This window comes from Citrobacter sp. S39 (assembly GCF_009495675.1).
GTDB lineage: Bacteria > Pseudomonadota > Gammaproteobacteria > Enterobacterales > Enterobacteriaceae > Citrobacter > Citrobacter freundii.
The window spans coordinates 57,672-173,014 of record NZ_CP045555.1 but is presented as its reverse complement, the minus strand read 5'-3'; the positions used below and the strand labels follow the sequence as shown (position 1 = coordinate 173,014).

The 115,343-nt window shown below is 53.0% G+C and carries 97 protein-coding genes and 1 riboswitch (2 of these 98 cut by a window edge); of the genes, 53 read left to right on the top strand and 44 right to left on the bottom strand.

What is annotated here, in order from left to right:
* The 6 genes in view from apaH to lptD are tightly spaced (at most 53 nt apart) and all read right to left on the bottom strand, a layout consistent with a single transcriptional unit that may run on beyond the window.
* Positions 1-655 carry the 5' portion of a bis(5'-nucleosyl)-tetraphosphatase (symmetrical) ApaH gene (gene apaH / locus GFB57_RS00745; protein WP_003018869.1) on the bottom strand. 194 nt of this gene lie to the left of the window's left edge, so the window shows 655 of its 849 coding nt (coding positions 1-655); its start codon is at positions 653-655; its stop codon lies beyond the left edge, outside the window.
* Positions 656-665: 10 nt separating this feature from the next.
* Positions 666-1,043 (bottom strand): Co2+/Mg2+ efflux protein ApaG, encoded by a 378-nt coding sequence (gene apaG / locus GFB57_RS00740; protein ID WP_003018867.1) that lies wholly within the window; start codon positions 1,041-1,043, stop codon positions 666-668.
* A gap of 2 nt (positions 1,044-1,045) precedes the next feature.
* Positions 1,046-1,867 carry a 16S rRNA (adenine(1518)-N(6)/adenine(1519)-N(6))-dimethyltransferase RsmA gene (gene rsmA / locus GFB57_RS00735; RefSeq protein ID WP_003018865.1) on the bottom strand — a complete coding sequence of 274 codons (822 nt, stop codon included), beginning with the start codon at positions 1,865-1,867 and terminating at the stop codon, positions 1,046-1,048.
* Positions 1,860-2,852 (bottom strand): 4-hydroxythreonine-4-phosphate dehydrogenase PdxA, encoded by a 993-nt coding sequence (pdxA, locus tag GFB57_RS00730; protein WP_003018862.1) that lies wholly within the window; start codon positions 2,850-2,852, stop codon positions 1,860-1,862. Before pdxA ends, rsmA begins: the two co-directional genes overlap by 8 nt.
* Complete coding sequence (gene surA / locus GFB57_RS00725) at positions 2,852-4,138, bottom strand: peptidylprolyl isomerase SurA (RefSeq protein WP_003018860.1); 1,287 nt, start codon at positions 4,136-4,138, stop codon at positions 2,852-2,854. Before surA ends, pdxA begins: the two co-directional genes overlap by 1 nt.
* Before the next feature lie 53 nt (positions 4,139-4,191).
* Positions 4,192-6,546, bottom strand: coding sequence for an LPS assembly protein LptD (lptD, locus tag GFB57_RS00720; protein WP_290366920.1), 2,355 nt, complete (start codon positions 6,544-6,546; stop codon positions 4,192-4,194).
* A 255-nt stretch (positions 6,547-6,801) separates the two neighbouring features.
* Here lptD and djlA point away from each other — a divergent pair, with 255 nt between their 5' ends.
* On the top strand, positions 6,802-7,617 hold the full coding sequence (djlA, locus tag GFB57_RS00715; RefSeq protein WP_003018853.1) for a co-chaperone DjlA: 816 nt from the start codon (positions 6,802-6,804) through the stop codon (positions 7,615-7,617).
* Between the two features lie 95 nt (positions 7,618-7,712).
* On the opposite strand, the gene rluA is transcribed toward djlA, so the two are convergent.
* The 6 genes from rluA to araB all read right to left on the bottom strand — a co-directional run bounded on the left by rluA (position 7,713) and on the right by araB (position 17,880).
* A complete protein-coding gene (gene rluA / locus GFB57_RS00710) occupies positions 7,713-8,372 on the bottom strand; it encodes a bifunctional tRNA pseudouridine(32) synthase/23S rRNA pseudouridine(746) synthase RluA (protein ID WP_003018849.1) in 660 nt (219 codons plus the stop codon).
* Positions 8,373-8,383: 11 nt separating this feature from the next.
* The gene (gene rapA / locus GFB57_RS00705) at positions 8,384-11,290 is read right to left on the bottom strand and encodes an RNA polymerase-associated protein RapA (protein ID WP_003018847.1); all 2,907 of its coding nucleotides are present in this window, start codon (positions 11,288-11,290) and stop codon (positions 8,384-8,386) included.
* A 131-nt stretch (positions 11,291-11,421) separates the two neighbouring features.
* A complete protein-coding gene (gene polB, locus GFB57_RS00700; protein WP_003018843.1) occupies positions 11,422-13,773 on the bottom strand; it encodes a DNA polymerase II in 2,352 nt (783 codons plus the stop codon).
* A 91-nt stretch (positions 13,774-13,864) separates the two neighbouring features.
* Positions 13,865-14,560: an L-ribulose-5-phosphate 4-epimerase gene (gene araD, locus GFB57_RS00695; RefSeq protein WP_003018841.1), complete on the bottom strand. Its 696-nt coding sequence runs from the start codon at positions 14,558-14,560 to the stop codon at positions 13,865-13,867.
* 97 nt (positions 14,561-14,657) lie between these two features.
* The gene (gene araA, locus GFB57_RS00690; protein WP_003018838.1) at positions 14,658-16,160 is read right to left on the bottom strand and encodes an L-arabinose isomerase; all 1,503 of its coding nucleotides are present in this window, start codon (positions 16,158-16,160) and stop codon (positions 14,658-14,660) included.
* 10 nt (positions 16,161-16,170) lie between these two features.
* Entirely contained in the window at positions 16,171-17,880 is a 1,710-nt protein-coding gene (gene araB, locus GFB57_RS00685; RefSeq protein WP_003018836.1) for a ribulokinase, read from the bottom strand.
* A 339-nt stretch (positions 17,881-18,219) separates the two neighbouring features.
* Between araB and araC the strand changes: the two genes are divergently transcribed.
* The gene (gene araC / locus GFB57_RS00680) at positions 18,220-19,065 is read left to right on the top strand and encodes an arabinose operon transcriptional regulator AraC (RefSeq protein ID WP_003018834.1); all 846 of its coding nucleotides are present in this window, start codon (positions 18,220-18,222) and stop codon (positions 19,063-19,065) included.
* Positions 19,066-19,184: 119 nt separating this feature from the next.
* Positions 19,185-19,952 (top strand): DedA family protein, encoded by a 768-nt coding sequence (locus GFB57_RS00675; protein WP_003018831.1) that lies wholly within the window; start codon positions 19,185-19,187, stop codon positions 19,950-19,952.
* 44 nt (positions 19,953-19,996) lie between these two features.
* Here the strand turns inward: GFB57_RS00675 and thiQ are convergent, their stop codons facing one another.
* The 4 genes from thiQ to sgrR all read right to left on the bottom strand — a co-directional run bounded on the left by thiQ (position 19,997) and on the right by sgrR (position 25,091).
* The gene (gene thiQ / locus GFB57_RS00670) at positions 19,997-20,695 is read right to left on the bottom strand and encodes a thiamine ABC transporter ATP-binding protein ThiQ (RefSeq protein ID WP_003018829.1); all 699 of its coding nucleotides are present in this window, start codon (positions 20,693-20,695) and stop codon (positions 19,997-19,999) included.
* Positions 20,679-22,289, bottom strand: coding sequence for a thiamine/thiamine pyrophosphate ABC transporter permease ThiP (gene thiP / locus GFB57_RS00665; protein ID WP_003018826.1), 1,611 nt, complete (start codon positions 22,287-22,289; stop codon positions 20,679-20,681). The genes thiQ and thiP overlap by 17 nt, the downstream gene beginning before the upstream one ends.
* Positions 22,265-23,248 (bottom strand): thiamine ABC transporter substrate binding subunit, encoded by a 984-nt coding sequence (gene thiB / locus GFB57_RS00660; protein ID WP_003018823.1) that lies wholly within the window; start codon positions 23,246-23,248, stop codon positions 22,265-22,267. Before thiB ends, thiP begins: the two co-directional genes overlap by 25 nt.
* A gap of 30 nt (positions 23,249-23,278) precedes the next feature.
* A riboswitch (TPP riboswitch) is annotated at positions 23,279-23,402 on the bottom strand.
* A gap of 33 nt (positions 23,403-23,435) precedes the next feature.
* The gene (sgrR, locus tag GFB57_RS00655) at positions 23,436-25,091 is read right to left on the bottom strand and encodes an HTH-type transcriptional regulator SgrR (protein WP_003018820.1); all 1,656 of its coding nucleotides are present in this window, start codon (positions 25,089-25,091) and stop codon (positions 23,436-23,438) included.
* Positions 25,092-25,190: 99 nt separating this feature from the next.
* Here sgrR and sgrT point away from each other — a divergent pair, with 99 nt between their 5' ends.
* The 5 genes from sgrT (at position 25,191) to GFB57_RS00630 (ending at position 30,330) form a co-directional block, all read left to right on the top strand.
* Complete coding sequence (gene sgrT / locus GFB57_RS00650) at positions 25,191-25,319, top strand: glucose uptake inhibitor SgrT (RefSeq protein ID WP_003018817.1); 129 nt, start codon at positions 25,191-25,193, stop codon at positions 25,317-25,319.
* A gap of 373 nt (positions 25,320-25,692) precedes the next feature.
* Positions 25,693-26,871 carry a sugar efflux transporter gene (locus GFB57_RS00645; RefSeq protein ID WP_290366919.1) on the top strand — a complete coding sequence of 393 codons (1,179 nt, stop codon included), beginning with the start codon at positions 25,693-25,695 and terminating at the stop codon, positions 26,869-26,871.
* A gap of 277 nt (positions 26,872-27,148) precedes the next feature.
* On the top strand, positions 27,149-27,913 hold the full coding sequence (gene idnO / locus GFB57_RS00640; RefSeq protein WP_003018813.1) for a gluconate 5-dehydrogenase: 765 nt from the start codon (positions 27,149-27,151) through the stop codon (positions 27,911-27,913).
* Between the two features lie 58 nt (positions 27,914-27,971).
* Positions 27,972-29,255 (top strand): MFS transporter, encoded by a 1,284-nt coding sequence (locus GFB57_RS00635; protein ID WP_290366918.1) that lies wholly within the window; start codon positions 27,972-27,974, stop codon positions 29,253-29,255.
* Positions 29,256-29,337: 82 nt separating this feature from the next.
* A complete protein-coding gene (locus tag GFB57_RS00630) occupies positions 29,338-30,330 on the top strand; it encodes a LacI family DNA-binding transcriptional regulator (RefSeq protein WP_032932547.1) in 993 nt (330 codons plus the stop codon).
* Positions 30,331-30,375: 45 nt separating this feature from the next.
* Here the strand turns inward: GFB57_RS00630 and leuD are convergent, their stop codons facing one another.
* The 5 genes from leuD to leuL form a co-directional block, all read right to left on the bottom strand.
* Positions 30,376-30,981 (bottom strand): 3-isopropylmalate dehydratase small subunit, encoded by a 606-nt coding sequence (leuD, locus tag GFB57_RS00625; protein ID WP_003018808.1) that lies wholly within the window; start codon positions 30,979-30,981, stop codon positions 30,376-30,378.
* A gap of 10 nt (positions 30,982-30,991) precedes the next feature.
* A complete protein-coding gene (leuC, locus tag GFB57_RS00620) occupies positions 30,992-32,392 on the bottom strand; it encodes a 3-isopropylmalate dehydratase large subunit (RefSeq protein WP_003018806.1) in 1,401 nt (466 codons plus the stop codon).
* 2 nt (positions 32,393-32,394) lie between these two features.
* Complete coding sequence (leuB, locus tag GFB57_RS00615) at positions 32,395-33,486, bottom strand: 3-isopropylmalate dehydrogenase (protein WP_003018804.1); 1,092 nt, start codon at positions 33,484-33,486, stop codon at positions 32,395-32,397.
* Positions 33,486-35,057 carry a 2-isopropylmalate synthase gene (leuA, locus tag GFB57_RS00610; protein WP_003018802.1) on the bottom strand — a complete coding sequence of 524 codons (1,572 nt, stop codon included), beginning with the start codon at positions 35,055-35,057 and terminating at the stop codon, positions 33,486-33,488. The genes leuB and leuA overlap by 1 nt, the downstream gene beginning before the upstream one ends.
* A gap of 91 nt (positions 35,058-35,148) precedes the next feature.
* Positions 35,149-35,235 (bottom strand): leu operon leader peptide, encoded by an 87-nt coding sequence (gene leuL / locus GFB57_RS00605; RefSeq protein ID WP_048998978.1) that lies wholly within the window; start codon positions 35,233-35,235, stop codon positions 35,149-35,151.
* 654 nt (positions 35,236-35,889) lie between these two features.
* Between leuL and leuO the strand changes: the two genes are divergently transcribed.
* From leuO to mutT, 23 genes are all read left to right on the top strand, one after another.
* Positions 35,890-36,837: a transcriptional regulator LeuO gene (leuO, locus tag GFB57_RS00600; RefSeq protein ID WP_003018800.1), complete on the top strand. Its 948-nt coding sequence runs from the start codon at positions 35,890-35,892 to the stop codon at positions 36,835-36,837.
* 319 nt (positions 36,838-37,156) lie between these two features.
* Positions 37,157-38,881: an acetolactate synthase 3 large subunit gene (gene ilvI, locus GFB57_RS00595; protein WP_003018799.1), complete on the top strand. Its 1,725-nt coding sequence runs from the start codon at positions 37,157-37,159 to the stop codon at positions 38,879-38,881.
* Positions 38,882-38,883: 2 nt separating this feature from the next.
* Positions 38,884-39,375 (top strand): acetolactate synthase small subunit, encoded by a 492-nt coding sequence (ilvN, locus tag GFB57_RS00590; RefSeq protein ID WP_003018797.1) that lies wholly within the window; start codon positions 38,884-38,886, stop codon positions 39,373-39,375.
* Between the two features lie 180 nt (positions 39,376-39,555).
* Positions 39,556-40,560 (top strand): catabolite repressor/activator, encoded by a 1,005-nt coding sequence (gene cra / locus GFB57_RS00585; RefSeq protein WP_003018794.1) that lies wholly within the window; start codon positions 39,556-39,558, stop codon positions 40,558-40,560.
* Positions 40,561-41,173: 613 nt separating this feature from the next.
* Entirely contained in the window at positions 41,174-41,632 is a 459-nt protein-coding gene (gene mraZ, locus GFB57_RS00580) for a division/cell wall cluster transcriptional repressor MraZ (RefSeq protein WP_003018792.1), read from the top strand.
* A gap of 1 nt (position 41,633) precedes the next feature.
* Positions 41,634-42,575 carry a 16S rRNA (cytosine(1402)-N(4))-methyltransferase RsmH gene (gene rsmH / locus GFB57_RS00575; protein ID WP_003018789.1) on the top strand — a complete coding sequence of 314 codons (942 nt, stop codon included), beginning with the start codon at positions 41,634-41,636 and terminating at the stop codon, positions 42,573-42,575.
* Positions 42,572-42,937, top strand: coding sequence for a cell division protein FtsL (gene ftsL / locus GFB57_RS00570; protein ID WP_000625651.1), 366 nt, complete (start codon positions 42,572-42,574; stop codon positions 42,935-42,937). Before rsmH ends, ftsL begins: the two co-directional genes overlap by 4 nt.
* Positions 42,938-42,952: 15 nt before the next feature.
* A complete protein-coding gene (gene ftsI, locus GFB57_RS00565) occupies positions 42,953-44,719 on the top strand; it encodes a peptidoglycan glycosyltransferase FtsI (protein ID WP_003018783.1) in 1,767 nt (588 codons plus the stop codon).
* A complete protein-coding gene (gene murE / locus GFB57_RS00560; protein ID WP_003018780.1) occupies positions 44,706-46,193 on the top strand; it encodes a UDP-N-acetylmuramoyl-L-alanyl-D-glutamate--2,6-diaminopimelate ligase in 1,488 nt (495 codons plus the stop codon). Before ftsI ends, murE begins: the two co-directional genes overlap by 14 nt.
* Positions 46,190-47,548, top strand: a complete 1,359-nt coding sequence (gene murF, locus GFB57_RS00555) for a UDP-N-acetylmuramoyl-tripeptide--D-alanyl-D-alanine ligase (RefSeq protein WP_003018777.1) — start codon at positions 46,190-46,192, stop codon at positions 47,546-47,548. The genes murE and murF overlap by 4 nt, the downstream gene beginning before the upstream one ends.
* Entirely contained in the window at positions 47,542-48,624 is a 1,083-nt protein-coding gene (gene mraY, locus GFB57_RS00550) for a phospho-N-acetylmuramoyl-pentapeptide-transferase (RefSeq protein WP_003018774.1), read from the top strand. Before murF ends, mraY begins: the two co-directional genes overlap by 7 nt.
* Before the next feature lie 2 nt (positions 48,625-48,626).
* Positions 48,627-49,943: a UDP-N-acetylmuramoyl-L-alanine--D-glutamate ligase gene (gene murD / locus GFB57_RS00545; protein WP_003018772.1), complete on the top strand. Its 1,317-nt coding sequence runs from the start codon at positions 48,627-48,629 to the stop codon at positions 49,941-49,943.
* The gene (gene ftsW, locus GFB57_RS00540) at positions 49,943-51,187 is read left to right on the top strand and encodes a cell division protein FtsW (RefSeq protein WP_003018770.1); all 1,245 of its coding nucleotides are present in this window, start codon (positions 49,943-49,945) and stop codon (positions 51,185-51,187) included. Before murD ends, ftsW begins: the two co-directional genes overlap by 1 nt.
* The gene (gene murG, locus GFB57_RS00535; RefSeq protein WP_003018767.1) at positions 51,184-52,251 is read left to right on the top strand and encodes an undecaprenyldiphospho-muramoylpentapeptide beta-N-acetylglucosaminyltransferase; all 1,068 of its coding nucleotides are present in this window, start codon (positions 51,184-51,186) and stop codon (positions 52,249-52,251) included. Before ftsW ends, murG begins: the two co-directional genes overlap by 4 nt.
* A 51-nt stretch (positions 52,252-52,302) precedes the next feature.
* Positions 52,303-53,778, top strand: a complete 1,476-nt coding sequence (gene murC / locus GFB57_RS00530) for a UDP-N-acetylmuramate--L-alanine ligase (protein WP_003018763.1) — start codon at positions 52,303-52,305, stop codon at positions 53,776-53,778.
* A complete protein-coding gene (locus tag GFB57_RS00525; RefSeq protein ID WP_003018760.1) occupies positions 53,771-54,691 on the top strand; it encodes a D-alanine--D-alanine ligase in 921 nt (306 codons plus the stop codon). The genes murC and GFB57_RS00525 overlap by 8 nt, the downstream gene beginning before the upstream one ends.
* A gap of 1 nt (position 54,692) precedes the next feature.
* Entirely contained in the window at positions 54,693-55,526 is an 834-nt protein-coding gene (ftsQ, locus tag GFB57_RS00520; RefSeq protein ID WP_003018758.1) for a cell division protein FtsQ, read from the top strand.
* A complete protein-coding gene (ftsA, locus tag GFB57_RS00515) occupies positions 55,523-56,785 on the top strand; it encodes a cell division protein FtsA (protein ID WP_003018755.1) in 1,263 nt (420 codons plus the stop codon). Before ftsQ ends, ftsA begins: the two co-directional genes overlap by 4 nt.
* Before the next feature lie 62 nt (positions 56,786-56,847).
* On the top strand, positions 56,848-57,999 hold the full coding sequence (gene ftsZ, locus GFB57_RS00510; RefSeq protein ID WP_003018753.1) for a cell division protein FtsZ: 1,152 nt from the start codon (positions 56,848-56,850) through the stop codon (positions 57,997-57,999).
* Between the two features lie 100 nt (positions 58,000-58,099).
* Entirely contained in the window at positions 58,100-59,017 is a 918-nt protein-coding gene (lpxC, locus tag GFB57_RS00505; RefSeq protein WP_003018750.1) for a UDP-3-O-acyl-N-acetylglucosamine deacetylase, read from the top strand.
* Positions 59,018-59,299: 282 nt separating this feature from the next.
* Positions 59,300-59,806, top strand: a complete 507-nt coding sequence (gene secM / locus GFB57_RS00500) for a secA translation cis-regulator SecM (RefSeq protein ID WP_003018748.1) — start codon at positions 59,300-59,302, stop codon at positions 59,804-59,806.
* 59 nt (positions 59,807-59,865) lie between these two features.
* Entirely contained in the window at positions 59,866-62,571 is a 2,706-nt protein-coding gene (gene secA / locus GFB57_RS00495) for a preprotein translocase subunit SecA (protein WP_003018746.1), read from the top strand.
* Between the two features lie 56 nt (positions 62,572-62,627).
* On the top strand, positions 62,628-63,017 hold the full coding sequence (gene mutT / locus GFB57_RS00490) for an 8-oxo-dGTP diphosphatase MutT (RefSeq protein WP_003018743.1): 390 nt from the start codon (positions 62,628-62,630) through the stop codon (positions 63,015-63,017).
* Between the two features lie 88 nt (positions 63,018-63,105).
* On the opposite strand, the gene yacG is transcribed toward mutT, so the two are convergent.
* Genes yacG through coaE form a run of 3 tightly spaced genes read right to left on the bottom strand, consistent with a single transcriptional unit; the run spans position 63,106 to position 64,673 of the window.
* On the bottom strand, positions 63,106-63,300 hold the full coding sequence (gene yacG / locus GFB57_RS00485; protein WP_003018740.1) for a DNA gyrase inhibitor YacG: 195 nt from the start codon (positions 63,298-63,300) through the stop codon (positions 63,106-63,108).
* A gap of 9 nt (positions 63,301-63,309) precedes the next feature.
* Complete coding sequence (gene zapD, locus GFB57_RS00480; RefSeq protein ID WP_003018738.1) at positions 63,310-64,053, bottom strand: cell division protein ZapD; 744 nt, start codon at positions 64,051-64,053, stop codon at positions 63,310-63,312.
* Positions 64,053-64,673 carry a dephospho-CoA kinase gene (gene coaE / locus GFB57_RS00475; protein WP_003018735.1) on the bottom strand — a complete coding sequence of 207 codons (621 nt, stop codon included), beginning with the start codon at positions 64,671-64,673 and terminating at the stop codon, positions 64,053-64,055. The genes zapD and coaE overlap by 1 nt, the downstream gene beginning before the upstream one ends.
* A gap of 225 nt (positions 64,674-64,898) precedes the next feature.
* On the opposite strand from coaE, the gene GFB57_RS00470 reads away from it, so the two are divergent.
* Positions 64,899-65,942, top strand: coding sequence for a GMP reductase (locus GFB57_RS00470; RefSeq protein WP_003018732.1), 1,044 nt, complete (start codon positions 64,899-64,901; stop codon positions 65,940-65,942).
* A gap of 56 nt (positions 65,943-65,998) precedes the next feature.
* Here GFB57_RS00470 and hofC read toward each other — a convergent pair whose 3' ends face one another.
* From hofC to nadC, 4 genes are all read right to left on the bottom strand, one after another.
* Positions 65,999-67,201, bottom strand: coding sequence for a protein transport protein HofC (gene hofC, locus GFB57_RS00465; protein ID WP_003018730.1), 1,203 nt, complete (start codon positions 67,199-67,201; stop codon positions 65,999-66,001).
* Entirely contained in the window at positions 67,191-68,573 is a 1,383-nt protein-coding gene (gspE, locus tag GFB57_RS00460; RefSeq protein WP_003018727.1) for a type II secretion system protein GspE, read from the bottom strand. Before gspE ends, hofC begins: the two co-directional genes overlap by 11 nt.
* Before the next feature lie 9 nt (positions 68,574-68,582).
* Positions 68,583-69,020, bottom strand: a complete 438-nt coding sequence (gene ppdD, locus GFB57_RS00455) for a prepilin peptidase-dependent pilin (RefSeq protein WP_003018724.1) — start codon at positions 69,018-69,020, stop codon at positions 68,583-68,585.
* 243 nt (positions 69,021-69,263) lie between these two features.
* Positions 69,264-70,157: a carboxylating nicotinate-nucleotide diphosphorylase gene (gene nadC / locus GFB57_RS00450; protein ID WP_003018721.1), complete on the bottom strand. Its 894-nt coding sequence runs from the start codon at positions 70,155-70,157 to the stop codon at positions 69,264-69,266.
* An 87-nt stretch (positions 70,158-70,244) separates the two neighbouring features.
* Here nadC and ampD point away from each other — a divergent pair, with 87 nt between their 5' ends.
* Both ampD and ampE read left to right on the top strand, forming a co-directional pair.
* Positions 70,245-70,808, top strand: a complete 564-nt coding sequence (gene ampD / locus GFB57_RS00445) for a 1,6-anhydro-N-acetylmuramyl-L-alanine amidase AmpD (protein WP_003018719.1) — start codon at positions 70,245-70,247, stop codon at positions 70,806-70,808.
* Positions 70,805-71,659 (top strand): beta-lactamase regulator AmpE, encoded by an 855-nt coding sequence (gene ampE / locus GFB57_RS00440; RefSeq protein WP_003018711.1) that lies wholly within the window; start codon positions 70,805-70,807, stop codon positions 71,657-71,659. Before ampD ends, ampE begins: the two co-directional genes overlap by 4 nt.
* A gap of 92 nt (positions 71,660-71,751) precedes the next feature.
* On the opposite strand, the gene GFB57_RS00435 is transcribed toward ampE, so the two are convergent.
* From GFB57_RS00435 to aroP, 3 genes are all read right to left on the bottom strand, one after another.
* Entirely contained in the window at positions 71,752-72,702 is a 951-nt protein-coding gene (locus GFB57_RS00435; protein WP_003018708.1) for a family 43 glycosylhydrolase, read from the bottom strand.
* Positions 72,702-74,108, bottom strand: a complete 1,407-nt coding sequence (locus tag GFB57_RS00430; RefSeq protein WP_003018705.1) for an MFS transporter — start codon at positions 74,106-74,108, stop codon at positions 72,702-72,704. Before GFB57_RS00430 ends, GFB57_RS00435 begins: the two co-directional genes overlap by 1 nt.
* A 157-nt stretch (positions 74,109-74,265) precedes the next feature.
* Positions 74,266-75,639, bottom strand: coding sequence for an aromatic amino acid transporter AroP (gene aroP, locus GFB57_RS00425; RefSeq protein WP_085951556.1), 1,374 nt, complete (start codon positions 75,637-75,639; stop codon positions 74,266-74,268).
* A gap of 564 nt (positions 75,640-76,203) precedes the next feature.
* Here aroP and pdhR point away from each other — a divergent pair.
* The 5 genes from pdhR to traT all read left to right on the top strand — a co-directional run bounded on the left by pdhR (position 76,204) and on the right by traT (position 84,225).
* Complete coding sequence (pdhR, locus tag GFB57_RS00420; RefSeq protein ID WP_003018699.1) at positions 76,204-76,968, top strand: pyruvate dehydrogenase complex transcriptional repressor PdhR; 765 nt, start codon at positions 76,204-76,206, stop codon at positions 76,966-76,968.
* Between the two features lie 163 nt (positions 76,969-77,131).
* Positions 77,132-79,795: a pyruvate dehydrogenase (acetyl-transferring), homodimeric type gene (gene aceE, locus GFB57_RS00415; protein ID WP_003018692.1), complete on the top strand. Its 2,664-nt coding sequence runs from the start codon at positions 77,132-77,134 to the stop codon at positions 79,793-79,795.
* Positions 79,796-79,809: 14 nt separating this feature from the next.
* Positions 79,810-81,699, top strand: coding sequence for a pyruvate dehydrogenase complex dihydrolipoyllysine-residue acetyltransferase (gene aceF / locus GFB57_RS00410; RefSeq protein ID WP_003018689.1), 1,890 nt, complete (start codon positions 79,810-79,812; stop codon positions 81,697-81,699).
* Between the two features lie 175 nt (positions 81,700-81,874).
* Positions 81,875-83,299, top strand: coding sequence for a dihydrolipoyl dehydrogenase (gene lpdA, locus GFB57_RS00405; protein WP_003018686.1), 1,425 nt, complete (start codon positions 81,875-81,877; stop codon positions 83,297-83,299).
* 194 nt (positions 83,300-83,493) lie between these two features.
* A complete protein-coding gene (gene traT / locus GFB57_RS00400; protein WP_003018683.1) occupies positions 83,494-84,225 on the top strand; it encodes a complement resistance protein TraT in 732 nt (243 codons plus the stop codon).
* 63 nt (positions 84,226-84,288) lie between these two features.
* Here the strand turns inward: traT and GFB57_RS00395 are convergent, their stop codons facing one another.
* Both GFB57_RS00395 and GFB57_RS00390 read right to left on the bottom strand, forming a co-directional pair.
* Positions 84,289-85,083: a DUF2950 family protein gene (locus GFB57_RS00395; protein ID WP_003018680.1), complete on the bottom strand. Its 795-nt coding sequence runs from the start codon at positions 85,081-85,083 to the stop codon at positions 84,289-84,291.
* A gap of 10 nt (positions 85,084-85,093) precedes the next feature.
* Positions 85,094-86,698 carry a DUF3300 domain-containing protein gene (locus GFB57_RS00390; RefSeq protein ID WP_003018676.1) on the bottom strand — a complete coding sequence of 535 codons (1,605 nt, stop codon included), beginning with the start codon at positions 86,696-86,698 and terminating at the stop codon, positions 85,094-85,096.
* Between the two features lie 448 nt (positions 86,699-87,146).
* Between GFB57_RS00390 and acnB the strand changes: the two genes are divergently transcribed.
* Both acnB and yacL read left to right on the top strand, forming a co-directional pair.
* Complete coding sequence (gene acnB / locus GFB57_RS00385; RefSeq protein ID WP_003018673.1) at positions 87,147-89,744, top strand: bifunctional aconitate hydratase 2/2-methylisocitrate dehydratase; 2,598 nt, start codon at positions 87,147-87,149, stop codon at positions 89,742-89,744.
* A 174-nt stretch (positions 89,745-89,918) separates the two neighbouring features.
* On the top strand, positions 89,919-90,281 hold the full coding sequence (gene yacL / locus GFB57_RS00380; RefSeq protein WP_003018670.1) for a protein YacL: 363 nt from the start codon (positions 89,919-89,921) through the stop codon (positions 90,279-90,281).
* A 33-nt stretch (positions 90,282-90,314) separates the two neighbouring features.
* Here the strand turns inward: yacL and GFB57_RS00375 are convergent, their stop codons facing one another.
* Entirely contained in the window at positions 90,315-90,662 is a 348-nt protein-coding gene (locus GFB57_RS00375) for a YacC family pilotin-like protein (RefSeq protein WP_003018667.1), read from the bottom strand.
* Positions 90,663-90,815: 153 nt separating this feature from the next.
* Between GFB57_RS00375 and cueO the strand changes: the two genes are divergently transcribed.
* The 3 genes from cueO to hpt all read left to right on the top strand — a co-directional run bounded on the left by cueO (position 90,816) and on the right by hpt (position 95,063).
* Positions 90,816-92,435 carry a multicopper oxidase CueO gene (gene cueO / locus GFB57_RS00370; protein WP_003018664.1) on the top strand — a complete coding sequence of 540 codons (1,620 nt, stop codon included), beginning with the start codon at positions 90,816-90,818 and terminating at the stop codon, positions 92,433-92,435.
* Between the two features lie 184 nt (positions 92,436-92,619).
* Positions 92,620-94,275 (top strand): methyl-accepting chemotaxis protein, encoded by a 1,656-nt coding sequence (locus tag GFB57_RS00365; RefSeq protein ID WP_003018660.1) that lies wholly within the window; start codon positions 92,620-92,622, stop codon positions 94,273-94,275.
* 251 nt (positions 94,276-94,526) lie between these two features.
* Complete coding sequence (hpt, locus tag GFB57_RS00360; protein WP_003018658.1) at positions 94,527-95,063, top strand: hypoxanthine phosphoribosyltransferase; 537 nt, start codon at positions 94,527-94,529, stop codon at positions 95,061-95,063.
* Between the two features lie 93 nt (positions 95,064-95,156).
* Here the strand turns inward: hpt and can are convergent, their stop codons facing one another.
* Positions 95,157-95,819: a carbonate dehydratase gene (gene can, locus GFB57_RS00355; RefSeq protein ID WP_003018654.1), complete on the bottom strand. Its 663-nt coding sequence runs from the start codon at positions 95,817-95,819 to the stop codon at positions 95,157-95,159.
* A gap of 106 nt (positions 95,820-95,925) precedes the next feature.
* Between can and GFB57_RS00350 the strand changes: the two genes are divergently transcribed.
* The 4 genes from GFB57_RS00350 (at position 95,926) to GFB57_RS00335 (ending at position 99,454) form a co-directional block, all read left to right on the top strand.
* Positions 95,926-96,852: an ABC transporter ATP-binding protein gene (locus GFB57_RS00350; RefSeq protein WP_003018650.1), complete on the top strand. Its 927-nt coding sequence runs from the start codon at positions 95,926-95,928 to the stop codon at positions 96,850-96,852.
* Entirely contained in the window at positions 96,849-97,619 is a 771-nt protein-coding gene (locus tag GFB57_RS00345; protein ID WP_003018647.1) for an ABC transporter permease, read from the top strand. The genes GFB57_RS00350 and GFB57_RS00345 overlap by 4 nt, the downstream gene beginning before the upstream one ends.
* 103 nt (positions 97,620-97,722) lie before the next feature.
* Complete coding sequence (locus tag GFB57_RS00340; protein WP_003018644.1) at positions 97,723-98,163, top strand: PTS sugar transporter subunit IIA; 441 nt, start codon at positions 97,723-97,725, stop codon at positions 98,161-98,163.
* Between the two features lie 61 nt (positions 98,164-98,224).
* Positions 98,225-99,454, top strand: coding sequence for a polysaccharide deacetylase family protein (locus tag GFB57_RS00335; RefSeq protein ID WP_003018642.1), 1,230 nt, complete (start codon positions 98,225-98,227; stop codon positions 99,452-99,454).
* Positions 99,455-99,460: 6 nt separating this feature from the next.
* Here the strand turns inward: GFB57_RS00335 and panD are convergent, their stop codons facing one another.
* From panD to thpR, 9 genes are all read right to left on the bottom strand, one after another.
* Complete coding sequence (gene panD, locus GFB57_RS00330; protein ID WP_003018640.1) at positions 99,461-99,841, bottom strand: aspartate 1-decarboxylase; 381 nt, start codon at positions 99,839-99,841, stop codon at positions 99,461-99,463.
* Positions 99,842-99,936: 95 nt separating this feature from the next.
* Positions 99,937-100,791, bottom strand: a complete 855-nt coding sequence (gene panC / locus GFB57_RS00325; RefSeq protein ID WP_003018638.1) for a pantoate--beta-alanine ligase — start codon at positions 100,789-100,791, stop codon at positions 99,937-99,939.
* A gap of 121 nt (positions 100,792-100,912) precedes the next feature.
* On the bottom strand, positions 100,913-101,704 hold the full coding sequence (gene panB / locus GFB57_RS00320; protein WP_003018636.1) for a 3-methyl-2-oxobutanoate hydroxymethyltransferase: 792 nt from the start codon (positions 101,702-101,704) through the stop codon (positions 100,913-100,915).
* Positions 101,705-101,824: 120 nt separating this feature from the next.
* Positions 101,825-102,304: a 2-amino-4-hydroxy-6-hydroxymethyldihydropteridine diphosphokinase gene (gene folK / locus GFB57_RS00315; protein WP_003018634.1), complete on the bottom strand. Its 480-nt coding sequence runs from the start codon at positions 102,302-102,304 to the stop codon at positions 101,825-101,827.
* Positions 102,301-103,698: a polynucleotide adenylyltransferase PcnB gene (pcnB, locus tag GFB57_RS00310; RefSeq protein ID WP_203237415.1), complete on the bottom strand. Its 1,398-nt coding sequence runs from the start codon at positions 103,696-103,698 to the stop codon at positions 102,301-102,303. The genes folK and pcnB overlap by 4 nt, the downstream gene beginning before the upstream one ends.
* Before the next feature lie 71 nt (positions 103,699-103,769).
* On the bottom strand, positions 103,770-104,666 hold the full coding sequence (gene gluQRS, locus GFB57_RS00305) for a tRNA glutamyl-Q(34) synthetase GluQRS (RefSeq protein ID WP_003018627.1): 897 nt from the start codon (positions 104,664-104,666) through the stop codon (positions 103,770-103,772).
* A gap of 70 nt (positions 104,667-104,736) precedes the next feature.
* The gene (dksA, locus tag GFB57_RS00300) at positions 104,737-105,192 is read right to left on the bottom strand and encodes an RNA polymerase-binding protein DksA (RefSeq protein ID WP_003018625.1); all 456 of its coding nucleotides are present in this window, start codon (positions 105,190-105,192) and stop codon (positions 104,737-104,739) included.
* Positions 105,193-105,369: 177 nt separating this feature from the next.
* On the bottom strand, positions 105,370-106,074 hold the full coding sequence (gene sfsA, locus GFB57_RS00295; protein WP_003018622.1) for a DNA/RNA nuclease SfsA: 705 nt from the start codon (positions 106,072-106,074) through the stop codon (positions 105,370-105,372).
* Between the two features lie 15 nt (positions 106,075-106,089).
* The gene (gene thpR / locus GFB57_RS00290) at positions 106,090-106,620 is read right to left on the bottom strand and encodes an RNA 2',3'-cyclic phosphodiesterase (protein ID WP_003018620.1); all 531 of its coding nucleotides are present in this window, start codon (positions 106,618-106,620) and stop codon (positions 106,090-106,092) included.
* A gap of 73 nt (positions 106,621-106,693) precedes the next feature.
* Here thpR and hrpB point away from each other — a divergent pair, with 73 nt between their 5' ends.
* The 5 genes from hrpB to GFB57_RS00265 form a co-directional block, all read left to right on the top strand.
* Complete coding sequence (hrpB, locus tag GFB57_RS00285; RefSeq protein ID WP_003018614.1) at positions 106,694-109,123, top strand: ATP-dependent helicase HrpB; 2,430 nt, start codon at positions 106,694-106,696, stop codon at positions 109,121-109,123.
* Between the two features lie 177 nt (positions 109,124-109,300).
* A complete protein-coding gene (mrcB, locus tag GFB57_RS00280) occupies positions 109,301-111,838 on the top strand; it encodes a bifunctional glycosyl transferase/transpeptidase (protein ID WP_003018611.1) in 2,538 nt (845 codons plus the stop codon).
* 564 nt (positions 111,839-112,402) lie between these two features.
* Positions 112,403-112,945, top strand: a complete 543-nt coding sequence (locus tag GFB57_RS00275) for a fimbrial protein (RefSeq protein ID WP_003018605.1) — start codon at positions 112,403-112,405, stop codon at positions 112,943-112,945.
* Between the two features lie 50 nt (positions 112,946-112,995).
* Entirely contained in the window at positions 112,996-113,709 is a 714-nt protein-coding gene (locus GFB57_RS00270) for a molecular chaperone (RefSeq protein ID WP_008321880.1), read from the top strand.
* Between the two features lie 32 nt (positions 113,710-113,741).
* A protein-coding gene (locus tag GFB57_RS00265; protein WP_003018599.1) for a fimbria/pilus outer membrane usher protein crosses the window boundary here: on the top strand, positions 113,742-115,343 show its 5' portion. It continues 882 nt past the right edge of the window; 1,602 of the gene's 2,484 nt are visible here — the first part of the coding sequence; it begins with the start codon at positions 113,742-113,744; the stop codon falls past the right edge of the window.

Below are 115,343 nucleotides of genomic sequence, written 5' to 3'. Positions count from 1 at the left end.
CACTGACAGGTCCAGGAATGGCAAACCATGGCTTCAGCGGGGCAGGTGCGTCTTCTGGTGACTCTTTGCTGTACATATCCAGTTGACCGTTGGGGAAGCAGTAACGCATGCGGGTAAAGGCGTTGGTAATAAAACGCAGGCGTGCCAGCCCGGTCAGTTCCGGGGTCCAGTTATTGGGCATGTCGCCGTACATCGCATCAAGGAAGAAGGGATATGAGTCGCTCGACAACACGGCTTCAACATCGCGAGCACAGTCTTTTGCCGTCTGCAGGTCCCACTGTGGGGTGATACCGGCATGTGCCATCACCAGCTTCTTCTCTTCGTCTACCTGCAACAGCGGTTGACGGCGGAGCCAGTTAAGTAATTCGTCGGCATCCGGTGCTTCGAGCAGAGATGTGACCCTGTCTTTAGGTTTATTACGACTGATACCAGCAAATACGGCCAGCAGGTGTAAATCGTGATTACCCAATACTAACCGCACGCTGTCGCCCAGTGATTTCACGTAGCGCAAAACGTCCAGCGAGCCCGGCCCACGAGCGACCAGATCGCCGGTGAGCCATAGGGTGTCTTTTTTGGAATTAAAGTCTACCTGATGCAGCAAGGCTACCAGTTCATCGTAACAACCGTGAACGTCGCCAATAAGGTATGTCGCCATAGTTATTGTTTTAATGAATGAGTGTTGGAACGGCGAGTCGGAATACGGGAATGTCGATGGTAAAGGCGATGCCTTGTTCATCGATCATTTCGTAGTGACCCTGCATGGTGCCCAGCGGCGTTTCAATCACCGCACCGCTGGTGTACTGGTACTCTTCGCCGGGTTCGATATGGGGCTGGACGCCAACCACGCCTTCACCCTGGACTTCTGTTTCGCGGCCATGACCATTAGTGATTAACCAATAACGCCCCAACAGCTGCACAGGCGCTCGCCCCAAATTGCGGATAGTTACGGTGTAAGCAAAAACGTAACGTTCATCATCAGGTGAGGATTGCGCCTCAATGTAGACGCTTTGTACCTGAATGCACACTCGGGGCGAATTGATCATGTTTAACTCTCCTTCGATGGCGCGTTTTCTGACAGATAGTTAGCCATCCGGCAGTATTGCGCGACAGAGATATTTTCCGCTCGCATCGCCGGATCAACGCCCAGCTCTGTCAGTACTTCAACGCTAAATAGGTTGCCGAGACTGTTACGTACCGTTTTACGGCGCTGATTAAACGCTTCGGTGGTAATACGGCTCAGCACACGAACATCTTTAACCGGGTACGGCATCGTCGCGTGAGGGACCAGACGCACTACGGCGGAATCGACTTTAGGCGCAGGCGTAAATGCAGATGGCGGCACTTCAAGTACCGGGATCACATTGCAGTAATACTGCGCCATGACGCTTAATCGACCATACGCTTTACTGTTTGGCCCTGCAACCAGACGATTGACCACCTCTTTTTGCAACATGAAATGCATGTCGGCAATGGCATCAGTATAGGAAAAAAGATGGAACATGAGTGGCGTGGAGATGTTGTACGGCAGGTTGCCGAATACGCGCAGCGGCTGACCCATCGTTTGTGCCAGTTCGCCGAAGTTCATGGTCATGGCATCTTGCTGATAAATCGTCAGCTTAGGCCCTAAAAACGGGTGTGTCTGTAAGCGTGCTGCCAGATCGCGGTCCAGTTCAATGACCGTGAGCTTGTCCAGGCGTTCGCCAACTGGTTCGGTCAATGCCGCCAGGCCTGGGCCGATTTCGACCATAGCCTGACCTTTCTGCGGGTTGATAGCAGAGACAATACTTTCGATCACAAACTGATCGTTGAGGAAGTTCTGCCCGAAACGTTTACGGGCTAAATGGCCCTGATGGACTCGATTATTCATTGGTATTAACAATCATTTTGATGGCGAGATTAAGCGCCGTAATAAAACTGCCGACATCTGCTTGTCCACGGCCCGCGAGTTCAAGTGCGGTGCCGTGATCGACGGATGTGCGAATAAAGGGCAGGCCCAGCGTGATATTCACACCGCGACCAAATCCCTGGTATTTTAGCACGGGGAGACCCTGATCGTGGTACATTGCCAGCACGGCATCCGCGTGGTCGAGATATTTGGGCTGAAAAAGCGTATCTGCGGGCAGCGGGCCGTTTAATTTCATCCCCTGCGCACGCAGTTCATCGAGTACCGGAATGAGGGTGTCTATCTCTTCCGTTCCCATATGGCCGCCTTCACCAGCATGCGGGTTAAGACCGCACACCAGAATATGTGGATCGGCAATGCCGAACTTAGTGCGTAAATCATGATGCAAAATGCCGATCACTTCCTGAAGCAGGGCGGGCGTAATGGCGTCGGCAACGGCTCTGAGCGGCAAATGCGTGGTTGCCAGGGCAACGCGCAGCTCTTCGGTCGCCAGCATCATAACAACTTTCTTTGCCTGCGAGCGCTCTTCAAAAAACTCGGTATGCCCGGTAAACGGAACGCCTGCGTCATTGATTACGCCCTTGTGAACCGGACCGGTGATCAACGCCGCAAACTCACCTTGCAGACAACCATCGCAGGCGCGAGCCAGCGTATCCACTACATATTGCCCGTTTTCTACCGCCAACTGACCCGCGACAGCAGGTGCCCGCAGCGCAATCGGTAACAGCGTCAATGTGCCTGCTGATTGCGGTCTGGCTGGGGTATCTGGAGAGTAGGGGAGGAGTGAAAGCGGTAAACCGAGCATTGCTGCCCGGTCACTGAGAAGTCCTGCATCCGCACAGACAACGAGTTCTACAGGCCAATCGCGCTGGGCGAGCTGAACCACCAGGTCCGGGCCAATCCCGGCGGGTTCGCCGGGAGTGATAACAACGCGTTGAGTACGAGCCATTAGTTGCTCAGAACTTTAACGTAAGCGCTGGCGCGCTGTTCCTGCATCCAGGTTGCTGCTTCTTCCGAGAATTTACGGTTCATCAGCATACGATAAGCTCTGTCTTTCTGCGCCGCGTCAGTTTTATCAACGTTACGCGTGTCCAGCAGTTCGATCAGATGCCAACCGAAAGAGGAGTGCACCGGGGCGCTCATCTGGCCTTTATGAAGTTTGGTCAGCGCATCGCGGAAAGCTGGGTCGAAAATATCCGCTGCAGCCCAACCCAGATCGCCGCCCTGGTTGGCAGAGCCTGGATCCTGAGAAAACTCTTTAGCGGCTGCCGCGAAGGTAGTTTTACCGCTCTTAATATCTGCCGCGATTTGTTCCAGCTTCAGACGCGCCTGCTGATCGGTCATGATCGGCGACGGCTTAAGTAGAATATGGCGAGCGTGAACTTCAGTCACGGAGATGCTCTGGCTTTGGCCACGCATATCATTGACTTTCAGGATGTGGAAGCCGACACCTGAACGAATTGGGCCGATGATATCGCCTTTTTTCGCAGTGCTTAACGCCTGGGCGAAGATACCCGGCAGCTCCTGAATACGTCCCCAACCCATCTGGCCGCCTTTCAGCGCCTGCTGGTCAGCGGAATAAGTAATAGCCAGTTTGCCGAAATCACTACCGTTACGCGCTTCATCAACAACAGAGCGCGCCTGGCTTTCAGCCGCGTTAACCTGGTCGGAAGTTGGGTTTTCCGGTAATGGGATCAGAATGTGGCTCAGGTTCAGTTCGGTGCTGGCATCGTTTTGGTTGCCTACCTGTTGCGCCAGGGCATCCACTTCCTGAGGCAGGATGGTGACGCGACGGCGAACTTCGTTGTTACGCACTTCAGAGATGGTCATCTCTTTGCGGATCTGGCTACGATAGGTCGAATAGCTTAAACCATCCTGTGCCAGACGACTGCGCATCTGATCCAGCGTCATGTTGTTCTGCTTGGCGATGTTGGCAATAGCCTGATCCAACTGCTCGTCAGAGATTTTAACACCCATCTTCTGACCCATTTGCAGGAGGATTTGATCCATGATCAAACGTTCCAGGATCTGATGACGCAGCGTGGCGTCGTCCGGTAACTGCTGACCAGCCTGACCCGCATTAAGTTTTACTGACTGCATTAAGCCATCGACGTCGCTTTCGAGAACGACGCCGTTATTGACGACGGCTGCGACTTTATCGACTACCTGTGGGGCAGCGAAACTGGTATTCGCGATCATGGCGATACCGAGAAGCAGCGTTTTCCAGTTCTTCATACTTTTTCCATTTCAATTAACCGCGATGCGGATTACGTTGTAAATCAATCAGATCATAAAGAGCTTTGATACGGCAAAATGTTTGAACGCAACATTTGGTTGGTGCCGAGACCGTAGTTGGAGCTCAGGCCGCGCAGTTCGATATTAAAGCCGATCGTGTTGTCATAAATCGCGTGTTTCTGGGTGTTATCCCAGCCGTTCAGCTTACGTTCGTAACCGAAGCGAATGGCGTAACAGCAGGAGTTGTACTGCAGCCCCAGCATTGAATCTGCTTCTTTGTTCACGTTGGTATCGAAGTAGTAAGCACCGACAATCGACCAGCGGTCGGCAATCGGGAAGCTCGCCACCGCACCCACCTGTGAAATCCCATTTTCATATTGGGCGTTAGTTACATCGCGTGAAGGTACCGCGGCCTTAATATACTCCGGGCTGGCATAACGGTAATTCAATTGCAGCATACGGTTTTCGTCACGGCGGTATTCGATACTGCTATTGCTGGTTGCGATGCTATCCAGGCGCGTGTCGTACTGGATCCCACTGCGTAAACCCCAGTGATCGGAGATGCGCCAGTAGGTGTCACCCGCCCATACAAGTGAGCCCGTTTTGTCGTCATTCTCCCATTCTGTATGGTCATCGCCAGTGCGAGACTCGGTGAAATAGTAGATTTGACCCACAGAAATATTAAAACGTTCAACGGCCGCGTCATCATAAACGCGAGATGTGACCCCGGTCGTTACCTGATTGGCGGAAGCAATACGGTCCAGGCCGCCATAAGAGCGGTCACGGAACAGGCCACTGTAGTCAGATTGCAGCAGGGACGAGTCATAGTTATAGATATGACTTTGGTCGCGATATGGGACGTACAGGTACTGCGCGCGCGGCTCCAGCGTCTGGGTATATCCCGGCGCCAGCATGTTCATATCGCGCTCGAAGACCATCTTGCCGTCGACTTTAAACTGCGGCATGACGCGGTTAGCTGAATCATCGAGCTTGGTGGTGTTATTCGCGTTGTACCAATCCAGATTGGTCTGCTGATAGTGCGTTGCCAGCAGTTTTGCTTCGGTATTGACACTGCCCCAGTTATTTGACAACGGCAGATTAATAGTCGGTTCCAGGTGAACACGCGTGGCTTCCGGCATGTTGTCGTTAGTGTTAACGAAATGGACCGCCTGGCCATAAACACGGGTATCAAACGGACCGACGTCATTCTGGTAATAGTTGACGTCTAACTGCGGCTGCGCAGAGTAGCTGTTACTGTTTGCGGCATCGAAGACCTGGAACTGCTTGGTCGAGACCGTGGCGTCAAAGTTCTGTACCGCATAGCCAACGCTGAATTTTTGCGTGGCATAGCCGTCGGTACTGGAACCGTATTTATTATCGAAATCATTGAAGTAGCTGGTGTCGCTGACCTTGGTGTAGTCGACGTTGAAACGCCACACCTGGTCCATTACGCCAGCGTGCCGCCAGTAAAACAGCCAGCGGCGTGAGTTGTCATCCTTCGGGTTATCATCCTCGTACACTTTATCGGAGTTCAGATAGTCGAACTCCATCAGGCCTGCACCCGCCTGGGTGAGGTAGCGGAATTCGTTCTCCCACATGATCCCGCCACGACGGTGCATATAATGTGGCGTGATGGTGGCGTCCATGTTGGGCGCAATGTTCCAGTAATACGGCAGGTAGAACTCAAAATAGTTATTGGTGGAATATTTTGCGTTCGGGATCAGGAAACCGGAACGGCGCTTATCGCCGACGGGTAACTGTAAATAAGGACTGTAAAAGACCGGAACCGGACCCAGTTTAAAACGGGCGTTCCAGATCTCTGCGACCTGTTCTTCACGGTCGTGGATCACTTCGCTACCGACGACGCTCCAGGTATCGGAACCTGGCAGACAGGAGGTAAAGCTACCGTTTTCCAGAATGGTATAACGGTTTTCCCCACGCTGTTTCATCAGATCGGCTTTCCCGCGCCCCTGACGGCCCACCATCTGGTAATCACCTTCCCAGATGTTGGTATCTTTGGTATTCAGATTAGACCAGCCCTTCGGTCCCTTCAGAATAACCTGATTGTCATCATAATGGACGTTGCCCAGCGCATCGACGGTACGTATTGGCTCCGGCTGGCCTTCAGCCTGCTTCTGATGAAGCTGTACTTCGTCGGCCTGCAGGCGGCTGTTACCCTGTGCGATGTCCACGTTGCCGGTAAACACCGCGTCATCGGGATAATTCCCTTTAGCGTTGTCGGCATTGATGGTGACGGGTAATTCATTAGTCTCGCCCTGTACCAGAGGACGGTCATAGCTCGGCACGCCCAGCATACACTGTGAGGCGAGATCGGCTGCCAGGCCCTGATGGCTATAGAGGGCACTGGCAATCATGGTGGCCAGAAGAGTGGGAATACGTTTTTTCATACGTTGTATTTATTGTTCCATCATCAGTAGCGTCGCGCGTGACAAACGGTCACAGCCTAACTTATCTCATCTTCACTGCGCTAGTGTTAATCCTGCCCATTTAGGCATCCGTGGTGTTAGGCACGGCATTGAATGACAGGTATGATAATGCAAATTATAGGCGATGTCCCACAATTGACCGCAGCCGTAAATCGGTAAAAGCACCTTATATTGTGGGACATAGCCTGGCTGAGAGCATAAAGATTTGGGGAGTCTATGCAGTATTGGGGAAAGATAATTGGTGTAGCCGTGGCCTTAATGATGGGTGGCGGCTTCTGGGGTGTGGTTCTGGGGCTGTTAGTTGGCCACATGTTCGACAAAGCCCGCATGCGCAAAATGGCGTGGTTTGCCAACCAACGTGAACGCCAGGCGCTGTTTTTTGCCACCACTTTTGAGGTGATGGGACATCTGACCAAATCCAAAGGTCGCGTCACGGAAGCCGATATTCATATCGCCAGCCAGTTGATGGATCGGATGAATTTGCACGGTGACTCGCGAACGGCTGCACAACACGCCTTCCGGGTAGGAAAATCGGATAATTATCCATTACGTGAAAAGATGCGTCAGTTTCGCAGCGTCTGTTTTGGTCGATTCGATCTGATCCGCATGTTTCTGGAAATTCAAATCCAGGCGGCATTTGCCGATGGGTCGTTACATCCTAACGAACGTGAAGTGCTGTATGTGATTGCTGAAGAGTTGGGGATCTCACGTACCCAATTTGATCAGTTCCTGCGCATGATGCAGGGCGGCGCACAGTTTGGCGACGGATATCAGCAGCAGTCTGGCGGCGGTGGCTGGCAGCAGGCGCAACGCGGCCCGACGCTGGAAGACGCCTGTAATGTGCTGGGTGTGAAAACGACCGATGATGCGACTACCATAAAGCGCGCTTACCGTAAGCTGATGAGCGAGCACCATCCGGACAAACTGGTCGCGAAAGGTCTGCCGCCAGAGATGATGGAAATGGCGAAGCAAAAAGCGCAGGAAATCCAGAAGGCTTACGAGTTAATCAAAGAACAAAAAGGCTTTAAATAATAATTATGCCGGATGCGGCTAGCGCTTTATCCGGCCTACGGTAATGAATGTAGGCCGGGTAAGCGAAGCGCCCCCGGCATAAATTGGCTCAGAATTTAAAAATCCGCCGGGACTTTAAACGTCATACTGTTGCCGTATTCGGGATGCGTGATGGTTAGCATCTCGGCGTGCAGCAGCAGGCGGGGTGCCAACGCCAGCGCTTCGGGCGGAGCATAGAAGCGATCGCCGAGGATTGGATGCCCTAACGCCAGCATATGCACACGCAACTGGTGGGAGCGTCCAGTAATCGGTTTAAGCACGACCCGGGCGGTGTTATCCGCCGCGAACTCCACTACTTCATACTCTGTCTGCGCTGATTTCCCGGTCTCATAACACACTTTTTGCTTTGGCCTGTTCGGCCAGTCGCAAATCAGCGGTAAATCAACCAGACCCTCGGCCGGAGCGGGATGCCCCCAGACGCGTGCCACATACTGTTTTTTCGGTTCGCGCTCGCGAAACTGGCGTTTTAGCTCGCGCTCTGCCGCTTTGGTTAGCGCGACTACAATCACGCCGCTGGTGGCCATATCCAGACGATGGACGGATTCAGCCTGCGGATAATCGCGCTGAATACGCGTCATCACGCTGTCTTTGTGCTCATCCAGACGACCCGGTACAGACAACAAACCGCTCGGCTTGTTGACCACCATAATGTGCTCATCCTGATACAGGATGACCAACCAGGGTTCCTGCGGCGGATTGTAGTTTTCCATCCCCATGTATGGCTCCGTTACTGATGCGTCACGACGATCAGGCGCAGGGCATCCAGACGCCAGCCCGCCTGATCCAGGCTTTCCATCACCTGCTGACGGTTGCTTTCAATTGCACTGAGTTCGTCATCACGGATGTTCGGGTTAACGGCACGCAGCGCTTCCAGACGGGAGAGTTCCGCAGTCAGTTTTTCGTCCGCTTCTTTACGCGCCGCGTCGATCAGCGCGCGGGCTGATTTTTCCACCTGTGCTTCACCGAGTTGCAGAATAGCATGAACGTCCTGCTGCACGGCGTTGACCAGTTTACTGCCGGTGTGGCGGTTAACGGCGCTGAGCTGACGGTTAAAGGTTTCGAACTCAACCTGTGCAGCGAGGTTATTGCCGTTTTTATCCAGCAGCATACGTACCGGCGTTGGCGGCAGGAAGCGGTTCAGCTGCAGCTGTTTCGGCGCTTGCGCTTCAACCACATACACCAGCTCAACCAACAGAGTTCCGACCGGTAATGCTTTATTTTTCAACAACGAAATGGTGCTACTGCCGGTGTCGCCAGAGAGGATAAGATCCAGACCATTACGGATTAACGGATGCTCCCAGGTAATAAACTGAGCGTCTTCACGCGACAGAGCGACATCACGCTCAAACGTAATGGTGCAGCCATCTTCCGGCAATCCAGGGAAATCTGGCACCAGCATATGATCGGACGGTGTCAGCACGATCAAATTGTCACCACGGTCATCCTGATTAATACCAACGATATCAAACAGGTTCATGGCGAAGGCGATCAGGCTGGTATCATCGTCCTGTTCTTCAATACTCTCAGCCAGTGCCAGCGCTTTTTCACCGCCGTTAGAGTGGATCTCCAGCAGACGATCGCGACCTTGCTCCAGCTGAGCTTTCAGCGCGTCATGTTGTTCGCGACAGGTTATGATCAGATCGTCAAAGCCATCGGTATTTTCTGGTTCAGCCAGGTAGCCGATCAGATTGTTATAGACCGTGTCGTAGATGGTACGGCCGGTCGGGCAGGTATGTTCAAACGCATCCAGACCTTCATGGTACCAGCGCACCAGCACGGATTGTGCGGTTTTTTCCAGGTACGGAACGTGGATCTGAATATCATGCGCCTGACCAATACGGTCCAGACGGCCAATACGCTGTTCCAGCAGGTCCGGGTTGAACGGCAGGTCAAACATCACCAGATTGCTGGCGAACTGGAAGTTACGCCCTTCGGAGCCGATTTCAGAACACAGCATTACCTGGGCGCCGCTATCTTCTTCGCTAAACCAGGCTGCGGCGCGGTCACGCTCAATGATCGACATCCCTTCATGGAACACGGCAGCGCGGATACCTTCGCGCTCGCGCAGAACCTGCTCCAGCTGAAGCGCAGTGGTGGCTTTTGCACAGATAACTAATACTTTTTGCGAGCGGTGGCTGGTCAGATAGCCCATTAGCCATTCCACGCGCGGGTCAAAGTTCCACCAGGTGCCGGTATCGCCTTCGAATTCCTGATAAATCTGTTCTGGGTAGAGCATATCGCGCGCCCGGTCTTCCGCGCTTTTACGAGCACCCATAATGCCGGAGACTTTAATCGCCGTCTGGTATTGGGTCGGCAGCGGCAGCTTGATGGTGTGCAGCTCGCGTTTTGGGAAGCCTTTCACACCATTACGGGTGTTACGGAACAGCACGCGGCTGGTGCCATGGCGGTCCATCAGCATCGAAACCAGCTCCTGACGCGCGCTCTGGGCATCTTCGCTGTCGCTGTTTGCCGCTTGCAATAGCGGCTCAATGTCCTGCTCGCCAATCATGTCGCCTAACATGTTCAGCTCACTGTTACTCAGCTTGTTGCCTGCCAGTAACATAGCGACGGCGTCGGCGACCGGACGATAATTTTTTTGCTCTTCAACAAACTGGGCGAAATCGTGAAAACGGCTGGGGTCCAGCAGGCGCAGACGAGCAAAGTGACTTTCCATGCCCAGCTGTTCAGGTGTAGCGGTTAGCAGCAGGATGCCCGGCACACGTTCTGCCAGTTGTTCAATGGCCATATATTCGCGGCTGGGCGCGTCTTCGCTCCACACCAGGTGGTGGGCTTCATCGACGATCAGCAGATCCCATTCGGCGTCACACAGATGCTCCAGGCGCTGTTTACTGCGACGGGCAAAGTCCAGCGAGCAGATGACCAGTTGTTCGGTTTCAAATGGGTTGTAGGCATCATGCTGCGCTTCTGCATAACGCTCATCATCAAACAGTGCAAAACGCAGGTTGAAGCGACGCAGCATTTCGACCAGCCACTGGTGCTGTAATGTCTCTGGGACGATGATCAGCACGCGCTCTGCGGCGCCGGACAGCAGTTGTTGATGCAGGATCATCCCGGCTTCAATGGTTTTACCTAAACCCACTTCGTCTGCCAGTAAAACGCGAGGGGCATGACGACGGCCAACATCATGGGCAATGTTCAGTTGGTGAGGGATCAGGCTGGTACGTTGACCACGCAACCCACTCCACGGCATACGGTATTGTTCGCTCTGAAATTTACGGGCGCGATAGCGCAGAGCAAAGCGATCCATGCGGTCAATCTGGCCGGCAAACAGGCGATCTTGTGGTTTGCTGAATACCAGTTTGCTGTCGAGTAGTACTTCACGCAGCATGACACCGGTTTCTTCGGTATCCAGGCGGGTTCCGATATAGGCAAGCAGGCCGTTTTCTTCTTTTACTTCATCGACATGCAGTTGCCAGCCTTCATGGCTTGTTATCGTATCGCCAGGATTGAACATCACGCGGGTCACGGGGGAATCACTGCGCGCATACAGACGGTTTTCGCCCGTCGATGAGAAAAGTAATGTGACGGTTCGCGCATCCATGGCGACAACGGTACCAAGTCCCAATTCGCTTTCTGTATCGCTGATCCAGCGTTGACCAAGTGTAAAAGGCATATATGTTCGGCTCTATATCTTTAGTTGCAGGCAATACTCACCCTCTGCCAGAGTAAAGTGGCAGCAAGTGTATTGGGGTCCAGGAATGGAAAGGGCGCTATGGTACTGGATGGCGACGGTTTCGTCACGCGTCAAAATAACCCCAGTTGCCCTGTGAGTAGTGTAGCAAAATTATCGTCAATAAAGGGAAGAATTCCCTCGGCAACGGGTTGGATCTGGCGTGTCAGATAATGCTCGTAATCGAGCACAGATAGCTGATAATCAACAGGTTCTGGGCCATTGACCGTCCAGACATATTTTATGGTTCCGCGATTTTGATACTGCGGTGGACGCCCCAGCTTTACATTCTGCTCATCGGCGAGGCGCGCGGCGCGCACGTGTGGTGGAACATTTCGCTGGTATTCGCTTAACGGGCGGCGCAGGCGCTTGCGGTACACCAGTTGTTCATCCATTTCACCGGCCATCAGACGGTCAATAGTCTCGCGAACAAACTCCTGATAAGGTTCGTTACGAAAAATTCGCAGGTATAGTTCCTGCTGAAACTGTTGGGCTAGCGGCGTCCAGTCGGTTCGTACCGTTTCCAGTCCCTTAAACACCATACGTTGTTCAGCGCCGTCCTGAATCATCCCTGCATAGCGTTTTTTACTGCCGGTATCTGCACCGCGAATGGTCGGCATCAGAAAGCGACAAAAATGGGTTTCAAATTCCAGCTCCAGCGCACTGGTCAGGTTTTGTTGTTTCAGCGACTGCGCCCACCAGTCGTTGACGTAGCTCACCAGCTCACGGCCAATCCGGGCGGCATCATCTTCTGAGTGCGCCTTTTTCAGCCAGGCAAAGGTCGAGTCGGTATCGCCATAGATAACGTCGTAACCCTGAGCTTCAATCAGCGCTTTGGTCTGGCGCATGATCGCATGGCCGCGCATGGTAATGGACGAGGCCAGTCTCGGGTCGAAAAAGCGACAGGCGGTGGTTCCCAGCACGCCGTAAAATGCGTTCATGATGATTTTCAGCGCCTGCGAGAGCGGCTTATTGCCGCGGCGTTTTGCTTCATCGCGACCATGCCAGATCCGGGTCACGATTTCCGGCAGGCAGTGCTTTTCACGTGAGAACCAGGCGTCAAGGAACCCTTCGGTGCTGTGCTCCGGATCCGGCTGCGCCATTCCTTCGATAAGCCCCACCGGATCGATTAAAAAAGTACGAATTATTGAGGGGTACAGGCTTTTGTAATCCAGCACCAGTACCGAGTCGTATAAGCCGGGGCGCGAGTCCATCACGTAGCCACCGGGGCTGGCGTGCGCGGGGACTTCACCCAGGTTCGGTGCCACATAACCCGCCCGGTGCATTCGTGGCAGGTAGAGATGTCCGAAGGCGGCAACTGAACCACCGTGCCGGTCGACCGGCAGACCGTTGACCGTGGATCGTTCCAGCAGAAATGGCATGATCTCGGTTTTATGAAAAATACGCGTGACCAACTCACAGTCTTTGAGATTGTAGGTGGCGAGCGCGGGCTTATCCTGGGCAAACCGGCGATCGATTTCGTCCATCCTGTCCCAGGGATTATCAATTGACTTCCCTTCGCCCAGTAGCTCCTGCGACACCGTCTCCAGCGAAAATGACGAGAAATTCCAGAATGCGGATTTGAGCGCCTCAATGCCGTCGATAATCAGGCGACCTTTAGCCTGCGCGAAGAACACGCCGTTTTTGAAGCCATGCTCGCGCCACTCCAGCTCGCTATTGTCACGACCAAAACGCAGGGGAATGCGGTAACGTTCGGCGTGCTTTTGCAGGACGCGTAAATCGAATTGCACGACGTTCCAGCCGATTATCACATCAGGATCGTGACGGGCAATCCAGTCATTGAGCTTTTCCAACAACTGCGGGCGGCTTGCAACGTACTCAAGTTCAAAATCCAGCGCAGAGGCATCACCGTTTGCCGGGCCGAGCATATAGACAATACGCTGCCCACAGCCCTCAAGACCGATGCAGTAGAGTTCGCCGTGGCGCGTGGTTTCGATATCCAGCGATACCCATTTTAGCGGTGGTCGATAGTCAGGGTTCGGCTTCAGGCGGGCATTAACCAGCATGTCGTCATGTCTGTCGCCTTCGACCCAAACAGGGGAGGTGATAAAGCGCTCCATTAGATACCGCTCCGGCGGCCGTACGTCAGCTTCGTAGACGGTGACTGCGTTTTCGCGCAGCAGTTTTTCCAGCCGCATAAGCTGGCGATGTGAGCGGCAATACAGGCCGGAAACGGGCTGGCGGTGGAAGTCTTGCAACTGAAGAGGCGTCAGGCGATAGCCGTTTTCAGTACGTAATAGTGAGGTGACGCGAGGAACCTGACTGGTGGGAATAAACGCGACTGACTCCTGTGGCGCAAGCGTGACCTGCAGCGGCCCATCGTCTGTAGCCAGCCAGAATGAGACCTCAGTTCCCTGCGGAGTGTCCCGCCAGTGTCGGGTTAGAATAAAGCCTGCCTGCGCCACGCTGTGTATCCATTAAAAAACCAGGCATTATTATAGCCTGGTTCTGATAGATTGGCTGTGATTTTATACAGTTGTTATGTGTCAGCAGGGACTATTGCCCGTAGTAGGCTTTAGCACCATGTTTACGCAGGTAATGCTTATCTAACAGGGTTTGTTGCATATCTGGCAATTGCGGCGCGAGCTGGCGACAGAAGATCCCCATGTAGGCGACTTCTTCCAGCACGATGGCGTTATGCACCGCATCTTCGGCATTTTTTCCCCAGGCAAACGGACCGTGAGAGTGCACTAGCACGCCAGGCATCTGCGCGGCGTCAATACCTTGTTTCTCAAAGGTTTCAACGATTACATTGCCGGTTTCCCATTCATATTCGCCGTTGATTTCTTCGTCGGTCATTTTCCGTGTGCAGGGAATCGAACCGTAGAAATAGTCCGCATGGGTGGTACCCGTGGCCGGAATCGACTGCCCCGCCTGCGCCCAGATGGTTGCATGACGCGAATGGGTGTGAACAATGCCGCCAATGGTCGGGAATGCCTGATACAGCAGTCGGTGCGTTGGGGTATCGGAAGAGGGCTTCTTCTGGCCTTCGACTACTTCACCCGTGGCGATACTGACTACCACCATATCGTCTGCGGTCATTACGCTGTAATCGACCCCGGAAGGTTTAATCACAAACACGCCGCGCTCGCGATCGACGGCGCTGACGTTCCCCCAGGTCAGGGTGACCAGATTGTGCTTAGGCAACGCCAGATTGGCTTCCAGTACCTGACGTTTAAGATCTTCTAGCATGTTAACTCCTGAATGCCGGATGGCGCTTCGCTTATCCGGCCTACGGTGATTTGTAGGCCCGGTAAATGAAATGCCACCGGGCAATCCGTTTCGACAATTAACGTTTGAACCCGTAATACACTTCGTTCCAGCGCAGCGCGTCCTTAAAGGCCGGCAGGCGGGTATCGTTATCGATCACCGCGATCTCGATATCGTGGATTTCAGCGAACTGGCGCATATCGTTCAGATCCAGCGCGTGGCTGAACACGGTGTGGTGCGCGCCACCGGCCAGGATCCAGGCTTCAGATGCGGTTGGCAGATCCGGTTGAGCTTTCCACAGCGCGTTAGCTACAGGCAGTTTCGGCAGGGAGTGCGGTGTTTGTACCGTGTCGATGCAGTTAACCAGCAGGCGAAAACGATCGCCAAGATCGATCAGGCTGGCAACCACGGCCGGGCCGGTTTTGGTGTTGAAGATCAGACGGGCGGGATCGTCTTTACCACCAATGCCGAGGTGCTGTACGTCGAGGATCGGTTTCTCTTCCACCGCGATGGACGGGCAAACTTCCAGCATGTGCGAACCGAGTACCAGATCGTTGCCTTTCTCGAAGTGGTAGGTGTAATCCTCCATAAATGAGGTGCCGCCCTGCAGACCGGTTGACATCACCTTCATGATGCGAAGCAGAGCGGCGGTTTTCCAGTCGCCTTCGCCAGCAAAGCCATAGCCTTGCTGCATCAGACGCTGTACGGCCAGACCCGGGAGCTGTTTCAGGCCGTGTAAATCTTCAAATGTGGTGGTGAAGGCGTGGAATCCACCCTGTTCCAGGAAGCGCTTCATCCCCAGTTCAATACGGGCCGCTTCCAGGACGTTCTGACGTTTTTCACCATGGACTTGCGTCGCCGCCGTCATGGTGTAGGTGCTTTCGTACTCATCGATTAGCGCGTTGATTTCGCCGTCGCTAATTGCGTTCACTACCTGCACCAGATCGCCCACGGCCCAGGTGTTTACCGAGAAGCCGAACTTGATCTGCGCAGCGACTTTATCGCCATCGGTGACCGCAACTTCACGCATGTTGTCGCCAAAGCGACAGACTTTCAGGTGGCGGGTATCCTGTTTGGACACGGCCTGGCGCATCCAGGAGCCAATGCGTTCATGCGCTTGTTTATCCTGCCAGTGACCGGTGACCACGGCATGCTGCTGACGCATACGTGCGCCGATGAAGCCGAACTCACGACCGCCGTGCGCAGTCTGGTTCAGGTTCATAAAGTCCATATCAATGCTGTCCCACGGCAGGGCGGCGTTGAACTGGGTGTGGAACTGCATCAGCGGTTTGTTGAGGATAGTCAGGCCGTTAATCCACATTTTGGCCGGGGAGAAGGTATGCAGCCAGACCACCATCCCTGCACAGCGATCGTCGTAGTTAGCGTCACGACAGATAGCGGTAATCTCGTCAGGGGAAGTGCCCAGCGGTTTTAATACCAGCTTACAGGGCAGTTTGGCTTCAGTATTCAGTGCGTTAACGACGTGCTCCGCATGTTGGGTTACCTGACGCAGGGTTTCAGGGCCATACAGATGCTGGCTACCAATCACAAACCACACTTCATAGTTATCAAAAATCGTCATTGTCGTGTCCTTAATGTGTCAGGGTTGCCAGGTCTACCGGGGCTTGTTGCGCCGGAGCGGCAGTCGGAAGGTATTGTTGTTCAGCGCTTACCGCCCAGTGCTGATAGCGGCGGTAGAGTTGTTCAAAACGTTGAGCCTGCTCTGGGCGAGGTTGCAGCGTGTTTTCCACGGCGCTTGCCATTTGCTGCTGAGCGGCTGGGATATCGACGTGTACTTTCGCGGCAACGGCAGCGAAGATAGCCGCACCGAGTGCGCAGCACTGGTCTGAAGCGACAATCTGTAGCGGGCGGTTCAGCACGTCACAGCAGGCCTGCATGATGACCGGGTTTTTGCGCGCGATACCGCCAAGCGCCATTACGTTGTTAACCGCAATGCCTTGTTCGGTGAAGCATTCCATAATGGCGCGTGCGCCAAAGGCCGTGGCGGCAATCAGCCCACCGAACAGCGCTGGCGCGTCAGTTGCCAGGTTCAGATCGGTAATTACCCCTTTCAAACGCTGGTTGGCATTGGGCGTACGGCGACCGTTGAACCAGTCGAGCACCACTGGGAGATGCTCCAGTGATGGATTTTTCGCCCAGGCTTCAGTGAGTGCAGGCAGCAGCTGTTTTTGACTGGCTTTAATCTGGGGCTGCAGTTCCGGATGCTGTGCGGCAAGCTGTTCCAGAGGCCAGCTCAGCACGCGGCTAAACCAGGCATAGATATCGCCGAATGCGGACTGGCCAGCTTCGAGGCCAATAAAATCAGGCACTACGCTGCCATCAACCTGGCCGCAAATGCCTTTCACCGCGCGTTCGCCGACGCTGTGCTTGTCGGCAATCAGAATGTCGCAGGTCGACGTGCCGATGACTTTCACCAGCGTGTTAGGCTGTGCGCCTGCGCCAACCGCGCCCATATGGCAGTCAAAAGCACCGCCTGCAATCACCACGCTTTCCGGTAGCCCCAGGCGCTGTGCCCACTCGGCGCACAGGGTGCCAACCGGCAGATCCGCGGTGAAGGTATTGGTAAACATTGGGTATTGCAGATGGCGGTTGAGGATGGGGTCGAGTTCGTCAAAGAAACTGGCTGGCGGCAGACCACCCCAGCTTTCATGCCACAGGGATTTATGTCCGGCGCTGCAGCGACCGCGACGAATATCCTGTGGGCGTACGGTGTTGGAGAGCAGGGCCGGAACCCAATCGCATAGCTCAATCCACGAGACCGCAGCTTCGGCTACCGCATGGTCCTGACGAGTTACATGCAGGATTTTGGCCCAGAACCATTCGCTGGAATAAATGCCGCCGATATAGCGGGAGTAATCGATCTTGCCCGGTGTGTGGCACAGGCGGGTGATTTCTTCGGCTTCTTCTACTGAGGTGTGATCTTTCCACAGGACAAACATTGCATTCGGGTTTTCCGCGAACTCCGGACGCAGTGCCAGTACGTTACCGTCTGCATCGATGGGCGCCGGGGTTGAGCCGGTACTGTCAACGCCGATCCCGACCACTTCCGCGCGCTGTTCAGCGCTCAGTTCGGCCAATACGGTTTTCAGCGCCGCTTCCATGGATTCAATGTAGTCGCGCGGATGATGGCGAAACTGGTTGTTTGGGCCATCGCAATACTGCCCTTCCTGCCAACGTGGATACCACTCAACGCTGGTGGCGATCTCTTCGCCGGTGGCACATTCCACCGCCAAAGCGCGTACTGAATCACTACCAAAATCGAGGCCAATTGCAATCGCCATCGTCTTACTCCATCCAAAAATACGGGTATGGATAAACAGTAGTGAGTAGCGATAAAAACCGTCAGGCAGGATCCGCTAATCTTATGGATTAAAATGCTGTGGCATCACAAAGTGTGACGCTGTGCAAATAATCAATGTGGACATTCCTGCCGTAGTTATAGACACTTTTGTTAGCCGATTTTGACGTTGGCGTAGTACATGTTTTTTACAAAGAGCTTTTCACAAGCGGGATTGGTGGTCCATTACCGCAAATACAGCGGCCCGCAGGGGCGACAGCGATGATGTCTGGCGTAATATGGACAAATTGTTTCTTGGCAGGACATAGGGAGTATTGAAATTATGGCTGAAACGCAAAACGATCCCCTGTTGCCAGGTTATTCGTTTAACGCGCATTTGGTGGCCGGATTAACCCCCATTGAGGCGAACGGATACCTGGATTTTTTTATCGACAGGCCGCTGGGTATGAAGGGTTATATCCTCAATCTCACCATCCGTGGCGAAGGGGTTATCAATAATCAGGGCAAGCAGTTTGTCTGCCGGCCTGGCGATATTCTGTTGTTTCCACCTGGAGAAATTCACCACTACGGACGCCACCCTGACGCCAGCGAGTGGTATCACCAGTGGGTTTACTTTCGCCCGCGCGCCTACTGGCAGGAGTGGCTGACCTGGCCAGCCATTTTTGCCCAGACCGGTTTTTTCCGCCCGGATGAAGCGCATCAGCCGCATTTTAACGAGCTGTTTGGGCAGATAATTAACGCCGGGCAGGGAGAAGGTCGTTATTCCGAACTGCTGGCGATTAATTTACTGGAACAATTATTGCTCCGACGTATGGAAGCCATCAATGAATCGCTACACCCGCCCATGGACAACCGCGTCCGCGATGCCTGCCAGTACATCAGCGATCACCTGGCGGACAGCAATTTTGATATCGCCAGCGTCGCGCAGCACGTCTGCCTGTCGCCTTCCCGTTTGTCGCATCTGTTCCGTCAGCAGTTAGGTATCAGCGTATTAAGCTGGCGCGAGGACCAGCGCATCAGCCAGGCGAAGCTATTACTGAGTACCACACGTATGCCCATTGCCACCGTAGGTCGCAATGTTGGCTTTGACGACCAGCTTTATTTCTCTCGTGTTTTCAAAAAATGTACCGGCGCCAGTCCGAGCGAGTTTCGTGCTGGATGTGAATAAAAAGTGAATGATGTATCCTGAAAGTTGTCATAACTCGCAATCTATTCAGACAATTGATGGCTTGACGAAGTTGAGAGGGGTTATCAAAATCCCTGCTTCGTAAATTTGACGGACACATTATGCAAGCATTGCTGGAACACTTTATTCTCCAGTCCGCCCTGTACTCTCTGATCGCCGTACTTCTGGTGGCTTTTTTGGAGTCGCTGGCGCTGGTTGGCCTGATTCTACCCGGGACCGTGATGATGGCGGGGCTGGGGGCGCTGATTGGCAGCGGCGAACTGAACTTCTGGCATGCCTGGCTTGCGGGCATTATAGGTTGCTTATTGGGGGATTGGATCTCTTTTTGGCTGGGCTGGCGCTTTAAAAAGCCATTGCACCGTTGGTCGTTCATGAAAAAGAACAAGGTGTTGCTGGATAAAACCGAGCACGCCCTGCATCAACACAGCATGTTTACTATTCTGGTAGGGCGTTTTGTCGGACCGACGCGTCCGCTGGTGCCGATGGTAGCAGGCATGCTGGATCTGCCTGTCGCTAAATTTATCGTCCCGAATATTATCGGCTGCGTGCTGTGGCCACCGTTCTACTTCCTGCCGGGGATCCTGGCGGGAGCGGCAATTGATATTCCTTCTGATATGCAGAGCGGGGATTTCAAATGGTTGCTGCTGGCGACGGCGGTGTTGCTCTGGGTGGGCGGCTGGTTTTGCTGGCGGCTATGGCGCAGTGGCAAAGCGGCTGTCGATCGCTTAACGGCGTATTTCCCCCGCAGCCGTTTGCTGTATCTGGCGCCGTTGACGCTCGGGATCGGCGTGGTCGCTCTGGTGGCGTTACTGCGCCATCCGCTGATGCCGGTGTATATCGATATTCTGCGCAAAGTGGTGGGTTACTGACGATTCCTTTGCCGGATGGCGGCTTCGCCTTATCCGGCAACGCATTATGCTTTAATGCCCAATAGCGCCGAGGCGCTAGCGTTGCCGCTTAACAGATCGTCCGTATCGCCCTGCCAGGCGATGCGCCCGTCGGCGACCACAATCGAGCGGGGCGCAATTCGCGCCGCATCTTCTACGCTGTGGGAAACCATCAGTAACGTCAGCTGCTTCTCGCGACAGACTTCGGCCACCAGCGTTAGCATCTCCTGGCGCAGCGCGGGATCAAGTGCAGAGAACGGTTCATCAAGCAGTAAAATAGGTTGTTCCCGCACCAGACAACGCGCCAGCGCCACGCGCTGCCGCTGCCCGCCGGAAAGCTCACCGGGGAGGCGTTCCAGCAGAGAGTCGATCCCCATTTGCTGGGCGATGTGGAGTATTTTCTCCCGCTGCGATGCGTTAAGCTTCAATCCAGGATTCAGGCCCAGGCCGATGTTTTGCTGTACGCTCAGATGGCTGAACAGGTTGTTTTCCTGAAACAGCATAGAAACAGGACGGCGCGAGGGTGGTGTCGTGGTGTGATCTTCACCGTCAATCACCATGTTACCGCTGGCAGGCGTGAGAAAGCCGGCAATCAGATTCAGCAGCGTACTTTTCCCGGCGCCGCTGGGCCCGAGTATCGCTATCTGCTCACCGTGCGCGACCGACAGCGTAAAGCGCATGGGCAGATGGTGATAAAGCCATGTGATATCAATCAGTTTTAACATTTCGACCCGGCAATTTCTCAATAACGGTAAACAGCGTAAAGCACAGGATCAGCAGTAATAACGCCGTAACTGCGCCATCCTGACTGCGATAAGAGCCAATCTGCTGATATAAATAAAACGGCAGGGTGCGGAAATCTTCATTACCAAATAACGCCACTACGCCAAAATCGCCAATCGACAGCACGCAGGCAAACGCCATCGCCTGTGCCAGCGGGCGCTTCAGGGCGCGCAGTTCAACCACTTTCAGGCGCGACCATCCCTCAATGCCCAACGACTGGCACAACATACTATAGCGCGCAGTGACGTCACGCATTGGGTTTTCCAGCACCTTCAATGCATAAGGGATCGCCATCAGCGCATTGGTAAAAATGACAATGCCGTCGGCAGATTCGGGAAGCCCAATAGTGTTATTGAGTAGCAGAAAGAAGCCGGTTGCCAGCACGATACCCGGCATGGCGAGGATCATCATGCCGCTCAGTTCCAGCATCTGACCTGCCAGCACCTGCTGTCGTGCACGAAGTTCACGACTGCTCCATAACAGCATCATGGTGAGTATGACGCATAACGCTCCTGCTGCTAATGCGATGCGCAGCGAGGTTCCCAGCGCCTGCCATAGCACTGGCTGCATCAGTACATCCAGAATATGGCGGTTTAAGCCATCGACAATCACCGCCAGCAGAGGCGGCAGCAACAGCAACAGGGCCAGAATAATCAGGATTGCGTCAGTCAGTCGGCTGTGCAGGCGATCGTCAGGATCGCGCCAGCCTTGTACCAGGGTAGCACCGGGAGCAATCGCGCGGCTCAGACGTTGACTGAGGAGCACCAGCGCCAAACAACAAACCATCTGGATCAACGCCAGCATGGCTGCGCGGGCAGGATCGTAATCAAAATTCAGCGCCTGATAGATAGCCAGCTCGATGGTCGTAGCCTGTGGCCCGCCGCCCAGCGACAGAACGGTGGCGAAGCTGGCGAAGCACAGCATAAAGATGAGTGCTGCGACGGGCAGGATCTGACGACGCAGCCACGGCCATTCAACAAAACGGAAGAAATGCCAGCCACGCATACCCAACTGAGCGGCTAACTGCCGCTGTTCGCCGGGAATACTCTCCAGCGATTGTAACAGCAGGCGGCTGGCCATCGGCAGATTGAAAAAGACATGCGCCAGCAGAATGCCCTGTAAACCGTATGGCGAAAACGTCCACTCCAGCCCGAATGTATGCCAGAGTGAGGCCAACCAACCCTGGCGACCGTAGACGCTAAGAATACCGAATACCGCGACCAGCACCGGCAGGATTAACGTCATTGCGCACAGACGCAGCAGCGCCAGACGTCCTGGAAAACGGCGACGATAGAGAGCTCTGGCAAGGAAAATCGCCGGGACAACCGACAGCACAGCGGATAGAAAAGCCTGCCAGAAAGAAAAGCGCACCACGTGCCACAGGTAGTCATCTTGCCACAGCGAGAACCACTCTCCCTGCGGGGCGTTAAACCACAGTGCCAGAAACGCGGCCAGGGCAACGGCCACCATCAGCGTGGCGGCGGTAAGCCCTGGAACCAGCCAGCCGGGGATTAACGGCTGACGGCGCGTTGCCATTCGCTAATCCATGCCTGACGTTGAGTCGCAACCTGCTGCGGCGTAAATTCCAGCGCGGTGGTCGGTTTATTCAGTTGCTCGAATCCTGACGGCAGGGCGACTTGCGTCACGGGATACATCCAGTTGCCGGTCGGAATCGCATTCTGGAATGCCGGAGACACCATGAACTTCAGGAATTTCTCGGCCAGTTCCGGCTGCTTGCTGGCCGCGGTGCGGGCGGCGACTTCCACCTGCAAATAGTGGCCTTCACTAAAATTAGCGGCGGCGTAGTTGTCTTTTTTCTCGGCGATGATGTGATAGGCCGGAGAGGTGGTGTAGCTGAGCACCAGATCGCTTTCACCTTTCAGGAACAGGCCGTAGGCTTCGCTCCAGCCCTTGGTGACGGTGACGGTTTTGGCTGCCAGTTTCTGCCACGCCTCTGGCGCTTTATCACCATAGACTTTCTGCATCCATAGCAGCAGACCCAGACCTGGCGTGCTGGTGCGTGGATCCTGATAAATGACGCGCCATTTTTGGTCGCTCTCTACCAGTTCTTTCAGGCTTTTGGGCGGATTCTTCAGCTTGTTCTTATCATAAACGAAGGCGAAATAACCGTAGTCAAACGGCACGAAGGTATCGTTTTTCCAGCCGCCGGGTACGTTAACGGTGTCGTTGGTTACACCACTTTTGGCAAACAGTTTGGTTTGTGTGGCGGCTTCCAGAAGGTTGTTATCCAGACCCAGCACGACGTCGGCTTTGCTGTTTTTTCCTTCCATGCGCAGGCGGTTAAGCAGCGAGACGCCATCTTCCAGCGCGACCAGTTTCAGCTCGCAATTGCAGTCAGCTTCAAAGGCTTTTTTGATTGTTGGGCCCGGGCCCCAGTCAGCTGCGAACGAATCGTAGGTATAGACGGTCAGTACAGGTTTGGCGAAGACAGGCGCTGCGCACAGCAGTAAAAGCGGAAGACATTTTTTAAACACTTTGCACCTCAAGAGTTGGGTGGCAAAGGACTTGAGATAAGCCTCAAATCCCTTCGCCGGCATTATCCGGATCAGGTTCGACGGGTATCTCTCAGCCCATACGCAGATCGAATGATTTTGTGTATGTTTTTATTTAGCACCCCGTTGAGAACGGCGTTAGTGTAATGATTTTGTTGCTTAGCAGCAATTAAGGATCCGGCGGAGCAAACCACGCCGATTTAAAATCAAACCAGCCGAGGGTATTCATGCGCAGCCCGCGCATACTGCGCTGTCCCTGAATGATCAGCCAGTGGTGGATTAATGGCACAATGGCCTTTGTGGCGAGCAGCTGTTGGCACCATGCTGCCAGGCTCATTTCGCCCGTTCGCCAGCGAGCCGCATCGTTTTCCCAGTCCCGCGAGATACAGTTTTGCAGCAACGGGACTTCGCACAAATGGGCGAACAGTGAGAAGTCGAGCGGTAGGGTAAAGTTGGCGCTGTTGAGCCAGATATCACTGACGATTTCACCTGCATGCCATTGATCGTAGTCGATCTCCTGAATATTCAACTGCACCTGATGCTGCGCGAGCAATGTCTTCATGATCTGCGCGATAATCCGGTGTTCGATGTGATCGCGATAGTAAGTGATAGTCAGCGTTTCCAGCCCGGCGGGTTTTTCACCATGGCCGGGTTTTGCGTGATGCCAGCGGGGGAGTAAACCATACGCGGGAAACCACAGTCGCTGGTACTGTTCGTCGGCGTGGCAGATTAAGTTCGTTGGCGAGAGAATGCGGCTTACCCATTCGCGGACCTCCTGGTTAGCTCCACGGTGGCTACGCGCATCAAACAGCAGGTAGTAGCAACCTTCTTCGAGGCGGCTTTCGATCGCCTTTTCATCCTCTGTGGGACCTTTTAGCGTTAACCCGCCGCCAGGCTCTTCTCCGATGTCGGGTAATACCCAAACGTTAACTTCGTCGATCAGGGCCCGGTAGCCAAAGTAATCATCAAATGCATGAATTTTCAGTTGGTTATTGGTGTTTCGTATTACCGCATACGGACCGGTACCAATCGGGTGACTGGAGAAGTTGTTTAGCGTTTCCCATTCTCGCGGCAGGATCATGGCGGGGACCTGCCCCAATAGCCAGGGAAGCCAGCGGTCTGGCTGGGCCAGATGGATATCCAGCGTCCAGGCCGTGGGAGAGACGATCTGCGTGATGTGTGAGTACAGCGGCAGGCTGTTAATGCGCATCAGTGAGGCGATAACATCTGCCATTTCCAGCTCGCGGCCATGATGAAAATGGATCCCCGGACGCAGGAAGAATCGCCAGTGTAAAGGTGAAATTTGCTGCCAGTGATGGGCAATGTCTGCTTCCAGTTCCCCATTTTCCTCATTTACCCGAATTAAGGCGCTGAAGATTTGCCGGGCGATATGGGTTTCGGAGCGGCGTAATGCCGTGCCGGGGAGCAGGTTGTGCATGGGGCGATAATAGAGAACGCGCATGATATGCCGACCCTGGCGAAAGCTGCGACCCAGATGGGAGACCAGCATTTGCCGTACGGCCGTTTTATCACCGACCAGTTGCACCAGTTGATCGATGCGATCCTGTTCCAGTAGGTCTTCTGCGCGCTGCTGCTGGAGCGCCAGCCCGGTATAGAGGAATGTCAGTCGCGAGCGTTTACCTCGTCCAACTTCAGCTTCCCACGTTAACCAGCCGCGATCTTGCATGGTATTAAGCAGCGTACGCATATGGCGGCGCGAGCAGCTCAGCAGATCCGCCAGCTCGTTGAGCGTCGTGTCTTGCGTTTTGCCGTCACAGCATTGCCACAGACGGATGAACTGTTGTTGCAAACGACCAGAAGACATAAAAGGGGAACTCCTGCGGAAAACTCAGCAATTTTATAATCCCTATATTAAGCCAATAATAGATTCCGATGAAGCGATGAGACAACGAAGGGGTCATCTATGCGTCAGTTCTGGTTGAAGTACTTTACCACGACGGAAAAATCGTCCTGGTTGGCTTGCCTGAGCGCACCGCAGCGCTTAAAGATGCTCGAAGAACTGATGCAGTGGGAGATGACATCTGACTCCTGAATTGGAAATTGCAGACATCATGTGTGACTGAGTATTGGTGCAGGCTGTATCCTGCCATTACATCTGAGCATCGCTGGTGGCTATTTTTTCACATGGCAAGGCGCGAACAGTGAAATTTGGTGAACCAAATAAGGTGTGAGCAACACAGCTATGTGAAAAAATGGCCCCAGCCCTCCGGGACGCGTGTAAAAAACGCATACTCTGCGTTGTCAGGCTTGGGAATAGATTTCTATACCCAGCGCCCTCCGCCTGGATTATGCGTTTTTTATCCAGCGTCGATGCCAGATATAATGGCAGGATACAGCCTCGTTCACCCGCCAGCAGGTATTATCTGCTGGCTTTTTTCGTTTCAGCTGCGCTTAAAAGGAAAGATATGCTCTGGATTATGACCATGGGACGGCGCCTCAACGGCGTTTACGCGGCATTTATGCTGGTCGCTTTTATGATGGGCGTGGCGGGGGCATTGCAGGCACCCACCCTGAGTCTGTTCCTGAGCCGTGAAGTCGGGGCGCAGCCATTTTGGGTCGGGCTGTTTTACACCGTCAATGCGATTGTCGGGATCGTCGTCAGCCTTGGCCTGGCGAAACGATCCGACAGCCAGGGCGATCGGCGCAAGCTGATCATGTTTTGCTGCCTGATGGCGATTGGCAATGCGCTGCTGTTTGCCTTTAATCGCCAATATCTCACGCTGATCACCTGCGGTGTGCTGCTGGCCTCGCTGGCGAACACCGCCATGCCGCAGCTGTTTGCGCTGGCGCGAGAATATGCTGATAACTCCGCGCGTGAAGTGGTGATGTTTAGCTCGGTGATGCGTGCGCAGCTTTCGTTGGCCTGGGTGATAGGACCGCCACTGGCATTCATGCTGGCGCTGAATTACGGCTTTACGGCGATGTTTTCCATTGCCGCAGGTATTTTTGCCATTAGCCTGGTGCTGATTGCGCTGATACTGCCGTCTGTCGCGCGGGTGGAGCAGCCTGTAGACGTGCCGCTGGAACAGACCGGCGGTTGGCAGGACAAAAATGTGCGTATGTTGTTTATTGCCTCCACGCTGATGTGGACCTGCAACACCATGTACATCATTGATATGCCACTGTGGATAAGTCTTGAACTGGGCTTGCCGGACAAGCTGGCCGGGATCCTGATGGGGACGGCGGCTGGGCTGGAAATTCCGGCGATGATTCTGGCAGGCTATTACGTGAAGCGCTTTGGTAAACGGCGAATGATGATCGCGGCCGTAGCGGCAGGCGCGCTGTTTTATATTGGTTTGATCTTCTTTCACAGCCGTACGGCGCTGCTGGTGCTGCAACTGTTTAACGCGGTATTTATCGGTATTATCGCCGGGATAGGCATGCTGTGGTTTCAGGATCTGATGCCCGGACGTGCGGGGTCAGCGACCACATTATTTACCAACAGTATTTCAACGGGAGTCATTCTGGCAGGGGTGATTCAGGGGGCAGTTGCGCAAAGCTACGGTCACTATGCCGTCTATTGGGTGATTGCGGTGATTGCGGTGGTTACGCTGTGGATGACCGGGCGGGTGAAGGACGTTTAGTCCGGCGCAGTCCTGGCGTCGTAGTGCCCGGACTGGCGATATTTTGCATTAGTTTTTGTCGTTTTTGTAGGCCGGATAAGGCGTTTACGCCGCCATCAGGCAACCTGTCCCTACGGCCTGAACGCGTTACGCTTATCAGGCCTATCCCTCTTTTTTTATCTTGCACGTAAATGTAACGTTGATCACATAACGATCATTTTCCTCTTCCTGGATCTTCTTTTTTCTACTGTTACGCGTATACAGTTACGCGTAACAGTTATCAAAAAAGGAGTTTTTTATGAAAAACCTATTCGACCTGACAGGTAAACGCGCGCTGATTACCGGTTCCGCTCAGGGCATTGGTAACCTGCTGGCCAGCGGTCTGGCGGCGCACGGTGCTGAGATTGTTATTAACGACATTACCCAACTGCGTGCTCAGGTGGCGGCGGACAAACTGGTGGCCGAAGGCTATCGCGCTGTTGGCTATGGATTTGATGTTACCAACGGGGAAGAGGTGGCGTGCGCCATCGCGCAAATTGAAAAGGACGTTGGGGCCATTGATATTTTAATTAACAACGCCGGAATTCAGCGTCGTTATCCCTTCACCGAATTCCCGGAGGCTGAATGGGACAAAGTGATTGATGTAAACCAGAAATCGGTCTTTCTGGTATCGCAGCAGGTTTCCCGCTACATGGTGCAACGCCGCCGCGGGAAGATTATTAATATCTGCTCAATGCAAAGCGAATTAGGACGTAAAACCATTACCCCCTACGCGGCGTCAAAAGGCGCGGTCAAAATGTTAACCCGTGGCATGTGCGTGGAACTGGCGGAATACAATATTCAGGTCAACGGCATTGCTCCCGGCTATTTCGCTACCGACATGACTACCGCGCTGGTCAACGATGAAGCATTCTCCGCCTGGCTGTTCCAGCGCACGCCCGCCGCTCGCTGGGGTAACCCGGAAGAGTTGATCGGCGCGGCGGTTTATCTTGCTGCACCGGCCTCTGACTTTGTGAATGGGCATCTTCTGTTTGTGGACGGCGGCATGCTGGCCGCGGTTTGATCGCTAACGAGGCCGCGGGAAGCGACCTCATCCTTTAATGATAATCCGAGGAGTGAGTATGAATATGCTCGCAAAACTGCCGGCGCGCCGCTGGTGGTATTTAATGCCGATTATTTTTATTACCTACAGCTTAGCTTATCTCGACCGCGCCAATTACGGCTTTGCCGCTGCCGCTGGTATCGAACACGATTTAGGGATTACTCAGGGAACTGCATCGCTGATTGGCGCGCTCTTTTTCCTGGGATATTTCTTTTTCCAGGTGCCTGGCGCCATGTATGCCGTTAAACATAGCGTCCGTAAAATGATTTTCTACAGCCTGATCCTCTGGGGGCTTTGTGCCGCGGCGACCGGCTTTGTCAGCAATATCCCAACGCTGATGGCGATCCGCTTTATTCTCGGCATCGTCGAAGCGGCGGTGATGCCCGCGATGCTGATTTATATCAGCAACTGGTTTACCAAAACTGAACGCTCGCGCGCCAACACCTTTTTAATTCTCGGTAACCCGGTCACAGTGCTGTGGATGTCGATTGTCTCTGGCTACCTGATTGAAGCCTGGGGCTGGCGCGAAATGTTTATTTTCGAAGGCATCCCAGCGGTGATCTGGGCTTTCTGCTGGGTGATTCTGGTGCGCGATAAACCGGCGGATGCGGGTTGGTTGAGCGAGCAGGAGAAACAGGCGTTACAGCAGGCGATGGACCGCGAGCAGTGGGACATCAAACCGATGCGCAACTACGGTGAAGCGATGCGTTCACGCTGCGTCATTATGCTTTGCGCGGTGCATGCGCTGTGGAGCATCGGGGTGTATGGCTTCATGATGTGGATGCCGTCGATTCTGAAAAACGCGGCGCAGATGGATATTGTGGCGGTGGGCTGGCTGGCGGCAGTGCCGTATCTGGCGGCGATCTGCCTGATGCTGACGGTTTCCTGGCTATCCGATAAATACCAGAACCGTAAGCTGTTTATCTGGCCGCTGCTGCTGATTGCCGCCATCGCGTTCTTTGCCTCGTGGCTGTTGGGCAACCAGTCCTTCTGGCTCTCTTACGCGCTGCTGGTCGTGGCCGCCGCCTGTATGTATGCGCCTTACGGACCGTTCTTTGCGCTGATCCCCGAACTGCTGCCGCGCAACGTCTCCGGCGTGTCGATGGGAATGATCAACAGTTTTGGCGCGTTAGGGGCATTCCTCGGCGCGTGGCTGGTGGGTTACCTCAACGGCGTGACCGGCGGGCCGGGCGTCTCCTACACCTTCATGGCGATTGCTCTGCTGTCATCGGTGGTGCTGATGTACTGCGTTCGTGCGCAAAATGAAACCACGTCGCCGTCGGCTGAGGTGGTAACGCGTTAAGGTTGAGCGAGGAGTGCAGTCGCTAACCGGCTGTGATAAGGTTCTCTGCGAGCATAATGGGATGTTGGTCGTAGAGAACCTCATGAAAAACAATCGGATGACATTACAGGATATCGCTAATCTGGCCGGTCTGAATAAGATGACGGTCAGCCGTTATCTTCGTGACCCGAATCAGGTGTCGCAACGCAGCCGTGAATTGATTTCGAAAGTGATGGAAGAGAACAACTACATTCCTAACCGCGCGCCGGAAATATTGCTCAATGCGCGCAGTAAAACCATCGGCGTGTTGATCCCTTCTTTTCGTAACCAGATTTTTGCCGACGTGCTGGCGGGAATTGAATCCGTCACCTCGGCTTGCCAGTACCAGACGTTGATCGCCAACTACGAATATGACGCCGAGCGTGAAGAACGCGAGGTGCTGAATTTGCTCTCTTACAATATCGACGGCCTGATCCTCACGGGAAAGCTGCATACCGAGCGGATGATCCAGTACGTGCGCGCCAGCGGCGTACCGGTGGCGGAACTGATGGATATTAGCGGCCAGTATCTTGATATTCAGGTTGGGTTTGATAACGAAAAAGCCGCGTTTGAAATGACGCAGGCTTTTATCGACAGCGGCAAACGCAGCATTGCTTTCTTTGGCTCGATGGACGACCCCCGCGACCTTAGCCGTTTTCGCGGTACCGGGAAAGCGCTGGCAGCGCAGGGGCTGGAAGCGTACCACCTTGCGCCAAAAACGATTTCGTCGGTGGCGCTGGGCCGCAAGATGTTCCAACAGGCAATGGCGGAAAAGCCGGATATTGACGCTATTTTCTGTACCAACGATGACCTGGCGGTTGGCGTGCTGCTGGAGTGTCAGGCACAGCAGTACGACGTGCCGGGAAAAATGGCGATTGCCGGTTTCCACGGGCTGGAAATTGGCCGTGCGCGGCTGCAAAAAATCGCCAGCGTGATTACACCACGCTTTGAGATTGGCAAAACGGCGGCGGACATTCTGATTAAGCGTTTGAACGGGAAAGATGCGCCGGGCAGCGTTAATCTTGGCTACCAAATTTATTACGGCGATACGCTGTAGGCGGGAAGAAGAGGCTGGCCACCGTGCGGTGACCAGCGGGAGAAATTACTGCATAAACGCTGGCTGCTTGTCTTCGTACTCGGTGATGGCCGCTTCATGCTGCAGCGTCAGCCCGATGCTGTCCAGACCGTTCAGCATGCAGTGGCGGCGGAAGTCGTCGATTTTAAAGCTGTAGGACTTATCGCCTGCTTTCACCACCTGCGCTTCCAGATCCACTTCAAATTTAATGCCCGGATTGGCTTTCACCAGGGTAAACATTTCATCTACTTGCGCGTCGCTCAGAGTCACCGGCAGCAGTTGGTTATTGAAACTGTTGCCGTAGAAGATGTCGGCAAAGCTTGGGGCAATCACCACTTTAAAACCGTAATCGGTCAACGCCCACGGCGCATGTTCGCGTGACGAACCGCAGCCGAAGTTTTCGCGCGCCAGCAGAATTGATGCCCCTTTATATTCCGGGAAGTTCAAAACGAACTCAGGATTTGGCTGTTGCCCTTTTTCGTCCAGAAAACGCCAGTCGTTGAACAGATGAGCGCCAAAACCGGTACGCGTAACCTTCTGCAAAAACTGTTTGGGAATGATTGCGTCGGTATCAACGTTGGCGGCACCCAGTGGGACAACCAGGCCGGTATGCTGGGTAAATTTCTCTGCCATGGTAGTTTCCTTATTTGATGCTGCGAATGTCGGCAAAATGACCGGTAACGGCGGCAGCGGCGGCCATGGCCGGGCTGACTAAATGCGTGCGGCCACCGCGGCCCTGACGGCCTTCAAAATTACGGTTGCTGGTGGAGGCGCAGCGCTCGCCCGGATTCAGGCGGTCATTATTCATGGCCAGACACATGGAACAGCCTGGTAAACGCCATTCGAATCCTGCTTCGATAAAGATCTTGTCCAGACCTTCTGCTTCTGCCTGCGCTTTCACTGGACCAGAGCCCGGCACCACCAGTGCCTGTACGCCTGGTGCAACTTTACGTCCTTTGGCGATTTCTGCCGCAGCGCGTAAATCTTCAATACGCGAGTTGGTGCAGGAACCGATGAACACTTTATCGATAGCCACTTCCGTTAACGGAATACCTGGCTTCAGCCCCATGTAAGCCAACGCTTTCTCAGCCGATGCGCGTTCTACCGGATCGACAAATGACGCCGGGTCGGGAATATTATCGTTCACCGAGATGACCTGACCCGGATTCGTTCCCCAGGTGACCTGTGGCGCGATCTCTTCTGCCTGCAGGGTGACGACGGTATCAAAGGTGGCGTTGTCGTCGGTTTTCAGCGTTTTCCAGTACTCAACCGCGTGGGTAAAATCTTCGCCCTTCGGTGCGTGTAAACGCCCTTGCACATAGTTAAAGGTGGTTTCATCCGGTGCGACCAGGCCCGCTTTGGCACCCATTTCAATGGCCATATTGCACAGGGTCATGCGGCCTTCCATGCTCAGCGCGCGGATGGCTTCGCCACAAAACTCAACTACGTGTCCGGTACCGCCTGCACTACCGGTTTTACCGATAATCGCCAGCACAATATCTTTGGCGGTAATGCCAGGGGCTGCTTTACCGTTGACTTCAATCTTCATGGTTTTGGCGCGCCCCTGTTTCAGGGTCTGCGTCGCCAAAACGTGTTCAACTTCAGAGGTGCCAATGCCAAACGCCAGCGCGCCGAACGCGCCGTGTGTAGCGGTGTGGGAATCGCCGCAGACGATGGTCATACCCGGCAACGTCACGCCTTGTTCTGGCCCCATCACGTGAACGATACCCTGATACGGATGGTTCAGGTCATACAGCTCGACACCAAATTCGTTACAGTTCTTAATCAGCTCCTGCATCTGGATGCGTGCCATCTCACCCGACGCGTTGATGTCTTTGGTCTGGGTAGAGACGTTGTGATCCATGGTGGCAAAGGTTTTACCCGGCTGGCGTACCTGACGGCCATGCGCGCGCAGGCCATCAAACGCTTGCGGAGAGGTCACTTCATGCACCAGATGTCTGTCGATGTACAACAGCGGGGTTTCGTTTTGCGCTTCAAAGACGACGTGCGCATCAAACAATTTTTCGTATAACGTTTTGGCCATGATTACACCCCTTCTGCGACGTAACGGGCAATGATGTCGCCCATTTCATCGGTACCGACTGCGGCAGCGCCACGGGCTAAGTCACCGGTGCGAATGCCTTCTTCTAATGCGCGGTTGATGGCGCTCTCAATTGCGGTTGCCGCATCATTGGCATCCAGGCTATAGCGCAGCAGCAGCGCCAGCGACAGGATCTGGGCGATAGGGTTGGCAATGTTTTTCCCCGCGATGTCCGGGGCGGATCCGCCAGCAGGCTCGTACAAACCGAAGCCCTGATCATTCAGGCTGGCGGACGGTAACATGCCCATAGAACCGGTGATCATGGCGCACTCGTCAGACAGAATGTCGCCAAACAGGTTAGAGCACAGCAACACGTCGAACTGGGAAGGATCTTTGATCAATTGCATCGTCGCGTTGTCGATGTACATATGCGCCAGTTCAACGTCTGGGTATTCATTCGCAATTTCATTGACGATTTCGCGCCACAGAATCGATGTTTGCAGTACGTTAGCTTTATCAATCGACGTGACTTTACGGCGACGTTTACGGGCGGATTCAAACGCGATACGCGCAATACGTTCGATCTCGAAACGGTGATAAACCTCGGTATCAAAGGCTTTTTCATGTTGTCCGCTGCCTTCGCGGCCTTTTGGTTGACCGAAGTAAATTCCGCCAGTCAGTTCGCGTACGCACAGGATGTCAAAACCGTTCGCGGCAATATCTGCGCGCAGAGGACAAAACGCTTCCAGACCCTGATAGAGTTTAGCCGGGCGCAGATTGCTGAATAATTTGAAGTGCTTACGCAATGGCAGCAGTGCGCCACGCTCTGGCTGCTGGTTTGGCGGCAGGTTCTCCCATTTCGGACCGCCAACGGAGCCAAACAGAATGGCGTCAGCTTGTTCACAGCCTTCAACCGTTGCAGGCGGCAGCGGCTGACCGTGGTTATCGATAGCGGCACCACCCACGTCGTAGTGGCTGGTGGTAATGCGCATGTTAAAGCGGTTACGAATTGCGTCCAGTACCTTCAGGGCTTGCGCCATCACTTCCGGGCCAATACCGTCACCCGGCAAAACAGCAATATGATAATTCTTCGACATCACACGGTTTCCTTGTTGTTCTCGTTGTTCTGAGCTTTGCGTTGCAATTCTTTTTCGACTTCTTCGGCGCGCCAGATGTTGTTCAGCACATGAACCATTGCTTTAGCGGAAGATTCGACGATATCTGTCGCCAGACCGACGCCGTGGAAACGACGACCATTATAGTTGGCAACGATATCCACCTGACCCAGCGCATCTTTACCGTGCCCTTTGGCGGTCAGGCTGTATTTCACCAGTTCGACGTTGTACTCAGTTACACGGTTGATTGCCTGATAAATGGCATCGACCGGACCGTTACCGTTCGCCGCTTCGGCTTTGACTTCTTCACCACAGCCCAGCTTGACGGAGGCGGTGGCGATGTCGTTTGAGCCGGACTGCACGCTGAAGTAATCCAGACGGAAATGCTCCGGTTCTTCCTGCTGTTTATTAATGAAGGCCAGCGCTTCCAGGTCGTAATCAAATACCTGACCTTTTTTGTCCGCCAGTTTCAGGAATGCGTCGTACAGGTTGTCCAGGCTGTATTCATTTTCTTTATATCCCATCTCGTCCATACGGTGTTTCACCGCGGCACGTCCGGAACGGGAGGTCAGGTTCAGCTGTACCTGGTTCAGGCCGATGGATTCAGGCGTCATGATTTCGTAGTTTTCACGATTTTTCAGTACACCGTCCTGATGGATGCCGGAAGAGTGGGCAAAGGCGCCGCTACCGACAATGGCTTTGTTAGCAGGAATAGGCATGTTGCAGATTTGGCTGACTAATTGACTGGTGCGCCAGATCTCCTGGTGATTGATGCGGGTCTGTACATTCAGGATATCTTTACGCACCTTGATCGCCATGATCACTTCTTCCAGTGAGCAGTTACCGGCACGTTCGCCGATACCGTTCATCGCGCCTTCCACCTGACGCGCTCCGGCGTGAACGGCTGCCAGTGCGTTGCCTACGCCCAAACCTAAATCATCATGGGTGTGTACGGAGATGATGGCTTTATCGATATTTGGTACGCGTTCATACAGGCCAGAAATGATTGCTCCAAATTCGAAAGGCATGGTGTAACCGACGGTATCGGGGATGTTAATGGTTTTGGCTCCCGCGTTAATGGCAGCTTCAACCACGCGAGCCAAATCGGCGATAGGGGTACGGCCTGCATCTTCGCAGGAGAACTCCACGTCATCGGTATAATTACGCGCACGCTTAACCATGTAGACCGCGCGCTCAATGACCTCATCCAGCGTACTGCGTAATTTCGTCGCGATGTGCATCGGCGAGGTGGCGATAAACGTATGAATACGGAAAGCCTCAGCGACTTTCAGAGATTCTGCGGCAACGTCGATATCTTTTTCTACGCAGCGAGCTAAGGCACAAACGCGGCTGTTTTTAACCTGACGAGCGATAGTCTGAACTGACTCAAAGTCGCCCGGTGAAGAAACGGGGAAACCCACTTCCATCACGTCAACGCCCATACGCTCAAGGGCCAGCGCAATCTGCAGTTTTTCTTTCACACTCAGGCTTGCCTGTAACGCCTGTTCACCATCGCGTAAGGTGGTATCGAAAATAATGACTTGCTGGCTCATGGTTTAGGTCCTTGGTTTCTTAGGGCGCCTTGCTTCGAGCATAAAAAAACCCGCGCAACGGCGCGGGTTTTTTGTCTTAACTGGAGCTGACTTAATGCTGAATGTCGTCCACCAGTCTACCGCGCAACGAAGATGCGTTTAGTAGTAGTAGACCGTTGAAACGAGCAATGTAAGTCATCAATTAAGCTCCAGGCGAATGCGATATGCTTTTAGTGGTACTGGATATGAAGACTGATGTCAACCCTCACCCCAGCAAATGCCTCGTTAGAGGGGGGGAAGTTTCTGCAAAACTTAAGCGAATTGTGCTGAATTTTTCGGGGTACATAAAATTAATCAGTTGATGGTTGTACATAATTTTCATGGTTTGACATATTTGAGCATAGTTATTTGCATTTATTGTAACGGCGAACTGAAGGAAAAGTCGCTCTTGGGATTTCATATCTTAATGATTTATCTGTCTTTATAGTAATTATGAATGGCTATGGGTAGTATGACACCACAAAATTGATAAATTAATGTTAACTTTTAATGTATTAATAATATAAACATTTAATTAAAACTTAAATACACATTCACGATACGTATGATTGTATATTCGCCATGCTTATGGTTATATTGTTTTTGAAATTTAAACATATGAATCACCGTGCAGTGACACTGCCACACTGCGATCGCATTGGTCTTTTGTTCATTTAGGTTTGTGCCTTTATGTTTTCCTAATTTTAATGTTTTTTCTTTTTCTCATCTTATATGTATGGTAAATCATATTAACGGAGATTATTTCTTCACTCCGTCTGGGAAAAGGGAGTTTAGAGTGACAGTGGAGTTAAATATGCCAGAAGTAAAAATAACAGATAAAACAAATATTATAGAAATTGGGAAACCACAGCTTCGCATGGTTGATCTTAATTTATTAACCGTTTTTGATGCGGTGATGCAAGAACAAAACATTACCCGTGCCGCGCATACTTTGGGGATGTCGCAACCTGCTGTCAGTAATGCGGTCGCGCGCCTGAAAATTATGTTTAATGATGAGCTTTTTGTTCGTTATGGACGCGGTATCCAGCCGACAGCAAGAGCCTTCCAGCTATTTGGTTCTGTTCGCCAGGCATTGCAATTAGTGCAGAATGAACTGCCTGGATCGGGTTTTGAGCCAGCCAGCAGCGAGCGCGTATTCAATCTTTGCGTATGCAGCCCATTGGATAATATTCTGACCTCGTTGATTTATAATAGAGTTGAGCAAGTTGCACCAAACATTCATGTCGTATTTAAATCTTCACTCAATCAAAATACAGAGCATCAATTACGTTACCAGGAAACTGAATTCGTTATTAGTTATGAAGAGTTCCGACGTCCTGAATTTACCAGTATTCCGTTATTCAATGACGAAATGGTGTTAGTGGCAAGTAAAAAGCATCCGCGCATTAGTGGTCCTTTACTGGAAAGCAATGTCTATAATGAACAGCATGCGGTGGTGTCACTTGATCGCTTCGCATCATTCAGCCAACCGTGGTATGACACACCGGATAAACAATCCTGCGTGGCTTATCAGGGCATGGCATTAATTAGTGTTCTAAATATTGTGTCGCAAACGCATTTGGTCTCTATTGCGCCGCGTTGGTTAGTAGAAGAATTTGCCGATTCTTTAGAACTACAGATCTTGCCTTTACCGTTAAAATTGAACAGCCGCACATGCTATCTTTCATGGCATGAAGCCGCAGGCCGGGATAAAGGACATCAATGGATGGAAGAGTTGTTAGTCTCCGTTTGTAAGCAGTAGCATTTAGCAGAGTAAACCGGACGGTGCATCCTGTTTATTCTGCTTTTAACTTTATAACTGAAATTTTATGCTGAACTCTATTTTTTTACGTCTGTCCAAAAGTGTCAAAAAATAGAGTAATCGCTGTAAGTTCCCATTTTTAAGCGATTATTTATCATACTGATTGCTTATACTGGTTTAATTCTCCGTTTATTCGCGTCTTTCCTCCTTTTTATTCTTATTTACTCCAGTGCCACCCCTTCGGAGTCAATTGCCATGCGTCATCGTCAGCGGTTAATGTGTTGTTAAACCGCAATTCATTATAAGAGTGAGGCAAGCCATGGAGATGTTGTCTGGAGCCGAGATGGTCGTCCGATCGCTCATCGATCAGGGTGTGAAGCAGGTATTCGGTTATCCCGGGGGGGCCGTCCTCGATATTTATGATGCCCTGCATACGGTCGGCGGTATTGATCATGTGCTGGTCCGCCATGAACAAGCGGCGGTACATATGGCTGATGGCCTTGCGCGTGCCACGGGAGAAGTGGGGGTCGTATTGGTCACCTCAGGGCCGGGGGCGACCAACGCGATTACCGGGATCGCAACGGCTTACATGGATTCCATTCCGCTGGTGATCCTCTCCGGACAGGTCGCAACGTCGCTGATTGGCTACGATGCCTTCCAGGAGTGCGACATGGTAGGTATATCCCGCCCGGTGGTGAAACATAGCTTCCTGGTCAAACAAACGGAAGATATCCCGCAGGTGCTGAAAAAAGCCTTCTGGCTGGCAGCAAGCGGTCGTCCGGGGCCAGTGGTGGTGGATTTGCCGAAGGATATTCTGAATCCGGCGAAGAAACTGCCTTATAGCTGGCCGGACTCGGTGAGTATGCGCTCGTATAATCCGACGACGACGGGACATAAAGGACAGATAAAACGGGCGTTGCAGACGCTGGTCGCGGCGAAGAAACCGGTTGTCTATGTGGGCGGTGGCGCGGTCAATGCCGCTTGCCATGAGCAGTTAGCTCAGATTGCTGAAGCGCTGAATCTGCCGGTTGTCTCCTCGCTCATGGGGTTGGGCGCGTTTCCGGCCACGCATCGTCAGGCGCTGGGCATGTTGGGCATGCACGGTACCTACGAAGCCAATATGACCATGCATCATTCCGATGTGATCTTTGCCGTTGGCGTTCGCTTTGACGATCGAACGACGAATAACCTGGCAAAATATTGTCCTAATGCGACCGTGCTGCATATCGATATCGATCCGACCTCTATTTCCAAAACCGTTACTGCGGATATTCCGATTGTGGGGGATGCCCGCCTGGTGCTGGATCAGATGCTCGAACTACTGGAGCAGGAGAAATCTCAGCAGCCGCTGGATGATAATCGTGACTGGTGGCAACGGATTGAGCACTGGCGTGCCCGTCAGTGTCTGAAATACGACACGCAAAGCGAAAGTATTAAGCCGCAGGCGGTGATTGAAACCATCTGGCGTCTGACGAAAGGGGAGGCGTATGTGACCTCTGACGTTGGCCAACACCAGATGTTTGCCGCACTTTACTATCCGTTCGATAAACCGCGTCGCTGGATTAACTCAGGCGGCCTCGGGACTATGGGATTCGGTTTACCTGCGGCGTTAGGGGTGAAAATGGCTTTGCCGGATGAAACGGTAGTGTGCGTCACCGGGGATGGCAGCATTCAGATGAATATCCAGGAGCTGTCGACGGCGCTGCAATATGAACTGCCGGTGCTGGTACTCAACCTTAACAACCGTTATCTCGGCATGGTCAAACAGTGGCAGGACATGATCTACTCCGGGCGTCACTCACAGTCTTACATGCAGTCGCTGCCCGATTTCGTGCGCCTTGCTGAGGCTTATGGACATATCGGTATCCAGATTAATCGGCCTGAAGAACTTGAGAGCAAGTTGGGCGAAGCGCTGGAACATGTGCGTAACCATCGTCTGGTGTTTGTCGATGTCACCGTCGACGGTAGTGAACATGTCTACCCGATGCAGATTCGTGGGGGTGGGATGGATGAAATGTGGTTAAGCAAAACGGAGAGGACCTGATTATGCGCCGGATATTATCAGTATTGCTGGAAAACGAGTCAGGTGCATTATCGTGTGTGATTGGCCTCTTCGCCCAGCGTGGTTACAACATTGAAAGCCTGACCGTCGCGCCGACCGACGATCCGACCTTATCGCGGATGACGATTCAGACGGTAGGGGATGAGAAAGTCCTTGAGCAGATCGAAAAGCAGCTCCACAAACTGGTGGATGTTCTGCGCGTTAGCGAGCTGGGGCAGGGCGCTCACGTTGAACGAGAAATCATGCTGGTGAAAATCCAGGCCAGCGGTTATGGCCGGGAAGAAGTGAAACGCAACACGGAAATTTTCCGCGGGCAAATCATCGATGTCACGCCGTCTATCTACACCGTACAACTGGCGGGCACCAGCGATAAGTTGGATGCGTTTCTGGCAACGCTGCGTGAAGTCGCTAAAATTGTGGAAGTTGCTCGCTCCGGCGTGGTGGGGCTTTCCCGCGGCGATAAAATCATGCGTTAATCATGATCGGGTTCTTAATTCGCAAGCCCAACGACTCAGGTTGGGCTTTTTTTTGCGAAATCAGCGGTAACCAGAGACAAAAGCGGTTGCCGGAGTCATTATTCTGCGCTTAGATGTTAATAAATTTAACCCATGCCATCACAAAGGTTATGGTTTGTACATTTTACGCAAGGGGCAATTGTGAAACTGGATGAAATCGCTCGGTTGGCCGGCGTTTCGCGAACGACTGCAAGCTACGTTATTAATGGCAAAGCAAAGCAATATCGCGTAAGCGACAAAACGGTTGAAAAAGTCATGGCGGTGGTGCGCGAGCATAATTACCACCCGAATGCCGTGGCGGCCGGGCTGCGTGCTGGACGCACACGTTCTATCGGGCTGGTGATCCCGGATCTTGAGAACACGAGCTATACCCGGATCGCAAACTATCTGGAGCGCCAGGCGCGTCAACGTGGGTATCAGCTGTTGATTGCCTGCTCTGAAGATCAGCCAGATAACGAAATGCGCTGTATTGAGCATCTTTTACAGCGCCAGGTCGATGCCATTATTGTGTCGACTTCCTTGCCGCCTGAACATCCGTTCTACCAACGCTGGGCAAACAGTTCATTCCCGATTGTGGCGCTGGATCGTGCACTGGATCGCGAACATTTTACCAGTGTTGTGGGTGCAGATCAGGATGATGCGGAAATGCTGGCGGAAGAGTTACGCAAATTCCCTGCTGAAACCGTCCTCTATCTGGGCGCGCTCCCTGAATTATCCGTCAGTTTCCTGCGCGAACAGGGTTTTCGTACCGCGTGGAAGGACGATCCGCGTGAAGTCCATTTCCTGTACGCCAACAGCTATGAGCGGGAAGCTGCAGCGCAGCTGTTTGATAAATGGCTGGAAACGCACCCAATGCCTCAGGCGTTGTTTACCACGTCGTTTGCCCTGTTGCAGGGGGTGATGGATGTGACCCTGCGTCGTGATGGGCAGTTGCCGTCTGATTTAGCGATTGCGACTTTTGGCGATCACGAACTGCTCGACTTCCTGCAGTGCCCTGTACTGGCAGTGGCACAGCGCCATCGTGATGTCGCGGAACGCGTGCTGGAGATTGTACTGGCAAGTCTGGACGAACCGCGTAAACCAAAACCAGGTTTAACGCGTATACGGCGTAATCTGTACCGTCGCGGTATTCTCAGCCGTAACTAAGTTCCCTCAATTGATGACGTCGGCGGGATAAGCCTCTGACGTCTTCAGTTTTTCTATTCTCAGAAATAACCGCATTATATTTAAGAATATTCTTTAGAATTATCTGAAATGTATTCTTGAAATACCCCGAATTAAAAATGCAACTATCCATTTTTGGGTTATTGATACGTAACGACGCGTTACGGTTGTATTATTTTGTTACATGCATGTGTGGATTTGCCGAATTAACAAACACTTTGCTCTCGTATTGCGGCCATCTGGTGCTTACCTTGGTCCTGCGCGGCGTACAGACCGATTAACTGGTACTGTTAACTCGCGGCATATTGTCCTAAAATGCCGCTCGCGTCGCAAACTGACACTTTATATTTTCTTCTGATGATATTCAGTTGTTTTAAACAATGATGAGTTGTTGGATTTTTTTCTTACAAATATTCATGACGTTAATTTGCTTCGTTTGCTGTACGGATTTTGTTCAACGCTGATATTAGCCGTAAACAATGGGTTTTTTGCTCCGCTAAGCGCCGCGACTTGCTTGACAAGGTTTTCCTCCGCTCCGTAAACTCCTTTAAGTGGGAATTTGTGGGATAAAGTGGTAATCGGGGGTGAGACTGGCATGTTCCGGGGAGCAACGTTAGTTAATCTCGACAGTAAAGGGCGCTTATCCGTGCCTACCCGTTATCGGGATCAACTGCTTGAGAGCGCTACCGGTCAAATGGTTTGCACCATTGACATCCATCACCCGTGCCTGCTGCTGTACCCCCTGCCTGAATGGGAAATAATCGAGCAGAAGCTATCGCGTCTGTCGAGCATGAATCCAGTTGAGCGTCGCGTACAGCGCTTATTGTTGGGTCATGCCAGCGAATGTCAGATGGATAACGCTGGTCGATTACTGATAGCGCCTATTCTGCGGCAACACGCAGGGCTAACGAAAGAAGTGATGCTGGTTGGGCAGTTCAATAAGTTTGAGCTGTGGGATGAAACGACCTGGTATCAACAGGTCAAGGAAGATATCGACGCTGAGCAGTCTGTTACTGGCGCGTTGTCGGAACGATTGCAGGATTTGTCTCTATAAAATGACGGAAAATTATAAACATACAACGGTGTTGCTGGATGAAGCCGTAAACGGCCTGAATATTCGTCCAGACGGCATCTACATTGACGGGACATTTGGTCGCGGTGGTCACTCACGTCTGATCCTCTCCCAGCTTGGCGAAGAGGGGCGTTTACTGGCAATCGATCGCGATCCGCAGGCTATTGCCGTTGCTAAAACGATTACCGATCCTCGCTTCTCCATCGTACATGGACCTTTCTCTGCGCTGGCTGACTATGTCGCTGAGCGTGGACTGACCGGTAAGATCGACGGGATTCTTCTCGATCTGGGCGTTTCTTCACCGCAGCTCGATGACGCAGAGCGCGGTTTTTCGTTTATGCGTGACGGTCCGTTAGATATGCGTATGGACCCAACACGCGGTCAGTCAGCGGCCGAATGGCTGCAAACTGCCGATGAAGCAGACATTGCCTGGGTGATTAAAACCTTTGGCGAAGAGCGCTTCGGCAAACGCATTGCGCGCGCCATCGTGGAGCGTAACCGCATCGAACCGATGACCCGCACCAAAGAACTGGCGGAAGTTATTGCGGCGGCAATGCCGGTGAAGGACAAATTCAAACATCCCGCGACCCGTACCTTCCAGGCGGTGCGCATTTGGGTGAACAGTGAACTGGAGGAGATAGAGCAGGCGCTAAAAAGCTCGCTCAGCGTGCTGGCTCCAGGTGGTCGCCTTTCGATCATCAGTTTCCATTCGCTTGAAGACCGCATTGTGAAACGCTTTATGCGTGAACAAAGCCGTGGCCCTCAGGTACCGGCTGGAATACCGATGACCGAAGCGCAGATCAAAAAACTGGGCGGCCGTGAGTTAAGAGCACTAGGCAAGATGATGCCGGGTGAAGAAGAGGTCGCTGAGAATCCTCGTGCCCGTAGTTCAGTTCTGCGTATTGCAGAGAGGACGAACGCATGATCAGCAGAGTGACAGAAGCCCTCAGCAAAGTTAAAGGATCGATAGGAAGCAACGAGCGCCATGCATTGCCTGGCGTGATCGGTGACGATCTTTTGCGGTTTGGGAAGCTGCCACTCTGCCTGTTCATTTGCATTATTTTGACGGCGGTTACCGTCGTGACAACAGCGCACCATACGCGGTTACTGACTGCGCAGCGTGAGCAGCTGGTCCTTGAGCGAGATGCGCTGGATATCGAATGGCGTAACTTGATCCTTGAGGAGAACGCGCTCGGCGACCATAGCCGTGTTGAACGGATCGCAACGGAAAAGCTGCAAATGCAGCATGTCGATCCCTCACAAGAAAATATCGTAGTACAAAAATAAGGATAAACGCGACGCATGAAAGCAGCGGCAAAAACGCACAAACCAAAACGCCAGGAAGAACAAGCCAACTTTATCAGTTGGCGTTTTGCGTTACTGTGCGGCTGTATTTTGCTGGCACTGGGTTTTCTGCTGGGTCGCGTTGCCTGGCTGCAAATCATCGCGCCGGACATGCTGGTGCGTCAGGGTGATATGCGCTCTCTACGCGTCCAGGAAGTGTCTACATCGCGCGGAATGATTACCGACCGCTCTGGTCGTCCGCTGGCGGTGAGTGTTCCGGTTAAAGCTATATGGGCCGACCCGAAAGAAGTACATGATGCCGGCGGAGTGAGCGTTGGCGAACGCTGGAGAGCGCTGTCAACCGCGCTGAATCTCCCGCTCGATCAACTGGCTTCCCGCATTAACGCGAATCCGAAAGGGCGCTTTATCTATCTGGCGCGTCAGGTAAACCCTGACATGGCTGATTACATCAAAAAACTGAAGCTGCCAGGTATCCATCTGCGCGAAGAATCCCGCCGTTACTACCCTTCCGGGGAAGTGACTGCTCACCTCATCGGATTTACGAACGTCGACAGCCAGGGCATTGAAGGCGTTGAGAAGAGCTTCGACAAGTGGCTCACCGGACAACCGGGCGAGCGTATTGTACGTAAAGACCGGTATGGCCGCGTCATTGAAGATATCTCCTCTACCGACAGCCAGGCGGCGCATAACCTCGCGTTGAGCATTGATGAGCGTTTACAGGCACTGGTCTACCGTGAACTGAATAACGCCGTGGCGTTCAACAAGGCGGAGTCAGGCAGTGCGGTACTGGTGGATGTGAACACTGGTGAAGTGCTGGCAATGGCCAACAGTCCGTCCTACAACCCGAACAATCTCACTGGTACGCCAAAAGACGCGATGCGTAACCGCACCATTACCGACGTGTTTGAACCGGGTTCTACCGTTAAACCGATGGTGGTGATGACCGCGCTGCAGCGCGGTGTGGTACGCGAAAATACGGTCCTCAACACTATCCCTTACCGAATTAATGGTCACGAAATCAAAGACGTGGCACGTTATAGCGAATTAACCCTCACCGGGGTTTTGCAGAAGTCGAGTAACGTCGGTGTTTCCAAGCTGGCGTTAGCGATGCCGTCCTCAGCGTTAGTAGATACTTACTCACGTTTTGGGCTGGGAAAAGCGACCAATTTGGGGTTGGTCGGAGAACGCAGTGGCTTATATCCTCAAAAACAACGGTGGTCTGACATAGAGAGGGCCACCTTCTCTTTCGGCTACGGGCTAATGGTAACGCCGTTACAGTTAGCGCGAGTCTATGCAACGATCGGCAGTTACGGCGTTTATCGTCCACTGTCGATTACCAAAGTTGACCCTCCAGTTCCGGGCGAGCGTATCTTCCCGGAAGCGACCGTACGCACCGTGGTGCACATGATGGAAAGCGTGGCGCTGCCCGGTGGCGGCGGCGTGAAGGCGGCGATTAAAGGCTATCGCATCGCCATTAAAACCGGTACGGCGAAAAAAGTAGGGCCAGATGGCCGCTACATCAACAAATACATTGCTTATACCGCAGGTGTTGCGCCTGCGAGTCAGCCGCGCTTCGCGCTGGTTGTTGTTATCAACGATCCGCAGGCGGGTAAATACTACGGTGGCGCCGTTTCCGCGCCGGTCTTTGGTGCCATCATGGGCGGCGTATTGCGTACCATGAACATCGAGCCGGATGCGCTGACAACGGGCGATAAAAATGAATTTGTGAATAATCAAGGCGAGGCAACAGGTGGCAGATCGTAATTTGCGCGACCTTCTTGCTCCATGGGTGCCGGGTGCACCGGAGCGAGCACTGCGGGAGATGACGCTTGACAGCCGTGTGGCTGCATCGGGCGATCTCTTTGTCGCAGTATTAGGTCATCAGGCGGACGGGCGTCGGTATATCCCGCAGGCGATAGCGCAAGGTGTGGCTGCCATTATTGCAGAAGCGAAAGATGAAGCTACTGATGGTGAAATCCGTGAAATGCACGGCGTTCCGGTCATCTATCTTAGTCAGCTTAACGAACGTTTATCTGCACTGGCAGGCCGTTTTTACCACGAGCCTTCTGAGAAAATGCGTCTGGTCGGCGTGACCGGGACCAACGGTAAAACCACCACCACCCAACTGCTGGCACAGTGGAGCCAACTGCTTGGCGAAACCAGCGCGGTGATGGGAACAGTAGGCAATGGCCTGCTGGGCAAAGTGATCCCGACGGAAAATACCACCGGTTCAGCCGTTGATGTCCAGCATGTGCTGGCGGGGCTGGTTGCGCAGGGCGCAACGGTTGGCGCGATGGAAGTCTCTTCACACGGTCTGGTTCAGCATCGCGTGGCGGCGCTGAAGTTTGCCGCATCAGTATTTACTAACTTAAGCCGTGACCATCTCGACTACCACGGCGACATGGAACATTACGAAGCCGCGAAATGGCTGCTGTATTCCACGCACCATTGCGGTCAGGCCATCGTCAATGCGGATGATGAAGTCGGTCGTCGCTGGTTGGCGAAACTCCCGGATGCGGTTGCCGTTTCGATGGAAGACCACATCAACCCGAACTGTCACGGTCGTTGGTTAAAAGCGGTTGACGTGAAGTATCACGACAGCGGGGCAACGATTCGTTTTACCTCCTCATGGGGCGACGGCGAAATTGAAAGCCGCCTGATGGGGGCGTTTAACGTCAGCAATCTGCTGCTGGCGCTGGCAACGCTGCTGGCACTGGGCTATCCGTTAGCTGATTTACTGAAAACGGCGACACAATTGCAGCCGGTTTGCGGGCGTATGGAAGTGTTCAGCGCGCCGGGTAAAACCACCGTGGTTGTTGATTACGCCCATACGCCAGATGCGCTGGAAAAAGCGCTACAGGCGGCACGTTTGCACTGTACTGGCAAACTGTGGTGCGTCTTTGGCTGCGGCGGCGATCGCGATAAAGGCAAACGTCCGTTGATGGGCGCAATTGCCGAGCAGTTTGCCGATGTTGTTGTGGTGACCGATGACAACCCGCGTACCGAAGAGCCGCGCGCCATTATTAACGACATTCTGGCGGGGATGCTGGATGCCGGACAGGCGAAGGTGATGGAAGGTCGCGCAGAAGCGGTGACAAACGCCATTATGCAAGCGAAAGAAAATGATGTGGTGCTGGTGGCCGGTAAAGGTCATGAAGACTACCAGATCGTTGGTTCACAGCGCCTCGATTATTCTGACCGCGTCACGGCAGCGCGTCTGCTGGGGGTTATCGCATGATTAGCGTAACGCTCAGCCAACTGGCGGAGATCCTCCGTGGCGAATTGAAAGGGGCCGATCTGACCCTTGATGCCGTAACAACCGATACGCGTAAAGTGACGCCGGGCTGCCTGTTTGTGGCACTGAAAGGCGAACGCTTTGATGCCCATGATTTTGCAGACAAAGCGCAAGAGAGCGGGGCCGGTGCGCTGTTGGTCAGCCGCCCGTTGGACACCAACCTGCCGCAGCTGATTGTTAACGATACGCGTCTGGCGTTTGGTGAACTGGCTGCGTGGGTTCGCGCCCAGGTTCCGGCGCGCGTTGTCGCGCTGACCGGCTCATCCGGTAAAACGTCCGTCAAAGAGATGACGGCTGCCATTCTGAGCCAGTGTGGTAACACCCTATATACCGCGGGCAACCTGAATAACGACATCGGTGTACCGATGACGCTGCTGCGCTTAAACAACGATTACGACTATGCCGTGATTGAGCTCGGTGCCAACCATCAGGGCGAAATCGCCTGGACCGTCGGCCTGACGCGTCCGGAAGCGGCGCTGGTGAACAACCTGGCCGCCGCGCACCTGGAAGGCTTCGGCTCTCTGGCGGGCGTTGCGAAGGCAAAAGGTGAGATTTTTACCGGTCTGTCAGCGAACGGTATCGCCATTATGAATGCCGACAACAACGACTGGCTGAACTGGCAAAGCATCATCGGCGATCGCAAAGTCTGGCGTTTCTCCCCGAATGCAGCCAATAGCGACTTTTCGGCGACCAACGTTCATGTGACCTCGCATGGCACGGAATTTTCTCTGCAAACGCCGACCGGAAGCATTGATGTCCTGCTGCCGTTACCGGGTCGCCATAATATCGCTAACGCCCTTGCGGCGGCGGCGCTCTCTATGGCGGTAGGCGCGACGCACGAGGCGATCAAAGCGGGTTTGAAGGATCTGCAAGCGGTACCGGGGCGTCTGTTCCCGATTCAACTTGCGGAAAATCAGCTGCTGCTGGACGACTCCTATAACGCGAACGTCGGTTCGATGACCGCAGCGGTGCAGGTGCTGTCTGAAATGCCGGGCTATCGCGTACTGGTCGTTGGCGATATGGCAGAGCTTGGCGCAGAAAGCGAAGCATGCCATGTACAGGTGGGGGTTGCTGCGAAAGCCGCAGGCATCGACCGTGTACTGAGTACGGGAAAACTGAGTCAGGCAATTAGCGACGCCAGTGGCGTTGGCGAACATTTTGCGGATAAAAGTGCGCTGGCCGCGCATCTTAAAGCATTGATTGCAGAACATCAGGTCATGACGATTTTAGTGAAGGGTTCACGTAGTGCCGCCATGGAAGAGGTAGTACGCGCATTACAGGAGAATGGGACATGTTAGTTTGGCTGGCCGAACATTTGGTCAAATATTATTCCGGCTTTAACGTCTTTTCCTATCTGACGTTTCGCGCCATCGTCAGCCTGCTGACCGCGCTGTTCATCTCTTTGTGGATGGGCCCGCGCATGATTGCCCGCTTACAAAAAATGTCCTTTGGACAGGTCGTACGTAACGACGGTCCGGAATCGCACTTCAGTAAACGCGGTACGCCAACCATGGGTGGGATCATGATCCTCACCGCGATAGTTATCTCCGTACTGCTGTGGGCATATCCGTCGAACCCGTACGTATGGTGCGTGCTGGTGGTATTGATTGGCTACGGCATTATCGGTTTTGTCGATGACTACCGCAAAGTGGTGCGCAAAGATACCAAGGGCCTGATTGCCCGCTGGAAGTACTTCTGGATGTCGGTGATTGCGCTGGGTGTAGCCTTTGCGCTGTACCTCGCCGGTAAAGACACCCCGGCTACCGAGCTGGTGGTGCCGTTCTTTAAAGACGTGATGCCGCAACTGGGTCTGTTCTATGTTCTGCTGGCGTACTTCGTGATTGTGGGGACTGGCAACGCGGTCAATCTTACCGATGGCCTGGATGGTCTGGCGATTATGCCGACCGTGTTCGTAGCAGCGGGTTTTGCGCTGGTGGCATGGGCTACCGGTAACATGAACTTTGCCAACTATCTGCACATTCCCTATTTACGCCATGCAGGCGAACTGGTGATCGTCTGTACGGCGATTGTCGGTGCGGGATTAGGTTTCCTGTGGTTTAACACCTATCCGGCGCAGGTCTTTATGGGTGACGTCGGTTCGCTGGCGCTGGGTGGCGCGCTGGGCATTATTGCCGTGCTGCTGCGTCAAGAGTTCCTGCTGGTAATCATGGGCGGCGTATTTGTTGTAGAAACGCTGTCGGTCATTCTGCAGGTTGGCTCCTTTAAGCTGCGCGGACAGCGCATCTTCCGTATGGCGCCGATTCACCATCACTATGAACTGAAAGGCTGGCCGGAACCGCGCGTCATTGTGCGCTTCTGGATTATTTCGCTGATGCTGGTGCTGATTGGCCTGGCAACGCTGAAGGTACGTTAATCATGGCTGATTACCAGGGTAAAAAAGTCGTCATTATCGGTCTCGGATTGACCGGGCTGTCCTGCGTGGATTTCTTCCTGGCGCGTGGCGTGACGCCGCGCGTAATGGATACCCGTGCGACGCCGCCTGGTCTGGATAAATTACCGGAAGCGGTTGAGCGTCATGTTGGCAGCCTGAATGATGACTGGCTGCTGGCCGCCGATCTCATCGTCGCCAGCCCTGGTATTGCCCTGGCGCATCCTTCGCTGAGCGCCGCCGCTGATGCAGGGATCGAAATTGTCGGTGACATCGAGCTGTTCTGTCGCGAAGCACAGGCGCCGATCGTCGCGATCACCGGGTCCAACGGGAAAAGTACCGTCACTACGCTGGTCGGCGAGATGGCGAAAGCGGCCGGCGTGAACGTGGGTGTTGGCGGAAATATCGGCTTACCCGCGTTGATGCTGCTTGATGACGAACGCGAGCTGTATGTACTGGAGCTGTCGAGCTTCCAGCTGGAGACAACCTCCAGCTTAGAGGCCGTAGCCGCCACCATTTTGAACGTCACCGAAGATCATATGGATAGATATCCGTTTGGCTTGCAGCAGTACCGTGCGGCCAAACTGCGTGTCTATGAGAATGCGAAAGTGTGTGTGGTCAATGCTGATGATGCGCTGACCATGCCGATTCGCGGGGCGGATGAGCGCTGCGTGAGCTTTGGCATCAACATGGGTGACTATCATCTCAATCGTCAGCAGGGTGAAACCTGGCTGCGGGTGAAGGGTGAAAAAGTCCTGAACGTGAAAGAGATGACGCTTACCGGCCAGCATAACTATACCAACGCCCTGGCGGCGCTGGCGCTGGCGGATGCTGCGGGTCTGCCGCGGGCGTCCAGCCTGAAAGCGCTGACTACTTTTACCGGTCTGGCGCATCGTTTCCAGTTGGTACTGAATCATAACGGTGTGCGTTGGATCAACGATTCAAAAGCCACCAACGTCGGCAGCACCGAAGCGGCACTGAATGGTCTGCACGTTGAGGGTACGCTGCACCTGCTGCTGGGCGGTGACGGGAAATCCGCCGACTTTATGCCGCTGCAACGTTACCTGACTGGCGACAACATTCGTCTGTACTGCTTTGGTCGCGATGGCGCACAGCTTGCCGCTCTGCGTCCTGAGGTTGCGGAACACACTGAAACCATGGAGCAGGCAATGCGTCTGCTCGCACCGCGTGTGAAGTCGGGTGATATGGTGCTGCTGTCGCCAGCCTGTGCCAGCCTTGACCAGTTCAAGAACTTTGAGCAACGTGGTGACGTCTTTACCCGTTTGGCGAAGGAGTTGGGTTGATGCGCTTCTCTCTCCCTCGTCTGAAAATGCCGCGCGTACCGGGACTGGGTGTCCTGGCGTGGATCTTCGCGGCACTTAAAGGCTGGGTGATGGCTTCGCGTGATAAAGACGCGGACAGCCTGATCATGTATGACCGCATGCTGCTGTGGCTGACTTTTGGTCTGGCAGCGATCGGTTTTGTGATGGTGACATCGGCATCGATGCCCGTAGGGCAACGCCTGGCAGGCGATCCCTTCCTGTTCGCTAAACGTGACGCGCTGTATATCTTCCTCGCGTTCTGTCTGGCGATGGTGACGTTACGTCTGCCGATGGAGTTCTGGCAAAAGTACAGCACGACAATGCTGATCGCCTCGATCATCATGTTGTTGATCGTTCTGGTGGTGGGGAGCTCCGTTAACGGGGCATCGCGCTGGATCGCGCTGGGTCCACTGCGTATTCAGCCTGCGGAATTCACCAAGCTGTCGCTGTTCTGTTATCTCGCCAACTACCTGGTGCGTAAAGTCGATGAAGTGCGTAACAACCTGCGCGGCTTCTTAAAACCGATGGGGGTGATTCTGGTGCTGGCAATCTTGCTGCTGGCGCAGCCTGACCTTGGTACGGTAGTGGTGCTGTTTGTCACGACGCTGGCGATGCTGTTTCTCGCTGGAGCGAAACTGTGGCAGTTCATTGCCATTATCGGTATGGGGATTTCGGCGGTAGTGCTGCTGATCCTTGCCGAACCATATCGTATTCGCCGCGTAACCTCTTTCTGGAACCCATGGGAAGATCCGTTTGGCAGCGGCTACCAGTTAACGCAATCGCTGATGGCTTTTGGTCGCGGTGAGATTTGGGGGCAGGGTTTAGGTAATTCGGTGCAAAAACTGGAGTATTTACCGGAAGCGCACACCGACTTCATCTTCGCCATCATTGGGGAAGAGCTGGGTTATATCGGTGTGGTATTGGCACTTTTAATGGTATTCTTCGTCGCTTTTCGCGCGATGTCGATTGGCCGCAAAGCGCTGGAAATTGACCACCGTTTTTCAGGCTTTTTAGCCTGCTCCATCGGGATTTGGTTTAGCTTCCAGGCGCTGGTAAACGTAGGTGCGGCAGCTGGTATGCTGCCAACCAAAGGTCTGACGTTACCGCTGATCAGTTATGGTGGTTCCAGTTTGTTGATTATGTCGACGGCCATCATGTTTTTGTTACGTATTGATTATGAAACGCGTCTGGAAAAAGCCCAGGCGTTTACACGAGGTGCACGATGAGTGGTCAACCGAAGCGGTTAATGGTGATGGCAGGCGGTACCGGCGGGCATGTGTTCCCGGGGCTGGCGGTCGCGCATCATTTAATGGCTCAGGGCTGGCAAGTTCGTTGGCTGGGCACCGCCGATCGTATGGAAGCGGACTTAGTGCCGAAGCATGGCATTGAAATTGACTTTATTCGCATCTCCGGTTTGCGTGGCAAAGGTGTCAACGCGCTGCTTGCCGCCCCCGTGCGTATTTTTAATGCCTGGCGTCAGGCGCGGGCCATCATGAAGCAGTTTAAGCCTGATGTGGTGCTGGGTATGGGCGGCTACGTGTCCGGCCCTGGCGGTCTGGCAGCCTGGTCATTAGGCATTCCGGTTGTACTGCATGAGCAGAATGGCATTGCGGGATTAACCAACAAGTGGCTGGCGAAAATTGCCACTACGGTGATGCAGGCTTTTCCTGGCGCTTTCCCGAATGCGGAAGTGGTGGGTAACCCGGTACGCACCGACGTTCTGGCGCTGCCGTCGCCCGAAGTACGTCTGGCAGGGCGTGAAGGCCCGGTTCGCGTGCTGGTCGTCGGGGGGTCTCAGGGTGCACGCGTATTGAACCAGACGATGCCGCAGGTTGCCGCAGAGCTTGGTGACGCGGTGACTATTTGGCATCAGAGCGGCAAAGGTGCGCAGCAAACCGTTGAACAGGCATATGCTGACGCGGGACAACCACAGCACAAGGTCACTGAGTTTATTGATGATATGGCAGCCGCCTACGCGTGGGCGGATGTCGTAGTTTGTCGCTCAGGTGCGCTGACGGTAAGTGAAATTGCTGCCGCAGGTTTGCCTGCGCTGTTTGTGCCTTTCCAGCACAAAGACCGACAGCAGTACTGGAATGCGCTGCCGCTGGAGAAAGCGGGCGCCGCCAAAATTCTTGAGCAGCCGCAGTTTACTGTGGATGCCGTCGCTAACACCCTTTCCGGGTGGTCGCGAGAAACCTTATTAACCATGGCAGAACGTGCGCGCGCCGCATCCATACCGGATGCCACAGAGCGTGTTGCTAATGAAGTGAGCCGGGCTGCCCGGGCGTAATTGTGGTGATGCCTTTTGCATCGCATGAACTAAGAAGTTAATGGCTAAAGAATGAATACACAACAACTGGCAAAACTGCGTTCCATAGTGCCCGAAATGCGTCGCGTTCGGCACATTCACTTTGTCGGCATCGGTGGTGCTGGTATGGGCGGTATTGCCGAAGTTTTGGCCAACGAAGGTTATCAGATCAGCGGTTCTGACCTGGCGCCGAATCCGGTGACTCAGCAGTTGACGAATCTGGGCGCCACGATTTTCTTCAACCATCGCCCGGAAAACGTGCGTGATGCGAGCGTGGTGGTGGTATCCAGCGCCATTTCTGCGGATAACCCGGAAATTGTTGCGGCGCATGAAGCACGTATTCCGGTGATCCGTCGTGCTGAAATGTTGGCTGAATTAATGCGTTTTCGTCACGGTATCGCCATTGCCGGGACGCACGGTAAAACCACGACCACAGCGATGGTCTCCAGTATCTACGCGGAAGCGGGGCTGGATCCGACGTTTGTCAACGGCGGTCTGGTGAAGGCTGCAGGCGTCCATGCGCGTCTGGGTCATAGCCGTTATTTAATTGCGGAGGCGGATGAGAGCGATGCGTCGTTCCTACATTTGCAGCCGATGGTGGCGATTGTTACCAATATCGAAGCCGATCATATGGATACCTACCATGGCGACTTCGAAAATTTAAAGCAGACGTTTATTAATTTCCTGCATAACTTACCGTTTTATGGTCGTGCGGTGATGTGCGTTGACGATCCGGTGATCCGCGAGTTGTTGCCGCGCGTCGGTCGTCAAACCACAACCTATGGTTTCAGCGATGATGCTGATGTGCGCGTTGAAGATTACCAGCAGATTGGTCCACAAGGGCACTTCACGCTGCTGCGTCAGGGGATGGCCGATTTACGTGTGACATTGAACGCACCGGGCCGTCACAATGCGCTGAACGCGGCGGCGGCGGTGGCAGTTGCAACAGAAGAAGGCATTGAAGACGACGCAATTCTGCGCGCGCTGGAAAGTTTCCAGGGCACCGGACGCCGTTTTGACTTCCTCGGCGAATTTCCGCTTGAGCCGGTAAACGGTAAAGCCGGGACGGCGATGCTGGTTGATGATTATGGCCATCATCCAACGGAAGTGGATGCCACGATTAAAGCTGCACGCGCGGGCTGGCCGGACAAAAATCTGGTAATGCTGTTCCAGCCGCACCGCTTTACGCGTACACGCGATCTGTATGACGACTTTGCCAACGTGCTGACTCAGGTCGATGCGCTGTTGATGCTGGATGTATACGCCGCGGGTGAAGCCGCGATTCCGGGGGCTGACAGCCGTTCGCTGTGCCGTACGATCCGTGGTCGCGGTAAGATCGACCCGATTCTGGTATCCGATCCGGCTCAGGTGGCAGACATGCTGGCGCCGGTATTAACCGGCAATGATCTGATTTTGGTGCAGGGCGCTGGAAATATCGGCAAAATCGCGCGTTCCTTAGCTGAAATCAAACTGAAGCCGCAAAACCCGGAGGAAGAACAACATGGCTGATAAAATCGCGGTCCTGTTAGGAGGAACCTCCGCAGAGCGTGAAGTTTCGCTGAATTCCGGCGCGGCCGTACTGGCAGGGTTACGCGAAGGTGGTGTCGATGCCCATCCGGTTGACCCTAAAGATATTGATGTCACTCTTCTGAAATCTATGGGTTTTCAGAAGGTGTTTATTGCGCTGCACGGTCGTGGCGGGGAAGATGGCACGTTGCAGGGCATGCTGGAGCAAATTGGCCTGCCATATACCGGCAGCGGCGTCATGGCGTCCGCAATTTCGATGGACAAACTGCGCAGCAAGCTGCTGTGGCAGGGCGCAGGTTTACCCGTCGCGCCCTGGGTTGCATTGACCCGCTCTGAGTTCGAAAAAGGTCTTAGCGATGAAGCGGTTACAAAAATCTCTGCGTTAGGTTTGCCGCTGATTGTGAAGCCAAGCCGTGAAGGCTCCAGCGTAGGGATGTCAAAAGTTGAAGAAGAAAATGCTTTGCAGGGTGCATTAGCATTGGCTTTTCAGCATGATGAAGAAGTACTGATCGAAAAATGGCTCAGTGGCCCGGAATTTACAGTTGCGATACTTGGTGAAGAAATTTTACCGTCAATACGTATCCAACCCGCGGGAACCTTCTATGATTATGAGGCGAAGTATCTCTCTGATGAGACACAATATTTCTGCCCTGCAGGTCTGGAAGCTGAACAAGAGGCCCGTTTGCAGGAATTAGTCCTGAAAGCATGGACCGCATTGGGCTGTAAAGGTTGGGGTCGCATTGACGTCATGCTGGACAGCGATGGCCAGTTTTATCTGCTGGAAGCGAATACCTCTCCGGGTATGACCAGCCACAGCCTGGTGCCGATGGCGGCACGTCAGGCTGGCCTGAGCTTCTCGCAGTTGGTGGTAAGAATTCTGGAGTTGGCGGACTGATATGTCGCAGGCTGCGCTGAACACGCGAAACGGTGATGAAGAAGAAGTAAACTCCTCACGCCGCAATAATGGAACGCGTCTTGCAGGAATACTGTTCCTGCTGACAGTGCTGTGCACCGTGTTTGTCAGCGGCTGGGTAGTGTTGGGGTGGATGGAAGATGCGCAGCGGTTGCCATTGTCAAAGCTGGTGTTAACCGGCGAACGGCATTACACGCGCAATGACGATATTCGTCAGTCCATTCTGGCTCTGGGCGCTCCGGGAACCTTTATGACTCAGGATGTGAACATCATTCAGAGTCAAATTGAACGTCTCCCCTGGATTAAACAGGCGAGCGTCAGAAAGCAATGGCCCGATGAATTGAAGATTCATCTGGTTGAATATGTGCCCATTGCGCGTTGGAATGACCAGCATATGGTGGATGCCGAAGGCAATACGTTCAGCGTCCCAACCGGTCGGGCCAATAAGCAGGTATTACCTATGTTGTACGGACCGGAAGGCAGCGCAAGTGAAGTGTTGCAAGGGTTCCGTGATATGGGGCAGGTGCTGGCTAAGGATAGATTCACCCTGAAGGAAGCGGCGATGACCGCTCGTCGTTCCTGGCAGTTGACGCTGAATAACGATATTAAGCTCAATCTGGGCAGGGGCGATACGATAAAACGTTTGGCTCGCTTTGTGGAACTCTACCCGGTTTTACAGCAGCAGGCGCAAACCGATGGCAAACGGATTAGCTACGTTGATTTGCGTTATGACTCAGGAGCGGCAGTAGGCTGGGTTCCCTTGCCTCCTGAGGAATCTAATCAGCAACAGAATCAGGCACAGGCAGAACAACAATGATCAAGGCGACGGACAGAAAACTGGTAGTTGGACTGGAGATTGGCACCGCGAAGGTAGCCGCTTTAGTAGGGGAAGTTCTGCCCGACGGTATGGTCAATATCATTGGCGTGGGCAGTTGCCCATCGCGAGGTATGGATAAAGGCGGGGTGAATGACCTTGAGTCAGTGGTGAAGTGCGTACAGCGCGCCATTGACCAGGCTGAACTGATGGCAGATTGCCAGATTTCCTCGGTGTATCTGGCACTTTCCGGTAAACATATTAGCTGTCAAAATGAAATTGGTATGGTGCCCATTTCCGAAGAGGAAGTGACGCAGGAAGATGTGGAAAACGTGGTACATACGGCAAAATCCGTACGCGTTCGCGACGAACATCGCGTTCTGCACGTTATTCCGCAGGAATACGCCATTGACTACCAGGAAGGCATTAAAAATCCGGTAGGTCTTTCCGGCGTACGTATGCAGGCAAAAGTCCACCTTATTACCTGCCACAACGACATGGCGAAGAACATTGTCAAAGCTGTTGAACGTTGTGGTCTGAAAGTTGACCAACTGATTTTTGCCGGGTTGGCAGCCAGTTATTCCGTGTTGACGGAAGATGAACGTGAGCTGGGTGTCTGCGTGGTGGATATTGGTGGTGGTACAATGGACATCGCCGTTTATACTGGCGGGGCGTTGCGCCACACTAAAGTTATCCCTTATGCAGGGAATGTAGTGACCAGTGATATCGCGTATGCCTTTGGTACGCCGCCGAGCGATGCTGAAGCCATTAAAGTGCGCCATGGCTGTGCGCTGGGGTCCATCGTGGGTAAAGACGAAAGCGTTGAAGTGCCAAGCGTAGGTGGTCGTCCACCGCGCAGCCTGCAACGTCAGACCCTGGCAGAAGTCATTGAGCCGCGTTATACCGAGCTGCTCAACCTGGTCAACGAAGAAATTTTGCAATTACAAGAACAGCTTCGCCAGCAGGGTGTGAAACATCATCTGGCGGCGGGGATTGTGTTAACCGGTGGTGCTGCGCAAATTGAAGGTCTGGCGGCCTGCGCACAGCGCGTGTTCCATACGCAAGTACGTATTGGCGCGCCGCTGAATATCACTGGTCTGACGGATTATGCTCAGGAGCCGTATTACTCAACGGCAGTGGGGCTGCTTCACTACGGAAAAGAATCCCATTTGAGTGGTGAGGCTGAAGTAGAAAAACGCGTAACGGCATCAGTTGGCTCGTGGATCAAACGACTCAATAGCTGGCTGCGAAAAGAGTTTTAATTTTTAAAGAGACCATCGCACATTAACGGTCTCAGGCGACAGGCACAACGGAGAGAGAAACTATGTTTGAACCTATGGAACTTACCAATGACGCGGTGATTAAAGTCATCGGCGTCGGCGGCGGCGGCGGTAATGCCGTTGAACACATGGTGCGCGAGCGCATCGAAGGTGTTGAATTCTTCGCGGTGAATACCGACGCTCAGGCGTTGCGTAAAACGGCGGTTGGACAGACCATTCAGATTGGTAGCGGCATCACCAAAGGTCTGGGCGCGGGTGCGAACCCGGAAGTCGGCCGTAATGCGGCAGACGAAGATCGTGAAGCTCTGCGTGCAGCGCTTGACGGGGCAGACATGGTGTTTATCGCAGCAGGCATGGGCGGCGGTACCGGTACCGGTGCAGCGCCAGTGGTTGCTGAAGTAGCAAAAGATTTAGGTATTCTGACCGTTGCTGTCGTGACTAAGCCTTTCAACTTTGAAGGCAAGAAGCGTATGGCATTCGCGGAGCAGGGTATCACCGAGCTGTCCAAACATGTGGACTCTCTAATTACTATTCCGAATGACAAACTGCTGAAAGTACTGGGCCGCGGTATCTCCCTGCTGGATGCGTTTGGCGCAGCGAACGACGTACTGAAAGGTGCAGTTCAGGGTATCGCTGAACTGATTACTCGTCCGGGCCTGATGAACGTCGACTTTGCAGACGTGCGCACCGTGATGTCCGAAATGGGCTACGCGATGATGGGTTCTGGCGTGGCGAGCGGTGAAGACCGTGCAGAAGAAGCGGCTGAAATGGCTATCTCTTCTCCGCTGCTGGAAGACATCGATCTGTCCGGCGCACGCGGCGTGCTGGTCAACATTACTGCGGGCTTCGACCTGCGTCTGGATGAGTTCGAAACCGTGGGTAACACCATCCGTGCCTTTGCATCGGATAACGCGACCGTGGTAATCGGTACCTCTCTGGACCCGGATATGAACGACGAACTGCGTGTGACCGTTGTTGCGACTGGAATTGGTATGGACAAGCGTCCTGAAATCACTCTGGTAACCAACAAGCAGGTACAGCAGCCGGTAATGGATCGTTACCAGCAACACGGCATGGCGCCGTTGACGCAAGAACAGAAGCCGGTAGCGAAAGTGGTTAACGACAATACGCCGCAAACCACTAAAGAGCCGGATTATCTGGATATCCCTGCATTCCTGCGTAAGCAAGCTGATTAAGAATTAGCTGGAATTTGGGAATCTGCGCTCTTTGTGCTAAACTGGTCCGCCGAATGTATAGTACACTTCGGTTGGATAGTTAATTTGGCGAGATTATACGATGATCAAACAAAGGACACTTAAACGTATCGTTCAGGCGACTGGCGTCGGTTTACATACCGGCAAAAAAGTCACGCTGACGCTACGCCCTGCGCCGGCCAACACCGGGGTCATCTATCGTCGCACCGACTTGAATCCTCCGGTAGATTTCCCGGCCGATGCCAAATCTGTGCGTGATACCATGCTCTGTACGTGTCTGGTCAATGAGCATGATGTGCGGATTTCAACCGTAGAGCACCTGAATGCTGCTCTGGCGGGCTTAGGTATCGATAACATTGTTATTGAAGTTAACGCCCCGGAAATCCCGATCATGGATGGTAGTGCTGCTCCGTTCGTATACCTGCTGCTCGATGCGGGTATTGAAGAACTGAACAGCGCGAAGAAATTTGTTCGCATCAAAGAGACCGTTCGTGTCGAAGATGGCGATAAGTGGGCTGAATTCAAACCGTTTAATGGTTTCTCGTTGGATTTTACCATCGACTTTAACCATCCGGCGATTGATGCCAGCACGCAGCGCTACGCGATGAACTTCTCTGCAGATGCGTTCATGCGCCAGATCAGCCGTGCGCGTACTTTCGGCTTCATGCGTGATATCGAATATCTGCAGTCCCGTGGCCTGGCCTTGGGCGGCAGCTTCGATTGTGCCATCGTTGTTGACGATTATCGCGTATTGAACGAAGACGGTCTGCGTTTTGAAGACGAATTCGTTCGTCACAAAATGCTCGACGCGATTGGTGACTTGTTCATGTGTGGTCACAACATTATTGGTGCATTCACCGCGTATAAATCCGGTCATGCATTGAATAACAAACTGTTGCAGGCGGTCCTGGCAAAACAGGAAGCCTGGGAATATGTGACCTTCCAGGACGATGCAGAACTGCCTCTGGCGTTCAAAGCACCTTCGACCGTACTGGCATAACGACATACGCTGTCGTATAAATTCGACTGGTAAATCTGGCACTCTCTCCGGCCAGGTGAGCCAGTCGTTTTTTTATGTACTCATTAACGCAGCCTTTTCCAACGCAAATATTTCCCTGCCACTAGGTTAAAATAGTGTGCGATCGCTGCTTTCTTGAGCATATTTACCCATGGCCGGTTGTCATTACTGCTGTGGAGCGTACGCTTTAATGATAAGATTCGTGCGCAAAAAAATGTTTTGCATTCGTAACCCCAAACGCAGGGTATATCAGGTGGCAAAAACGTGAGTGGAATACTGACGCGTTGGCGACAGTTAGGCAGACGGTACTTCTGGCCGCATCTCCTGTTGGGGATGGTCGCGGCGAGTTTTGGCCTGCCCGCGCTCGGTAATGCTGCTGAACCCAATACCCCCGCGAAGGCGACCGCCAGCAATCACGATCAATCCGCTAAAGTTAACTTTAGCCAGCTTGCTTTGCTGGAAGCGACTAATCGCCGCCCAAATTTTACCGTCGATTACTGGCATCAACATGCCATTCGTACGGTTATCCGCCATCTTTCTTTTGCCATGGCGCCTCAGGCGTTGCCTGTTGCCGAAGAGCCGTTGCCAATCCAGGCACACCATCTTGCGTTACTGAATACGCTCAGCGCGATGCTGACGCAAGAAGGCACTCCGCCCGCGACAGTAAGTCGCGTGACATACGCCCACTTTACTTCTCAGGCCGCGTTTAGCGTTCCGGTCTGGATCAGCCAGCTGCAGGGTATCCGCGCTGGTCCTCAACGCCTCAGCTAAAAAAGAACCTTCCAACTTATAATTTTGACTCCGCATCGCGGGGCGTTTGAGATTTTATTATGCTAATCAAATTATTAACCAAAGTATTCGGTAGCCGTAACGAGCGTACGCTGCGTCGTATGCGTAAAGTGGTCAATGTCATCAACGCAATGGAACCGGAGATGGAAAAACTCTCCGATGATGAACTGAAAGCGAAGACCGCTGAATTCCGCGCCCGTCTGGAAAAAGGTGCCAGCGTTGAGAGCCTGATCCCGGAAGCGTTCGCAGTGGTGCGTGAAGCGAGTAAACGCGTGTTCGGTATGCGCCACTTCGACGTTCAGCTGCTGGGCGGTATGGTGCTTAATGATCGCTGCATCGCGGAAATGCGTACTGGTGAAGGTAAAACCCTGACCGCGACGCTGCCAGCCTACCTGAACGCATTAAGCGGGAAGGGCGTGCACGTAGTTACCGTGAACGACTACCTGGCTCAGCGTGATGCCGAAAATAACCGCCCGCTGTTTGAATTCCTCGGCATGACCGTTGGTATCAACATGTCTGGCCTGCCAGCGCCAGCCAAGCGTGAAGCCTACAACGCCGATATTACTTACGGTACCAACAACGAATACGGCTTTGACTACCTGCGCGATAACATGGCGTTTAGTCCGGAAGAGCGTGTTCAACGTAAACTGCACTATGCGCTGGTCGATGAAGTTGACTCCATCCTGATCGATGAAGCGCGTACGCCGCTGATCATTTCTGGCCCGGCTGAAGACAGCTCGGAAATGTATAAAAAAGTGAACAAAATCATCCCACACCTGATCCGTCAGGAGAAGGAAGATTCCGACACGTTCCAGGGGGAAGGCCACTTCTCTGTTGATGAGAAAGCGCGCCAGGTTAACCTGACCGAACGTGGTCTGGTACTGATTGAAGAGTTGTTGGTTAACGAAGGCATTATGGATGAGGGCGAGTCTCTGTACTCTCCAGGCAACATTATGCTGATGCACCACGTGACTGCCGCACTGCGTGCACACGTGCTGTTTACCCGCGATGTTGACTACATCGTGAAAGACGGCGAAGTTATCATCGTTGATGAACACACCGGCCGTACCATGCAGGGGCGTCGCTGGTCTGATGGTCTGCACCAGGCTGTTGAAGCTAAAGAAGGCGTAGAGATCCAGAACGAGAACCAGACGCTGGCATCTATTACCTTCCAGAACTACTTCCGTTTGTACGAAAAACTGGCCGGTATGACCGGTACAGCAGATACCGAGGCCTTTGAATTTAGCTCCATCTACAAGCTGGATACCGTAGTTGTACCAACTAACCGCCCGATGATCCGTAAGGATTTACCGGATCTGGTGTACATGACCGAAGCGGAAAAAATTCAGGCGATCATTGAAGATATTAAAGAGCGTACCGCAAATGGCCAGCCGGTGCTGGTGGGTACTATCTCCATTGAAAAATCTGAAGTGGTCTCTAACGAGCTGACCAAGGCAGGCATCAAACATAACGTTCTGAACGCCAAGTTCCATGCCAGCGAAGCGGATATCGTCGCACAGGCGGGTTACCCGTCTGCCGTGACAATCGCTACTAACATGGCGGGTCGTGGTACCGATATCGTGCTGGGCGGTAGCTGGCAGGCAGAAGTTGCCGAGCTGGAAAACCCAACTCCGGAACAAATCGCGCAGATCAAAGCCGAGTGGCAGGTTCGCCATGACGCGGTATTAGCTGCTGGTGGTTTGCATATTATCGGTACTGAGCGTCACGAATCTCGTCGTATCGATAACCAGCTGCGTGGTCGTTCTGGTCGTCAGGGGGATGCGGGTTCTTCTCGTTTCTATTTGTCGATGGAAGATGCGCTGATGCGTATTTTTGCCTCTGACCGCGTGTCCGGCATGATGCGTAAACTGGGTATGAAGCCTGGTGAAGCCATTGAACACCCATGGGTGACCAAAGCAATTGCTAACGCGCAGCGTAAAGTGGAAAGCCGCAACTTCGATATTCGTAAGCAGTTGCTGGAATATGATGATGTCGCCAACGACCAGCGTCGTGCTATCTACACCCAGCGTAACGAACTGCTGGACGTAACTGACGTTAGCGAAACCATTAACAGCATTCGCGAAGACGTCTTCAAAGCGACGATTGATGCCTATATTCCGCCGCAGTCTCTGGAAGAAATGTGGGATATTCCGGGTCTGCAGGAACGTCTGAAAAACGACTTCGATCTGGATATGCCGATTTCAGAGTGGCTGGATAAAGAACCTGAGCTGCACGAAGAAACGCTGCGCGAACGTATTCTGGCAAACGCAGTAGAAGTTTATCAGCGCAAAGAAGAAGTTGTGGGCGCGGAGATGATGCGTCACTTCGAAAAAGGCGTGATGCTGCAAACGCTCGACTCTTTATGGAAAGAGCACCTGGCGGCGATGGATTACCTGCGTCAGGGTATCCACCTGCGTGGTTATGCGCAAAAAGATCCGAAGCAGGAATACAAGCGTGAATCCTTCTCTATGTTTGCATCAATGCTGGAATCTCTGAAGTACGAAGTGATCAGCACTCTGAGCAAAGTTCAGGTGCGTATGCCTGAAGAAGTAGAAGCGATGGAGCAGCAGCGTCGCGAAGAAGCTGAGCGTTTAGCGCAGATGCAGCAGTTGAGCCATAAAGGTGATGATTCTGCTGCGGCAGAAGAGCTGGCGGCACAAACCGGCGATCGTAAAGTGGGTCGTAACGATCCGTGTCCTTGCGGTTCCGGCAAGAAATACAAACAGTGTCATGGCCGTCTGAGCTAAGAAAATAACTTATTGAAAAGGCGCAGACTTCTGCGCCTTTTTTATGGACGATGAAAATGAAAATATTGCAGATCGCCGTCGGGATTATTCGTAATCAGCACAATGAAATTTTTATCACCCAGCGTGCGGCTGATGCCCACATGGCCAATAAGCTGGAGTTCCCCGGCGGGAAAATTGAAGCGGGCGAAACGCCGGAGCAGGCGCTGATTCGCGAACTACAGGAAGAAATAGGGATCACGCCGACTAAAAGTTCATTGTTCGAAAAGTTGGAGTATCAGTTTCCGGACAGGCATATCACTCTGTGGTTCTGGCTGGTTGAAAGCTGGGAAGGCGAGCCGTGGGGAAAAGAGGGGCAACCGGCGCAGTGGATTGCGCAATATGCTCTGAATGCGGAAGATTTCCCGCCGGCGAATGCACCGGTCATTGAAAAGCTGATTACTGGATAATGGTGTTCGTAGGCCGGATAAGGCAACACCGCCATCCGGCAAATTATGGCGGGGGTGCTACGCTTGCCCGCCCTACGTATTAGCAGAATTACTTCTGCTCCTCACTCCAGTCGTCGCTTTCCGACAGATCGCCTGAGCTTGGGATGCGTTTCTCTTCTGCAGCCCACTCTCCCAGATCGATTAACTGGCAGCGCTTGCTGCAGAATGGGCGAAACGGACTGACTTCAGCCCATACTACAGGCTTGCCACAGGTTGGGCAGTTGACGATGGTTTGTTCAGACATGTTGACTCCTTAACAGCACGCCAGTTCAAAATCGAGGCGCTCAGGCACCTGACCATTCTCGCTATCCAGCGGCATAAAGCGGATGGCAAAACGGCTCTTATGACCAGAAATTTGCGGATAAAGCTGCGAATCAAGCGGCAGCTGCAAGCGCAGCAGATCTGCATCTTCGCCGTTGTCCTGATAAAAACCATTCAGGCTGGTTTGCTTACGAAACGGCGCTGAGTTGCGAATTAAATCCAGCACCAGCGACAGCGCTTGATTGAGTGGATTCAGGCTGGCAAGCCAGGTTTCAACCTGCGCGTCACGATACGATTGCGCCAGGTGTAACCAGATATGCAGAGTCGGCAGATCGAAACTGCAGCACCCGCCAGGAATACTTAAACGTTGACGTACGAGACCAATCAGACGATCTTCGCGCAGCGTCTGTCCAATACGCGGGGCAGAAATCAGAATGCTGCCTGCACTTTTTAACTGCAGGCGCAAAGAGTCGATTCTGCTTTGATCGACGCCGGGAACTTCGACCCAGGCCTGGAGTTTACGCTGCTGTCGCTCCAGTTCTTTGAGGAGTTCGGTACGGACTTCGCCGCGTTCAAATACATCCAGTAAATCTCCGATATTGCGGAAAAAATGCAGAGCGCCGGCATGGTCAGCAATGGGTAAATTAACGGAGAGCTGTTGGATTAAAAACTCAATGCGCAGCCATGTACGCATCTTCTCATTGAGAGGGTGTTCAAAAAGGACCTGGGTGTGCATTACGGTTTTTCCTGTGAGACAAACTGCGACGCGCATTGCAAATAGAGTGCGTGCAGGCGGGCGACATCCGAGGCGATGGCTTCCGGTGCGCCATTATTATCAATAACATCGTCTGCCACGGCCAGCCGCGCTTCACGCGTTGCCTGGGCAGCAAGAATTTGTTCAACATGCTCACGTGTGACGTCATCACGCTGCATGGTGCGTCTGAGCTGGGTTTCGGGCGTGACATCCACCACGAGTACGCGGTCGGCTTTTTTATACAGCGAATTTTCCACCAGCAAAGGGACAACCCATAACAGGTAAGGTGAGGTCGATTGCTGAAACTGGCGCTGCGTTTCCTGCTGAATAAGCGGATGGAGCAGGGCATTCAGCCAGCTTTTCTCCTCTGGGGCGGAAAAAATGCGTTCGCGTAAATTGCGCCGCTGCAACGATCCGTCTGCGGCGATAACCTCGGAACCAAAATGTTCTTCGATTGCCTTAAGAGCAGGTGTGCCGGGTTCAACCACCTGGCGCGCAATAATATCTGCATCAATGATGTTTATTCCGAGGTCAGCGAACGCATTTGCAACGGTGCTTTTACCACTGCCAATGCCGCCGGTTAAGGCTACCGTATACCTCATAGATGCCGATCCTGGAGTTTAAGTTTGATTATCAAACAGTTAAAAGTTAAGCGTGCGAAGGCGAGGCTGTTGCAGGATTAACCTACTATTCGCCAGGTAAATTTATGGGATTGTAGCGTAAAAAAAGAGAATTTCGCAGTCTTGCGCGGCATTGATTAGTGCGTATGATAGCGTCACTGGAGTTGTGAGTTTCGATTTTTCGCCATTAACCCCAGGAATCCGCACATGCGTATCGAAGAAGATCTGAAGTTAGGTTTCAAAGACGTTCTTATCCGCCCTAAGCGTTCTACTCTCAAAAGCCGTTCCGATGTTGAGCTGGAACGTCAATTTACCTTTAAGCATTCAGGTCAGACCTGGTCCGGCGTACCTATTATTGCCGCGAACATGGACACTGTCGGGACGTTTGCCATGGCAACGGCGCTGGCATCCTTCGACATTCTGACCGCTGTGCACAAACACTATTCTGTTGAAGACTGGGCCGCCTTCATCGCAGAGACTTCTGCCGATGTACTCAAACACGTAATGGTTTCAACCGGCACGTCTGACGCAGACTTCGAAAAAACCAAACAGATTCTGGCGCTCAACCCAGCGCTGAATTTTATCTGCATTGATGTGGCAAATGGCTACTCAGAGCATTTTGTTCAGTTTGTGTCGAAAGCGCGTGAAGCATGGCCGACAAAAACGATTTGTGCGGGCAATGTGGTAACCGGTGAAATGTGTGAAGAGCTGGTGCTCTCCGGTGCTGATATTGTCAAAGTAGGTATTGGCCCGGGTTCTGTATGTACCACGCGTGTAAAAACCGGCGTTGGCTATCCACAGCTTTCTGCGGTTATTGAATGTGCCGATGCAGCCCACGGTCTGGGCGGAATGATTGTCAGCGACGGCGGTTGCACAATGCCGGGTGACGTTGCAAAAGCGTTTGGCGGCGGCGCAGACTTCGTTATGCTCGGCGGTATGTTGGCCGGTCACGAAGAAAGCGGCGGCAAAATTGTTGAAGAAAACGGTGAGAAATTCATGCTGTTCTACGGTATGAGCTCAGAATCTGCTATGACCCGCCATGTTGGTGGTGTTGCTCAGTATCGTGCCGCTGAAGGTAAAACCGTTAAGCTGCCTCTGCGCGGCCCGGTTGATAATACCGCTCGCGATATTCTCGGCGGTTTGCGTTCTGCTTGCACCTATGTAGGCGCATCCCGTCTGAAAGAGCTGACCAAACGTACAACGTTTATTCGTGTACAGGAACAAGAGAACCGCGTATTCAATAGCCTGTAAAACAGGTCGTTCTGTGAAATGCCGGATGGCGTTACGTCGCCATCCGGCATTTGAATTTATCCCACTCCGCTCATCGCATCTCCCAAATGGAAAATCGGTAAATACATCGCGACAACCAGCGTACCGATGATAAGCCCCGTAATGACCAGCAACGCAGGCTCAAGTAATGCAGCCAAATTCTCAGCTTGAGCCAGGGTTTTCTCTCCATGGTGATGCGCGAGATTGCGCAGCATTGCATCCAGCGAGCCGGAAGCTTCACCTGTTCGGACCAGCTGTATGCACAATGGGCTGAATTCACCGCTATTTTTAAGCGCTAACCAGACCGGCTTTCCGGCGCTAATGTCGTGCTGAACCAGCGCTAAACGTTGCGACCAGAAAGGGTTAGCCAGCGTTTCGGTAACGCTCTCAAGACCCTGCAAAAAGGGAATGCCCGCATTTTGCGTTAACGCCAGAACGGTGAAGATCTGCGTGAGCTTTTGCCCTCTCACCATCGGCCCTATGACCGGGAGGCTGAGCAGCAATTTCTGGCGCAGAACGAGCCAGTACGGTTTCTGATTTATCAAATGATGTGCCGCAACCGCTACCAGGCCAAGTGCTACCGCCAGCCATCCCCATTGGCTGCTATAGTGTGCGATGGTAATAATCCACTGAGTGAGGGCCGGTAGCGGGGTGTTGAATGTCTGGTAGATGGCGGCAAACTCAGGGAGTACAAACTGCAACATCGCAAATACGACCAACACCGCCATTGTGATGATGATAAGCGGATAACGCAGGGCTTTTTTAACTTTATCAGCAAGTTGCTGTTGTTTCTTTTGCTGGTAGGCGAGTTCAAAACAGCAGTCGTCCAGCTTACCCGTAAGCTCTCCGGTGCGGATCATTGCCTGGTAAAGGGGCGGAAAAACGTGTTGCCATTGTGATAGTGAGGTGGAGAGGGTAATGCCCTGTTCCATATCGTAAGCCAGCGTACGCAGTAGCGCCTGCCATTGACTGCTGGGATGCTGTTCAGCAAGCAGAGTTAGCCCTGTTGAGAGCGTTAACCCTGCTTTTAGCAATGTCGCCAACTGGTGTATGGTTTCGGCACTTCTTGTACGGCTCCAGTGCGAGGTTTTGACACGTATACGTTTAATGCGTAGCGGCGTAATCTGTTGTTTCTCAAGAGCCAGCATTAATGACGGTCGCGTATCGGCCCATAGTGTACCTTCCAGCGATTTACCTTTGTTGTTAATGCCTTGCCAGCGCCAAAGCTGTTTAGCGGACATGAGGCATGCCCAGTACACGAATCAGCTCTTCAAACGTCGTTAATCCTTGCTCGACGGCCTGACAGCCATTCTCGAAAAGCGTTCTCCCTGATAGCTGAGCATCAGGTTCCACTCCGTCTACGGGGGTGTCACTGGCAATACTCTGACGTAATGCCGGAGTAACAGGGAGTACTTCAAACAATGCCGTACGGCCATAAAATCCGTGATAACAATGTTTGCAGCCAGGGGCCTGCCAATTCGGTAGTGGTGTAGGCCAGACAGCTTTCGGGAGTGTTATAGGCGTACTCTGACGTTGTCGGCAATGGGGGCACAACTTTCTGACCAATCGCTGTGCAATGACGAGCGTCAGCGCGGAGGCGATCATCCAGCGTGCAACCCCCATTTGTTGCAGACGCACCAGCGTTTCACTGGTGGAATTGGTATGCAGCGTAGAAAGAACCAGATGACCGGTTTGTGCGGCTTTAAGGGCTATTTCTGCTGTTTCTCCATCGCGGATTTCACCCACCATGATAATGTCGGGATCCTGGCGCAACAGAGCACGTAAGACTCCCTGAAAAGTCAAACCGGCGCGTGGGTGAATTTGCGTCTGGTTGATGCCTGTGATCGGGATCTCTACCGGATCTTCCACGCTACAGAGATTAACATCTGGCGTGTTTCGGGTTTGCAGCGCACTGTACAGTGTGACCGTTTTACCGCTTCCGGTAGGCCCGGTAACCAGAATCAGCCCCTGAGGCTGCTGCAAGGCTTGCGAAAATGCGGCCAGCTGCGCGTCTTGCATTCCCAGTGCGGCGATCTCCAGTGACTGCTCGACCTGATGAAGTAGCCGCAACACAACTTTTTCGCCGTAGCGACAGGGCAGGGTGGCGATGCGAAACGAGATAGGTTCTCCTGAAATCTCAACGGTAAATTGTCCGTCTTGTGGAAGCCGATGCTCGGCAATATCCAGACTGCCTAATACTTTTAACCTTGCGGTGATGGCAATGCCCATCTCGGTCGTGACTTCCGGTAAAGCGTGGAGTACTCCATCCACACGTAATCTGATCCGATAGTGATTTTCCGCTGGCTCAAAATGAATATCAGAAGCCCGTTTCTCCAGAGCGGAATGAAACGTCTGATTCAGCAAGTCTGCTGCGCTGGCGCTGCTTTTTGTGACTACTGCCGGGAGCATTTTCTGCGGTGTATGCGTGTGGCCTTCCATTTGCTGACGTGTCCAGCAGACAATGTCGATGCGCCGGGTGGTGGCAAAATGCAGTGCATCCAGCAGTTCGTGTGATGGGGCGTCTACGACGGCGATATGCACCACTTCATTGTCTGCATCCAGTAATATTCCCTGATAACGTTGGCATAGCGCTGTAAGCTGGGTGGTATTCATCTCTGTTCCTTAGTGGGTATCGAAGCGGAAAACATCTTCACAGGCCTGCTGCAATGCGCTGTCGTTCTGGATGATGCAGTTACGGTTCCAGCCGGTAATGCCGTTGGCATTGTCCCAAGCTGGTGTCATGGTGATGCTTAACCCGTTCAGGCTTTCCTGCCCACTAAGGCTGACAACGCCTTTTTCAATGCTCATGGCTGAGACGTAACGGGTAGTTGTTGGCGTGGGAATACCATTCGTTCCGGCATCGCAGGTATCTGTTCCTCCATGCTCCAGTGCACAGAGCTCAACCGCTGTGCGATAGGGGACAAAAGTTTGCAGCATGTCTGTCAGCGCGGCTTTGCGCAGATAGTTTTGATATGCCGGAATACCGATGGCGCTAAGAATGGCAATAATGCCAATCACCACCATGAGTTCGATAAGCGTAAAGCCTCGTTGCTTGTTCATTGTTCACTCCTTGAGTTTGCTGGCGCTACTTTGGCAAACCGACGAGAGGACGGCGAGAGACAAAAAACAGAATGGGAAGGCGGATTCCGAGGACTTTTACGAAATTACAGAATCAGACAATGTATTTGCTAAGAGGCTCGAAGAAACTGCCGGATGGCGGCGTAAATGCCGTATCCGGCTTACAGAATAAACCTGTGTAGGAGGCCCGATAAGCAAAGCACCATCGGGCAATACAATCTGCAATTAGCGAAAACGCATGGAGAGATCGAGTGCGCGAACATGTTTGGTCAGCGCGCCAACAGAGATGAAATCCACGCCTGTTTCGGCAAATTCGCGCAGCGTTTCATGGGTGACATTGCCCGAGACTTCCAGACGCGCCTGGCCGTTTGTGCGTTTTACCGCTTCGCGCATTTGGTCGGTTTCGAAGTTATCGAGCATGATGATGTCGGCTCCGGCTTTCAGCGCGTCGTCCAGCTCATCCAGGTTTTCTACTTCGACTTCAACCGGCACATCTGGGTGCAACCAGAATGCTTTTTCTACGGCCTGACGTACCGAGCCGGAAGCAATAATGTGGTTTTCTTTAATCAGGAAAGCGTCGGACAGCCCCAAACGATGATTCGCACCGCCGCCGCACAATACGGCGTATTTTAGCGCGGTACGCAGTCCTGGCAGGGTTTTACGCGTATCCAGCAGTTGGGTCTTGGTCCCCGCTAACAGGTCGACGTATTTACGCACCTCGCTTGCTACACCTGAAAGCGTCTGCACAAAATTAAGCGCGGTACGTTCACCGGTCAGTAACACGCGGGAAGGGCCGTCCAGTTCAAACAGTGGCTGATTAGCCTTAATGCTGTCGCCATCTTCGACATGCCAGGTGATGTTTACATCATCGCCAGCCAGTTGAATAAAGACCTCTTCCACCCAACGTTTCCCACAAAAAACGCCATCTTCGCGGGTGATTACGGTAGCGTGGGAGCGCATGTCTTCGGGTAAAAGCTGTGCGGTGATATCGTTATTGGCATCAACTTCTCCGCCTAAATCTTCACGCAGTGCCTGAGCGACAGCGGCAGGGATATCGAGATTTATGCGTTCCAACAGCGCGTCACGTCGGTAGTCAGGGTTATAGCGGCGAGGCGGCATGATAAAACTCCAAATTGCTAACGAATCATAAGGTGGAAACATGCTACCCTGAACCTGATATGAGCACCACCAATAAGGAGATTCTGCATGTTGTTAGACGAGGGCTGGCTGGCAGAGGCGCGACGCGTTCCCTCTCCGCATTACGATTGCCGCCCGGATGACGAAAACCCTTCTCTGCTGGTGGTGCATAATATCAGCCTGCCGCCCGGCGAGTTTGGCGGCCCGTGGATAGACGCGCTGTTTACCGGCACGATTGATCCCAACGCCCATCCTTATTTTGCCGGAATCGCCCATTTGCGCGTTTCGGCCCATTGTTTAATTCGCCGTGATGGTGAAATCGTGCAGTATGTCCCCTTTGATAAACGCGCCTGGCATGCCGGCGTCTCGAGCTATCAGGGCCGTGAACGCTGTAATGATTTCTCAATTGGTATTGAGCTGGAAGGGACGGATACGCTGGCCTATACCGACGCGCAGTACCAGCAACTTGCAGCCGTGACCAATGCCCTGATTACGCGTTATCCGGCTATTGCTAACAATATGACAGGACATTGCAATATTGCGCCCGAGCGTAAGACCGATCCCGGGCCCTCATTTGACTGGGCAAGGTTTCGCGCCCTGGTCACCCCCTCGTCGCACAAGGAGATGACATGACGTTGTTTACAACATTACTGGTGTTGATTGTTGAACGCCTGTTTAAGCTGGGTGAGCACTGGCAGCTTGATCACCGGGTTGAAGCTTTTTTCCGCCGGATTAAGCATTTCTCGATGATGCGTACGGTAGGCATGACTCTTATTGCGATGGGAGTGACGTTTCTGCTACTGCGCGCACTTCATGGGCTGCTGTTTAACGTTCCGTTGCTGGTGGCGTGGATCTTAATTGGCTTGCTGTGCATCGGCGCAGGCAAGGCACGCCTTCACTATCACGCTTACCTGAACGCGGCTGCTCGCGATGATGCTCACGCTCGTGAGGCGATGGCCAGCGAGCTGACGCTTATCCATGGTGTTCCGCCGGACTGTGATGAGCGTGAGTTCCTGCGTGAACTGCAGAACGCGCTGTTATGGAACAACTTTCGCTTTTACCTGGCGCCGTTATTCTGGCTGATTGTCGGTGGCCCGTGGGGACCTGTGACGCTGGTTGGTTATGCCTTTTTACGTGCCTGGCAGTCCTGGCTGGCGCGTTACCAGACACCGCACCAGCGTCTGCAATCGGGTATTGATGCGATCCTGCATGTGCTGGACTGGATCCCGGTGCGTCTGGCGGGCGTGGTCTATGCGCTGCTGGGACACGGCGAGAAGGCGTTGCCAGCCTGGTTTGCGTCGCTTGCTGATCTGCATACTTCGCAATATCAGGTGCTTACGCGTCTGGCGCAGTTCTCGCTGGCGCGCGAACCTCATACCGATAAAGTCGAAACGCCAAAAGCGGCTGTTTCGATGGCGAAGAAGACCTCGTTTGTGGTGGTGGTGATTATTGCATTGCTGACCATTTATGGGGCATTAGTATAGCGTTGTGCCGGATGGCGCTAACGCTTATCCGGCCTACAATGGAAAAACGTGTAGGCCCGGTAAGCGTTAGCGCCACCGGGCAGTGCAACAGTTTAGTTCGTATCAGCAGGCGGGATGCCAAAATCTGGCATGCCGTTTTCGTCCCAACGCACGAGCTTCAGACGAGTGTGGCGGTTTGGGTCGTACAGCGGATCGCCCTCGATTTCGGTGTAATTTCTCGCGTGATACACCAGCACATCTTCACCTTCTGGCGTTTGCGTAAAGCTGTTGTGTCCTGGCCCAAACTGGCGGTTTTCATAGCTGGTGGTAAAGACCGGGCGCGGTGATTTGTGCCAGTTCTGCGGGTTGAGCGGATCTGCGTCTAAGTCAATCCACAATAATCCCATACAGTAGTTCTCATCGGTAGCGCTGGCGGAATAGCTGATAAACAACTTGTCGCCGTGAACCATGACGGCAGGACCTTCGTTGACCCAAAAACCCCGGCATTCCCAGTCATATTCAGGATGGCTTAGCATGACCGGCTCGCCTTTAATCGTCCATGGATTTTCCAGTTCTGCGAGATAGATATTGGAGTTTCCGGCGATATCGGGCGATTTCTGCGCCCATAGATACCACTGTTTTCCCTGATGGTTAAAGGTGGTGGCATCGAGCGCAAAGGTATCAAACTGCGTTATAATCTGACCTTTCTCCGTCCACTTTCCGGTCAGCGGATCGGCGTCGGCACATTCGAGCGCAAACATGCGATGCTGGAACATCCCCAGCTTGTCGAGCGACTGTGTGTGGGTGGCGGCAAAATAGATGTACCACTTGCCTGCCAGATGATGGATTTCGGGCGCCCAGATGAGTTGGCTCATGGGGCCGCTTTCTGGCTTGCGCCAGATGATAACCGGGGCGGCGGTGCGCAACCCTTCCAGCGAGTCGGCCCGGCGTATCTCCAGCCGGTCATATTCAGGTACTGAAGCAATGAAATAGTAGTGGCTACCGTCACGTAAGATAAACGGATCGGCACGCTGTTCAATAAAGGGATTTGGCCACTGATTCATTAGGCTTTCCTTACGGTTTCAGTCGTTTTTATATCGTGGTATTCATTCAGTTCACGGTAGTTGGCGCGGCGCTTTTCTAAATCTGTCTGGATTTGCTGCATAAACTCGCGGTCAACTTTCAGCAGACGAACCACGCCTGCAGTAATCAGGTAGCCTGCGCCAGGTATGATGGTAAACAGCAGCATAATACCGTTAATGGCGGAGTCGCTTTGCGCTTTCGCCCCAGCGTCGTAGCCGTACCAGGAGAGCAGGAAGCCGACCATCGCTCCGGCAATCGCCAGACCCAGTTTCAGGAAGAACAGGTTACCGGAGAAGCTGATTCCGGTGATACGTTTACCGGTTTTCCACTCGCCATAGTCATCGACATCCGCCATCAGCGACCAGTGCAGCGGGGATGGGATCTGATGCAGGATGTTGAGCAGGAAGTAGAGCACCATAATCATCATGGTGGCTTTCGGATCGAAGAAGTAAAACGCGGCGGAGAAAATCGCCAGGATGATATTGGTCCAGAAGAACACTTTCAGTTTGCACCAGCGATCGGTTAACACTTTCGCCAACATGCTGCCGATCATCATGCCTACAACGCCAAGACTGATAAACAACGTCGCAAATTGTGTACTCTGCTGCATAACCCAGGTCACGTAGTACATGGTGGCAGCCATGCGAATAAAACCCGGACAGACGTTGCACAGGGTTAACAGCAGAATTTTTACCCACTGATCGTTCTTCCACACATCTTTTAGATCGGCTTTTAAATCGTCATTGGTCGGGACGGCAGGACGGACACGCTCACGGACGGTTGCAAAGCAGAACAGGAACATACACATGCCGATGAAGGCCAGTACCGCCATCGCCATTTGATACCCTTTGGCTTTGTCTTCCCCGCCGAACCAGTCGGCCATGGGGAGCAGGGTGAGTGACAGCAGCAGAGTTGCAATTCCTACCAATACAAAGCGATATGACTGGCAGGCGACGCGTTCTTGCGGATCGTTGGTGATGACGCTGCCGAGAGAGCAATAGGGGATATTGATCGCCGTATAGGTAATTGAGAGCAGGAAATAGGTAACAAAGGCATAGATAACTTTGCTGTTATAGGTCCATTCCGGGGTGGTAAACATCAATACGCTGAATAATGCGTATGGGAAAGCCATCCACAAAAGCCATGGACGAAATCGACCATATTTGCTGCGCGTACGGTCGGCCATTGCGCCCATAATGGGATCAGTAACGGCATCAATAACGCGTACTGAGAGCAGTAATACGCCGACCAGAGCAGGCGCCAGACCAAAAATGTCTGTGTAAAAATAGTTAACAAACAACATGATGGCGCCAAAGATGATGTTGCATCCGGCGTCGCCCATTCCATAGCCAATCTTTTCTTTCACCGTGAGCTTACTGGTTTCCATCAACTGCACTCCATGAATGAAATATGGAGAGAATTATTGTCTGGTACCGGTGTTTTTGCGTTGCAGGATAACGCCGCTGATATGGACTAAACAGTCGTGAGTGGGAAAGTGTGAGGCAGGTAACAACCCCCACCTGGCGCAGGTGGGGGAGGAAAAATTAATGTGCTTTAACCGTGCCGGCCGTTTTCTGTTTGAACAGGTAACCAATGCCAAGAATAGCAATCCATACCGGGATTAAGTACACCGAGATCGCCATGCCCGGCGTCATCAGCATAATCACCAGTACTGCAGCCATGAAAATCAGGCACACCCAGTTACCCAGCGGATAGAGCAGCGCCGGGAAGCGGGTGGTAACACCCTGCTGCTGTTTGGCTTTGCGGAACTTCATGTGCGCAAGGCTAATCATTGCCCAGTTGATTACCAGTGCGGAAACTACCAGCGCCATCAACAGGCCAAAGGCAGATTCTGGCGCCAGGTAGTTGATCAGCACGCACAGAGCCGTCACCAGTGCGGAAACCAGAATGGTGTTTACCGGCACGCCGCGTTTGTCGACGTTCATCAGCGCTTTCGGCGCATTGCCCTGCTGTGCCAGACCGAACAGCATACGGCTGTTGCAGTACACACAGCTGTTATAGACAGAAAGGGCAGCAGTCAGCACCACGATGTTCAGGGCATTAGCAACAAACGTGTCGCCCAGTTCGTGGAAAATAAGGACAAACGGGCTGGTATCAGCCGTAACGCGCGTCCACGGCATCAGGGAAAGCAGAACCGCCAGCGAACCCACATAGAAAATCAGGATACGGTAGATAACCTGGTTGGTTGCTTTGGGAATGCTTTGCTCCGGGTTATCCGCTTCTGCTGCGGTGATCCCAACCAGCTCCAGTCCACCGAAAGAGAACATGATAATCGCCATCATCATCACCAGACCGGTGAAGCCATGCGGCAGGAAGCCCCCCTGGTTCCACAGATTGCTGACGCTGGCCTGCGGCCCGCCGTTGCCGCTGAACAGCAGCCAGCCGCCGAAGATGATCATCGCGACGACAGCAATGACTTTAATAATGGCGAACCAGAACTCCATCTCACCAAACACTTTCACGTTGGTCAGGTTAATGGCGTTGATAATCACGAAGAAGGCTGCAGCAGAGGCCCAGGTTGGGATCTCCGGGTACCAGAACTGGATATATTTACCGACTGCAGTCAGCTCAGCCATGGCAACCAGCACGTACAGTACCCAGTAGTTCCAGCCAGAGGCGAAACCCGCGAAACTGCCCCAGTATTTATAAGCAAAGTGGCTAAAGGAGCCTGCTACCGGCTCTTCAACCACCATTTCACCTAACTGACGCATAATCAAAAAGGCGATAAAGCCGGCAATAGCGTAACCCAGAATAATCCCCGGTCCTGCAGACTGGATAACGGATGCGCTACCGAGGAATAACCCGGTACCAATCGCGCCACCCAGCGCGATTAGCTGTATATGGCGGTTCTTAAGACCGCGCTTGAGCTGATCGCCATGCTGTTGACTTTCCATCATGAAACCTCGTGTGTGGTTTTACTCTTCATATTTCGAGTACTTATTTTTTGAACTACGCAGCAATGCGTGTGTAAGTTTGCAATTCCGTTTGTTGTATTAATTTGTTTACAGATGCTTTTAATGAAATGTTGCCTTAATGCTTTTGTCTTGATCAGAATAATGATATGTGAGCGCGAATGCACCTGCTTTATGCGGGGGAGATGACGAGTTGAATAAAAAGAAACCATTTGTAAATGCGAGTTTATCTACCACAAAATTTCTATTTTGAATTTCTATTCATTAATAGTGATTTAAGTATCGATAAATAAGCAGGTGAATCGGTTCAGATGAGATAATTTTTCGTTTCAATTCCGTTAAAACTACCTCGAGGTGGGTAAATTTAACATTTGTGCATAGTTACATGTTTGAAACGTTATTTCTGTAATGTTGTTAAAATATGCCTCCTTTACTGATTTCAATCAAAACCTGTATGGACAGAAGGTGAATACTTTGTTACTTTAGCGTCAAGAACATGAAATTGGTAAGACCAATTGACTCCGGGCAAATGGCTTAAGACAGGAAATCATGGCCTACAGCAAAATCCGCCAACCAAAACTCTCCGATGTGATTGAGCAGCAGCTGGAGTTTTTAATTCTTGAGGGGACACTTCGCCCCGGAGAAAAACTCCCACCGGAACGCGAGCTGGCAAAACAGTTCGACGTCTCCCGCCCCTCCTTACGCGAGGCGATCCAACGCCTTGAAGCGAAGGGGTTACTGCTTCGTCGTCAGGGCGGTGGCACTTTTGTTCAGAGCAGCCTGTGGCAGAGCTTTAGCGACCCACTGGTAGAGCTGCTCTCCGACCATCCTGAATCCCAGTTTGACCTGCTTGAGACGCGCCATGCGCTGGAAGGTATTGCAGCTTATTACGCTGCACTGCGCAGCACGGATGAAGACAAAACGCGTATCCGTGAACTCCACCATGCGATCGAGCTTGCTCAACAGTCCGGCGATCTTGACGGTGAATCTGATGCAGTACTCCAGTATCAAATTGCTGTCACCGAAGCGGCACATAATGTGGTGCTGCTCCATTTGCTAAGGTGTATGGAGCCGATGCTGGCCCAGAACGTTCGGCAAAACTTCGAATTGCTGTATGCGCGTCGTGAAATGCTGCCACTGGTTAGCAGTCACCGTACCCGTATTTTTGAAGCAATTATTGCCGGGAAGCCGGAAGAGGCGCGTGAAGCGTCCCACCGTCACCTGGCGTTTATCGAAGAGATTCTGCTGGACAGAAGCCGTGAGGAAAGCCGTCGTGAACGCGCCTTACGCCGTCTGGAGCAACGAAAGAATTAGTGATTTTTCTGGCAGAACGTTAACCAGAAGATGTTGTAAATCAAGCGCCATATAAAGTGCGCGGCAACTAAACGCAGAACCTGTCTTATTACGCTCTCTGGCGAGAACGTAATGGGACAGGTTCCAGATAACTCAACGTATTAGATAGATAAGGAATACCCCCATGTCAGAACGTTTCCCAAATGACGTGGATCCGATCGAAACTCGCGACTGGCTACAGGCGATCGAATCGGTCATCCGTGAAGAAGGTGTTGAGCGTGCTCAGTATCTGATCGACCAACTGCTTTCAGAAGCCCACAAAGGCGGCGTGAAAGTAGCGGCAGGTGCAGGGGCCAGCAATTATGTAAACACTATTGCCGTTGAAGATGAACCGGAATACCCGGGCAATCTGGAGCTGGAACGTCGTATTCGTTCTGCTATCCGTTGGAACGCCATCATGACCGTACTGCGCGCGTCTAAAAAGGACCTCGAGCTGGGTGGCCACATGGCATCCTTCCAGTCCTCCGCAACGGTATATGATGTTTGCTTCAACCACTTCTTCCGTGCACGCAACGAGCAAGATGGCGGCGATCTGGTGTACTTCCAGGGTCACATCTCTCCGGGCATCTACGCACGCGCATTCCTGGAAGGTCGTCTGACTGAAGAGCAGATGAACAACTTCCGTCAGGAAGTACATGGCAAAGGCCTGTCTTCCTACCCGCACCCGAAACTGATGCCAGAATTCTGGCAGTTCCCGACCGTATCTATGGGGCTGGGCCCAATCGGTGCTATCTACCAGGCTAAATTCCTGAAATATCTGGAACACCGTGGTCTGAAAGATACCTCTAAACAAACCGTTTACGCCTTCCTGGGCGACGGCGAGATGGATGAGCCAGAATCAAAAGGTGCGATCACCATCGCGACCCGTGAAAAACTGGACAACCTGGTCTTTGTTATCAACTGTAACCTGCAGCGTCTTGACGGCCCGGTAACCGGTAACGGCAAGATTGTTAACGAACTGGAAGGCATCTTCGCGGGCGCTGGCTGGAACGTTATCAAAGTCATGTGGGGCGGTCGTTGGGATGAGCTGCTGCGTAAAGACACCAGCGGTAAACTGATCCAGCTGATGAACGAAACCGTTGACGGCGACTACCAGACCTTCAAATCCAAAGATGGCGCATATGTACGTGAGCACTTCTTCGGTAAATACCCGGAAACCGCAGCACTGGTTGCTGACTGGACTGATGAGCAGATTTGGTCTCTGAACCGCGGTGGTCACGATCCGAAGAAAGTTTACGCTGCACTGAAAAAAGCGCAGGAAACCAAAGGCAAAGCAACTGTAATCCTCGCCCATACCATCAAAGGTTACGGCATGGGTGACACCGCTGAAGGTAAAAACATCGCTCACCAGGTTAAGAAAATGAACATGGACGGCGTGCGTTATATCCGCGACCGTTTCAACGTTCCTGTGACCGATGAGCAGGTTGAAAACCTGTCTTACATCACCTTCCCGGAAGGTTCTGAAGAGCACACTTATCTGCACGCTCAGCGTCAGAAACTGCATGGCTACCTGCCAGCTCGTCAGCCGAACTTCACTGAGAAGCTGGAACTGCCGGCTCTGGAAGACTTCGGTGCTCTACTGGAAGAGCAGAACAAAGAAATCTCCACCACTATCGCTTTCGTTCGTGCCCTGAACGTGATGCTGAAGAACAAGTCGATCAAAGATCGTCTGGTTCCGATCATCGCTGATGAAGCACGTACTTTCGGTATGGAAGGTCTGTTCCGTCAGATCGGTATCTACAGCCCGAACGGTCAGCAGTACACCCCGCAGGACCGTGAGCAGGTTGCTTACTATAAAGAAGACGAGAAAGGTCAGATCCTGCAGGAAGGTATCAACGAACTGGGTGCTGGCGCATCCTGGCTGGCTGCTGCGACCTCTTACAGCACCAACGATCTGCCGATGATTCCGTTCTACATCTACTACTCCATGTTCGGGTTCCAGCGTATCGGTGACCTGTGCTGGCAGGCAGGCGACCAACAGGCTCGTGGCTTCCTGATTGGTGGTACTTCCGGTCGTACGACGCTGAACGGTGAAGGTCTGCAGCACGAAGATGGTCACAGCCATATTCAGTCTCTGACTATCCCGAACTGTATCTCTTACGATCCGTCTTACGCGTACGAAGTTGCGGTCATCATGCACGATGGTCTGGAGCGTATGTACGGTGAGAAACAAGAGAACGTTTACTACTACATCACCACGCTGAACGAAAACTACCACATGCCGGCAATGCCAGCAGGTGCCGAGGAAGGTATCCGTAAAGGTATCTACAAACTCGAAACCCTCGAAGGTAAGAAAGGTAAAGTTCAGCTGCTGGGCTCCGGTTCTATCCTGCGTCACGTCCGTGAAGCAGCACAGATCCTGGCGAACGACTACGGTGTAGGTTCTGACGTTTACAGCGTAACCTCCTTCACTGAACTGGCGCGTGATGGCCAGGATTGTGAGCGCTGGAACATGCTGCACCCGATGGAAACTCCGCGCGTTCCGTACATCGCTCAGGTGATGAACGACGCTCCGGCAGTAGCATCTACTGACTATATGAAACTGTTTGCCGAACAGGTTCGTACTTATGTACCGGCTGATGATTATCGCGTACTGGGTACCGACGGTTTCGGTCGCTCTGACAGCCGTGAAAACCTGCGTCACCACTTCGAAGTTGATGCTTCCTACGTGGTTGTAGCGGCCCTGGGCGAACTGGCTAAACGTGGCGAAATCGATAAGAAAGTGGTTGCAGACGCAATCACCAAATTCAACATCGATGCAGATAAAGTTAACCCGCGTCTGGCGTAAGAGGTAAAAGAATAATGGCTATCGAAATCAATGTACCGGACATCGGGGCTGATGAAGTTGAAATCACCGAGATCCTGGTCAAAGTGGGCGACAAAGTTGAAGCTGAACAGTCGCTGATCACCGTAGAAGGCGACAAAGCCTCTATGGAAGTTCCGTCTCCTCAGGCTGGTATCGTTAAAGAGATCAAAGTCTCTGTTGGCGATAAAACTGAGACCGGCAAACTGATCATGATTTTCGATTCCGCCGACGGTGCAGCAGCAGCTGCACCTGCTCCGGCAGAAGAGAAGAAAGAAGCGGCTCCGGCAGCAGCACCTGCTGCTGCGGCGGCGAAAGACGTACACGTACCGGACATCGGCGGCGACGAAGTTGAAGTTACCGAGATCATGGTTAAAGTGGGCGACACCGTTGCGGCTGAACAGTCTCTGATCACCGTTGAAGGTGACAAAGCGTCAATGGAAGTTCCGGCACCGTTCGCGGGTACCGTTAAAGAGATCAAAATCAACACCGGCGACAAAGTGTCTACCGGTTCCCTGATTATGGTCTTCGAAGTAGCGGGCGCAGCGCCTGCTGCTGCACCGGCTCAGGCGGCTGCTCCAGCAGCAGCGGCGGCTCCGGCTGCTTCCGGCTCGAAAGAAGTTAACGTACCGGATATCGGCGGTGACGAAGTCGAAGTCACTGAAGTGATGGTTAAAGTGGGCGATAAAATTGCCGCTGAGCAATCACTGATCACCGTTGAAGGCGATAAAGCGTCAATGGAAGTTCCGGCACCGTTCGCGGGCACCGTGAAAGAAATCAAAATCAGCACCGGCGACAAAGTTAAAACCGGTTCTCTGATTATGGTCTTCGAAGTCGAAGGCGCAGCACCTGCAGCCGCTCCAGCACAAGCAGCTGCTCCGGCTCCGGCCGCAGCACCAGCGCCTGCGCAAGCCGCAGCTCCGGCCGCGAAAGCGGAAGGCAAATCTGAGTTTGCTGAAAACGACGCTTACGTTCATGCAACACCGCTGATTCGTCGCCTGGCGCGCGAATTCGGTGTGAACCTGGCGAAAGTGAAAGGTTCTGGCCGTAAAGGTCGTATCCTGCGTGAAGACGTTCAGGCTTACGTGAAAGACGCTATCAAGCGTGCTGAAGCGGCTCCGGCTGCAGCAGCAGGCGGCGGTATCCCGGGCATGCTGCCTTGGCCGAAAGTGGACTTCAGCAAGTTTGGTGAAATCGAAGAAGTGGAACTGGGCCGTATCCAGAAAATCTCTGGTGCTAACCTGAGCCGTAACTGGGTGATGATCCCGCACGTTACTCACTTCGATAAGACCGATATCACCGATCTGGAAGCGTTCCGTAAACAGCAGAACGCCGAAGCTGAAAAACGTAAACTGGACGTGAAATTTACCCCAGTAGTCTTCATCATGAAAGCCGTTGCCGCAGCTCTGGAACAGATGCCGCGCTTTAACAGCTCCCTGTCTGAAGACGGTCAGCGCCTGACCCTGAAGAAATACATCAACATCGGTGTAGCGGTTGATACTCCGAATGGTCTGGTTGTTCCGGTCTTCAAAGACGTGAACAAGAAGAGCATTACCGAGCTGTCTCGTGAACTGACCGTGATCTCCAAGAAAGCGCGTGATGGCAAGCTGACTGCTGGCGAAATGCAGGGCGGTTGCTTCACCATCTCCAGCATCGGTGGCCTGGGTACTACCCACTTCGCGCCGATTGTGAACGCGCCGGAAGTGGCTATCCTCGGTGTCTCCAAGTCCTCTATGGAGCCAGTGTGGAACGGTAAAGAGTTTATGCCGCGTCTGATGATGCCGATTTCGCTCTCCTTCGACCACCGTGTAATTGACGGTGCGGATGGTGCGCGCTTTATCACCATCATCAACAACATGCTGTCTGACATTCGCCGCCTGGTGATGTAAGCGAAAAAGCCGGCCCGACGGCCGGCTTTTTTCTGGTAATCTCATGAAGTCAGTGAGGTTATTGTGCGAAAGACAAATCGGTTGCCGTTTGTTGTTTCAAAATTGTTAACAATTTTGTAAAATACGGGCGGATAGAACGACCCGGTGGACGACGGGTATAAATTAAGAGGTCATGATGAGCACTGAAATCAAAACTCAGGTCGTGGTACTTGGGGCAGGCCCTGCAGGTTACTCTGCTGCCTTCCGTTGCGCAGATTTAGGTCTGGAGACCGTCATAGTAGAACGTTACAGCACCCTCGGTGGTGTTTGTCTGAACGTCGGCTGTATCCCTTCTAAAGCGCTGCTGCACGTAGCAAAAGTTATCGAAGAAGCCAAAGCGCTGGCTGAACACGGTATCGTTTTTGGCGAGCCGAAAACCGATATCGACAAGATTCGTACCTGGAAAGAAAAAGTTATCACTCAACTGACTGGCGGTCTGGCTGGTATGGCCAAAGGCCGTAAAGTGAAAGTGGTTAACGGTCTGGGTAAATTTACTGGGGCGAACACCCTGGAAGTTGAAGGCGAAAACGGCAAAACCGTAATCAACTTCGACAACGCGATCATCGCGGCGGGTTCCCGTCCGATCGAACTGCCTTTCATTCCGCACGAAGATCCGCGCGTGTGGGACTCCACTGACGCGCTGGAACTGAAAACTGTTCCTAAGCGCCTGCTGGTTATGGGCGGCGGTATTATCGGTCTGGAAATGGGTACCGTGTACCATGCGCTGGGTTCAGAGATCGACGTGGTTGAAATGTTCGACCAGGTTATCCCAGCTGCCGACAAAGACGTGGTTAAAGTCTTCACCAAGCGTATCAGCAAGAAATTCAACCTGATGCTGGAAACCAAAGTGACCGCCGTTGAAGCGAAAGAAGACGGTATCTACGTTTCCATGGAAGGCAAAAAAGCCCCTGCCGAAGCTCAGCGTTACGATGCTGTGCTGGTAGCTATCGGTCGTGTACCGAACGGTAAAAACCTCGATGCGGGCAAAGCTGGCGTTGAAGTTGATGACCGTGGCTTCATCCGCGTTGACAAACAGCTGCGCACCAACGTGCCGCACATCTTTGCTATCGGCGATATCGTTGGTCAGCCGATGCTGGCGCACAAAGGTGTTCACGAAGGTCACGTTGCCGCTGAAGTTATCGCCGGTAAGAAACACTACTTCGATCCGAAAGTTATTCCATCCATCGCGTACACTGAACCAGAAGTTGCATGGGTTGGCCTGACTGAGAAAGAAGCGAAAGAAAAAGGCATCAGCTACGAAACCGCCACCTTCCCGTGGGCTGCTTCTGGCCGTGCTATCGCTTCTGACTGCGCAGACGGTATGACCAAACTGATTTTCGACAAAGAATCTCACCGTGTGATCGGTGGTGCGATTGTCGGTACCAACGGCGGCGAGCTGCTGGGTGAAATCGGTCTGGCGATCGAAATGGGCTGTGACGCTGAAGACATCGCGCTGACCATCCACGCTCACCCGACTCTGCACGAGTCCGTTGGTCTGGCAGCTGAAGTGTTCGAAGGTAGCATCACCGACCTGCCGAACCCGAAAGCGAAGAAAAAGTAATCTTCCCGCTTTTGTGAAAACGCCTCTTCGGAGGCGTTTTTTTTCCCGAAAGCTACCAGTTCTGGTAGTCATCTTATTGATATCTCCACTAAAAAAAATTGCGCAACTGCCGATACTTTTTTCGCCATTGTGTGGCTACTGGCCGCGCGGTTAAGAGGCTCTGGACTCTCTATTACACGAAAAAAGGAAAATACATGTCTTTAAAAAAAATCGCGGTTGTTGGCATGATTGTCGCGGCAATGACGCTGACCGGTTGTGGCGCGATGACCACCGCCGTTAAAAAACGTAACCTTGAAGTGAAAACGCAGATGAGTGAAACCATCTGGCTGGAGCCTTCCAGCGAGAAGACCGTCTACATTCAGGTAAAAAATACCTCTGACAAAGACATGAGTAACCTGCAAACCCTGCTGGCAAATGACCTGTCCGCGAAAGGTTATAAAGTGACCAGTTCACCAGACAGCGCTTATTACTGGGTACAGGCGAACGTATTGAAAGCGGACAAAATGGATCTGCGTGAAGCTCAGGGCTTCCTGAAAACGGGTTATGAAGGTGCCGCGATGGGCGCAGCGTTGGGTGCGGGGATTACCGCCTATAATAGCAACTCCTCTGGTGCGGCGCTGGGTGTTGGTATCGCGGCGGGGCTGATCGGCATGGCTGCGGATGCGATGGTGGAAGACGTAAACTACACCATGGTCACTGACCTGCAGATCTCTGAACGCAGCAAAGCGAAAGTGACAACGGATAACGTTGCGGCGTTGCGTCAAGGGACATCCGGTATCAAGTTGCAAACCAGCAGCGCGCAAGGCGATCGTGCAAAATATCAGACTCGCGTCGTGTCTAATGCTAACAAAGTGAATCTGAAGTTCGAAGAAGCGAAGCCGGTTCTGGAAGCTCAGTTGGCGAAATCTGTCGCTAACATCCTGTAATTTGCTGTGGGTTGCCGGGGGGCGGCTACGCCTTACCCGGCCAACTAATCTTTCGAATTGGTATCAGGGCGCTACGGGCTGCCAGGTTTTATCCGGATGGAATGTGGTTAACGCCTGTGCTTTTTGCTGAGAATCAACGCCGAGATCGGCCTGATAGACTTTATCATCACCGTTAATCATAAAACTCATCACGCCGGTGTGATCATAGCTAACAGGCCAGGCCACCATGGCAAAACCGCTGGTTTTGTCGGGAAGGATACGAAAATGATAGCCGTGATAGCCCGTGCCAGGTTCCTGTGGACTAAAGGCCGGGCCGAGTGGGCTTGGCGCTTCGCCGGGTGAAACAGGCCAGTACAGACCATCTTTTTTCCCTTCAGAACTGACAATCTTTTGCGCGTATTTCTGGTTCATCGCAAAATAGCTCTGCTGGGCATCTACATAAGCGTGTAACGCCTCGATAGCCGCGAGTTCGTTTCGTCCAATCTCACGGGTCAGGATCTCTTCGGCCGCTTCCTTGATATCAAATTGCCAGCCTGAAGCGTTTTTGACGACCGGGATTGGCAGTTGCCAGTCGCTATCCCCGACCACCAGATGCGCGGTATTGCCGTCGACAACGGTATTATGGCGAACCTTCCAGTCGCGCAGGAAACGATCAACCGCATCAGGATCGACGCCTTCTGGCGGTAGAAAATCACGCCAGTTTTCCCCGAGCAGGTTGCTCATTGCACTTTCATTTTGCTCACTAATCGCGTTTGCCAGCGCATCGGTCGCCTGGTCTGGTGTGCTGAAAGATTGTTGTGCCATCGCGGCAGCCGAAACCATGAACAACACAATTCCACTGAGTAGTTTATTTTTCATGTCGGTTCCCTTAACGATGACGGAATTCACGGTGTTCAGCACGCCCGCCAGAAGGCTGGCGCGATGGCTGATTACGGGCGACCTGCCGGCTCTGTGCCCCTCGCTGTTGCTGCGCCTGCCAGTTGGCGGAGCGACTGTCGTTCCCGCTCAGCGCATTGGCGCGTGGCTGGCTGGTCCGTTGTTGAAGATTGCGCTGTTGCACATTGCGTTGCTGCGCCGGTTGCGTGACCCGTTTCTCCTGTCGCTGGGCGGCTGCCTGACGATTCTCACGTTGCTGTGTGCTTGTCCGTTTCGCGGTTTGCGGTTTGGTATCGTAACCACGGTAGTTATTACGTTGGGAAATTTGCTTCAGCTGTTGGCTGGATGCCTGACGCTGGGCGTCTTTCGTGCCCGTACGCGCCGTCTGCGGGAATGTTTTTCCCGTTGATTTTTCCATTTGGCTCATCGCAGCCTGGCGTTGGCTATCACGGTTGACCGGTCTTTGCTGGGTTGAACTTAAGCCTGTAGCCGTGTTAGTGGAGTGGAAGCGGTTATTGAGCTGGTTATTTGGGTATGGCACACCCTCACGATAGGCCGGGTTGTGCTGCCAGGTACGGTTGGCGTCTGTCAGTCGTTGTCCACTGATTTTATTAAAGTTATCAACGTTAATATTGATGTTGTTATCACCATTACGGTTATAGCCGCCATGGTTATCCCAGTCATCATTATGATGGTGATCGTCGTCGTCATCCCAGTCGATGTTGCTGAAGATGGCATAGGTTGTTGCAACACCGAGGCTGAAGCCTAAACCATTAACGAAGCTGTTACCAAACTGCTCGCCGGGCGTTGGCGGCAGATAGGTTGGCGGATAGGCGGTGTTCGGCCAGGTACCGTAAACCGTATTCGGGTTATAGGTAGGAACGTACACCACCTGCGGATCGGCGGATTCAATTTTGATTACCGTTGGGCTTGTTGAGGCGGTCGTGGCTGTTGTGGTCACTGAACTGGTCGTCGACTCGCTGGTGACGGTTTTAGCCGGCGCCGCTTTGGTCACGGTGGTGACTGTCTGCTGCGGTGTCGATTGCAACGCACCGGTCTGTTGCGCCAGTGCACGCAGGCGTTGAACGGAATCCATAACATCTTTTGGCTGCGCAAGGAAAGCATCGCCCAGACTTTGTACCCACGGCGGATTTTCACCCATCAGCGACATCAACTGAGGAAAGGCGACCAGCGATTTCACGCTGGGATCCCAGGGCTGGCTGGCAACGGCCTGAATGGCGGCGTCGCCCTGCATTTTGGGATTGTCTTTTGACCACTGTGCGGCCTGGATGACGTTAGCCGGATAGGTTGAGGCCATCAAAATTTGCGACAGCAGCGAGTCTGGATAGAGTGCGATAGGTGCAACCCACTGATCGATTTGTGCTGCCGAGTAGGTTGGTGCCACGACGGGCGCTGTTTGGTCGGCCGGGGCAGGGGCCGCTATGGGCGCTGGAGCCGGTACTGACGGTTGCTGTGCAACGGGGGCCGGAACTGCAGGCTCCGTAGCACGACTTTTAACGAACATCACGCCTGAGGCGGCAAACAGCCCGACACTGCACAAAAGGACAAGCAGATGTGGCTTAAGGGGCAACTTCATAAAATGACTCCAACGAGACAAGCGCTGTGCCGTGAGGCGTTCCTGTTGCCGCGAGTATTATTCACCCGTGTTAGACAGTTTTGACTTTTATTGGGGATTCACCCGGTAGGTCCGGAAAAAGAGTGTGAGGATTTATTACACAATTATATCTGATGGCTGAAAAGTCGCTGGAAAATTCAGCATCTCGCGCTTGAAAATCAACCGTTTCAGGGTGGTTTTAGGTAGCCTGAATTGCGTTCCGCCTTGCCGCTACACCATTCTTAACGATTCAGCCAATTTTTTATGTTGCTTTTTTGTAAACGGATTAACACTTAATGAAAATCCTGTTATTGTGCCTTATGCGGTACCGGGCATTTACCCTACTAACTACTGTCTCACAGGAGCGTGAAGAGAATCGCCCATCTACAAAAGCGCCGCATTATGACAATGAGAGCGAGGAGATATCGTCGTGCTAGAAGAATACCGTAAGCACGTAGCTGAGCGTGCTGCCCAGGGGATTGTGCCAAAACCTTTAGACGCAACCCAAATGGCCGCACTTGTCGAGCTGCTGAAGACCCCGCCTGTGGGCGAAGAAGAATTCCTGTTAGACCTGTTGATCAACCGTGTTCCTCCTGGCGTAGATGAAGCCGCTTATGTTAAAGCTGGTTTTCTCGCTGCCGTCGCGAAAGGCGACACCACCTCCCCGCTGGTTACCCCAGAAAAAGCCATTGAACTGCTGGGCACCATGCAGGGTGGTTACAACATTCATCCGCTGATCGACGCGCTGGATGACGCCAAACTGGCACCGATTGCCGCCAAAGCGCTCTCTTCAACGCTGCTGATGTTCGATAACTTCTACGATGTGGAAGAAAAAGCCAAAGTGGGCAACGAATATGCGAAGCAGGTAATGCAGTCCTGGGCCGATGCCGAATGGTTCCTGAACCGTCCGGCTCTGGCTGAAAAAATCACCGTTACCGTCTTTAAAGTTACCGGTGAAACCAACACCGATGACCTCTCTCCGGCTCCGGACGCATGGTCCCGCCCAGATATCCCGCTGCACGCGCTGGCGATGCTGAAAAACACCCGTGAAGGTATCGAACCGGATCAGCCGGGCGTAGTTGGCCCGATCAAACAGATCGAAGAATTGCAGAAAAAAGGTTACCCGCTGGCTTATGTGGGTGATGTTGTCGGTACCGGTTCTTCGCGTAAATCCGCGACCAACTCCGTGCTGTGGTTCATGGGTGACGACATTCCTCATGTGCCGAACAAGCGCGGCGGCGGCCTGTGCCTCGGCGGCAAAATTGCACCTATCTTCTTCAACACCATGGAAGATGCGGGCGCACTGCCGATTGAAGTGGACGTGTCGAACATGAACATGGGTGACGTGATTGACGTTTACCCGTTCAAAGGCGAAGTACGCAACCACGAAACAGGCGAACTGCTGGCCAGCTTTGAGCTGAAAACCGAAGTCCTGATCGACGAAGTACGTGCCGGTGGTCGTATTCCGCTGATCATCGGTCGTGGCCTGACCACCAAAGCGCGCGAAGCTCTGGGTCTGCCGCACTCAGACGTCTTCCGTCAGGCGAAAGACGTGGCGGAAAGCAGCCGTGGCTTCTCCCTGGCACAGAAAATGGTTGGCCGCGCCTGCGGCGTGAAAGGTATCCGTCCGGGCGCGTACTGCGAACCGAAGATGACCTCTGTGGGATCTCAGGATACCACCGGCCCAATGACCCGTGACGAACTGAAAGACCTGGCGTGCCTGGGCTTCTCAGCTGACCTGGTGATGCAGTCCTTCTGTCACACTGCCGCCTATCCGAAGCCGGTTGACGTGACCACGCACCACACGCTGCCAGACTTCATCATGAACCGTGGTGGTGTTTCCCTGCGTCCGGGCGATGGTGTTATCCACTCCTGGCTGAACCGTATGCTGCTGCCGGATACCGTAGGTACCGGTGGTGACTCCCATACCCGTTTCCCTATTGGGATCTCCTTCCCGGCAGGTTCTGGTCTGGTGGCGTTTGCTGCAGCGACCGGCGTGATGCCGCTGGATATGCCGGAATCGGTACTGGTGCGCTTCAAGGGTAAAATGCAGCCGGGTATCACTCTGCGTGACCTGGTTCACGCCATTCCGCTGTACGCGATCAAACAGGGTCTGCTGACCGTTGAGAAGAAAGGTAAAAAGAACATCTTCTCTGGCCGCATCCTTGAAATCGAAGGTCTGCCGGATCTCAAAGTGGAGCAGGCGTTCGAACTGACCGATGCTTCCGCAGAGCGTTCTGCTGCGGGCTGTACCATCAAGCTGAACAAAGAGCCGATCGTTGAGTATCTGAACTCTAACATCGTTCTGCTGAAGTGGATGATCGCGGAAGGTTACGGCGATCGCCGTACGCTGGAACGTCGTGTGCAGGGCATGGAAAAATGGCTGGCGGATCCGCAGTTGCTGGAAGCCGACGCTGACGCAGAATACGCGGCGGTGATCGACATTGACCTGGCTGACATCAAAGAACCAATCCTGTGTGCACCGAACGATCCGGACGACGCGCGTCTGCTGTCTGACGTACAGGGTGAGAAGATCGACGAAGTGTTCATCGGCTCCTGTATGACTAACATAGGCCACTTCCGTGCCGCTGGTAAGCTGCTGGATGCGCACAAAGGCCAACTGCCGACTCGTCTGTGGGTGGCTCCGCCAACCCGTATGGATGCGGCACAGCTGACCGAAGAAGGTTATTACAGCGTGTTCGGTAAGAGCGGTGCGCGTATCGAAATTCCAGGCTGCTCTCTGTGCATGGGTAACCAGGCGCGTGTCGCCGACGGCGCAACGGTTGTCTCGACCTCTACTCGTAACTTCCCGAACCGTTTAGGTACCGGGGCAAACGTCTACCTGGCTTCTGCGGAGCTGGCGGCGGTTGCGGCGCTGATCGGCAAACTGCCGACGGCGGAAGAGTACCAGACCTATGTGGCGCAGGTGGATAAAACTGCCGTGGATACTTACCGTTATCTGAACTTCGACCAGCTCTCTCAGTATACGGAGAAAGCCGATGGTGTGATTTTCCAGACCGCGGTGTAATGCGCTAACGCGTTTTGTGTAAAAACACATCAATGCCCGGAGAAGTCTGCTTCTCCGGGCATTTTTATTTCTATTCCTTATACCCACTACGCTTTTTTTCTGCCGCGCTGCTGCGATAATTACAGCAAGGCGCGATGCGGTATTGGCGCATTGCCGGGAGTAGAGGAAGACATTATGGATTACGAATTTCTGCGCGATATTACCGGGGTGGTAAAAGTGCGTATGTCCATGGGCCACGAGGTGGTGGGGCACTGGTTTAATGAAGAAGTGAAAGAAAACCTGGCCTTACTTGATGAAGTGGAACAGGCGGCGCGTGCGGTTAAGGGCAGTGAGCGCTCCTGGCAGCGAGCAGGGCATGAATACACGCTCTGGCTGGATGGCGAAGAAGTGATGGTTCGCGCTAATCAGTTGGAGTTCTCTGGAGATGAGATGGAAGAGGGGATGAGCTATTACGACGAAGAAAGTTTTTCGCTTTGTGGTGTAGAGGACTTTCTTCAGGTTGTGGCGGCATACCGCGAATTTGTGCAACAGCGTTAATTCATGCGGAGCCAGCGGGCTCCGCTATGTCGGTTACTTCACGTAGGCCAACAGGCTCAGAGAATCACGCGCCAGTGCTTTGCATTTCTTTGCCGTGGGGATGCCGATACCGCTGAGATCGCGGTAGCTGTCTTCACCCAGCGCTTTCATATTGAAGGTATCGTAATTACTCAGGTCCCACTGGTTTTGCTGGGCAAAAAAGACCAGTGCGCGACGGATCTGCCCATTAGGCAAATTCTGGTATCCACAGTCATTTTTCAGAAAAACAAAAACTGCCGTTAAATCGGCCATATCTTCGGCTTCGGACTCGCTGAGCGCGTAGCTGTTTGCGCATACGGCCATCAGGCTGCCGAACAAAACTGTTCTGAAAAACGTCTTCATTGCTTCTACCACTGCATCACGGAATTTAAACGTTAGCATACTGCGAGCGAAGCGACGACCTTTATTATTAGCCGTTCACTTGACCTTCCCGTAAGGGGAAGGCTTATGCTTAAAAGATAGCCTGCTTAAGCTGCTGAATATAAGGAAGTGATTATGCAACGTCGTGATTTTTTAAAGTACTCCGTGGCGCTGGGCGTAGCGTCAGCGTTACCTCTGTGGAGCCGGAGCGTATTTGCCGCAGACCGCCCTGCATTGCCCATTCCTGATCTGCTAACCGCGGATGCATCTAATCGCATGCAGTTGGTGGTGCAAGCCGGACAGTCGAGTTTTGCTGGTAAAACAGCGACGACCTGGGGATATAACGGCAATCTGCTCGGACCGGCGGTCAAGCTGAACAAAGGGCAATCGGTGACCGTGGATATCCATAACCAGCTTGCCGAAGAGACGACGTTGCACTGGCACGGGCTGGAAATCCCTGGTGAAGTCGACGGTGGGCCGCAAGGCATAATCCCGGCGGGCGGAAAACGTTCAGTGACCTTCACGCCGGATCAGCGCGCGGCAACCTGCTGGTTCCACCCTCATCAGCATGGAAAGACCGGTCATCAGGTAGCGATGGGGCTGGCCGGACTGGTGCTGATTGAAGACGAAGAGATTCGCAAGCTGATGCTGCCTAAGCAGTGGGGAATTGATGATGTGCCGGTAATTATTCAGGACAAACAGTTCTCTGCTGATGGGCAGGTTGATTATCAACTGGACATCATGACCGCCGCAGTCGGCTGGTTTGGCGATACGCTGCTGACCAACGGGGCGATTTATCCTCAGCATGCCGCACCGCGCGGCTGGCTACGTCTGCGTCTGTTGAATGGTTGTAACGCGCGCTCGCTGAACATTGCGGCCAGCGACAATCGTCCTTTGTACGTCATTGCCAGCGACGGTGGACTGTTGGCGGAACCGGTAAAAGTGACCCAGCTTCCTATGCTGATGGGCGAGCGCTTTGAAGTGCTGGTGGATGTCAGTGACGGCAAAGCTTTTGATCTGGTCACTCTGCCAGTTAGCCAGATGGGGATGGCAATTGCGCCATTTGATAAGCCGCACCCGGTGATGCGCGTTCAGCCGCTGCTGATTACCGCTTCCGGCACGCTGCCGGATACGCTGACATCCATGCCATCGCTGCCGTCACTGGAAGGTCTGACGGTGCGCAAGCTGCAGCTGTCGATGGATCCGATGCTCGATATGATGGGCATGCAAATGCTGATGAAGAAATTCGGCGGTCAGGCCATGGCGGGTATGGATCATGGAAAGATGATGGGCCATATGAATAATGACAATATGGACCACGGCAATATGAATCATGGCAATATGAACCACGGTGAGATGGGGAATATGCAGCATGGCAACATGGGCAACATGAAGCATGGCGGATCGTTTGATTTCCATAATGCCAACCGGATTAATGGTCAGGCGTTTGATATGAATAAACCGATGTTTGCCGCGGCAAAAGGGCAGCATGAACGCTGGGTGATTTCCGGTCAGGGCGACATGATGCTGCATCCGTTCCACATTCACGGCACGCAGTTCCGCATTCTGTCTGAGAATGGCAAAGCGCCTGCCGCACACCGTGCGGGATGGAAGGACACGGTGCGGGTAGAAGGCGGCGTGAGCGAGGTATTGGTTAAGTTTGACCATGACGCGCCAAAGGAGCATGCCTATATGGCGCACTGCCATCTGTTAGAGCATGAAGATACCGGGATGATGCTCGGCTTCACCGTCTAAACAAATCGCGCTGTGCTTATCCGGCCTGCAGAAATCTCTCGTAAGCCGGATGAGACACAGTCTCTTTACAGTGTTTCATCGCACGACTCCCACCTCCTGCAAATTCTGCTATTGCACATAAAGTAATCGCCTTTAGAGCCGATAATCATTGGGTACCCAATGTGAGTTCAATGGATGAAATACTATGATTAAAAATGTGCGCGTTATTACCGGCATTCTTCTGGTTCTCGCCATTTTCTGTTTGCTACAGGCCGTGACAGGAAGTTTTTTTTATTCTGCAGTAAGCAATGATCGCCATAATTTCCAGAACTCAGGCACCCTGAATGCCCAACAGGAAAATCTGAGTGATAGCGTCAATACGCTGATTAAAACCCGGGTAACGGTAACCCGCGTAGCAATTCGTTTCTTAAAGAACCAACGCGATCCGGCCTCACTGGCGGCAATTGATACTTTGCTAAAAACGGCGAGTGAGTCGATGAAGAAAGCTGAGGGATACTTCGCACATTATCAGTCATTGCCGCAGGTGTCGGGGCAGAATCCGCAAATTGCATCTGAAATGGAAAAACAGTATCGGCAGATGCACGACGTGATGGCGTTATCGATAGAGTATCTGCGCGCAAATAACTATCAGGCCTATGGCGATCTTGATGCTCAGAAGGCGCAAGATGAAATGGAAGCCAGCTATGACCAGTGGCGTAACGAAAATAACGCGTTGCTTCAGCACGCGGCGGCGGAGAATCAGCACAGCTTTACCCGCATGCAATGGACATTAGGGGCGATTGTCGTCGCTGTGCTCATCGTGCTGGGCATGATCTGGAGTGGGTTGCAGCATATGCTGCTTAAACCCCTGGCGCAGATTATGGAGCATATCCGCATTATTACCCGTGGTGATTTGACCCATCAACTCGACGTCCAGGGACGTAATGAAATGGGGCGTTTGGCGACGGGGTTAGATGAAATGCGACAGTCGCTGATTTCGACAGTCACGTCGGTGCGTAACAGCTCAGAAACGATTCATAGCGGTGCAGCGGAAATCTCGTCAGGTAACAACGATCTGTCTTCGCGTACCGAGCAGCAGGCTGCTTCACTTGAAGAGACTGCCGCCAGCATGGAACAGCTTACTGCAACCGTGAAGCAAAATACGGACAATGCGAAACAGGCGACTCAACTGGCTAAGAATGCGTCTGATACTGCCGCGCGTGGTGGACGGGTTGTTGATACTGTCGTGCACACGATGAGTGAAATTGCCGGTAGTTCACAGCAAATTGCGCAGATCACCAGCGTCATCGACAGTATTGCTTTCCAGACCAATATCCTGGCGCTCAACGCGGCGGTTGAGGCAGCCAGAGCAGGAGAGCAGGGACGAGGATTTGCTGTTGTAGCGGGTGAGGTCCGTACTCTGGCAAGCCGTAGCGCTCAGGCAGCCAAAGAGATCAAAGCGTTGATTGATAACTCAACTCACAGCGTGGGGATGGGATCTCAGCAGGTGTCGGACGCGGGTAAAACGATGAAAGAGATTGTCGCTGCGGTCACCCGCGTGACGGACATCATGGGGGAAATCGCCTCAGCCTCAGAGGAACAGAGCCGGGGGATTGAGCAGGTGAGTCTCGCGGTCTCGCAGATGGACAGTGTCACACAACAAAACGCCGCGCTGGTAGAAGAGTCTGCCGCCGCCGCCGCTTCGTTGGAACAACAAGCTGAACAGTTACGCCTGGCCGTGGCTGCATTTCGCATCACACGCGATACCTCCAACAGTGAGCATCGGAAACCGCCTAAGGATGCTCCGCAAGCAACCTCTGCAGGGAGTACGACACAAGACCCGCATTGGGAAACGTTTTAGCCACATGCTGTCGTGCGAACCAGGTTTTGCTTAATAAGCATACAAAAAACGACGCAAACGGGTTCTCCTGTGAACTATCAGAGGAACCCGCTCTCTTTACTGGTATACTTCATCAACTGAATTGTTTGTATGCTGTCGCAAGTTTTGTGGTTAGAGCGGGTCGCCGTCTGTCAGTCGGTGTATCAACGTAAGCGCTTTCTTTCGATCTGCATGATGTGTCAACTGATAAAAATCAGTGAGTTATAGGGTTTATGAAACATACTGTTGAAGTGATGATCCCGGAAGCGGAGATCAAAGCGCGTATTGCTGAACTGGGGCGCCAGATTAACGAACGTTACAAAGACAGCGGCAGCGATATGGTGCTGGTTGGTCTGTTACGTGGCTCATTTATGTTTATGGCGGATCTTTGCCGTGAAGTGCATGTCTCCCACGAAGTCGATTTCATGACGGCATCCAGCTATGGCAGCGGAATGTCTACTACGCGTGATGTTAAAATCCTGAAAGACCTGGATGAAGACATTCGTGGCAAAGACGTGCTGATTGTCGAAGACATCATCGACTCCGGTAATACGCTGTCCAAGGTGCGTGAAATTCTGAGCCTGCGCGAGCCGAAATCCCTGGCTATCTGCACGCTGCTGGACAAACCTTCTCGTCGTGAAGTGAATGTTCCGGTCGAGTTTATCGGATTCTCTATTCCAGATGAGTTTGTGGTCGGTTACGGCATTGACTATGCCCAGCGTTATCGCCATCTGCCGTATGTTGGCAAAGTGGTGCTGCTGGACGAGTAATTGGCGGGAGCGCCTGATGGCGCTTCGCTTATCAGACCTACGGCGTAGGTTTGTAGGCCGGGTAAGGCGTCTCCGCCTCCCGGCAATGTCACATTATTTATGGTTGCTGTGTTTCTGACTCAGGTTAGACAACCCCTGGCGATAGCGCTGCTCCAGCGTTTCGCGGCTGGTGGCGGTGACGTCGAGATCGCGTAATAGACCGTCATGAATACCGTAAGCCCAGCCGTGAATGGTAACTTTCTGACCGCGCTTCCAGGCTGAACGCATAATGGTTGAGTGGCCGAGGTTGTAGACCTGCTCCATGACATTCAGTTCGCATAGGGTGTCCATGCGACGTTCCTGCGGCATTTCGCCCAGCAGTGAGCTGTGTTTGAACCAGATATCGCGGATGTGCAGTAACCAGTTATCAATCAGCCCTTGTTCTTTATTTTCAATCGCCGCCTGGACGCCGCCGCATCCGTAGTGGCCGCAAATAATAATATGTTCCACTTCCAGCACATCCACCGCATACTGAACGACTGATAGACAGTTCAGGTCGGTGTGAATAACCAGATTGGCAACATTGCGGTGAACAAATAATTCGCCCGGTTCAAGACCGGTTAATCGTTCAGCGGGAACGCGGCTATCGGAACATCCAATCCATAGAAAACGCGGATTCTGTGCATGCGTCAGCGTTTCAAAAAATCCGGGATCCTCTTCTACCAGCATCTTTGACCATAGTGCATTGTTGCTGATGAGTGTATCTATGTCTTTCATGGAGTTGTACGACCCGAAGCCAGATAAATTCGATGGGCTAATATAGGGTAACTCCAGCATTAATTAAACTATATAAAATGTCAGAACGTAAGGTAAGTAAAAAACCATGACCATTGCTCTGGAACTTCAACAACTTAAAAAAACCTATCCCGGTGGCGTTCAAGCGTTACGCGGGATAGATTTGCAAGTCGAAGCGGGTGATTTTTATGCGCTTTTGGGGCCGAATGGCGCAGGAAAGTCCACCACCATTGGAATAATCAGCTCGCTGGTGAATAAATCCTCCGGGCGGGTTAGCGTGTTCGGCTACGATCTCGAAAAAGATACGGTTAACGCGAAACGCCAGCTTGGTCTGGTACCGCAGGAGTTTAACTTTAACCCGTTTGAAACCGTGCAGCAGATCGTGGTCAACCAGGCGGGTTACTACGGCGTTGAGCATAAAGAGGCGGTCAAACGCAGCGAATTATATTTAAAGCAGCTCGATTTATGGGAAAAACGTAACGAGCGTGCACGCATGCTTTCCGGCGGGATGAAACGCCGTCTGATGATTGCTCGTGCTCTGATGCACGAACCAAAATTACTCATCCTGGATGAACCAACGGCGGGTGTCGACATTGAACTGCGTCGTTCAATGTGGGGCTTTTTAAAGGATTTAAACGACAAAGGCACCACCATTATTCTGACCACTCACTACCTCGAAGAAGCAGAAATGCTGTGTCGCAATATCGGCATTATTCAGCACGGCGAGCTGGTGGAAAACACCTCGATGAAGGGTCTGCTCTCCAAGCTGAAATCCGAGACCTTTATCCTCGATCTGGCGCCGAAAAGCCCGTTGCCGAAACTGGACGGTTATCAGTACCGGCTGGTAGACACTTCCACGCTGGAAGTGGAGGTGCTGCGTGAACAGGGGGTTAACAGCGTCTTCTCTCAGCTGAGCGCGCAGGGCATTCAGGTATTGAGTATGCGTAACAAAGCGAACCGACTGGAAGAACTGTTTGTTTCTCTGGTTCATGAAAAACAAGGAGATCGCGCATGATGCAGCTTTATTGGGTGGCGCTGAAAAGCATCTGGGCGAAAGAGATCCACCGCTTTATGCGTATCTGGGTTCAGACTCTGGTTCCCCCCGTCATCACCATGACGCTCTATTTTATTATCTTTGGTAACCTGATCGGCTCGCGTATCGGCGAAATGCATGGTTTTAGCTACATGCAGTTTATCGTGCCGGGGCTGATTATGATGGCGGTGATCACCAACTCGTACGCGAACGTGGCATCGTCATTCTTCAGCGCTAAGTTTCAACGCAATATTGAAGAGCTGCTGGTCGCCCCGGTACCAACGCACGTGATCATCGCCGGTTTCGTCGGCGGCGGCGTGGCACGTGGCTTGTGCGTAGGCATTCTGGTAACGGCTATTTCACTGTTCTTCGTGCCTTTCCAGGTGCATTCTTGGGTCTTTGTCGCGCTTACGCTGATGTTAACGGCGGTACTGTTCTCGCTGGCCGGTTTGCTGAACGCAGTCTTTGCTAAAACCTTTGACGATATCAGCCTGATCCCAACCTTCGTACTGACACCACTGACCTATCTGGGTGGCGTGTTCTATTCGCTAACGCTGCTGCCACCGTTCTGGCAGGGGCTGTCGCATCTGAACCCGATTGTCTACATGATTAGCGGTTTCCGCTACGGCTTCCTGGGGATTCATGATGTTCCGCTAGTCACCACGTTTGGTGTGCTGGTGGTGTTTATCGCTGCGTTTTATTTGCTGTGCTGGTACCTGATTCAGCGCGGACGCGGCCTGCGCAGCTAATTCTTTCTTCCTCTCCTTGCCTGGGAGAGGAAGACTTTTGATGCTTGTCACCATTACGGATTTATCACACTGATAAACTACTTGCCTGCTAAGGAGGTAGGCAATGTTAGGTTGGGTAATTACCTGTCATGACGATAAGGCACAGGATATGCTGCATCGTCTGGAGAAAAAGTACGGCCCGTTGGCCCAATGTCAGGCGGTAAGTTTCTGGCGTGGACTCAGCTCGAATATGCTAAGCCGCATGATGTGCCACGCCCTGCATGCCACAGACTCAGGCGAGGGCGTGATATTCCTGACGGATATGGCCGGGGCCGCGCCTTACCGCGTGGCTTCGTTAATGAGCCATAAACATCCCCAGTGTGAAGTGATTTCTGGCATCAGCTATCCATTACTTGAGCGAATGATTTCGTCTCGGGAATCTATGAGCAGTTCAGCGTTTCGCGATTGCATCGTCGCACTTGGCGGCCCCGAAGTCTCCAGTCTCTGGCATCAGCAACAAAAAAATCCCCCCTTCGTGTTGAAGCATGATTTGTATGAGTATTAATCATTGGTATTGATGATGCTTTTGCTACAATAGCCGAGGTTACTCGCCTCGGTTATCTCATATGGTTATGCGCGTTCTGCTTGTTTTATTGCTCCTGTTTTCTGGCAGCGTCGCTGCGGCTTTGCCTGCTCGTTATATGCAAACCACCGAAGCCGCCGCCGTATGGGCGCAGATTGGCAATAAGATGGTGACGGTTGGGAATATTCGCGCCGGGCAGATCCTCGCTGTTGAGCCTATTGCGGCAGACTATTACGAATTTTCCTTTGGTTTTGGCACCGGGTTTATTGATAAGGGACACCTGGAGCCCGTTCAGGGGCGGCAGAAAGTCGATGATGGTCTGGGCGATCTCAATAAACCGCTCAGTAACCAAAGTCTGATAACCTGGAAAGATACATCGGTTTATAACGCTCCGGATGTCGGTAGCGCCCCGTTTGGCGTGCTGGCGGATAATCTGCGTTATCCGATTATCAGCAAGCTTAAAGACCGACTCAACCAGACCTGGTACCAGATTCGCATTGGTGGCCGACTGGCCTATGTTAGCGCGCTGGATGCGCAGGAAGACAATGGCATCCCGGTGTTAACCTACCATCATATTCTGCGCGATGAAGAGAATACCCGCTTTCGCCATACCTCCACCACAACCTCCGTACGCGCTTTCAGCAACCAGATGGCCTGGCTTCAGGATCGCGGCTACACCACGTTGACGATGTATCAACTGGAAGGCTACGTGCAGAATAAAATGAATCTCCCGGCGCGGGCGGTGGTGCTGACTTTTGATGATGGTCTCAAGTCAGTGAGCCGTTATGCTTACCCCATTTTGAAGCAGCACGGCATGAAGGCCACGGCGTTTATCATCTCCTCACGCATCAAGCGCCACCCGCAGAAGTGGGATCCGAAATCGCTGCAGTTTATGAGTCTCTCTGAACTGAACGAGATCCGGGACGTGTTCGACTTCCAGTCGCATACCCATTTTTTGCATCGGGTTGATGCGAATCGCCGGCCGATCCTACTGAGTCGCAGCTATCATAATATTCTGTTCGATTTCGCCCGTTCGCGCCGGGCATTGTCCCAGTTTAATCCTCACGTTCTGTATCTTTCGTACCCGTTTGGCGGTTATAACGCCACGGCGGTAAAAGCAGCAGGCGACGCGGGATTCCACATGGCGGTCACCACGGTGAGAGGGAAGGTTAAGCCGGGAGATAATCGGTTCTTATTGAAAAGGCTTTATATTTTAAGGACGGATTCGCTGGAGACGATGTCGCGGCTGATAGTCAATCAGCCGCAGGGGTAAGTACTGTCAGGCAACCTGTACCGGAATAGCTTTCGCGGTGCGCTTCATCTCGTTGTCGCCTTCAAAATAGGCCACTTTCGGACGCCAGGTGCGGGCTTCTTCGTCAGACATGGTGACGAAGCTGGCGATAATTACAATATCGCCAACATCAGCGCAATGCGCCGCAGCTCCGTTCACCGAGATGATTCTGGAGCCGCGTTCAGCCGCAATTGCATAGGTTGAGAAACGTTTACCGTTGGTTACGTTCCAGATATCAATAGCTTCGTTTTCCAGAATACCTGAGGCATCGAGAAAATCCTGGTCGATGGCGCAGGAGCCTTCGTAATGCAGGTCCGCCTGCGTGACTTTTACGCGGTGGAGCTTGCCTTGCAGCATGGTGCGAATCATAACTTCTATACCCTGTCGTTTACCTTGGCTAAGCAGACGAAACTGGCCTGCTTTGAGAAATTCTCAGGCAGTATTGCCCGATTTTTAACCCCTGTCTACTGGGCTAATGTAACGCTTTGATTATCGATCAGACGCGCCTGACCCAGCCAGGCGGCAGCCAGAATCACCGCGCGTTTGCTGGTTTCCGTCAGCTCCAGCAGCGTGTCGGCATCACGAATCTGAATATCGTCGGCGCGGAAGCCTTTTTCATTCAGCTCCTGCTCGGCAATAGCAATAATCTCCTGTAACTCACGATTACCCGCAATCAGTTTTTCTGCGATGCTATTCATCACTTTGTGCAGACCCGGCGCAATTTTACGCTGTTCTGCGGTCAGATAACCGTTACGTGAGCTAAGCGCCAGGCCGTCTTTGGCGCGAATAATCGGCACGCCAACGATCTCAATGTCATAACCCATATCCGCCACCATTTTGCGGATCAGCGCCAACTGTTGGAAATCTTTCTCGCCGAAGCAGGCGAGGTCAGGCTGGATAAGGTTGAACAGCTTGCTGACGATAGTGGAAACGCCGCGGAAATGGCCCGGACGGCTTGCGCCTTCCAGCATGGTGGAGAGACCGGGAACCTCAACGAAAGTCTGGCCTTCCAGACCCTGTGGATAGATTTCCTCAACGGCTGGTGCAAAAACATAATCGACTTTGCGCTTGTTCAGCTTTTCACAATCTTCCTGCAGTGTGCGCGGATAACGCACCAGATCGTCCGGTCGGTCAAACTGCATCGGGTTGACGAAAATGCTGGCGATTACCACATCAGCCCGGGCTTTTGCCTCATCGACCAGCTTCATATGGCCGTCGTGCAGATTTCCCATGGTGGGAACCAGTGCGATGCGTTTACCTTCCTGACGCAGACGACGAATATGCTGGCGCAGCAGCGGCAGGGTTTCAATAATTAACACAACAAGACTCCTTAAATACGATGCCTGATGGCGCTTCGCTTATCAGGCCTACGCGTGAAATTGTAGGCCGGATAAGGCGCGTAGCGTCGCCATCCGGCGTAATGGCGTGCTGGCAGATAAATTAATGGAAGCTGTGTTCTTCGCCCGGGTAAACGCCGGACTCCACTTCAGTCATATACTGCCGCACTGCGGCGCGCATGTCGCCTGCTTCATTGAGGAAATTCTTCGCAAATTTCGGGATATGACCACCGGTAATGCCAAACGCATCGTGCATGACGAGAATTTGCCCGTCGGTGACGTTACCTGCGCCAATACCGATAACCGGAATAGAAAGTGCTTCAGTGACGCGCTTAGCCAACTCAACCGGCACGCACTCCAGCACCAACAGCTGAGCGCCAGCGGCTTCTAAGGCCAGCGCGTCATCCAGCAGCACTTGTCCGGCATCGCCGCGGCCCTGAATTTTATAGCCGCCAAACACGTTCACCGACTGCGGGGTTAACCCCAGATGGCCGCAAACCGGTACGGCGCGTTCGGTGAGCATTTTCACCGTATCAACCAGCCACGCGCCGCCTTCAATTTTGACCATGTTGGCGCCCGCACGCATAACCACCGCGGCGTTTTCAAACGCCTGTTCCGGCGTGGCGTACGTCATAAATGGGAGATCGGAAAGCAGTAGACAGTTAGGGGCGCCGCGACGCACAGCGCGAGTGTGGTAGGCGATATCGTCAACGGTGACAGGCAGAGTGGAGTCATGCCCCTGGATCGTCATGCCCAGCGAGTCGCCAACCAGCATCACGTTAATGCCCTCGTCAGCAAATAGTTTGGCAAAGCTGTAGTCGTAGGCGGTAATTGTCGCGAAGCGTTTTTTCTCTTGCTTGCATTTCTGCAGCAGTGAAATGGTAGTGGGTTTCATAACATTTCCTGATGATGAAAGTCATATTTATCGGCATTCTAACAGTCACATTCAGGGGGGCAATTGTTTTAAGCAATCGTTTGGCGCTAAAGCAGTAAACGCTAAAGGGGAGGAGATACTTTACCAGTGTGCAGGTTTTGCAATACCAAGATGGGTGAGGTGCTGATGCAGTCTGATACCATCCGGAAAAATAAGCTCAGGCGCAATTTCGAATAACGGCCACAGCATAAAACCACGGTTTTTCATGTCGTAGTGCGGCACGGTCAGGCGTTCGGTGTTAATCACTTCATCGCCAAACAGCATAATATCGAGGTCCAGCGTTCGAGGTCCCCAACGTTCAGCTTTGCGCACCCGGCCCTGTTGCAGTTCAATTCGCTGGGTATGATCCAGCAACGCTTCGGGGGCGAGAGCGGTATCCAGCGCCACGGCGGCGTTCAGATAGTCGGGCTGATCCTGTGGACCCAACGGGGGGGTGCGATAAAACGAAGAAACCGCAACGATACGGCTGTCAGGGATTTCGCCGATCGCTTGCACGGCAGCATTCACCTGCTCCAGGGGAGAAGCTAAATTACTGCCGATGGCGATATAAACGACGGTCACGCGCTACCTTCGCGACGCGGCGCACGCTTACGCGGGCGGCGATGGCGACGGCGTACGTCAGGCTCTTCATCCAGTTCGTTCAGCATGCCTTTTTGTTCCGGCGGCGCGGAAACCTGGAATTCACCCCACCATTTCGCCAGTCGTTGCAGTTCAGCGTTGTGTTCAACTTCGGCACGCAGTGCTAACAGGTCGTAAGCTGCGCGGAACTTTGGATGTTCCATCAGCTTCCAGGCGCGTTTACCCTGACGACGGGACATACGTAATTGCAACTGCCAGATATCGCGGGTTAGCGAGGTCAGACGTTTCGGGATCGCCAGCGAGCGGCAGGCTTCGTCCAGCACGTCGTTCATTGCCAGCGCGAAAGCGTCGTAGTAAGCCAAACCGCTTTCTTGCGCAATTTTCTGCGCGGCTTCCAGTAACGGATACCAGAACATCGCGGCGAACAAGAACGCCGGGTTAACGCGCATATCATTGTTAATGCGGTTATCGGTATTCTTCAGCACCTGAGCGATAATGCGTTCCATCGGGCTGTCACCGTCTTCGGTGAAGTAGCGTGTAATGGTTGGGAACAGCGGCTGGAACAGGCTGTACTCACGCAGTTTTTTATAGGTTTCATACCCATAGCCCGCCTGTAACAGCTTAAGTGCTTCTTCAAACAGGCGTGCGGGAGGAATGTCGTTCAGCAGCGTTGCCAGACGTGGGATCGGCTCTGCGGTTTCCGGGCTGATACGCATGTCGAGCTTGGCGGCAAAGCGCACGGCGCGCAGCATACGCACGGGATCTTCGCGATAGCGCGTTTCCGGATTACCGATCAGGCGAATGATGCCCTCTTCGAGGTCCTGCATACCGCCGACGTAATCACGCACGGTGAAATCGGCCACGCTGTAATACAGGCTGTTTATCGTGAAATCGCGACGTTGGGCATCTTCCTCAATGGAGCCGAAGATGTTGTCGCGCAGCAACATACCGTTTTGCCCGCGTTGCGACGTGGTGCGATCGGCTTCGCTGCCTTCATGATGGCCGCGGAATGTCGCCACTTCGATAATTTCTGGGCCGAACATGACATGAGCCAGACGGAAACGGCGACCGACCAGGCGACAGTTACGAAACAGTTTGCGCACCTGATCCGGCGTTGCGTTAGTGGTGACATCAAAATCTTTCGGCTTTTTGCCCAGCAAAAGATCGCGTACACCACCGCCAACCAGCCATGCCTCGTATCCGGCCTTATTGAGCCTGTACATTACCTTCAGGGCATTTTCACTGATATCTTTGCGGGAGATAGAGTGCTGCTCACGCGGAATTACCGTCATATGTGGACGGGCGACGGCGAGCTCAGCCTCGCGCTCCTCGCGGCTTAGCACCTTGCGGCAAAAATTAGCGACTCGGGTAAAAATAGTGCACCTCGGTAGTGTCAAACTTCAATCAGAACAAGTGTTGCTGTGTAAAAATAGCGGCTAATCATAGCTCAGCGTGGCGCATTTGAGAATGCCGGATTTAAGATCACTGATTCAGGCACTGTTGTCAGACGCCAGTTATCAACGGCAAACGCCAGGATCTGGTCCACACGCATCTCCTGCCACGGGATATCGGCACGCTGGCCGAGAAAGCGTAGCGCGGCAATAATCACTGGGCGCGGATCGCCTTGTGGTAGCGCAGGTGCATGATTTTGTTTTGAAAGTTTAGCGCCTTGTTCGTTGAGCGCCAGCGGAAGATGAATATAGTCAGGCGCTTGCCAGCCAAACTGCTGATACAAAGAGATTTGCCGCACCGTGGGTTCGATGAGATCGGCGCCGCGAACAATCTCCGTTACGCCCTGAAAGTGGTCATCAACTACCACGGCGAGGTTATAGGCAAACAGCCCGTCGCGGCGGTGGATGATAAAATCTTCACCAGCAAGTTGCGGGTCAGCCTGAATCACACCGCGTAGCCGGTCAGTAAACTGCATCACGGGATGGCGTTGTTTAATACGGACGGCCGCCTGTTCTGGCCCGAGGCGTAACTCACGGCAGTGACCGTCGTAAATACCGCCGACGCTTTGAATACGCGCTCGCGTGCAGGTGCAATAATAGCTCAGATCTTGCTGATGCAGCCAGGTAAGCGCTTCGCGGTAGGCTTCATGGCGTTGGGATTGCCATAAAATATCGCCATCCCAGTGCAGACCGTAATGTTCCAACTGACGCAGGATCGTATCTGCAGCACCGGGAACTTCACGAGGGGGATCAATATCTTCAATGCGTACTCGCCAGATTCCGCGCCGGGCACGAGCCTGCAGGTAACTGCCGAGGGCGGCAATCAGTGAACCGAAATGCAGTTCGCCGGAGGGGGAAGGGGCGAAGCGGCCAATATAGTGTGAATCGCTCATTTTGCGGACTGACAAATAATAAGGCGGGAGAAACTCCCGCCTGTAGTAAATGTGGTAAAAATGACCGGAATTAACCTGCCATCTGTTTTTCGCGGATTTCTGCCAGCGTTTTGCAGTCGATACACAGATCGGCTGTCGGACGCGCTTCCAGACGGCGAATACCAATTTCTACGCCGCACGATTCGCAGTAGCCGAAATCTTCGTCTTCTACTTTCTTCAGCGTCTTCTCGATCTTTTTGATCAGTTTGCGCTCACGGTCACGGTTACGCAGCTCAAGGCTGAATTCTTCTTCCTGCGCGGCGCGGTCCACCGGATCAGGGAAGTTAGCCGCTTCGTCTTGCATATGAGATACGGTGCGATCAACTTCATCCCTAAGTTGATTACGCCATGCCTCAAGAATACGCCTGAAGTGCGACAGCTGGGCTTCGTTCATATACTCTTCGCCCGGTTTCTCCTGGTACGGCTCCACCCCAGCGATGGCGAGAATACTCAGGGACGATGTTTTACGGTTTTGCCCTTCTTGCATGTTGCTTCTCCTTAACACGCACTATCGATCCCCATGTTCGGGGGAAAAATCAGGTCGCTATAAATAGCAGATGCTTTTCCGGATAGCAATTATCTAAACGTAACACTTGACAACCCTGTGAGGAAAAGCGTATTTGCCCACGCGCCCAGAATACTAATTAACCAAATGTTTACACCATTACAAGGTAATGGGCAACGGCTCTTTAAGAGTCATGCCATGGGCAGAAAGTTCCGCTTTATAAACCAGAATTTCTACCCCCTTAAGCTGTGCTTCAACTAATAATTGCGCATATTTTGCATCGATATGGTGCGCGGGTGAAAACCGTGTAATGGCTGAATGCAACACGGCGAAAAATATCACCGCCCGCTTGCCTTCTGCCGCTACGCTCATCAATTCCCGAAGATGCTTCTGACCTCGTTCAGTGATGGCATCGGGAAAATAACCCTGATCATTTTCCGCCAACGTGACTGATTTCACTTCAATATAGCAGTCAGGTCGGGAATCCGCCTGCAACAAAAAGTCGATACGGCTCCCTTCTGCGCCGTATTTTACTTCACTTTTCAAGGCACTGTAGCCTGAAACTTCCGAAATAAGCTCATTCTGAATAGCCTCTTTCGTTAATCTATTGGCCCACAGCGTGTTAACACAAATAAATGCCCCGGATTGGGTTTGCGTTAATTCCCAGGTATGTGGATATTTCCGTTTAGTATTTTCTGATGTCGAATACCAGACGGTGTCACCCGGGGTGGCGCATCCGGTCATCGCGCCAGTATTTGGGCAGTGTAACGTTAACGTTGAGCCATCCGGTGTGATCACATCCGCTAAAAAACGCTTGTAGCGCTGGATGAGCGTTGCGGGTTGTAAAGGTGGAGAAAATTGCATAAACAGTCCCTTTAATTATTCAGTCAGCGTCCAGCGTTGCAGCTGCGTATAACGCGTGCGTCCTCGTGCGAATGAAGAGGAGTAAAGTGCGAACTCCGTGACCGGAAATGACCAGCCAAAGCCCGGTGGGGGGATGGGAACCGCGTGTCCTGCATCGCGCAGCAGCGTGATATGTGGGTGAAACGGCTGCGGGCTTTGATAACACCCGCTGCGCGCGGCCTGCGCCCGCAGCATATTCGCCAGTTGTAACAGTCCGCGCGGTGGCTGACGCATCCCCAGCCACACGACCCGCGAACGCAGCCATTGTCCGGCATCATCGAGTTTGAGCGTAAAACCCGGCTGGCGAATGCGTCCCGCGAGTTGCGACAACGCCTGTTGCTTCTCTGCGCTGACATCACCTAAAAAGGCCAGCGTCAGATGCAGGTTTTCTGCCGCAACGGGACGCCCGGCTTCTGCGGGGAACTGCTCCGCACGCCAGTGAACAATTGGCTCACGGATTGCGCCAGGCAATTCAATCGCAAAGAACAGCCTTTTTGGCTCAGACATGATGGATACTCGGTTATGAATTAACGCGATGCTACAATGCAGCGCGAAGAATGTTAACCCTCTGGAGCTATTTGTGACGTCGTTGCCCGTTGCCGCCGTAGTGCCTGAACTGCTTACCGCCCTTGATGTCTCGCCGCAGGTGCTGCTGACCGCGCCGACCGGTGCCGGGAAATCGACCTGGCTGCCGTTGCGACTGCTTGAACATGGTGGCATCAAGGGGCGGATTATTTTGCTGGAGCCGCGTCGTCTGGCGGCACGCAACGTGGCGCAGCGGTTGGCGGAGTTGCTGAACGAAAAGCCCGGTGAGACCGTGGGTTATCGCATGCGCGCGCAAAGCTGCGTGGGGTCGCAGACCCGGCTGGAAGTGGTGACGGAAGGCGTCCTGACGCGCATGATCCAACGCGATCCCGAACTCACTGGCGTCGGGTTAGTGATCCTCGATGAATTTCACGAACGGAGCTTGCAGGCCGACCTGGCGCTGGCGCTGTTGCTGGATGTACAGCAAGGTCTTCGTGACGATCTGAAACTATTGATCATGTCCGCAACGCTCGATAACGGGCGCTTGCAGCAGTTATTGCCCGATGCGCCCATGATTATCTCTGAAGGCCGCACATTCCCCGTCGAGCGACGGTATCAGCCGCTGGCGGCACATCTGCGTTTTGACGAAGCGGTGGCGATAGCGACGGCGGAGCTACTGCGCCATGAAAGCGGGTCGCTGCTGCTGTTTTTACCGGGCGTTGGGGAAATCCTGCGCGTGCAGGAACAACTGGCAACGCGTGTGGGCGGCGATGTTGTGTTATGTCCATTGTACGGCGCGTTGACGCTGGCTGAGCAGCGTCAGGCGATTTTGCCCGCGCCGCAAGGTAAGCGCAAAGTGGTGCTGGCGACCAATATTGCCGAAACCAGCTTAACGATTGAAGGTATCCGGCTGGTGGTGGATTGCGCCCAGGAGCGCGTGGCGCGCTATGACGCGCGTACCGGTTTAACGCGGTTGATTACCCAGCGCATTAGCCAGGCATCGATGACCCAGCGAGCCGGGCGTGCAGGTCGTCTGGAGCCAGGTATCTGCCTACATTTGCTTGCCAAAGAGCAGGCGGAAAGAGCGGCGGCGCAGGGAGAGCCTGAGATATTACAGAGCGATCTGTCCGGACTACTGATGGAGCTGCTGCAATGGGGATGTACCGATCCTGAGCAACTGAACTGGCTGGATACGCCGCCCGCTATTAACCTGCAGGCGGCAAAACGGCTGTTGCAGATGCTGGGCGCGCTTGAGGGCGACAGGCTCAGTGCCCGTGGGCAAAAAATGGCGGCATTGGGTAACGATCCCCGTTTAGCGGCTATGCTGGTTAGCACCAAAAATGACGATGAAGCGGCATCGGCCGCAAAACTGACCGCAATTCTGGAAGAGCCGCCGCGCGGGGGCAGCACCGATTTGGCTGTGGCGTTTTCACGAAATCAGCCCACCTGGCAGCAGCGCAGTCAACAATTATTGAAACGGCTTAACGTACGCAGCGGGCAGCCTGACGGCGCGTTGCTCCCTTTGTTGCTGGCGCAAGCGTTTGCCGATCGGATCGCCCGTCGACGTGGACAAGAAGGGCGCTATCAACTGGCCAACGGCATGGGCGCGATGCTGGATGCCGATGACGCCCAGGGGCGCCATGAGTGGCTGATAGCGCCGCTGTTACTGCAGGGTAGCTCATCGCCAGATGCGCGTATTTTGTTAGCGTTGCCGCTGGATATTGAAGCGTTGATGCAGGCATGTCCTGAGCTGCTGCAACAGTCCGATACTATCGAATGGGATGAAACCCAGGGAACATTAAAGGCACTGCGTCGGTCGCGTATCGGCCAGTTGACGGTAAAAGTACAGCCGCTGGCCAAGCCCTCGGAAGAGGAACTACACCAGGCCATGCTGAATGGTATTCGCGATAAAGGGCTAAGTGTGCTCAACTGGACGTCGGAGGCCGAGCAGTTTCGGCTGCGTTTGCAATGTGCGGCAAACTGGTTACCGGAGTACGACTGGCCTGCGGTAGATGAGGATTCTCTGCTGAAGACGCTGGAGCGCTGGCTGTTGCCACACATGAGCGGTGTGCACTCTTTACGCGCGTTAAAAGCACTCAATGTGGGTCAGGCATTGCGCGGTTTGCTGGACTGGTCAATGCTGCAACGTCTGGATAGTGAACTGCCGGCGCATTACACTGTGCCGACGGGAAGCCGGATTGCTATTCGCTATCATGAGGATAATCCTCCGGTATTGGCCGTTCGGATGCAGGAAATGTTTGGTGAAGCAAACACCCCGACTATCGCCCAGGGACGCGTGCCGCTGGTACTTGAGCTGCTGTCTCCGGCCCAAAGACCGCTACAGGTGACGAGTGATTTGAGTGCGTTCTGGCAGGGATCGTACCGCGAGGTGCAAAAAGAGATGAAAGGGCGTTATCCCAAACATGTCTGGCCGGACGATCCGGCGAATACCGCGCCAACGCGGCGCACCAAAAAGTATTCATAGCTGTATGCGTGGTTGCCTGATGGCGCTGCGCTTATCAGGGCGAACGTAGGCCGGATAAGGCGTTTTACGCCGCCATCCGGCATAAATACAGCTGAAAATTGAGAGATTTCTTCTTCTGTCGCAGGACGGAAGAACAGAGAATCGGGCCTTTGCGCCTGAATGTTGCGGAGAAAAAGCATGGCGGGGAATGACCGCGAGCCAATTGGACGTAAAGGGAAACCCTCACGTCCAGTGAAACAAAAGGTGAGCCGTCGTCAACTCAGAGATGAAGAGTATGACGACGATTATGATGATGATGACTATGAGGATGAAGAACCGATGCCGCGTAAGGGTAAAGGCAAAGGGCGTAAGCCTCGTGGTAAACGCGGCTGGTTCTGGCTGCTGGTAAAACTGTCGATTGTTTTTTTGGTGCTGATCGCCATTTACGGCGTCTATCTGGACCAAAAAATCCGTAGCCGTATCGACGGTAAAGTCTGGCAGCTTCCGGCGGCAGTATATGGCCGCATGGTTAACCTTGAGCCAGAAATGCCCATCGGCAAGAACGAGATGGTGAAGCTGCTGGAGGCCACGCAGTATCGTCAGGTCTCGAAGATGACGCGTCCGGGCGAATTCACCGTACAGGCGAAGAGCATTGAGATGATTCGTCGTCCGTTTGACTTCCCGGACAGTAAAGAAGGGCAGGTGCGCGCACGTCTGACCTTTGATGGCGATCATCTGGACACTATCGAGAATATGGATAACAACCGCCAGTTCGGTTTCTTCCGTCTCGATCCACGCCTGATTACCATGCTCTCTTCACCTAACGGCGAGCAGCGCCTGTTTGTCCCGCGCAGTGGATTCCCGGATCTGCTGGTAGATACATTGCTGGCAACCGAAGACCGTCACTTCTATGAGCATGATGGCGTCAGTCTCTACTCGATAGGTCGTGCGGTGCTGGCCAACCTGACGGCCGGTCGCACGGTGCAGGGGGCGAGTACGCTGACTCAGCAACTGGTGAAGAACCTGTTCCTGTCCAGCGAACGTTCTTACTGGCGTAAGGCCAACGAAGCTTACATGGCGCTGCTGATGGATGCGCGTTACAGCAAAGATCGCATTCTTGAGCTGTACATGAACGAAGTCTATCTCGGTCAAAGCGGCGATAATGAAATTCGCGGCTTCCCGCTGGCGAGCCTCTATTATTTCGGTCGTCCGGTGGAAGAACTGAGTCTCGACCAGCAGGCGTTGCTGGTGGGGATGGTTAAAGGGGCGTCAATCTATAACCCATGGCGTAACCCGAAGCTGGCGCTGGAGCGTCGTAACCTCGTGCTGCGTTTGCTGCAACAGCAGCAGATCATCGATCAGGATCTGTATGACATGCTGAGCGCGCGTCCGTTAGGCGTACAGCCGCGTGGTGGAGTGATCTCGCCACAGCCAGCCTTTATGCAGATGGTGCGTCAGGAGCTTCAGGCGAAGCTGGGCGATAAAGTTAAAGATCTCTCCGGCGTGAAAATTTTCACCACCTTTGATTCCGTGGCGCAGGACGCTGCAGAAAAAGCAGCGGTGGAAGGCATTCCGGTGCTGAAGAAACAGCGTAAGCTGAGCGATCTGGAAACCGCGATTGTAGTGGTTGACCGATTCAGTGGCGAAGTTCGCGCCATGGTTGGCGGGGCAGAGCCGCAGTTCGCGGGCTATAACCGTGCGATGCAGGCGCGTCGTTCGATTGGTTCTCTGGCGAAGCCGGCGACCTATCTGACTGCGCTCAGCCAGCCGAAACTTTACCGCCTGAATACCTGGATTGCTGATGCGCCGATTGCGCTACGTCAGCCGAACGGTCAGGTCTGGTCGCCACAGAACGATGATCGTCGCTATAGCGAAAGCGGAAGAGTGATGCTGGTGGATGCGTTAACCCGCTCCATGAACGTACCGACGGTAAATCTGGGGATGGCGCTGGGCTTGCCTGCGGTAACCGATACCTGGTTGAAACTGGGCGCGCCGAAAGATCAGCTTAACCCGGTTCCGGCCATGCTGCTGGGGGCGTTGAACCTGACGCCAATCGAAGTAGCACAGGCGTTCCAGACTATCGCCAGCGGCGGGAACCGTGCGCCGTTGTCGGCGCTGCGTTCGGTGATTGCCGAAGATGGTACCGTGCTGTACCAGAGCTTCCCGCAGGCTGAGCGTGCCGTTCCGGCGCAGGCGGCGTATATGACGCTGTGGACCATGCAGCAGGTGGTTCAGCGTGGTACGGGTCGTCAGCTTGGCGCGAAATATCCTGGCTTGCATCTGGCAGGGAAAACCGGGACCACCAACAACAACGTGGATACCTGGTTTGCCGGGATCGACGGCAGCCAGGTGACCATCACCTGGGTGGGCCGCGATAACAACCAGCCAACCAAGCTGTACGGTGCCAGCGGCGCGATGTCGATTTACCAGCGCTATCTGGCAAACCAGACGCCAACACCACTGGTGCTGACGCCACCGGAAGATGTGGTGGATATGGGCGTGGACTACGACGGTAACTTCGTTTGTAGCGGCGGGATGCGCACGCTTCCGGTATGGACCACCGATCCTGATTCGCTGTGTCAGCAGGGTGAAATGCTGCAGCAGTCGGGGAATCCGTTCGATCAATCTTCTCAACAGCCGCAGCAGCAGCCTCAACAGCAGCAACCGCCGCAGCAAGAGAAGAAAGACAGCGATGGCGTGGCTGGTTGGATAAAAGATATGTTTGGCGGTAACTGATTTTTTAGCTGTCCTCCCCCGCATCGGTGCCTGCTGATGTGGGGGAATTCTCCCTCTTGTTGTATTCGCATTTCGGTCTGTATAGCAAGCTCAGGATAGGGTGAACAGTGATGGTGTTTCCTGCCTATATTTTCCGTTTAATCATAAATTCAATATATTATTTTTTTGTATATATCATCGGTTGGTTGATTTTATTCTATTTTTTCTGCGTTTTTTTATTATCTGCCCGTATGCATATGTGGGCAATATTGTTTTTATGAATATATTCATGCTGGCTAAAATCACCATTAAGAAAATATTATTTTCATAAGTTGTTCTGCTAAAACAAGATGTTGTGTGTTGTTTCTTTAGTTTTGGTGAATGTGTTGATTAGCTTTTATTCATCATGGTACGTAGAATAGATGACACAAGGGAATGTTTTAAACTGAATGAGTTGATAAAGATATATTATATCTATGATGTTGTTGGATTTATATTCCAGCACTTCTCCAGCCATTGTCTATTTCCCCTCTGTGTTAACTTTTCTCTTCATTGATTTTTGTGAACATATGTAAGGAATACGTTATGTGCAAAAAAATTATCATCTCGTTGCTTGTCAGTAGTGCAATGGCAACTGTAGCAACATCTGCTTTTGCCGTTGATACCGGGACGGTAACGTTTAATGGGAAAATTCTTCCCGATAGTTGCGTGGTTGATGTAAATGGTACAGCGACAAACGGTACTGTGACGTTTAACAACCTTTCTCAAACTGCGTTTGGCGAAGATAAAAAAGTCGGCGACACGCAATCTTTTGCGATTACGCTGACAGAATGTGATGCTGCGGTTGCCAACCTCAATATCAAATTTGATGGGATGCGTATTGCCGGATACGACGATGAAGTCTTGCAGGCGACAGGGACTGCGCAGAACCTCGGGGTACGTATGCTTCCAGAAGGGAGCAGCAACTACGTGAAATTTGATGGCTCAGATCCTGAAGCGGCACTGAATAAGACTAACGGCGAGAGCGTGGTTTTTAATTATAAAGCTGAGGTTATCCAGGTTGGTAGCACTTTACCAACTACCGGTGATTATACCGCACAAGCGACCTATACTCTGCTTTATCGTTAATCATCATAAACCTGGCCCAGGCAGGGCCAGTATTTCAATGGAATGGAAAGATGAAACGACTTATCACAGCATTAATACTTATATTAACCTCGGGATTAAATTCGGTTCAAGCTGGCGTAGTAGTGGGTGGCACACGAATTATATATCCGGCTAACCAATCTGAAGTACAGATTGCTTTAAAAAATAAAGATAATGATAAACGTTATCTGGTGCAGAGCTGGGTCAGTAATATTGATGACAGCAAAGCGCCATTTATTATGACACCGCCAATTTACAAATTGGACGAAAACCGCCAGACGCTGCTACACGTGGTTTATACCGGAAATAAATCGGCGCTACCTCAGGATCGTGAGTCATTATTTATGGCGAACATCAAATCTGTTGCAGCGATCCCAGAAGAATTGCATGACAAGAACACGTTACAATTTGCCATTAAAACTAAATTAAAACTGTTTTATCGACCGGCCTCATTGACAGAAGACGAGGCAAAAATGGCCTGGCAATCGTTGCAATTTAGCCGCCATCAAAATCAACTGGTGGTGAAAAACCCCACATCCTTCTATGTCACCTTCGGACAGATCTCTGTGGCGGGAAAAGCGATTAAACCGGCTACAAACCAGTCCTCTCCGACGGCATTAACGATGATGGTTGCTCCATTTGGTGAGCAGCGTTTTCCGCTGCCATCGGCAGTAAAAGGCAACGTTGTCTGGACCGCAATTAATGATTTTGGCTCAGAAACCGAACAGCGTAAACAGTCGCTGTAAATCAGCTATCGATGAGTTATGGGGTGACATTTATGCCTTCACATCGTACTGCCCGGCTTTTTGCTCTCAATACGCTGACATTCGCTATATTGACTGCGAGTGGTTCCGTTTGTGCTGATGATTATTTCAATCTCAGTGTACTTGAAACGGGAACCCCACTTGAGAATACCGGGGCGCTTGAAGCTTTTTTACAGCATAATGGTTTATCCTCCGGACGTTATTTAACGTCGATTGTTTGGGATCAGGATCGCATTGATAAACGAAATTTAAATTACCTCCTTTCAAAAGATAACAGCAAACTGATTCCGCAATTTACCAAAGCGGAGCTGCGCGAACTGGGCGTTAAAGTTGATACGGTTCCGGCATTAAATAATGTTAACGAAGATACGTTGCTGGGTGATATTAGCGAATATATCGCGGATGGACGCTATGACTTCAATCCGGAAACACAGGTGCTGCAATTACGTATTCCGCAGATCTACCGCGACCGCAAAATTTCGGGCGAAAGCAATCCCACTTTCTGGGATGACGGCATTCCGGCTCTGTGGACCAGTTACTATATTTCGGGATCGCACCAACAATCCGGAGGTCAAAATAATGCTTCGAACTGGGCAAGTTTGAATTCAGGGATGAATATCGGCCCCTGGCGTTTGCGTAACACCAGCAATTGGGGGAATGATAATGGTTGGCAATCTATTAATACGACGCTTGGACGCGATGTCAAAGCATTGCGTAGCCAGCTTCAGATAGGGCAAACCTACACTAACGGCGAACTGTTCGATAGCGTGCAGATGACGGGCGTTAAGCTGGAGACCGATACCAGTATGCAGCCCAGTGGATTACAGGGCTTTGCCCCGGTCGTTCGTGGGATTGCTAATAGCGATGCTAAAGTCACCATTAAGCAAAACGGTTACACCATCTACCAGACCAACGTCTCGCCTGGCCCGTTTGAAATTCGTGATTTAACGCAGGTGACGGCAGGAGCGGATCTGGAAGTCACCGTGACGGAGGCCGACGGTACAGAGCGCAGCTTTATTCAGGCCAGCTCCTCGGTGCCGATTATGCAACGTGAAGGCGCGCTGAAGTACAGCCTGGCGGCTGGGAAATATCGCGATGTTGATAACGGCGAGGAGCCGGAATTCAGCCAGGCTACGGCAATTTATGGCTTACCTTTCGGAATTACCGCTTACGGCGGTCTGCAGGGCGCGTCGATGTATCGTGCCGGACTGGTCGGCATCGGAGCTGATTTACGCGATTTTGGTTCGCTGTCGATGGATCTGACGGCGGCGAGAACCGCGTTTGACGACGAACGCGCGGATGCGAATGGCCAGTCGTGGCGCGCGCAGTACGCAAAAGATTTTCCGTTAACCAGTACCACGGTCACGCTGGCCAGCTATCGTTATTCCACCTCCGGGTTTTATACCTTTCAGGAGGCTCTCGATCAGCGTAATAACAGCTACGACGATGACAGCATCTATAGCTATCGCGATAGCTATAACCGTCGCAGCCGCCTGCAACTTAATCTTTCTCAGTCGTTACAGAGCTGGGGATCGGTATACGCCAACGCTTATCAGCAAGATTACTGGGGAATGGAAGGCCATGAACGAAGCGTGAGTCTCGGTTACAGCAGCAGT

Excerpts from the sequence above, each read along its gene's own strand:
- leuB (WP_003018804.1), bottom strand. The coding sequence starts at position 33,486 with ATGTCGAAGAATTATCATATTGCTGTTTTGCCGGGTGACGGTATTGGC.
- aceE (WP_003018692.1), top strand. The coding sequence starts at position 77,132 with ATGTCAGAACGTTTCCCAAATGACGTGGATCCGATCGAAACTCGCGAC.
- GFB57_RS00395 (WP_003018680.1), bottom strand. The coding sequence starts at position 85,083 with ATGAAAAATAAACTACTCAGTGGAATTGTGTTGTTCATGGTTTCGGCT.
- araB (WP_003018836.1), bottom strand. The coding sequence starts at position 17,880 with ATGGCGATTGCAATTGGCCTCGATTTTGGTAGTGATTCAGTACGCGCT.
- GFB57_RS00335 (WP_003018642.1), top strand. The coding sequence starts at position 98,225 with ATGGTTATGCGCGTTCTGCTTGTTTTATTGCTCCTGTTTTCTGGCAGC.
- GFB57_RS00345 (WP_003018647.1), top strand. The coding sequence starts at position 96,849 with ATGATGCAGCTTTATTGGGTGGCGCTGAAAAGCATCTGGGCGAAAGAG.
- ftsA (WP_003018755.1), top strand. The coding sequence starts at position 55,523 with ATGATCAAGGCGACGGACAGAAAACTGGTAGTTGGACTGGAGATTGGC.
- panB (WP_003018636.1), bottom strand. The coding sequence starts at position 101,704 with ATGAAACCCACTACCATTTCACTGCTGCAGAAATGCAAGCAAGAGAAA.
- lpxC (WP_003018750.1), top strand. The coding sequence starts at position 58,100 with ATGATCAAACAAAGGACACTTAAACGTATCGTTCAGGCGACTGGCGTC.
- rluA (WP_003018849.1), bottom strand. The coding sequence starts at position 8,372 with ATGGGGATGGAAAACTACAATCCGCCGCAGGAACCCTGGTTGGTCATC.
- ftsQ (WP_003018758.1), top strand. The coding sequence starts at position 54,693 with ATGTCGCAGGCTGCGCTGAACACGCGAAACGGTGATGAAGAAGAAGTA.
- ftsL (WP_000625651.1), top strand. The coding sequence starts at position 42,572 with ATGATCAGCAGAGTGACAGAAGCCCTCAGCAAAGTTAAAGGATCGATA.
- GFB57_RS00675 (WP_003018831.1), top strand. The coding sequence starts at position 19,185 with ATGCAAGCATTGCTGGAACACTTTATTCTCCAGTCCGCCCTGTACTCT.
- secA (WP_003018746.1), top strand. The coding sequence starts at position 59,866 with ATGCTAATCAAATTATTAACCAAAGTATTCGGTAGCCGTAACGAGCGT.
- thpR (WP_003018620.1), bottom strand. The coding sequence starts at position 106,620 with ATGTCTGAGCCAAAAAGGCTGTTCTTTGCGATTGAATTGCCTGGCGCA.
- pdxA (WP_003018862.1), bottom strand. The coding sequence starts at position 2,852 with ATGGCTCGTACTCAACGCGTTGTTATCACTCCCGGCGAACCCGCCGGG.
- mraY (WP_003018774.1), top strand. The coding sequence starts at position 47,542 with ATGTTAGTTTGGCTGGCCGAACATTTGGTCAAATATTATTCCGGCTTT.
- traT (WP_003018683.1), top strand. The coding sequence starts at position 83,494 with ATGTCTTTAAAAAAAATCGCGGTTGTTGGCATGATTGTCGCGGCAATG.
- GFB57_RS00635 (WP_290366918.1), top strand. The coding sequence starts at position 27,972 with ATGAATATGCTCGCAAAACTGCCGGCGCGCCGCTGGTGGTATTTAATG.
- leuC (WP_003018806.1), bottom strand. The coding sequence starts at position 32,392 with ATGGCCAAAACGTTATACGAAAAATTGTTTGATGCGCACGTCGTCTTT.
- GFB57_RS00390 (WP_003018676.1), bottom strand. The coding sequence starts at position 86,698 with ATGAAGTTGCCCCTTAAGCCACATCTGCTTGTCCTTTTGTGCAGTGTC.
- GFB57_RS00270 (WP_008321880.1), top strand. The coding sequence starts at position 112,996 with ATGAAACGACTTATCACAGCATTAATACTTATATTAACCTCGGGATTA.
- GFB57_RS00365 (WP_003018660.1), top strand. The coding sequence starts at position 92,620 with ATGATTAAAAATGTGCGCGTTATTACCGGCATTCTTCTGGTTCTCGCC.
- leuO (WP_003018800.1), top strand. The coding sequence starts at position 35,890 with ATGCCAGAAGTAAAAATAACAGATAAAACAAATATTATAGAAATTGGG.
- rsmA (WP_003018865.1), bottom strand. The coding sequence starts at position 1,867 with ATGAATAATCGAGTCCATCAGGGCCATTTAGCCCGTAAACGTTTCGGG.
- GFB57_RS00470 (WP_003018732.1), top strand. The coding sequence starts at position 64,899 with ATGCGTATCGAAGAAGATCTGAAGTTAGGTTTCAAAGACGTTCTTATC.
- hpt (WP_003018658.1), top strand. The coding sequence starts at position 94,527 with ATGAAACATACTGTTGAAGTGATGATCCCGGAAGCGGAGATCAAAGCG.
- GFB57_RS00350 (WP_003018650.1), top strand. The coding sequence starts at position 95,926 with ATGACCATTGCTCTGGAACTTCAACAACTTAAAAAAACCTATCCCGGT.
- aroP (WP_085951556.1), bottom strand. The coding sequence starts at position 75,639 with ATGATGGAAAGTCAACAGCATGGCGATCAGCTCAAGCGCGGTCTTAAG.
- thiQ (WP_003018829.1), bottom strand. The coding sequence starts at position 20,695 with ATGTTAAAACTGATTGATATCACATGGCTTTATCACCATCTGCCCATG.
- murF (WP_003018777.1), top strand. The coding sequence starts at position 46,190 with ATGATTAGCGTAACGCTCAGCCAACTGGCGGAGATCCTCCGTGGCGAA.
- coaE (WP_003018735.1), bottom strand. The coding sequence starts at position 64,673 with ATGAGGTATACGGTAGCCTTAACCGGCGGCATTGGCAGTGGTAAAAGC.
- ftsZ (WP_003018753.1), top strand. The coding sequence starts at position 56,848 with ATGTTTGAACCTATGGAACTTACCAATGACGCGGTGATTAAAGTCATC.
- araD (WP_003018841.1), bottom strand. The coding sequence starts at position 14,560 with ATGCTAGAAGATCTTAAACGTCAGGTACTGGAAGCCAATCTGGCGTTG.
- pdhR (WP_003018699.1), top strand. The coding sequence starts at position 76,204 with ATGGCCTACAGCAAAATCCGCCAACCAAAACTCTCCGATGTGATTGAG.
- murC (WP_003018763.1), top strand. The coding sequence starts at position 52,303 with ATGAATACACAACAACTGGCAAAACTGCGTTCCATAGTGCCCGAAATG.
- araC (WP_003018834.1), top strand. The coding sequence starts at position 18,220 with ATGGCTGAAACGCAAAACGATCCCCTGTTGCCAGGTTATTCGTTTAAC.
- leuA (WP_003018802.1), bottom strand. The coding sequence starts at position 35,057 with ATGAGCCAGCAAGTCATTATTTTCGATACCACCTTACGCGATGGTGAA.
- ampE (WP_003018711.1), top strand. The coding sequence starts at position 70,805 with ATGACGTTGTTTACAACATTACTGGTGTTGATTGTTGAACGCCTGTTT.
- gspE (WP_003018727.1), bottom strand. The coding sequence starts at position 68,573 with ATGAATACCACCCAGCTTACAGCGCTATGCCAACGTTATCAGGGAATA.
- mraZ (WP_003018792.1), top strand. The coding sequence starts at position 41,174 with ATGTTCCGGGGAGCAACGTTAGTTAATCTCGACAGTAAAGGGCGCTTA.
- murG (WP_003018767.1), top strand. The coding sequence starts at position 51,184 with ATGAGTGGTCAACCGAAGCGGTTAATGGTGATGGCAGGCGGTACCGGC.
- zapD (WP_003018738.1), bottom strand. The coding sequence starts at position 64,053 with ATGCACACCCAGGTCCTTTTTGAACACCCTCTCAATGAGAAGATGCGT.
- apaG (WP_003018867.1), bottom strand. The coding sequence starts at position 1,043 with ATGATCAATTCGCCCCGAGTGTGCATTCAGGTACAAAGCGTCTACATT.
- hofC (WP_003018730.1), bottom strand. The coding sequence starts at position 67,201 with ATGTCCGCTAAACAGCTTTGGCGCTGGCAAGGCATTAACAACAAAGGT.
- mrcB (WP_003018611.1), top strand. The coding sequence starts at position 109,301 with ATGGCGGGGAATGACCGCGAGCCAATTGGACGTAAAGGGAAACCCTCA.
- GFB57_RS00275 (WP_003018605.1), top strand. The coding sequence starts at position 112,403 with ATGTGCAAAAAAATTATCATCTCGTTGCTTGTCAGTAGTGCAATGGCA.
- ppdD (WP_003018724.1), bottom strand. The coding sequence starts at position 69,020 with ATGAACAAGCAACGAGGCTTTACGCTTATCGAACTCATGGTGGTGATT.
- sgrT (WP_003018817.1), top strand. The coding sequence starts at position 25,191 with ATGCGTCAGTTCTGGTTGAAGTACTTTACCACGACGGAAAAATCGTCC.
- yacL (WP_003018670.1), top strand. The coding sequence starts at position 89,919 with ATGGATTACGAATTTCTGCGCGATATTACCGGGGTGGTAAAAGTGCGT.
- aceF (WP_003018689.1), top strand. The coding sequence starts at position 79,810 with ATGGCTATCGAAATCAATGTACCGGACATCGGGGCTGATGAAGTTGAA.
- lptD (WP_290366920.1), bottom strand. The coding sequence starts at position 6,546 with ATGAAAAAACGTATTCCCACTCTTCTGGCCACCATGATTGCCAGTGCC.
- murD (WP_003018772.1), top strand. The coding sequence starts at position 48,627 with ATGGCTGATTACCAGGGTAAAAAAGTCGTCATTATCGGTCTCGGATTG.
- ftsW (WP_003018770.1), top strand. The coding sequence starts at position 49,943 with ATGCGCTTCTCTCTCCCTCGTCTGAAAATGCCGCGCGTACCGGGACTG.
- sgrR (WP_003018820.1), bottom strand. The coding sequence starts at position 25,091 with ATGTCTTCTGGTCGTTTGCAACAACAGTTCATCCGTCTGTGGCAATGC.
- dksA (WP_003018625.1), bottom strand. The coding sequence starts at position 105,192 with ATGCAAGAAGGGCAAAACCGTAAAACATCGTCCCTGAGTATTCTCGCC.
- gluQRS (WP_003018627.1), bottom strand. The coding sequence starts at position 104,666 with ATGAGCGATTCACACTATATTGGCCGCTTCGCCCCTTCCCCCTCCGGC.
- cueO (WP_003018664.1), top strand. The coding sequence starts at position 90,816 with ATGCAACGTCGTGATTTTTTAAAGTACTCCGTGGCGCTGGGCGTAGCG.
- ampD (WP_003018719.1), top strand. The coding sequence starts at position 70,245 with ATGTTGTTAGACGAGGGCTGGCTGGCAGAGGCGCGACGCGTTCCCTCT.
- can (WP_003018654.1), bottom strand. The coding sequence starts at position 95,819 with ATGAAAGACATAGATACACTCATCAGCAACAATGCACTATGGTCAAAG.
- panD (WP_003018640.1), bottom strand. The coding sequence starts at position 99,841 with ATGATTCGCACCATGCTGCAAGGCAAGCTCCACCGCGTAAAAGTCACG.
- GFB57_RS00645 (WP_290366919.1), top strand. The coding sequence starts at position 25,693 with ATGCTCTGGATTATGACCATGGGACGGCGCCTCAACGGCGTTTACGCG.
- GFB57_RS00525 (WP_003018760.1), top strand. The coding sequence starts at position 53,771 with ATGGCTGATAAAATCGCGGTCCTGTTAGGAGGAACCTCCGCAGAGCGT.
- GFB57_RS00340 (WP_003018644.1), top strand. The coding sequence starts at position 97,723 with ATGTTAGGTTGGGTAATTACCTGTCATGACGATAAGGCACAGGATATG.
- surA (WP_003018860.1), bottom strand. The coding sequence starts at position 4,138 with ATGAAGAACTGGAAAACGCTGCTTCTCGGTATCGCCATGATCGCGAAT.
- araA (WP_003018838.1), bottom strand. The coding sequence starts at position 16,160 with ATGACGATTTTTGATAACTATGAAGTGTGGTTTGTGATTGGTAGCCAG.
- lpdA (WP_003018686.1), top strand. The coding sequence starts at position 81,875 with ATGAGCACTGAAATCAAAACTCAGGTCGTGGTACTTGGGGCAGGCCCT.
- rapA (WP_003018847.1), bottom strand. The coding sequence starts at position 11,290 with ATGCCTTTTACACTTGGTCAACGCTGGATCAGCGATACAGAAAGCGAA.
- ftsI (WP_003018783.1), top strand. The coding sequence starts at position 42,953 with ATGAAAGCAGCGGCAAAAACGCACAAACCAAAACGCCAGGAAGAACAA.
- sfsA (WP_003018622.1), bottom strand. The coding sequence starts at position 106,074 with ATGCAATTTTCTCCACCTTTACAACCCGCAACGCTCATCCAGCGCTAC.
- mutT (WP_003018743.1), top strand. The coding sequence starts at position 62,628 with ATGAAAATATTGCAGATCGCCGTCGGGATTATTCGTAATCAGCACAAT.
- leuD (WP_003018808.1), bottom strand. The coding sequence starts at position 30,981 with ATGGCAGAGAAATTTACCCAGCATACCGGCCTGGTTGTCCCACTGGGT.
- idnO (WP_003018813.1), top strand. The coding sequence starts at position 27,149 with ATGAAAAACCTATTCGACCTGACAGGTAAACGCGCGCTGATTACCGGT.
- GFB57_RS00435 (WP_003018708.1), bottom strand. The coding sequence starts at position 72,702 with ATGAATCAGTGGCCAAATCCCTTTATTGAACAGCGTGCCGATCCGTTT.
- rsmH (WP_003018789.1), top strand. The coding sequence starts at position 41,634 with ATGACGGAAAATTATAAACATACAACGGTGTTGCTGGATGAAGCCGTA.
- GFB57_RS00630 (WP_032932547.1), top strand. The coding sequence starts at position 29,338 with ATGAAAAACAATCGGATGACATTACAGGATATCGCTAATCTGGCCGGT.
- nadC (WP_003018721.1), bottom strand. The coding sequence starts at position 70,157 with ATGCCGCCTCGCCGCTATAACCCTGACTACCGACGTGACGCGCTGTTG.
- thiP (WP_003018826.1), bottom strand. The coding sequence starts at position 22,289 with ATGGCAACGCGCCGTCAGCCGTTAATCCCCGGCTGGCTGGTTCCAGGG.
- GFB57_RS00375 (WP_003018667.1), bottom strand. The coding sequence starts at position 90,662 with ATGAAGACGTTTTTCAGAACAGTTTTGTTCGGCAGCCTGATGGCCGTA.
- GFB57_RS00430 (WP_003018705.1), bottom strand. The coding sequence starts at position 74,108 with ATGGAAACCAGTAAGCTCACGGTGAAAGAAAAGATTGGCTATGGAATG.
- leuL (WP_048998978.1), bottom strand. The coding sequence starts at position 35,235 with ATGACTTACATTGCTCGTTTCAACGGTCTACTACTACTAAACGCATCT.
- ilvN (WP_003018797.1), top strand. The coding sequence starts at position 38,884 with ATGCGCCGGATATTATCAGTATTGCTGGAAAACGAGTCAGGTGCATTA.
- yacG (WP_003018740.1), bottom strand. The coding sequence starts at position 63,300 with ATGTCTGAACAAACCATCGTCAACTGCCCAACCTGTGGCAAGCCTGTA.
- djlA (WP_003018853.1), top strand. The coding sequence starts at position 6,802 with ATGCAGTATTGGGGAAAGATAATTGGTGTAGCCGTGGCCTTAATGATG.
- ilvI (WP_003018799.1), top strand. The coding sequence starts at position 37,157 with ATGGAGATGTTGTCTGGAGCCGAGATGGTCGTCCGATCGCTCATCGAT.